Source organism: Geobacter sp. AOG2 (assembly GCF_019972295.1).
GTDB lineage: Bacteria > Desulfobacterota > Desulfuromonadia > Geobacterales > Pseudopelobacteraceae > Oryzomonas.
Genome location: NZ_BLJA01000001.1, coordinates 271392 through 386734, shown reverse-complemented (window position 1 = coordinate 386734; position 115343 = coordinate 271392). Strand labels below are relative to the sequence as shown.

Sequence of the window (115343 nt, the reverse complement as noted above, 5' to 3'; positions counted from 1 at the left end):
ATAGACCTCTGCCTCTTCTTCCGAGAGGGTAGCCTCGCCAAGCACGTCCACCACGGCGGCAAAGCCGTCCTTGCGCAGCTTTTCCATGTTCTTGATCGCTTCTTTGGTGTTCTCCCCCACGATAAACTGGCGGGCCATCTCCTGGATATTGGCCGAGATGACCTTGTTGAGCACCGCTCCCCCCAGGGAACCGAGCATACCAGCCATCTTGGCGCCGGTGGAGAGTACCGGCGGCATGTCCTTTTCCTCGCCGAAATACTCGCGGATGTGGTCGGTCAACAGCTTGGAGGTCGTCAAGGACGGAAAGGCATCCACAAAACGGAACATCTGGATCTTGAATTGTTCGTTCTGCATGCTCCAATCCATCACCTTGCCCATCCAGGCTCCCTTGTTGAAGAGGGACGGCTTTTCCCCGGAGATGGTAGAGAAAAAACCTTTGCCGCGCGCTACGATCTTTGCGTTGAGTTCCGGATTCTGCATAAGACACTCCTTGTGTTTCGATCAGTATGTTGATGCAAATAAATGCTAATGGTTAAACCATTAGTAATCAATTTTCCGACGCGTGTCAAGCAAACAAAAACGGCGCGGTCTCAGCGGCCGCTTGTCTCCTGTCGCCAAAAATGGTAGTGTGGTTCAACCATTAGTGATTTGGGAAACCGATAGTGAACTCCCTGAGAAAGGATAGCAACATGTTCAATCATGTCAAACAGAGCCGGGCCTACCAGGATGTGGTCGAACAAATCCAGGAGGCCATCATAGCAGGGACACTCAAACCGGGCAGCCAGCTTCCCGCCGAACGGGAGCTGAAAGAGCAGTTCGGCGTAAGCCGGGGAACGCTTCGCGAAGCGTTGCGGGTACTGGAACAAAAAGGGCTGATCGAGATCCGGACCGGCGTGGCGGGCGGGTCCATCATCAGGGAGGTCAACAGCGAACAGCTCAGTGAGAACCTTGGACTGCTGATCCGCAACCGGACGGTTTCCCCACGCGACCTGGCCGAATTCCGGGAAGGGATGGAAGGCGGCGTGGCGGCCCTGGCGGCCCAACGGGGTCAGGATGAGGATATGGCGCTTCTTAACAGGCTGTTGCAAGAGGCCGAAGAGCACCTGAAGGAGGGGCGCAAAGGGTGGGATGCCTTTATCCGCACCGACGAGAAGCTCCACATGGCACTGGCCCGCATGAGCGGCAATCTGCTCTTTATCTCCGTCCTGGAGAGTGTGTATTACAACATCCACACCTATTATGAGAACTATCTGCCGCGGGGCAAGAAGATACTCCAGGAGAATTTTTGCGATCTGCGGGCTATTGTTGCCGCCGTGACCGGGCGCGACGCAGAAACGGCACGGGGATTGGCCCAGGAGCATGTACGGCGCTTCAATGCCTACATGGAGGAAAAGGACATCTGAAATCCTCCTCCCGGACATGATAAAAAATAAACGCCGTGCAGCCTTTATGGCCGCACGGCGTTTTTGCATTCGTGGAGGGAGCCACGAATCCGTTACAACACAATCTAGTCCATCTTGACCGGAACCTTGGCCTTCAGCACATACTTGCCGCCTTTGACTTCCAGGAGGCAAAGCGGCGATTTGATCGGCTCGCGGTTGGCACGGATAGTGATAGTGCCGGAAACGCCTTCGAAGTTCTTGGTCTTGGCGATGGCATCCTTGAACACCTTAGGATCCGTGCTCTTGGAGGTGGTCATGGCCGCAGCGATCAGCTTGACCGCGTCATACCCCTGGGCGTCGAACAGACCCGGCAGAGCGCCGTTATTCTTGGCCTTGAAGGCCTCGATGAACTTGGCGGTAACCGGTGATGCCTGCTCGGGAGAGAAACCGACGTAGGACATGGAGCCCTCGACTGCATCGCCGCCCAGCTTGATGAATTCAGGCGAGAACAGGCCGTCTCCGCCGAACATGTTGACCTTGATACCCTGCTTGCGGGCTTCCTTCATCAGCAGCGCGCCTTCGGTATAGTAGCCGGAGTAAAAGATGATGTCCGGTTTTTTTGCCTTGATATTGGTCATCTGGCCGGAAAAGTCCTTGTCGCCGTCTTTGATCTTCTCGTCAGCCACGATCTCGATGCCGGCACCCTTGGCGGAATCACGGAAGAGTTGTGACATGCCGACGCTGTAATCGTTGTTGTCGGAGGTGATCATGGCCACTCTCTTGAACTTGAGGTTTTTGGCGTAGTAATCCAAGAGGGCCGGGATCGCCACACTATCCAGCAGCGTGTCGCGGTAGATGTAGTCGCCGATCTCGACCACGCCCGTGCCGGTGGCACCGGCGGAGAGCAACACAACCTGGGCCTTCTGGGCGATGGGAGCGGCCACCTTGGTGATGCCGGTAGTCGGGTCGCCGACGATGGCCACAACATTGTCGCGGCTGATCAACTTCTGGGTGACCGAGGCGCCTTCCTGCTTATCGCCGCGGTCATCGGCCTCAACGATCTCGATCTTCTTGCCGTTGACGCCACCGGCCGCATTGATCTCTTCGGCCGCCATCTTCATGCCGACCAGGGTCGGAGCGCCGAACATGGCAACGTCACCGGTCAGGGCGCCGAGGAAACCGATTTTTACCGTGTCGCCGGCGGCCTTGGGAGCTTCTTCCGTCTTGGCCTCTTCCTTCTTTTTACAACCGGCGGCAAGCGACAGGGCCAGCGAACCGGCCAGCAGCAGTGCTGCAATCTTCTTGAAGTTCATTGTTTCCTCCTTTGGAGAAATGGTGACTGTTTAGTGACCCGGTTTTTCCAGGTCTTTGAGGATATCGTCGGCTTCTTGCAGCTTCTGCTTGAGTTTTTTCAACTCATCGGCGGAATACACCTTTTTGCCCTTTTTGATCTCGGTATTAAGTTTCTTGATCCTCTGCTGGATGCTGTCAACCTGGTCCTTGCACCCTTTGGAAGCCAGCAGGCACTCATTTTTTTCATTGCTCTTGACATCTGCGGCAAATGCCATGCTGGTGGCGGAGAGCGCAAAGGCGGCCAGTACGGTGATCAGAATTTTTCTCATGTGCTTGCTCCTTGATGTTTGGAATGGCGCGGGGGCGTAGAAGCGCCCCCGCTGGTTTCGGCAATTAGAACGCGTATTTGATGATCAGTGATGCGTCGTAGGGATTGACGGGTGTGCCATTGGTAGCCTGATCCTTGTAGTAGTCGCCCAGAATGACGTAGGCAACGCGAACACCGGCCGTCAGGTTTTCGAACAGTTTGTAGTTGGCCTCGGCATTGAGTTCGGTACCCAGGTAATTACTCTTGTGGGTCCCGGCGGTATCCTTGGCAACAGCGGCGAAACCGGCATTGCAGGCTGTGGTCAGCCTGTCGGAGACCGGCAGCTCATACCCGATGTAGCCGCCGATCTGTCCCTGGCCGGAATTACCGGAGTTGTAGATGATGGAGTTGTCAATGGTGAAGAAGGCATTCTTGTCGCGACCAAGGATGACCATCTCGTTGTCGTAGTAGCCGTGCTCGCCATCCACAGCGTAGAAAGCATTTTTGCCGTCCGCGCTGGAACCGCTTACATAGAGGAATTCAGCATGGGCGGTGCCGGGGCCGGCCTTGAGCTTGGCGCCCACGTTGCCGGCAAAGGCGTTGACATAGGTCTTTTTGCCGGAAACGACATTATTCCAGCCGGTCTCATAGATGGCAAAGCCGTTCAGGGTCAGGGGGCCCATGCCGTACTCGGCATTCAGACCAAGGGCATGAATCTTGACGTCGTTGGAATTCACAGTAGTAGTTGTCGTCGGCTGGGTGCTATGGACTGCGGTACCATCGGGCAAATAGCCGAGGATGGTATCGCCGGCGCCAAAGGTCGTATCCGTCGTGCTGCCGGTCACCTGGTTGTCCCTGAAGAAATAATAAGCAGCACCGACTTTCAGATCCTTGGTTACCTCAAACTTGCCGTCCAGCATGAACATGTCGTTGGTTTTGTGACCGAGGACCTGGTCAACGCTGCCGCCCTTGTCGTTAAAGCGGAAGTAGCCGATGGAGGGGGAAAACTTGCCATAGCTGCTGGAAAGCAGCAGGCCGGCCATGTCGGCGTCAAACAGTACGCCTTTGAAGGCATCGTTGTTGGGCATCATGCCCAGCTTCATATTGACGTTCTTGAAGATGTTGGCATCCAGATAGATATTCTTGGTTTCGATGTTGACCGTATCGGCACCCAAGGCGCCGCCCTGGTTGCGGCCGACGGTATAGGAGCTGTTGCCCCAGTAGGTGTAGTCCAACTCGAAATGAGTAACCAGCTTCAGATCGGCGTTGGCTTTGGCGATGTACTGGAGACGGGCACGCTGTTCGACGTAGTTGGCAGAATACACATTTTTGGTTGTTCCGGTCGGGTCGTACTGGGCGCCTCCGGCTGCATTGAAATCGGTTGTTTTGGTACCGTTGAAGTTGGAGTTGTCATAACGGGCACCAAACATACCGTGGAACTCGTTCTCCAGCGCCATTGCCGGGACGGCCGCAGCGGCGGTCAGGCCGAGGACGGCCAGCACTGCCAGGATTCTGCTTCTTTTCATTGTACTTCCTCCTTTGGTGTGATGTGCTGCTTTATTACATCCCCCCCTCAACGGGAGCGCGCATCGCTGCGCATTACAATATCTGGCTCAAAAACAGCTTGGCCCGCTCGTGGTCGGGGCTGGTGAAGAAATGCTCCGGGGTCCCCTCCTCCACAATCCGGCCGTGATCCATAAAGATGACCCGGTCGGCCACCTCCCGGGCAAAGCCCATCTCGTGGGTAACCACTACCATGGTCATCCCTTCCCGGGCCAGGTTCTTCATGACATCCAGTACCTCGCCGATCATCTCCGGGTCGAGGGCCGAGGTCGGTTCATCGAACAGGATCGCCTTGGGGTTCATGGCCAGGGAACGGGCAATGGCCACCCGCTGCTGCTGGCCACCGGAGAGCTTGACGGGATAGGCGGCAGCCTTCTCGGCGATACCGACCTTATGCAGCAGCTCCAGGGCAATCTGTTCCGCTTCCTTTTTGTTGCGTTTGCGAACGACGACCTGGGCCAGGGTCAGGTTCTCCAGCACGGTCTTGTGGGGGAAAAGGTTGAAGGATTGGAAGACCATCCCGACCTCTTCCCGCACCTTGCTGATATCGACCTTCGGATCGCTCACATCCATGCCGTCCACTATTATGCGGCCCCGGTCAATGGTCTCCAGGCGGTTTATGGAGCGCAGGATGGTACTCTTGCCGGACCCGCTGGGGCCGATGATGACCACCTTTTCGCCGTCCCGGACGCTGAAGGAGACATCCTTTAGCGCCTGGAACGAGCCGTAAAACTTGGAGACCCCGCTGACCTCGATCATAAGCCGGCTATTTTCCTGCATTGAGCCGTTCCTCCATGATGCCGATCAGTTTGGAAAAAAACAGGGTCATGATCAGATAGATCAGGGCGATAACCGTATAGGTTTCAAAATAGCTGAAGGTCTCCGAGGCGTACTCCCGGCCGCGGCGCAGCAGGTCGGAGACGGCCAGGATGGAGACCAGGGAGGAGTCCTTGAGCAGGGCTATGAACTCGTTGCCGATGGGGGGCAGCACCACCCTGAAGGCCTGGGGCAGAATGACCTGACGCATGGCCTGGCTGCGGGACATGCCCAGGGAAAGGGCTGCTTCCATCTGGCCTTTGGGTATGGACTGAATGCCCGCCCGGAAAACCTCGCCCATGTAGGCGCCGTAGCAGACCGCCATGGCGATGATGGCACTCAGCATATCGGGGATCTTCACGAAGCGGCCAAGCGCGTAATAAATGTAGAATATCTGGACCAGAAGCGGGATGCCCCGGATCACCTCCACATACAGGGAGGCGGTGCCATTGACTAACCGGTTGGAGGAGATCCTTCCCAGACCGGTGATCAGACCGATGAGCGTAGCCAGCAGGATGGCCCCGACGGTGACCTTGAAGGTGACCAGGATGCCGTCAGGGACGAATTTGAAGATTTCGAAGTAGGGGTCCGGCTTGCCGAAGGCAAGATACAGGGAGACGAAGATCGCTCCGAAGAAAGCGATACGCCAGGCAGTAAACAAACCGGCATCGCCCTTGTGCGGGATGGCGGCGCCGTCGCCTACCTCTATGGGAGTATGGGGTGCAGGATTCTTTGGCATGGTGGGCGGGAAGGGGCGATGGGGGAATCATCGCCCCTACTCAGCAATTTACTTCACCCACTTGGTGTGAATCTTGACGTCCAGCTTTTTAGCCTTGACCGCCTTGATCCCTTTGTTGAGGAGGGCAACCAGTTCCTTATTTCCCTTTTTCACAACCATACCGTAGGCTTCCTTGGTGAAGGATTTGCCGACGATCTTGAATTTGTCCCGATATTCCTTTTTCTGCAGGGCAAAGTGGGCGGCAACCGGTTCATCGCACACCACACCCGAGATGCGGCCGGCAGCCATATCCTCGAAGGCCAGACCGATCTCGTCATAGGTTTTAAGTTCGACACCGGTGACCTTCTTGATCTCCATCGCGCCGGTGGTACCAATCTGCGCGCCAACCTTCTTGCCTTTCAGGTCGGCAATGACCTTGGCGGTTTTGTTGGTTTTGGGCACGACCAGGATCTGGCCGATACTGGTATACGGTTCGGTAAAATCATATTTCGCCTGGCGCTCTTTCGTGATGGTGACGGAAGAGATGATCGCGTCGTACCGGTCGGAATCAAGGCCCGCGAAGATGCCGTCCCATGCGGTATTCTTGATCTCAACGGCTACGCCGGCCTCCTTGGCGACAGCCTTCAAAAAGTCGATATCGTAGCCAACGATCTGTTTATTTGCGTCAACCATCTCCATCGGCGGCCATGTGGCGTCGGTCGCGACCTTGATGCTCTTGGGAGCGGCAAATGCGGTGAGAGACAGAGTAGAAAGCAGTGCCGCCGTTGCGGCGAGTGTACGCAATAATTTCATTGGATCCTCTCCTTTTTGATTAAATGGTAAACGATAATGGTAAGACCACGCTGTACTTTTATGGGATGTACCGCCGTATTGTCAACAAAAAAACACCGGTTCGTAACGTTTCGGAAACAGTTCGGCGGAGTTTTTTTTGCTTTTTGCTTGCTCTCGACGATGGCTTCGTTTATGAAACATGTCGATATCATTATTTTTGATACCACCAAACTATCTTGCGGGATTTCGGAGAACTGTTTAATGAATCGATTCAAAGCAGCAGTGTTGCTGCTGACCACCACCTTTTTCTGGGGGGTGACCTTCACGGTCGTCAAAGAGGCCGTGGCAAGCGTTGATGTTTTTGTATTTCTGGCCCAGCGTTTTATTCTGGCCTTTGCCCTTATCCTCCCGGTCAGCATGATCAAGGGCAAGCGCCTGGACCTGAGGACCCTGCGCCAGGGGTGCCTGATGGGGCTTTTCCTCTTCGGCTCCTATGCCTTCCAGACCGTCGCGCTGCTCTACACCAGTGCCTCCAATACCGCCTTCCTGACCGGGTTGAATGTGGTCATGGTACCGGTCATCTCGGCTCTCATGCTGCGCCAACGCATTCCTAAGACCGTCAAGGTAGCCGTGGCACTCTCCGTTATCGGCCTATTCCTTCTGTGCGGTAACGGGAGTTGGAGCCTCACCACCGGCGATATCCTGGCAGCCATCTGCGCACTCTGCGTCTCATTACACCTTATCTATACCGGTGAATTTGCCCGCCAAAGCGACTATTACTGGCTGACTGCCATACAATTGGGCGTCGTGGCCCTCCTGAGCACTGCCGGCGCCCTTATTCGCGGCAAGCAGCTCTTTATCTGGTATCCTCAACTCCTGGGGACCTTGATCGTCTGCTCGCTGATTGCCACCGTTTTCGCCTTTCTGGTGCAAACGTCCATGCAGCGCTTCATCAGCCACACCAACACGGCTCTGATCTTCTGCACCGAACCGGTTTTTGCGGCGCTGTACGCCTGGTATGCCATCAACGAACGGCTGGGTATCTACGGCCTGGTGGGGGCACTCTTGATCCTGGGAGGCATGATCATCTCCATACTGCCGGAAAATGTGGGAATGTGGGGGAAGCGGACAAAAGAAGGGGCCACTGAGTCGGAGATCAGCGTACTGGATGAATACCGGGCCGGCGAATAGGGACAGCTACAAACTAAGGCGCCACTCCTCAAGCATCTCCAGGGCGCGCTCCGCCAGTTTCTGGCGTTTTTCCTTCTTCTTCACCCTGCCCGGCAGTTCGGGGAACAGGCCGTAATTGACATTCATGGGTTGGAAGTGGCGCACGTCGGCGTTGGTGAGATGATGCATCAGCGCTCCCAAAGCCGTTTCGGCCGGGGGCACGGGCAGGGAACCACCCTGCTGGAGGCGTGCAGCGTTTATACCGGCCAGGAAACCGCTGGCCGCCGACTCCACATACCCCTCCACGCCGGTAATCTGGCCGGCAAAGATGATGCGAGGATCGCTTTTCAATTGCTGAGTCGCCAGCAGCAGGGCCGGGGCGTTGATGAAGGTATTGCGGTGCAGGGAGCCGAGCCGGACGAACTCGGCCTGCTCCAACCCCGGGATCATGCGGAAGATGCGGCGCTGCTCCGGCCAGGTCAACTTGGTCTGGAAGCCCACCAGGTTGAACATGGTCCGCTCCCGGTTCTCGGCCCGCAGTTGGATCACGGCGTGGGGTTCCACGCCCGTGCGGGGATCGGCCAAACCCACCGGCTTCATGGGTCCGAAACGGAGCGTTTCCACGCCCCGCTCCGCCATCTCCTCGACCGGCATACACCCCTCGAAGTGGACGATCTTCTCGAAATCCCGCGCCGGGACCTTTTCACCCCTGACCAGTTCATCCACAAACCTCAGGTACTCCTCCTCGTTCAAGGGGCAGTTGAGGTAGTCGTCCCCATCCCCTTTGCCGTAGCGCGAGGCGGCGAAGATCGTGGTCATGTCGAGGGAGGAGGCCGTGACGATGGGCGCGATGGCGTCGTAGAAATAGAGCCGGTCGCCGGTCAGACGGGCCAGCGGTTCCGCCAGGGCATCGCTGGTCAGGGGACCTGAGGCGATGACGACGGTGCCGTCGTTCGGTATAGCGGTGACCTCGCCCCGCTCCAGGCGGATGAGGGGATGAGCAGTGATTTTTCGGGTGATATAGTCGGAAAAGAGCTGCCGGTCCACGGCCAGCGCGCCACCGGCCGGGACGCGGGTGGCTTCGGCCGCCTCCATGGTCAGGGAGCCGCAACGGCGCAACTCCTCCTTGAGGAGCCCCACGGCGTTTTCAAGGGAGTCGCCCCGCAGGGAATTGGAGCAGACCAGTTCCGCCAGGCCCGGCAGATGGTGGGCCGGGGAGAAGCGCTCGGGCTTCATTTCGTGGAGGGTTACGGAGACGCCGCGCTGCGCCGCCTGCCACGCTGCTTCGCAACCTGCCAGGCCTGCTCCGATGATGGTAAGGGAGTCCACTTATTTCTGTTCCTTGCCGCCCTCTTTGAAATCGCACCCTTCCTTGGGGCACTTGAGGTACTCTCCCTCGCGCTTGCTGATCTTCTTCACCAGGAGCGGGAAGCCGCACTTGGGGCACTTCCGCTCCACCGGCAGGTCCCACAGGGCAAACTTGCATTGGGGATAGCGGTTGCATGAGTAGAACATCTTGCCATAGCGGGACTTCTTCTCGGTCAGTTCCCCTTCCTTGCATTCCGGGCAGACTACGCCCGTGCCACGGGGCTTGACCAGCGGCTGGATATTCTTGCAGGCCGGATACCCCGAACAGGCCAGGTACTTGCCGTAGCGGCCATCCTTGATCAGCATCGGCTGGCCGCATTTCTCACATTTTTCTTCGGACAGGACCGGCTCCGCAACCTCGCCCCCCTTTTCCGACTCGATGTTGCGGGTGTATTTGCACCCATCCTGAAAACCGGAACAGGCGATGAACTTGCCCCGCTTACCCAGTTTCACCACCAACGGCTTGCCGCACTCGGGGCAGGCCTCATCCATGGCCTCGGTGGTCAGGTCGGACTTGCTGACCTCGCCCTCCTTCTGCTTGAGCAGGGTGAAAAACGGCTCCCAAAACTCCTTCAGGAGCGGTTTCCACTGTTTCTCGCCCCGGGAGACCTGATCCAGTTCCTCCTCCAGGCCGGCGGTAAAGTTGTAGTCAACATAGCGCGCGAAATGGGCCGTCAGCAGGTCGTTCACCACCATGCCTACGTCCTCGGGGAAGAAGCGTTTTTTGTCCAGGCGGGTATATTTGCGCTCCACCAGGGTATTCATGATCGAGGCGTAGGTGGAAGGGCGGCCGATGCCATACTCCTCCAGGGTTTTGACCAGGGTGGCCTCAGTGTAGCGGGGCGGCGGCTGGGTGAAATGTTGCTCGGGGAGGATCTCGTGCAGCTTGAGGGGAGAGCCTTCAGCCATGGCGGGCAACAGCCCTTCCTTTTCCTCGTCCTGGTCATCCACGCCTTCTATGTAGAGTTTCATGAAGCCGGGGAAACGGATGACGGTGCCGCTGGCCCGCAGACCGGCCTGCCGGGCCCCACTGAAAGGACCACCGACGGGGGGGGTGGCCAGGTCCGCCGCAATGTCAACCGAGGTCTGGTCCAGGAGCGCCTCGGCCATCTGGCAGGCCACGGTCCGTTTCCAGATCAGTTCGTACAATTTGTACAGGTCCGGAGTCAGGAACTTCTTTAACTCGGTCGGGGTTTTGGATATATAGGTTGGCCGGATGGCCTCGTGGGCCTCCTGGGCGTTTTTGGTCTTGGTTCGATAGAGACGTGGCTTGGCCAGGGCGTATTCCGGACCGTAGGCGGCAGAGATGACGTCATGGGCCTCCTGGAGGGCCTGACTGGAGAGGTTGACGCTATCGGTACGCATGTAGGTGATCAAGCCGACCGTACCACCCTCGCCGATGTCGATCCCCTCATAGAGCTTCTGGGCGGTGGACATGGTTTTCTTGGCCGAAAAACCCAGCTTGCGGGAGGCCTCCTGCTGGAGAGTCGAGGTTGTGAACGGCGGCGAAGGAGTGCGTTTTTTCTCGGTCTTGGTTACCTTGTCGACTCGGTAGCTGCCCGACAGGAGGGCCGCCTTCAGGGCGGTCGCCACCTCTTCGCCGGGGATATCGAACTTGCCCAGCTTCTTGCCGCCCACCGCCACCAGACCTGCCTTGAACTCCTGCCCCGGTGCGACCCCCAGACGTGCGGCAATGGTCCAGTATTCCTGTTCGATAAAGGCCTGGATCTCCTTTTCCCGTTCGCAGACCAGGCGCAGGGCCACGGATTGCACCCGGCCGGCCGAGAGACCGTAACGGATCTTTTTCCACAGGAAGGGGGAAAGGTTGAAACCGACCAGATAATCCAGCACCGAACGGGCCTGCTGGGCGTCCACCAGTTCGGAGGCTATGGCGCGGGGATGCTCCACGGCGTGGATGATGGCGTCCTTGGTGATCTCGTGGAACACGACACGCTGGATCTCGATGCCCGGATTCTTCTTTTTATCCAGCCCCAGGGCCGCCAGCAGATGCCAGGAGATGGCCTCTCCCTCGCGGTCGGGGTCAGTCGCCAGGAGTAGTCGGTCGGATTCCTTCAGGGCCTTCTTGATGGCGTCGATGTGCTTCTTGCTCTCGGGCAGCACATGATACTTGGGCTCGAAATCATTCCCGATATCCACCGATCCCTGTTTGCTGGGCAGGGCACGCACATGGCCAAAGGAGGCCAGCACCTTGTAATCCTTGCCCAGGAACTTCTCTATGGTCTTCGCCTTGGCGGGCGATTCTACAATAACAAGATTCTGCGGCATGTTTTAACACATCCTCTGATATGATTGACTTATTTTAGCACCTATCGGGAGAGACCGGTCAGGCCATTTCGCCCTTTAGGGCGGCTGTTGAGAAACTCAGGTTGTTCAAAAATAGTCAGATCGTCGCACCCGCAGAAGGCCATGAGGAGGCGTAGCAGCGCTACGCCGCACGAAAGGGTCTTCGAGGACGGCGGCGATATGGCTGTTTTTCAACAACCTCCTACGCGGCCACGGCGAAATGTTTGCCCGGCAGCGGCGTTATCGCTCCCTTGAGTTCAAGGTGCAGTAACATAGAGGAAACCTCTCCGGCTGTCAATTCCGTTTGGGCGATGATGTCGTCGATGTGCAGCGACGAACGGGCCAGCAGTTCATACACGGCGGCTTCTTTGGGTGTCAGACTAAAGGTGCTCGCCGCGGTCTGCTCCGGAGCCCCATTCCGATTCCTGGCGATGAAACCGGGTAACTCCTCCAGGATGTCTTCCACACAGTCCACGAGTTTTGCACCCTGTTTGATCAGGCGATTACTGCCGCGGCAGGCGCTGAAGGAAATATTGCCGGGGACGGCGAAGACGTCTCGACCGTGTTCCAGGGCATACTGGGCAGTGATCAGCGAACCGCTGTTTTCGGCAGCCTCCACCACCAGAACGCCGCGGGATAACCCGCTGATGATCCGGTTGCGGCGGGGAAAGTTCTCCGCCAGAGGTAGCGTCCCCAAGGAAAATTCGGATACCAGGCACCCTGTCTCGGGCACCGCCTCGAAGAGTTTGCGGTTTTCAGGGGGATACACCTTATCGATGCCGCATCCAAGGACGCCGATGGTCCTCCCGCCGGCCTGGAGCGCTCCCTTGTGGGCTGCGGTATCGACCCCGCGGGCCATACCTGATATTACCGCAACACCATGCCCGGCAAGCGCCTCGGCAAGACGCCCCGTGGCCAGCAGACCATAGGAGGTGGCACGCCGTGAACCGACAATCGCGACAGCCAGTTCGCTACTGCGCAGTTCACCCCGTACGTACAGGAAGGGTGGCGGGTCGGGGATCTCGAACAGGGACTTGGGGTAGTCTGCCGAGGTGAAGGTGACCAGCCGGGCGCCGCTACCGGCAAGCCGACGGCATTCCTCATCGGCAAAGCGCTTCCAGGAGCCCTCCCTGATCGCCTCGACCATGGCCGCAGTTACTCCCCTGACACTCCCCAGCTCTTTGGGCGAGGCGGCCAGTGCCGACTTGGGTGCGTCGAAACGCTCCAGCAGGCGTCTGAAGGTGACATTACCGACGCCGGGCACCGCCTTGAGTCCGACCCAGTAGAATTCTTCCATATCCCATGCCTTCCGACCGTCCTGTTCGCACGGACGACGAGAGAGAAAAAAAGACCGGCTCCCGGCCGGTCTCATGTGGAGCGCTTAGGGACTCGGAATTTGCTGATGTATCGATTTTTACGCTCAGGTTCAGGCCAGATTTGTCGTTCCAGATTGAGTAAAACCGCAGGCGTAGCCAGAGCTACGCTGAGGATTTTGCGATTGAAGGAACGGCAGCAGATGGCCTGAAGATGAGATGCAAAAACGGTATATTGGCAAGTTCCGAGTCCCTTACCCCTATTTCGTCAAACTAACGATTTTGTCGCCTTTATAGATCGCGTCGATACTCTTGACGACCAGCGCGGTCGCCGTCTTTTTACCGGTTTCCAGGATGACCAGAGCCCCCAGTAATTCCTGGGGCAAGCGGTCGACGCGGCCCTCGGCGTATTGCTGATTAAGGGTCACGTCACGGACGATGTAGAGCATGTTGCCGGCTTCTGCCCCCTGGGCACTTCCCAAATCGATGTAGACGACGTCACCGGCTGCGATGGTCTCCGTCCCGCTGTAACTTTCGATGATGTACCCTTTTAACTCCCTGGCGGGCATCTTGAGGACGACCTCGTGACGTTTGTCTCCCCGGTACGGCATGAGATAGGAGCCGGAGGATATTTCCTGATAGGCCTTGGTAATGATGGCCCGCGAGGCTTTTTGCTCCAGGTCGGTCAATTGCAGCGTCCCCAGAGGGACCACCTTTACGCCCATGACCTCGTTCGTGAGGGGATGGCTGACTATCCCTTCCTTCCGGTAGATCGAAAACTTCTCCCCCCCCTTTGCGCCATCCCTTCTACCGATGTCGGTGTAGACGATATCGTCGTCCCCAGCCACGATACGGTCATGGTGGACGGCGACGATAAAACCTGCCGGCTTGTAGTCGGCCTCCATCAGGAAGCCTTCATTGCCCCGCACACTATAGGTGCGCTCGACAGCTACCTCGGCCATGGTTTCCGCCTGGGCGGCCGCCGCTTTCTTGGCCGCCGGCGCGCTGCCCTCCGGCTCCGGAGGTTCGAATTCAAGCCGGTCGGGGAATACCCGTACCTTTTGCCCCGGATAGATCAGGTGCGGATTGGTGATCTGGCCGTTTTTGGACCACATGTTCGGCCAGTAGTGGGGGTCCCTGATAAAACGTTCGGACAGTCCCCAGAGGGTATCACCCTGCTTTATGACGTAGATGGCCGGTTCCTCATCCGCTGCCAGGGCCAAACCGGGTATGAAAAGCACTAAGGTAAAAAGCAGCATGGCAAATCTGATCTTCATACGCACCTCGGTCGTTCCTGGAAAAATGAACAGCGGAAAACGCAGCTACAAGCTCTTAATTGGCGGTCAAACGTTCCCGGGCCTTTGCCGCGGCCGGGCTACCGGGATAGATTTTGATCAGGCGTTCGTAGACAGCAGCAGCCTTATCCTTCTCGTTCATGGCCGCCAGGGTATACCCCAGCTTCAAAAGCGCGTCCGGGGCTTTGGCGCTCCTGGAATAATCGTCCACTACCTTCTGGAAGGCGTCACGCGCCTTGGCAAGCTCGGACAAACTATAGTGGCATTCTCCGATCCAATAAATGGCATTGGCGGCATAACTGCTTTTGGGATCACTCTTGAGGAATGCTTCGAATGCCTCAATGGCGGCGGGGAAACTGTTGGCGCTGTAAAGGCCGAATGCCTTGACGTAGTCGGAAGGAGGGCCGTAATCCTTGCCCTTGGGAGCAGGCTCCTGGTTGATGACTTCGATCTTGGGTGCAGCCTGCAGTGAGATTCGTGCCTTGAGTTCATCCTGGGCGGACCGCAATTCCCTGATAGTGTCTTGAAGCTGTTTGAGTTGGGCGCTAACGACCTTGGCCTGGTCTTCCTGCGACTGGATCTGGCCGGACAACTCGTTCATGCGCTGTTCGGCCTTCTTGCCGGACTGGAGAAGATGTTCGACCTTCGCTTCTGTCTCGGTCTGGCGCTTGACCATGAGGTCGTTCGACGCACAACCGGCCAGCGCGAGAGAAGCTACAACGCATGCGGCCCACCGGATGCCGGATGGCATAATTCCTCCAAATGTCAGGATTTTTTCATAAATTAAAGCCATAAACTCTCGTTTGTCAAGCGAAAGCTGGCTTTCCTGGCTCATGGAGAAACGACGAGAACCGGCCATCACAGGAATAAAACCCAAGGCGACTCACTTCTTTTCGTTCCTCGCGGGGAAGATCACAGCAAAATTTGCACAGACAATTCTTTTGTTAAACTTTGCTTTGAACGAGCTCCATTGCATACGACATGCAACGGCTCATTGTTTTTCTGGGTTTAATTAACCGACATAATATGTTAGCATTTTTCTCCAAACTCAATACCACATCACGACGGGGACCATCCGTGAACACCCCCGAACTTCTGGCTCCGGCCGGCAACATGGAAAAGCTCAAGATCGCCGTTCACTACGGCGCCGATGCCGTCTACCTGGGCGGACAAGCATTCGGCCTGCGTAATCTGGCGGATAACTTCAGCATCGAGGAGATGCCGGCAGCCCTTGACTACTGCCACAGCCGTGGCGTGAAGGCCTATCTGACGGTCAACAGCTACCCTCATAACGATGCCCTCGTGCGGCTCGAAGCATTTCTTCGCCAGACGGCGCCGTTTCCCTTCGACGCCTACATTGTGGCTGATCCTGGTGTCATTGCCATGGTTCGCGACATCTCCCCCCACCGGGAGTTGCACCTCTCCACCCAGGCCAATACCATCAACTGGCAGAGTGCCCGGTTCTGGGGTAGTCAGGGAATCCGACGCATCAATCTGGCGCGGGAGATGACTTTGGACGCAATCCGCGAAACTGTTGCCCGCACACCGGAGGTCGAATTCGAGGCGTTTGTCCATGGCGCCCTGTGCATCTCCTATTCGGGCCGTTGCCTGATCTCCAGCGCCTTGGCCGGTCGCGACGCCAACCAGGGGGAATGCGCACATCCCTGCCGCTGGAACTACCACCTGATGGAAGAAACCCGCCCCGGCGAATATTTTCCGGTTGCGGAGGACGAAAACGGCACATTCATCTTCAACTCCCGTGATCTCTGCCTGCTGGAGCACCTGCCGGCATTGGTGCAGGGCGGGGTAGCCGCGCTCAAGATCGAGGGGCGCATGAAAGGGATTAATTACGTGGCCTCGGTGCTGAGGGTTTACCGTCAGGCGCTGGACGAGTACCGTTCAGACCCGTCCGGCTGGCATTGTCGGCCTGAATGGCTGGAAGAATTGACCAAACTGAGCCACCGGGGGTATACCACCGGCTTCCTCTTCGGCGCCCCACGCAATGTGGGACAGGAGTATCACTCGGCCTACATCCGCAGCCACGAGTTCGTAGGCCAGGTAGAGGCATCTCGCGCCGATGGCGAGGTTGTGCTCGGGGTGCGCAATCGCATCAATTCGGGCGATAACCTGGAATTTATCGGCCCCGGCATGCGGTCGCAGCGGATGACGATTGGGCGCCTGAAAATCCTGACCCCGGAAGGTGATTCGGTCGAGGCCGATGCCGCCAACCCTAACCAGCGCATTCTCCTTGCCCCTTCCTTTGCGACCGAACCCTTTGACCTCGTACGCCGAGAAAAAGGGGGACCGTCGTGAGAGACCTGAAGGGGTATGTCCACGACGGGGGGAGCGGCTGGCTGCGGGACATGGTGATCCTGGCCATTGTCCTGGGCATCCCCTTTTTCCAGTTTCTGGGCGGGTTGCCGCTGATCGATCCCGATGAAGGGCGCTACGCCGAAATCCCCCGCGAGATGCTGGAGCAAGGGGATTTCGTAACCCCGACTCTCAATTACGTCAAATACTTTGAAAAACCGCCGCTTCTCTATTGGCTGAACGCCGCTTCGTTCAAGCTCTCCGGACTCACCGAGCACGCCGCCCGGTTTCCTTCCGCACTGTGCGGCCTGCTGACCATCCTTGCAACCTATATCATAGCCCGGCGTCTTTACGGTCGGCGCACGGCCTTGATCGCTGCCCTGATCCTGGGGACATCGGCTGGCTTTGTGCTCCAGTCGCGCATCATTCTGACCGATATGCTGCTGACCTTCTGCCTCACGGCAGCCTTGGGCGCCTTCATCATAGCCAGCCAGCGCGAGGGGCGCCGCAGTACCCCGCTACCCTGGTACGTCTTCTACCTTTTTTGTGCCTTGGCGGTGCTGGCCAAGGGATTGATCGGTATTGTTTTCCCGGCCGGCATCATCTTCTTTTACCTGTTGTTGGGCGGACGCTGGAAACTGCTCGGGGAGATGCGCATCGTCACCGGTCTGGCGCTGTTGCTGGCAATTGCCGCTCCCTGGTTCGTGGCCGTTTCCCTGAAAAACCCCGAGTTTGCCCGTTTTTTCTTCATCCACGAACACTTTGAACGCTTCACCAGCACGGTACATGGCCGTTATCAGCCATTCTGGTTCTTCCTGCCGGTCTTGGCGGCAACCATGCTGCCCTGGTCGTTCTTCATCCCCGGCGCCCTGAGGCGGGCCTGGCGCGACCGCCATCATGACGACTACCAAGCCGGCCTCTATCTGCTGATTTGGGCAGTCCTGATCTTTCTGTTCTTCTCCAAGTCCGACTCCAAATTGGTTCCCTACATCCTGCCGATCTTTCCGCCCCTGGCCATCCTCATCGCCAACCGCATAGACGGGGCGCTGGATGGCCATGGCCGCGAACTCAAACTGGCCTCCCTCCTGTTGGGAATGACGCTGATCATTCTGGGCGTCATGGGCCTGGCCTATGCCCGCTTGCCCGAACTGGCCGACCTGCTTGCCGAAGCGATGCCGCGCTTGAGCGATCCGCTGCACCAGTTCATAAACAACGCCCCGCCAATCTCCGCTGCCGCGGCCACCGCCGTTGCCGCCTTGTTCCTGATACAGGGGATAACGACAATGGTATCCGCAGGACGTAACCCGCTCCGCATGGTGGTTGCGCTCTGCTTTTGCTCCTTTCTGCTTGAAATTTTCATCCCGCGGCTGATAATGGTGCCCATCGCTCAAGCCGAATCGCCCCGCAGCCTGGCATTGCAGGCCCGCTCCCTGGCCGGACCGCACACGCGCATTGTTACCTTCGGTCCCCAGCAGGCAGTTTCCTGGTACACCCAACGGCGGATCATAGTCACGGGCAAACTGGACGAACTGGAGTTCGGCAGCAAACTGGGCGACCAGTCCGCCTGGTTTCCCGACCAGCAGGCGCTCCTGCGGATGTGGGCGGGTGACACCCCGATGCTGATCATTCTCAAAAAGGGTGAGTTGGACCACCTGCTCCCACTACTCCACCCCGCCCCACGGATGGTGGGAGAATCGAGCAGGCGGCGGCTGATATCGAACCGATGAGGTTGTTGAAGAACAGTTATCTCGCCGTCATCCTCGAACGTCCTTTCGTGCGACGTAGCGCTGCTACGCTTCCGCAGGGCATTTAGCAGAACCATTCCGGCTCTGTCCCTGCGGGATGAACGCAGCTCGCGCTTCGTCACCGATAATCGCCGGAGGCGATTATCCTGCGGGTGCGACGATCTGACTATTTTTGAACAACCTGGCTTTCATGCCTGTTAAAGGAGTACCATACCAACATGCGCGAAACATTCCTCCCCTTCTCCACCCCTACCATCGACGATGACGAGATCAACGAGGTCGTTGACTCTCTCAAATCCGGCTGGATCACCACCGGCCCCAAAGTCAAACGCTTCGAGGACGCCTTCAAGGCCTACGTGGGGGCCCCCTACGCCATTCCCTTGAGTTCGGCCACTGCCGGCCTTCATCTGACCCTGCTGGCCCTCGGTATCAAGGAGGGCGACGAGATCATCACCACCCCCATGACCTTTGCCTCCACGGTCAGCATGATCATCCTCTGTGGCGCCACGCCGGTCTTGGCAGACATCGAGCCCGGCACCCTCAATATCGATGTGAACGAGGTCCGAAAAAAGATTACTCCCCGTACCAGGGCCGTCATCCCGGTGCACTTTGCGGGCCAGTCCTGCGACATGGACCCGATCTTCGCCCTGGCCCGTGAGCACAGCCTGACCGTCATAGAGGACGCGGCCCACGCCGCGGGCACCGAATACAAAGGCAAACGCATCGGCTCCCTGGAATCTATCTCCATCTTTTCCTTCCACCCCAACAAGAACATCACCACCGGCGAGGGGGGCATGGTCTGCACGGCCGACGAAGCGCTGGCCGAGGAGATATCCCTGCTCAAGTTCCACGGCATGAGCCGCGAGGCCTGGAAACGCTTTGCCGCCAGCGGGACCCCCAACTACGACATCCTCCTGCCCGGCTTCAAATACAATATGATGGATATCCAGGCCGCCATCGGCATCCATCAACTCCCCAAGCTGGACCGGTTCATCGATAAGCGGACCGAGATCGCCGAGTTCTACAACCGCGAGTTTGCCGACATTGCCGAACTGGCGTTGCCGGCCTACGCCCCCTATGAGCAGCGCCATGCTTGGCATCTCTACACGCCGCTGGTCAGAATCGAAAAGTTGGATATCGACCGCGACCAGTTTATGAATGAATTGAAAAAATTCAATATCGGCAGCGGATTGCACTACAAGGCCATCCACCACCACCCCTACTACCGCGATCACCTGGGGATCGCCGACAGTGACCTGCCGGTGGCCACCTATGCCTCGGAGCGGATACTCTCCCTGCCGCTCTTCCCCAGAATGACGGATGACGATGCCGTCGATGTGGTCGCGGCGGTCAAAGCGGTCATAGCGGCCCACCGACACGGCCGGTGACTCGGAAGAGGTTAACGGAATGCGCCGTGGCCGGAAGAGCCGGAGCCCGCACGCCGCCCATGCCGTGGCACGCCATTCACTCCGCCGGCCCTCCGTCGTGTTGCCGGTACCCTTTTAACGGCAAAGGCTGAGGTCTTCCGGACTAACAGAGGCATGAAGGCGTCACGGATTCAGGATAATAAAAAACGGGGCGGCATTTTTGTGCCGCCCCGCTTCTGTTGCACCTTCGCATGGGCTGTTATCGTCATTTAATGGCGATATTCTTCACCATCCGTTTGTCTTCCACCTTCGGGATGCTGATCTCGAGAACGCCATCGTTGAACTTGGCCGTCACATGTTCGGCGTCCAACCCTTCCGGCAACCGCAGAGTCCTGCTGAATTTACCGTAGCCGCGTTCGAGTTTCAGATAATCCCTCGTGTCGATCTTTTCCTCCGTCTTTTTCTCGCCGCTGATCTCAAGCGTGTTGTCGACCAGTTTCACGGTGATATCGTCCTTGGTCAGGCCGGGCAAATCAGCCTTGACGACGATGTTGCCGCCGACCTCGAAGACGTCCACCGATGGCGACATGCCCCCTCGCCCCATGTCGTGCAGGAAACCTCTGAACGGTGTCATGCCCGTTTCAAAGAACGGGCGACGGAACATTTCGTTCATCATACGTTCCATGTCATCGATCAGATTGGGAAGTCGTGTGGTTTCGAACCAACTCCCCCTGGTTTCGGGCACATGCTCCGCCGTTACCGGCACCGTGCCCTTTTCGCCGGTGTCTCGTACAGACCTGAGATGTGTCGTGCCTCTCATGACCATGCACCTCCTTCTCCACCGATATGTTTCTTACGTAAATAAGTATACCACTTTGAAATTGCCAGTCAATATCATTACATCTGTCCTCACGCAACCCATCGGGACAGGGTGAACCCTTTTATTGTCTTGAAGGATGAGGACTTTTTGCGTAAACTTACAAGATGCTGAAAGTGCTGGGCCAGCGATCATGGCCGCAGGAGAGACCTTTATGAGTATTGCTGAAAAGATCAGACAGATCGCCGGGGAGGCCCGACAGGCTTCTCTGGCTATGGCGCGTCTTTCCACCGCCGCCAAGAACGATATGCTGCTGAAGATGGCCGACGCCCTGGAAGCGGAAGCACCGGGGATTATCGCCGAAAATGCCAAGGACCTGGAGACGGGGCGCCGGAACGGACTCTCCAGCGCAATGCTCGATCGGCTGATGCTGGACGGGAAGCGTATCGCCGCCATGAGTGCTGCCCTGCGCGAGGTGGCGGCCCTACCCGACCCGGTGGGAGAGATCACCGGGATGCGCAAGCGTCCCAACGACCTGATGGTAGGCAAGATGCGCATTCCGCTTGGGGTGATCGGTATCATCTACGAGGCACGCCCCAACGTGACCGCCGATGCGGCGGCCCTGTGTCTCAAGGCCGGCAACGCCGTAATCCTCCGGGGAGGGTCGGAGGCGATTCATTCCAACGTGGCCATCGCCTCAATCCTTAACCGGGTCATGGCCGAGATGGGTATCCCCCCGGCGGCCCTGGCGGTACTCCCCTTCACCGAACGGGAAGGAGTGCTGGAGATGCTCAAGCAGGAAGAATCCATCGACCTGATCATCCCCCGGGGTGGCGAGAGTCTGATCCGCTTTGTCTCCGAAAACTCACGTATCCCGGTTATCAAACATTACAAGGGGGTCTGCCACGTCTTTGTCGATGTCACGGCCGACTTCGACAAGGCCGAGAAGATCGTTGTCAACGCGAAGGTCCAGCGACCCGGCGTCTGCAATGCCCTGGAGACGCTTCTGATCCACAGGGATGTGGCGGCCGCCTTCATCCCGCGTATCGCCGCCACGCTGGAAGGGCTCGGAGTGGAGTTGCGCGGCGACGAGGAATTCCTGCGGTATGCGCCGTCCGCCACGCTGGCCACCGAGGAGGATTGGCACGCCGAATACCTGGAACTGATCCTGGCCTGCCGGGTAGTGACCGACATGGATGCGGCCATCGACCACATCAACCGTTACGGATCACTGCACACCGAAGCCATCGTCACCAGCGACTACAGCCGAGCCCAGCGCTTCATCCGCGAGGTCAACTCCTCCTGCGTGCTGGTCAACGCCTCCACCCGCTTCGCCGATGGCGGACAGCTCGGATTGGGAGCCGAGATCGGCATCTCCACCACCAAACTCCATTCCTTCGGCCCCATGGGATTGGAGGACTTGACCACCACCAAGTTTATCGTCTACGGCGATGGACAGGTCCGGGGCTAGGAGGTTGTTGAAAAACAGCCATCTCGCCGCCCTTCTCGAAAGCCCTTTCGTGCGGCGTAGCGCTGCAAACCCTCACCCAATCCCTCTGGGGGAGAGATAGAGAGAGGACCTGCCTCCTCAGGGCCTTCAGCGGGTGCGACGATCTGACTATTTTTGAACAACCTCCGTTCAACACCCTCCTAGATACCGAACCACCTCCTGACCACGAAGACTCCCTGCCGCTTCCCCTTGGCGGGCCAGGCATCCAGTGGCCGGCGGGTTCGCATGATTTCTCTCAACCTCTGCAGCAGAGGTGTGGTCACCACCCCGCCATGGGTGAGGCTGCCACACTCCAGCCGGCTTTCGATGACCGTATTCCGGTCCAAAACGATGATCACGTGGCCGTTCCAGACAAGCAGGTCAAGCGGTTGCAGCCTTGCCGCGATTTCCTGTGCGTTTTTCCCCTCCACAGCTACCCCGGTGCCATAGGAAACCAAGTGTGAGGTGTTGCGGGGCGTCCACCCTCCGGTAGCTTGATAGAGTAGCCCTGAACAGTCCAGCCCTGCCAGGGTGATGCGCCGCTTGGCCCGCTCGTCGAGCGCGGCCCCGGCAGGATAGAATGTTCCGATCAAGGCGCTTGCCCCATTCCGGACGTTGCCCCCCCATACGTAAGGGCTTCCGACGCTCTCCTGCAATGCCGCAATGATCCGTTCACGGGCGGGCAGGGTCCGGATACGCGCCGGAGGCTGCTCGTCGCGAAGCTCGATAAAACGGCCGTCCACGTAAAGCGGGATGTTGTCAGGGCTGGGATAGTCATCGGTCTCTACCCGGTAGACGGTTGTGCCGGAGAGAGGAATCTTTTCCCGCAACCTGAAGACGGTCCCCGGCAGGGCGATAAACTCCAGTTGCCGCACCTGGCCGCATTGGTCCGTCTTCAGGGATCTGCCGTCCGCCCTTCCAAAGATGTCGCCGAATGCCGGGGTGTTCAGCACCGGCGCGGCATTACGGACAACACCGTAGAAGGCGGCTCCGCAGAGCTGGGTCCAACCGAGAAGGAACACCAAAAGAAAGGGAAGTGAACGGGTCATACCCTGCCTCCCCTGCTGTTCAGGGCCTGCCTGACCAGATCCTTCTGGGCTCCGGTCAGACGCGGTACGGAAAGCAGTTCCCGCAGGGTAGCGGGCGGGAGCCCCGGCAGGAGCAGCGTAAACCAGACAGCCGGCGTCCGAGGGTTCTTGAGGATCGCCAGGCGGATGTTGGGCTTGCTTTTCCAGCGGCCGTTGCGGGCGATCATGGATATGGTCTCGGCGTTTGACGCTGCGGAACTGATAAACTGGTGAACCGCCCCTTCCCTCAGATGGGGGTTGTCCAGGCAGGCCTCCACCACCGGCGGCAGTCCTTCGCGCAGGAGTGCCTCCGCAATCGCCGCGGTACCCCGCCGGGCCAGGGTGAGCTTGTTGCCCAAGGGTTGGCCGGGAAGGCGTTGGACCACAACACGCTCGGCACAAAGCCGCTGGTCGGGCGGCACGCCGGGGATGGAACAGAGCTTGATGAGGTCGAAGATGTAGAGTTGCGGCAACAGACTGCTGGCGATGTGCGAGGGGGTGTCGGGGTGGCCGGCCAGGGCGAATTTGAGCGGATAGCTTTCGCTGAAACGTCTGCCGTTTTGCAGGGTGGTGAAGACCTCCTCGGGCAGACCGCGGCGTTTGAGCAGGGCCAGCAGATGGTTCTCATCGAGTGCACGGTTGCGTAGGGCGGCCAACAAGATCTCGCCGTCGGCTTCCTGCATGACCTGAAATAGCTCATCCTTGTCGGCAGTGAGAACCCGCTGGAGGCCATGTGACAGTTTTTGATCGATCTCCGCAATTTTTGCAGTCTGGTTCATGGGGGTGGCAATCTCCTGCGAGACGTTCGAGAGCGGCTTTTCCGGCCGGTTCCGACCTGTTCCGGCAACTTTTACAGGATAATGATACTGCAAACAGTCTGCCAGAGGAATATTTCATCCGCAAACTCACACAGGCGGTTCATACATGCGGTTGCGCCCGAAGCGGCTTCGTGATACAGATGGGACCAGAGGGGAATGTTCCGGCGTCGAAGCGATCAAGGCATCCGGCTTGCACGTGGCACATACGCCGGGGTGATCGGCCCGGCAAGGAAGGCGGGAGTGAGGGTGCCCTTTGGTGTCGGTATGCTTCCTGTGTTGCCAGAGGTAAGCAACGAGGAACTCGAGGAGATCGGTGCGATCCTGAAAAGATGGCGCGGATTCAGCTTGGCCGTCTATAAGGATTCCTGCATGAAGCGACGGGTAGCCATCAGGATCCGTTCGACCTGCTGCAGCAATGCCGCAGCCTATTGCGACCTGCTGAACCGTAACGGCCAGGAACTGGATCTGCTCCAGAAATCGCTTACCATCCATGTCAGCCAGTTTTTTCGCAACCACTCCGTGTTTGAAAAACTGCGCCGGGAGGTCCTACCGGAGCTTTTCTCCTCCCGAACGGATGGCCGGGACTACCCGCTGCAATTCTGGTGTCTCGGCTGCGCCGGTGGAGAAGAGCCGTATAGCCTGGCAATCATGTTGCGGGAGTTTTTTGGCAGGGAGACCCGCCAGGCACGTTTCGCCTTGCTGGCTACGGACATTGACGAAAAGACCCTCAGGGTAGCCCGGACCGCCGAATATGACGAAGGCCGGCTCAAGGAGATGCCGATTGACCTGCAGGAACGTTATTTTCGCCGGAGCGGCCGATTGTTCCGCCTGATCCCCGAGATCCGGGACATGGTGGCCTTTCGGAGGGGAGACATGTGCAATCCGGAAGAGTACGCACCCAGCGACATGGTGTTGTGTCGTAACGCCTTGATCTATTTTACACGGACGGAACAGGAGAAGGTTCTTAACAGGATAGCGGACATTCTTGCGCCGGATGGTATACTGGTGCTGGGCAAGTCCGAGGTGCTGGTCGGCAGCTCGCGCGGCCGCTTCACGCCGGTATGCCGCACCGAACGTATCTATCGGCGGACCGAACGTATCTATCGGCGGATATAATTGAATCGATCGTGGACGGAGGGGCGTAATGAGGATTCCCATAGGTTATAAATTTATCCTCGGATTTATTGTAGTCGTGGCGGCGGTGGCTTTCAGTCCCCGGCTGGTCGCCCTTATCGGGTATTCACCAGAGATATCCGGCATTCTGGGCTATGCCATGGCCCTGACCCTGGGGCTTATCCTGGGATGGCTCTTTTCCAAAGGGTTTACTGCCAATATCAGCCGGTTGACCGACTCGGCCGAATCCATCAGCAGGGGCGACCTGACCCGGACGGTGGACATGCCTCCCTCCCGGATACCTGACGAGACCCATGAACTGGCCGACCTGATCAACCTGATGCTCCAGAGCCTGCGTGACTTGGTGGGGCACATCAAAAAGACCTCGGGCAAGCTCACCAATTCCGCCCGAGAGATCAACTCCAACGCCCTTGAGATAAGCGCCTCCACCGAAGAGGTTGCCCAGGCCATCGAGCAGATCTCCCGCGGCGCCGAAACCCAGGCCGAAATGGTGGAAAAGACTTCCAAAACCATTCGCGAAATGGCCATCTCCGTCGAACTGGTCGCTGCGCGCGCCAAGGAAACCGCCAAGGCGGCCCGGGAGACAAGCCTCACCGCCCAGCACGGCGGCACCCTGGCTACCGACTCCCTGGAGCGGATGAAGGATTTTTTCGACTGCCAGGAGCAGATCGGCCGGCAGTTCGATGTTTTCAGCTCCAAGTTGCAAAAGGTCGGCAGGATCGCCGATTTCATCGCCGACGTAGCCCGCCAGACCAATCTTTTGGCCCTGAACGCCTCCATTGAAGCGGCCCGGGCGGGAGAATACGGCAAAGGCTTTGCCGTAGTGGCTGAGGAGGTACGAAAACTTGCCGATGGGTCGGCCCAGTCGGCGGCGGATATCAACGAGATGATCGAAACCCTGAGAGAGGAGAGCCGCCGGGTACATGAGATCATTCAGGAAAGTTCCCGTACCATCAAGGAAGGCAAAAAGAATATCGACGTAACCGCCACGGCCTTTCAGGAAATCCTCAAGACCGTCCTGGAGACCGAACGCAGGGCCAACAGCATCGCCGATCTTTCCCAGATGCAAATGGAGGGTTCGGGCAAGATGGTCAAAGCGGTGGACGAGATCGCCAAGGTGGCCGACGACAATGCCGCTTCCACCGAGCAGGTCTCGGCCGCCACTGAAGAGCAGTTGGCCGCCATGCAGGACATGGCGCTGGCCACCAACGATCTGGCCAAACTCGCGGAAGAACTTCTGGTGGTTGTGGAGCGCTTCAAGGTTGAACGCGGCGAACCGGATCAGGCATGACCCGGCACCAGCACGGATACCTCCTTTTCACGTTGCAGGGACGGCCTTACGCCGTCAATCTGCTGCAGGTAGCCGAGGTTGACGAACCGCCGTTCACCTGGCCCATCCCCGGCCGGGCCCCCTGTTATGTCGGCGCAATGAACTTCCATGACACCATTGTTGCGGTCATGGATCTGGCCGCTTTCCTGGGGCTGCCCAGTTACCATGACCTGGAAAAGGTACTTGTGGCCGACCCCCGCATAGCCTCCCTGGCCTTTCTGGTGGAACGGGTCATCAGGATTGCGCCGCCGGAACAAGCCGTCTTGGGCGCGGCGCCGGATGTCCCTTGTGCCGCCGCCCTGCTCCACCTTCCCGAGGGCGATTGCGTTCTGCTTGACGTGGCCGCCATTGCCCAGCGGGCGGCGGAAACCATAAATATATAATTTTAATCTGCTTGATGACAAAGGTATGAGTATGACAGACGATTCACGCAAAATCCCCCCCCAGAGCCTGGAAGCGGAGATGTCCATCCTGGGCGGGATTCTGATCGACAACGATGCCATCAACCGCGCGTTGGAGGTCCTAGGTCCCGATGACTTTTACCGTGAAAGCCATCGTAAGATATTCCGGGCCATGATACGCCTCTCCGACCTGCGCGAACCGTGCGATCTGATCACCATGACCGACGTCCTTAAAAAAGAGGGCGAATTGGAGGAGGTCGGAGGAGCGGCCTACTTGGCAACGTTGGTGGACTATGTCCCCACGGCGGCCAATGTGGGCTATTACTGCAAGATGGTGAAGGAAAAGTCCATTAATCGCAAGTTGATCTCAGTAGCGACCGAGATTGCCACCCGCGGCTACGATGAACAGGCGAATGTTAATGAACTGTTGGATATGGCGCAGAAGGATATCTACGAGATCTCCGAGAACAAGCTGCGGCCCCAGTACGTGCCGGTGCAGGAGATCATCAAGGATACCTTCAAGATCCTCCAAACGCTGCACGACCGCAAGGAGCACATCACCGGCGTCCCCACCGGCTACACGGACCTGGACCACATGACCGCCGGTTTCCAGCCTGGCGACCTGATCATCGTCGCCGCCCGCCCCTCCATGGGCAAGACCACCCTGGCGCTCAACATCGCCCAATACGCCAGCGCCGAGGGCAAGAAAAAGGTCCCCTCGGTGATCTTCTCCCTGGAGATGGGCAAGGAACAGCTCGTGATGCGCTTTTTTGCCTCCATCGCCCGGGTAGATTTCGGCAAGATGCGCACCGGCCATTTCCAGGATTCGGATTGGCCCCGGCTGCAACGGGCCGCAAGCACGCTGTACGATTCCAAAATTTTCATCGACGACACCCCGGCCATCAGCGTCCTGGAACTGCGTTCCAAGGCGCGGCGGCTGAAGAGCGAACACGACATCGGCCTGATCATCGTTGACTACCTACAACTCATGCGGGGTAGCGCCAATGTCGAGTCCCGTCAGCAGGAGATTTCGGACATCTCCCGCTCGCTCAAGGCACTGGCCAAGGAATTGAACGTGCCGGTGGTGGCCCTCTCCCAGCTCAACCGAAGCCTGGAGAGCCGCGGCGACAAGCGCCCCATGATGAGCGACCTGCGCGAATCGGGCGCCATCGAGCAGGACGCCGACGTCATCATGTTCGTCTACCGTGAGTCGGTCTACTGCGAGCACTGCCGCAAGCGGGACGGTTCCTGCACCCAGAACCACGAAAAGAACGCCGAGGTCATCATCGGAAAACAGCGTAACGGCGCCATCGGTACGGTCGAACTGGTATTCATCGGCGAGCATACCCGTTTTGAGAACAAAAGCGACCGGATCGATGCTTGACGCCGCTTCCCGGTATCCGCGTCGAGACTGCGTGTGAGTTGCACCCCTTGGAGGACAGTATGTCAGAGTTGGTGAAAAAGGGCTCCCTGGGCTATATCCTCTCGTCTTCGCAGATCATTACCGAGTCGGATATCATCAGCGCCCTTGAGGAGCAGAAACGTTCGCACTGCCGTTTCGGCGAGGCATTGGTCAATCTGGGGATAGTCACCCAGGAGGATATTGACTGGGCGATCTCCAACCAGTTGGACCTCCCCTACATCCGCCTGAAAAAAGAGATGATCGACCCGGCAGCCGTTGCCCTCGTGCCAGCCGATCTGGCCCGGGCCTACAACCTCATCCCACTGATCTGTGCCGGTGGCGAGTTGAACGTGGCCATAGCCGATCCGCTCAACCGGGCGGCAGTTGAAGCGGTCGAGGCTCGTACCGGCCTTCGGGTCAACCTGTCCGTGGCGCTGATCCGGGAGATCCGCCGGATGGTTGACGAATGGTACGGTCCGGCCGGTCACGAGAGCCTGGGCTTCCGGTCAACCACCTTTTCCGACAAGGCTCTCGAGGCCATCAACAATGACATCGGCGGCGGCACGCTCCTTAACTACCTGATGGCCTTCATCATCCAGAACCGCCTCTCGTCCCTCTCCCTGCAGCCCCTCGGGGACGAGGTGGCCGTCACCGGCAAGCGGGGGGGAACCACCCGTCCCATCGGCACCCTGGCGCCCAACTACTATCCGGACGTTGCCCTCCGGCTGCGCAAGACCGCCAACATCGGCTCCCTGGCCGAACCAAGCGCCACCGGCCTGATTTCATTCACCTACCAATCCCGCCCGGTCGTCTTTCAGGCTGCCGTCATGCAGGGAAGGGGGGGAGATTACATCACCCTGCGGACCCATGTCAGCGCCAACGTTCCTCCGCGGGTAGCCGAACTGCACCTGCCGGTAGCGCAGGAGGCCGCCTTCAACCGCTTGGCCAGATCGCAGCAGGGCATAACCTTTTTCGCCTCGCGAAACAATCAGGAACGGTGCCGTTTCATCGACCTCATGCTTGAGGAGACCGATACCACCGGGAAGAACGTCATCATCCTGGGCGATGGGCCGGGCAGGATGAACAAACGGTTTCCGCGCATCCCCCTGCCCCATTCCGAGGCGGAACGCGCCCGGCTGATCATGGACGCCCTGGACCATGACCCGGATGTCCTGATAATCGAGGACGCCACCGAGGGGATGCCTTTCACCACCGCCTGTCGCGCCGCCATGCGCGGCAAACTGGTCCTGGCCGGCCTGGAGATTCGCGGAACCCGAAATGTCCTGCGGCACCTCCTGCTCTACCAGCAGAAAAACTACTTCCTGCCGGGGTTCGTCAACGGTCTGGTCTCCTTCAAGGGGATCCATCTCCTCTGTCCCTCGTGCCGAACCACCTACCTCCCGCCGCGAGAGGAGTTGACCGCCATGCGCCTGGGCCAGCCCCCGGCCACTTTCCACCGGGCCGCCGGCTGCGATGAGTGCGGCCAAAGCGGTTTCAGCATGCGGCGTTTCTTGCTGGACGCGCTGGTCTTCGACGACGAATTCCTGCGGGTCTTTGAACAGTCGTCTGATGTGGCTGCCCTGGACAACTACCTGCGCATGCTGGATTACCACGGCAGCGAGCAGGAGGGGCTGCGGCTTTTGATGGAGGGGCAGGTATCGCCGGAGGAGTATATCGCCTCGGTGGTGCTGTAAGAGGTTGCTGAAAAACTGCCATCTTAGCGCCTATCGGCGTCCCGCTAAACGGGATGACTACGCTATCGCTCCGTCACCGATAATTATGCTCACGCATAATTATACGCCGCCATTCTCGAAAACCCTTTGTGCGGCGTAGCGCTGCTACGCCTCCTCAAGGTTTTCTGCGGGTGCGACGATCTGACTATTTTTGAACAACCTTGGTTTTCAACAGCTTGGTAATACCGATTCCAAATCAAGGCGCTGTCTCCGTGGGAACAGTGGAGGGATCCTAATATGGCAAAAATCGATGCGCTTTTCAGGATGATGAGGGAACAGGGGGCGTCGGACCTGCACCTTTCCACCGGAAATCCGCCTATTTTCCGTCTGCACGGCGAGATGGTGCGGCTTAATTTCAAAAGCCTGACGGATGAAGAGCTCAGGGATGTCTTGTTCGAGATTCTGGACGAAAAACAGCGCGCCCATTTCGAGGCCACCAAGGATCTGGATTTTGCCTACGCCGTGCCCGACCTGGCCCGGTTCCGCGGCAACATCTTCATGCAACACCGCGGCATCGCCGGTGTATTCCGCATCATCCCCAGTAAGATCCTCTCGGCTGACGACCTTCATCTGCCGGACGGCGTCCGGCGCATGACCAACTTCAAAAAGGGACTGGTGCTGGTGACCGGCCCGACCGGCTCGGGAAAATCCACCACCCTGGCGGCCATGATCGACCTGATCAACTCCACCCGTAAAGAACATATCCTGACGCTTGAGGATCCCTTGGAGTTCATCCACGAGAACAAACTTTCGCTGTTGAACCAGCGCCAGATCGGAGAGCATACCGAAAGCTTTGCCTCGGCCCTGCGCGCGGCCCTGCGCGAAGACCCGGACATCATCCTGGTGGGCGAGATGCGTGATCTGACGACCATCTCTCTGGCCATGAGCGCCGCCGAGACCGGGCACTTGGTGTTCGGCACCCTCCACACCAACACCGCGGCCAAGACCATTGACCGCATCATCGACGTCTTTCCGACGGACCAGCAGGAGCAGGTGCGCGCCATGCTGTCCGAATCCCTCAAGGGGGTGGTCTGCCAACAGTTGCTCAAGACCGCTGACGGCAAAGGGCGCACTGCGGCCCTGGAGATCATGATCGGCACACCCGCCATCGCCAATCTGATCCGCGAGGGCAAGACCTTTCAGATACCTTCCATCATCCAAACCGCCAAGAAAGACGGCATGCAGCTCATGGACCAGCACCTGCTGGACCTGCTAAAAACCAAACAAATCAACCCGGAAGAAGCCTACCGCTGTTCCATCGACAAGAAACAGTTCGAACAGTACCTGCCCGCCCAACAAGGGGGGACGCCGGGCCATTGAGGAACATCGGCATCGAAGGCCCCGAATCGGGGTCTTTTATTTTGAAGACATCCGACCGTGGCATTATTCCGGTCTCACGATGTATGGGGAGCATGCGGAAACATGAATCACGCTAACGCTTTACAGAAGCTTTTGACAACATCCCCCGTTATTCTTGGCGAGGGGGCGGTCATCGAGCGTCTGCGGCGTGTGCCCGACATCCGCCTGGATGAGCAGGTTGTCAACTCGGCCCTGATTTACGACGATCACGGACAGGCCGTTCTGGCGGATATCTGTCGTCAGTATCTGGAAATCGGCCGCAGTTCCCATTTGCCACTTCTGCTCTCCACCCCAACCTGGCGGGCCGGGCGCGAACGCATCGCCGCTGCCGGGCTGGCCGGTCGCGACCTGAACGGCGACAACTTCCGTTTCCTGGATGCCCTGCGCCGGGAGCAGGGAGATTACAGTAAAAATGTGGTCATCAGCGGCCTGATGAGTTGCCGGGGTGATGCCTATAGGCCTGAAGAGGCACTGAGCGCCCTCGAGGCGCGCGCCTTCCACGCTTGGCAGGCCGAGGCGCTGGCCGCTGCGGGGGTTGATCTGCTGCTGGCCGCCACCCTACCGGCGCTGAGCGAGGCCATCGGCCTGGCCCAGGCCCTTGCAGCCACCGGCCTCCCCTATCTGGTCAGCTTCGTTGCCCGCCCGGAAGGGACCCTGTTGGACGGCACACCGCTCAAGGACGCTATCGCCACCATCGACAGCCAGGCCTCGCCTCAGCCTCTGGCCTACCTGGTCAACTGCACCCATGCCTCGGTCTTCCGCCAAGCCCTCTGCCACGAGTTCAACTCATCGGCCCATGTCAGGAAGCGGGTAATCGGCCTGTTGGCCAACACGGCAGCCTTGAGCCCGGAAGAGTTGGACAACAGCGCCGAGTTGGTGGAGGAGGCGCCAGAGGTCTTCGGCGCGGCTGTGGCGGCCCTGCACGAGGATTTGGGCATGAAGGTGCTGGGAGGCTGCTGCGGAACCGACGAGCGCCACATCAGCTCCCTGGCGCGCCACTTGGTTGCCGGCACGACGTTATTGCGGGGCGCCTATGAGTGAAACGACGACTCCGCTGCGTCCCGGCCGCTACCGGCACTACAAGGGAAACGAGTATGAGGTGATCGCCATCGCCCGCCACAGCGAGACCGAAGAGGAAATGGTGGTCTACCGCCAGTTGTACGGCAACCGCTCCCTGTGGGTCCGGCCGCTCGGCATGTTTCTGGAAGAGGTGCTGGTGGATGACCGGAAGGTGCCGAGGTTCGAGTGGGTAGAAGATCGTTAACATATTTAAATTTCTGAGACACAAGGAAACCAAACCATGAGGTACCCGTGGCACTGATCACCCTTCGCGACATTACCCTGGCCTTCGGCGGACCGCCGCTTTTCGACGGCATCAACCTTCAGATCGAACCGGGGGACCGGCTCTGCCTGCTGGGGCGCAACGGCACCGGCAAATCGACGCTTCTCAAGCTGATCGGCGGCGAACTTCCCCTGGAAGGCGGTGAGATTCAGCGCCAACAGGGGTTACGGGTGGCCCTGGTCTCCCAGGATGTGCCCCAGGAGACCAACGGCACCGTCTTTGACGTCGTGGCTTCGGGCATGGGCAATACGGCCGAGCTGTTGGCCCAATATCACCGGGTTGCTCACCGCCTCTCACTGGAGGGGAGCGAGGAACTCCTGGCCGAACTGGAGGCGTTGCAGCACAAGCTGGAGGAGAGCGGCGGCTGGAGCATGCACCAGGAGGTGGAGCGGGTGCTGAAGCGGCTGCAACTGGACGCCGAGGTTGCTTTCTCCTCCCTCTCCGGCGGTACCAAGCGCCGGGTATTGCTGGCAAAAGCACTGATCGCCGCACCGGACATCCTGCTTCTGGACGAGCCGACCAACCACCTGGACATCGACACCATCCTCTGGCTGGAAGACTTTCTGGTGCGCCAAGTCAAGACCCTGGTCTTTGTGACGCATGACCGGGCCTTTGCCCGGCGGTTGGCCAACCGGGTGGCGGAACTGGATCGGGGACGGCTCTATGCCTTCAACTGCGGCTACGACGAGTTCGTGGAGCGCCGCGAGGCCCTCTTGGAGGCCGAGGTCACCCGCCAGGCGCTGTTCGACAAGAAACTGGCCCAGGAGGAAGCCTGGATCAGGCAGGGGATCAAGGCACGCCGGACCAGGAACGAAGGACGGGTGCGGGCTCTGAAGAACCTGCGCGAGGAGTACCGCCAACGCCGGGAACGTCAGGGCACGGCAAAGATCCAGTTGCAGGAAGCGGAGCGCTCCGGACGGCTGGTGGCGGAGGTGGAGCATGCCACCTTTGCCTACGATGGGCGCCGGATCATCTCCGACCTGACCGCCACCATCATGCGCGGGGATCGGGTAGGGATCATCGGCCCCAACGGCTCTGGCAAGACCACCCTGCTGCGCCTGCTCCTGGGGGAGTTGACGCCGGACCAGGGAACGGTCAAGCTGGGTAGCCGTCTGGAGGTCGTTTATTTCGACCAGATGCGGGAGCAACTCGACCCTGACCGGAGCGTGCAGGATAACGTGGGCGAGGGGAACGACACCCTGGTGATCAACGGCAAAAGCCGCCACATCATCGGCTACCTCCAGGATTTCCTGTTCTCCCCCGAGCGGGCCCGCAGCCCGGTCTCGATCCTCTCCGGCGGTGAGCGCAACCGGTTGCTGTTGGCCAAGCTGTTCACCAAGCCTTCCAATGTGCTGGTGATGGACGAACCGACCAACGATCTGGACGCCGAGACCCTGGACCTGCTGGAGGACCTGCTGCTGGAGTATTCCGGGACCCTGCTTTTGGTGAGCCATGACCGGGAGTTTCTCAACAATGTGGTGGGCAGTACGCTGGTGCTCACAGGCGGTGGTACGGTCCGCGAATACGTGGGAGGCTACGACGACTGGCTGCGGCAGGCCGCCGCGGAGGCACCTGTTCCCGTGGCTGCATCCAAACCAACCCCGGAGAAGAGCAGACCGCAGAAGGAACGCCCCCGCAAACTATCCTTCAAGGAAGAACGGGAATTGGCGGCCTTGCCGGACCGCATCGCCTCCCTTGAAGAAGAACAGGGCAAATTACACACCACCCTGGCCGACCCCGACTTCTACAAGTCAGCCGGCACCGAGGTGGCCGCGATCAACGCCCGGCTGGAAGAACTGGAGTTGGAGCTGACGGCCGCCTATGCCCGCTGGGAGGAGTTGGAGACGCTCGGCTGAGGAATTCAAGAGGTCGTTGAAAAACAGCCATCTCGCCGCCGTCCTCGAACGCCCTTTCGTGCGACGTAGCGCTGCTACGCCTCCTCAGGGCATTCTGCGGGTGCGACGACCTGACTATTTTTGAACAACCTCAGTTTTTCGACAGTCTGTTAAACCTTAAAACGGCCGTTAGGCCACAAAGCCACGAAATCAATACGAGGAAACGATGAAAGTCACCGAAAAACAACTCAAGGCCCGCTGTACCGAATTGAATCTGGGGCCACTCAAAGATACCGCCTTTGGTTTAAAGATCGAACGCACCTCCAGGGGTTACACCTGTAGCCTGGTCTACCGGGACAGCACACCGCCAGAGATTTTGATCGCCGATGCCAGCGCAGCGGAGGCCGATGCCTGCATCTCCGGCGTAGCAACTACCTCCACGGTCTACAAGGCCATCCAGGGGACCATCAAACCGGAGTTCGTGCCCCAGGAGGTGTTCGTCAAGCAGCATGGGGAGCGCTGTCCCAAGTGCGGATCCCGTGACATCAACCCCGGCCACATCACCTTGGCGAAGGGAGAATTGGAACAGTGGCATACTTGCGGCCGGTGCGCTACTGCCTGGCATAACCTCTACCGGTTGGCGGGATATGAGCTGCCGGTGAGGATGGAGGAAGTGGCGGTATCCTGATGCCCCACGGTCGGTGAAGCTGGCATGTGGATGCTGGCATCACCGCCTCTGGTATCCCATTATGGTGAGCTGAAACATGAGTGACGCAGGACACTACACAAGCCGCTATTTTACCGGCATGAAGGTTGAGGTCGGCATCCCCCTGCCGAACACCAAGGTCTTCCGCGACTGGGCCAGAATTAATGAAATAGATGAAGACCTAGTCTCGCTGCAACTCTCCCGCGACATGCTGCCGGCCGGTGTCAACCTGCGCGTTGGGCAACTTCTCACCATACGAAGCGAGAGCGATGGGCAAGCACACTCCTGCAGCGCCTTTATCGTCAGCAAGGGATATGAACAGGACCTGTTGCTGCGTCTTACCGGTGAGATCGTCTACGACGAATTGCGGGAATTTTATCGGATAGATGCCTTTCTTCCCATAAAATTTTATGCGTTGCACGATCAGAATCCCGCCAATGTTAAGCAGCAATGGGAGGAGCGACGAAAGCAACGCCGGGAAGAGGAGCGCATCAGGGAGCTGAGACGGTTGGAAGCCAGGCGCGAAAGGCTCCGGGCCGAGGAACGTGCCAGGGAGCAAATGCTCATGGAAGGGGCCTCCTCCGTTGGGCAGAACGGGTCCTTCTCCAATGACGGCGGCCGGGAGGAACCGGAAGACAATCCCTATTATGAATCGTGGAGTTCCGTCACCTCGGTCGCCATTAACATCAGCGGCGGCGGCCTGAAGATCCTCACCAATCAGGGGTTCGAGACGGATGAACTTCTCCTGCTGGAGATTTTTGTGCCTTCCTTGTCGTATATCGTGGATATCGTTGCACGCGTCGTATTTTCCGATCACAACGATACCGCCGGTGATGACGGGAATTGCTTCAATACCGGCATGCAGTTCGTATTTATCGATGAGCGCGCCCGTTTCGCCATCAACAGCCACGTCAGCAACGTACAGATACGCCGGATACGGCAATTTAAAGGATTTGCCGATGTCGAACCCCTGAATATCGATCCTCTGGCCATACCTGACAAACATTATGCCTATGCCGGCAGCGTCGATGCCGACAACGAAACAGACAATTCTGCCCGGATCAGCAGGAAAAAAATTATTCAACAGGTCGCTCTCGGACTGTTTTTTATTGGCATTATCAGCATACTTTATTTCTATTTTTCTGCATATGCGGTCAAGCATCCCAAGAACCAGATCCAAGATATGTTCGAAACAGGCATCAGAAAAAATTCCGAGATACCTGAATACAACAGGAATGAAAATCCGGTTGTAGTGCCCCACTAAGTCAAAACCGTGGTACTCTTGCCCCCCCGCTTATTTTTGTTTATCATCAAGATTTTCCCAAAACATCCCGCTGGACATAGTTTCCCCCCCTCTGATAAAGTAACCACCCCATGAAAATCAAACGTCTCGAAATATCAGGCTTTAAATCCTTTGCCGACAAGGTGGTGCTGGATTTCCAGCAGGCGGTAACCGGCGTGGTCGGCCCCAACGGCTGCGGCAAGTCCAACATAGTGGACGCAATCCGCTGGTGCATGGGAGAGCAGTCGGCCAAGAACTTGCGCGGCAAAGCCATGGAAGACGTGATCTTTGCCGGCAGCGAAACCCGCAAGCAGTTGGGGGTAGCCGAGGTTTCGCTGGTCTTCTCCACCGAGGACGGCCGGGCGCCGGCCAAGTATCTGGAATATGCCGAAATTCAGCTTACCCGCCGACTCTACCGAGACGGCGAGAGCGAATACCTGATCAACAAGACCCCCTGCCGCCTGATGGACATCACCGAGCTGTTCATGGATACCGGCGTCGGCACCCGCGCCTATTCGATCATCGAACAGGGCAAGATTGGCATGATTCTGCACTCCCGGCCGGAGGAGCGACGCTTCCTGATCGAGGAGGCAGCCGGGGTCACCAAGTTCAAGTCACGCAAGCAGATGGCTTTGAAGAAAATCGAGGGGACCCGTCAGAACCTCTCCCGCCTGAACGACGTGTTGGGGGAAATTCGGCGACAGTTGGCCTCGTTGCAGCGCCAGGCGAAAAAGGCCGAGAATTTTCGCGAATACCGGGACGAACTCCGGGAGATCGAACTATTGTTCGTAGCCCGCGACTACCGCGATGCCCAGACCCAACGGGGAGATGCGGAACGGGAACTGGCGGCGCTCAACGAGCGCATCCGTGTGGTGTTCGCCGGGGCGGCCCTGGGAGAGTCCCAGGCGGAGGAGGCCCGGCTCCGTTTGCTGGAGGCTGAAAAGCGATTGGCTGTAACCCAGGAAGACATCTTCCGGGTCAGGAGCGAGTTCAACGCGGCCGAGAACGGCCTGAGCTTTCAGCGTAAGGAATTTACCGCGCTGGAGGGGCGGCTTGAGCGCCTGGGAGGCGAAGCCGGAGAGCGGGAAAAGCGTCTGGCCGAGTGTTCGGAGCGCCGAGGGTTGCTGCAACTGCGCCGGGACAGTTCCACCACCGATACCGCTGCCATGCAGGCGGAGCTGCAGCGGGCCGAGGAAGAACTGGCCGGGCACCAGCAGGCCGAAGAAGAACTCGGCCGCAGGCAGGAGGCGCGGCGCAAGGAGCTTTTTGCGGCCCTGGCCGAGTCATCCCAGTACAAGTTTCGGCACGAAACGGCCCAAAAGCGCCTATCCGGCCTGGCTGAACGGTTCGAGCGCCACCGCCGCGAAGAGCTACAACTCAGGGAACGATTGGAGCTGACCGGACAGCGCGCCGGAGCGTTGACAACCCAGATAGCCGAGGCGCACCAGGAGCAGGAGCAGTTCCAGGTGGAGTTGAACAACCTGCGCGGACGCGAGGCGGAACTAAGGCAGCGCCTGCCCGAGGTGGAAAAGAGCTGGCAGACCCGGAGGGACGACCTGAGCCGTACCTCGTCCCGGCTCCACTCCCTGCGGGAGTTGGAGGCCCAGTTTGCCGGTTACGGGCAGGGAGTACGCAAGCTTATGAAGGAAGAAGGGTTGCGCTCCCGCTTCAGCGGGGTCGTGGCCGATGCCGTCGATGCTCCTCCCGAGCTTGAGGCCGCCGTGGAGGCGGTGCTGGCGGACCGGCTCCAGTGTATACTCTGTATGGATGATGACAGTGCTCTGACGGCCCTTGGGTTTCTCAAGGGAAATAATGGAGGCCGGGCCAGCATCGCCCTCCCCCTGGAACAGGCTGCCAAACCCGCCCCCACAGTAACAGGAGCCACGGCACTGTCCGGTCTGGTCGCGGTCAATGGGCCGTTCGGTGGCCTGATCCGATTCATGCTGGCCAATGCCCTGCTGGTGGATGGGATCGCCGACGCTATTCGCCTTGCCCGGCAGCACCCAGAGCTTATTTTTGTCACTCGGGATGGTGATATGGCGGCATTGGGCGGGATTGTCACCGGCGGCTCCGCCGAGCAGGTCCAACAAGGCATCATCCATAAAAAGCGTGAAATCAAAGGGTTGGAAGAAATTGTGACGACGTTGGAGCGGGAAACCGCTTCCCTGGCCAACGAGCGGGACGAACTCCGCCGCCACGCCCAGGAGGTGGCCGAGGGCTTGAAGATTGCCGGGAGCCAGGCGCACCAAGCCGAGTTGAAGCGGACCGGCCTGACCAAGGACCACCAACTGGCGGCCGCCGAGATCGCACGGATCGAGGAGCGCTTGGCCCTGCAAGCCATGGAAACCGCCACCCTGGACGAGGAGCGGCAAGGGTTGGAGGCCGAGCTGCAACAATCCCACGAACGCTTGGGTGAGACCGATAGTGTTTCCCGCGAGCTTGAGCAGGAGGTCGGCCGACTGAAGGAGGAGTTGGAGGCGCAGCGGGAAAAGACGGCGGGAGCCCGTGAGCGGGTCACCGCCATCCGGGTACAGACTGCAACCCTCAAGGAACAGCATGAGGCTTACCTCCGCGACATCGCCGACCTGGAGCGACAAGTGGACGAGCTTACGCGGCGCCTGGCCGCCGACCGGCAGGAGTTGGAAACGGGCGGCGGCGAACGGCAGCGCTTGCTGGCCGCCATAGCTGCGGAATCGGAACGCCTGGAGGCGCTTGTCCGCCGCCAGGCCGAAGCCGAGAGCCTGCTGGCCAGCGCGCGGTCGGCCTGCGAGGAGGCGGGCGGCGCCCTGGCAGAGGCCGAGGCCCGAACCAAGAAGGCCCGGGAGGAGAGCGACTCGGTTCGTCAGCTCCAGGCGGACCTTAATCTGCGTTTTTCCACATTGAGCCTGAAAACCGAACATTTGGAACGTTCTGTGCAGGATAATAATCGCATCACCATGGCCGAGGCCCTCGCGCGACTGGAAACTGCGACGTTCGACGAGGTAGCCCGCCGGGCACGGCAGGTGGAACTGCAACGTCTCCTGGACGACATGGGCGAGGTAAACCTTCTGGCCATTGAGGAGTGCGCTGGCATGGAAGAGCGCTTCAACTTCCTTTCCTCCCAGAAAAACGATTTGGAAGAATCGTTACGCAGCCTCCAGCAGGCCATTCAGCGGATCAACCGCACCACCCGGCAGCGCTTCCTGGAGACCTACAACCAGGTTAATGCCACATTTCAGGAGGTCTTTCCGCGCCTGTTCTGCGGCGGTCGAGCCGAACTGCGCCTGACCAACGAGGAAGACCTGTTGGAGACCGGCATCGATATCATCGTACAGCCGCCGGGTAAGAAGCTCCAGAATGTGACCCTGCTCTCGGGCGGCGAAAAGGCATTGACGGCAGTGGCGCTGATATTCTCCATTTTCCTGATCAAACCGACGCCGTTCTGCTTGCTGGATGAGGTGGATGCCCCCTTGGACGATGCCAATATAGGCCGCTTCAACGACATGGTACGGGAGATGAGTGCCGTTTCCCAGTTCATTATTATCACCCACAACAAGGCCACCATGCAGGTGGCCGACACCCTCTACGGCATAACCATGGAAGAGCCGGGAGCTTCTCGGATCGTGTCGGTGAGACTGCACTGAAATCGTTTCGACGGAGAAGCGCGACGTTGGGGCCAAAGGCTGTGCCAGAGTATTGCAAGACGGTGTGATATCTGTTTTTATGCCCGCTTCGGGTGATTGCATATTGTCGTGAGGTTATGACCATGCCGTTTCAGAGTATTTTGAAAACGCTGGTGGAGGTGATCCCCCAGACAGTGGGGGCAATCCTGGTGGACTGGGAGGGGGAGGCGGTACAGGAGTGGTGCCATTGCGACCCCTATGAGATGCGCTTTATCGCTGCCCACAAAGGGATCATCCTGGCCCGGCTGAAAGAGATGCAGGGGAGCGAACAGGTGGGGGCAATCGAGGATGTGGTAGTGACCGCCAGTGAACGACACCTGATCATCGGCTGCATCGACGACGACTATTCTCTGGTGGTTGCTGTCGGCCGCGCCTGCCCGGCGGCCCTGGCATTGCATCATTTTCGCGCCGCCGTTGCGCGGCTCAAAAAGGAGATCTGATGGGGCAGCAGGAACAAAAAGGGTTTTTCCGGGGGTTGGTGGACAAGATAACCGGGAGCGGGCCATCGCAAACGAATGAAGTCGAGACGGCAGTTCCCCCCATCGAGGCTGAAGAGCTTCAGGATAGCGGTTCCGGGTTTTTCTCGCGCCTCAAGAGCAGCTTGAAAAAGACCAAGGATGGACTGGTGGGGCGTATCGACGCCCTGGTGATGGGGAAGAAGGAGATCGATGCCGACACCCTGGAGGAGTTGGAAGAAATCCTGATCACGTCTGACATCGGCGTCAAGACCACGGTGGAGTTGGTCCGGGCACTGGAACAGCGCTTGGGGCGCAACGAGCTGAAAGACGGCGAGGCGCTACGGGCGGCTCTCAAGGCAGATATCCTGGCGCGCCTGAACGCCCACCACAGCGTGCTCGACATCGATGGCCGACACCCATTTGTATTACTGGTGATCGGCGTGAACGGGGTCGGCAAGACCACCACTATCGGCAAACTAGCCTCACGCTTCACAGGCTCCGGGAAGCGTGTGCTCCTGGCGGCCGCAGACACCTTCCGTGCCGCGGCTGCCGAGCAGCTAGAAGCCTGGGGTGAACGGTCCGGCGTTGATGTTATCCGCCATCAGGAGGGAGCCGATCCTTCTGCGGTGGTCTTTGACGCCTGCAAGGCCGCCCTGGCGCGGAAGGTCGATATCCTGATCATCGACACGGCCGGCCGGCTGCATACCAAGGTCAACCTGATGGAGGAGATGAAGAAGATTCACCGCGTCATCAGCCGCGAAATCCCCGGCGCCCCCCATGAGACGCTGTTGGTGCTGGATGCGGCCACCGGCCAGAATGCCATTTCCCAGGCGCGGCTTTTCAAGGAAGCTGCCGGCGTTACCGGCATCGCTCTGACCAAGCTGGACGGTACCGCCAAAGGCGGCATTGTGGTGGCGGTCAGCCACGAATTCGGCCTGCCGGTCCGCTACATCGGGGTTGGGGAGGCGATTGACGACCTGCGCGACTTTAATCCGCAGGAGTTCACGGATGCCCTCTTCCAAGCCTGACAAAGTTACTGCCAAACCACGCCGAAGGGGCAGAGAAGCCCGAGATTTCACGCAATTAGGGCTTGACTTCGGTGCGGCCGTTGCGTATAGTAACCCCTCACGAAAGGAAACTTGCACCATGGATCAGGAACTGTTTGCGGCACTGGAAAAGAAGGTCGATGATCTGCTCGATAAATACTCGAACCTGAAAGCCGACAATACACAACTGGCTGAAGAGAATCAGCGACTCCGGTCGGAGCGCGAAGGCCTCAAGTCACGCGTCGATACCATTCTCGGCAAGCTGGAAGGAATTTGAATTGCCGGGAAGGCTGATGGGCCGATACTCGGCAACCTTTGACGATAAAGCCGGCTGGTGCGCCGGGAGACCGGCAAGCGCAGCGGGCACCCGTGAACCCATATGAAGACGACTCATCTGGTGACGGTGCTTGGCCGGGAGTTCCCGGTCAGGAGTTCGGCCTCCACCGAACAGGTTCAGGCGGTGGAATCGTTTGTCAATGCAAGACTGCAGGAGATCGGCGGCGCCCTTAAAAGCGGCGACGCGCAGTTAGTGCTCATGCTGGCGCTTCTTAACACCAGCGAGGAGTTGCTGGAACTGCGACGCTCCTCGGAGCGGGCAACATCCATCGACGTTTCGTTGCAACGGCTGATCGAAAAATTGGAAAAAGCCTGAACCTCTTGCAAAACTAAGGTTGTTCAAAAATAGTCAGATCGTCGCACCCGCAGAATACCCTTCGTGCGGTGTATAATTATGCGTGAGCATAATTATCGGTGACGGAGCGATAGCGTAGTCATCCCGTTTATCGGGACGCCGATAGGCGCTAAGATGGCTGTTTTTCAACAACCTTCCAGAAGTACAAGGTCTCGTAAGGGAGACTTGATCATATATTCGCATCAGCACCAATATCAGTCCCGGCAGGCGTGGCGACATCGCTCCCCGTCTGCTGATAACCTGACACCCGCAGAATATAAGTCAACGACGAAAGGAAGGAATCGCTCCCGAGGAAAAACCGGCGCCCAATCCAATCCTGCGGCACTCACGAGCCATTCCCCCCTTTCACCCTCCCTGATCGACCTTCCCGGGACGCTATCCCTCCGGGCACTCTTTATCTGTCTGCATACGAATCAGTTTTGCGTGGAATCAACGATATGCCCAAGCGATCCCTACGGCAACAGATGTTGGCCCGGCGTCTGGCGCTCAGCCAGGACGACTGGCGCTACGCCAGTATGCTGGCCCAGAAGAACCTTCTCAGCCTTGAAGAGTACGAACAGGCCGAGTGTATCGCCCTCTATGCCCCGGCGCGCAACGAGACCGATACCGCCGAGGTCGTGGCGGCCGCCTTCAGGGCCGGCAAGCGGGTGCTTTACCCGGCTGTCTGCGGAGAGCACATGGTGTTCCGCCAGGTGGAGGGGCTGGCAAGCCTCGAACAGGGGTGCTTCGGCATTCTTGAACCTTGTCCCACCGGCGTCGACCACCATGCAGACGAGGCCGACCTGATCGTGGTACCAGGGGTGGCCTTCGATCCGAGCGGCCACCGTATCGGCTACGGAAAGGGGTTTTACGACCGTTTCCTGCGGCATCCCGGCCGCAAGGCTCACCTGGTGGGGTTGTGCCACGATTTTCAACTGATCGACGGGCATATCCCGGCCGAAGGGCACGATATACGAATGGAGATCATCGTCAGCGATCGGAGAATTGTCCGTTGCGGAAGTAACCGGAGCCACCTCGATGGCCCGGATCAACAAACAGGCGGTTGAAAAAAACGGGGACACGGAATACGACGTGACCTCGCGGCAGTGCTTCAACGGTCTGATAGAGGAGGTTATTGATATGGAAGTGAGTATCTGGATGGTCGTGATTACCCTGGCGGTGGCCGCCGGGGCCTATTTTGCCGGTAGCAGGTTCAGTAAGAAGGATGCCGACGCCATCGTCAGGCAGGCAGAGGAACTGGCGACCAAGGTCATCGATGATGCCCGGCGCGAGGCCGAAACCATCACCAAGGAGGCCGAGCTCAAATCCAAGAACGCGGCCATTGAGGCCAAGGAAGAGTATGAACGCGAGATGCGGGAGAAGAAGCGGGATCTCCAGAGTCTCGAAAAACGCCTGGTTCAGAAGGAAGAAAACCTGGACAAGAAAGTCGCCCTTTTTGACCAGAAGGAGCTTGATATCCTGAAAAAGGAGCAGGTCCATTCCGCCAAGGAGCAGGCCCTTGCAGGACGTGAAGAGGAGTTGAAACAAGCCGTTGGCGCCCAGATGGCCAAACTTGAACAGATCTCGGGCATGTCGGCCGGCGAGGCCAAAAAGGAACTGATGAACACCATGGAGAGCGAGGCTAAGCATGATGCGGCCAAGCTCATCAAAATTATCGAAGAGGAAGCCCGCGAGACCGCCGACAAGAAGGCCAAGGAGATCATGGCCCTCGCCATCCAGCGTTATGCCGGCGAATACGTGACCGAACGAACGGTATCGGTCGTACCACTCCCTTCGGACGAGATGAAGGGCCGCATCATCGGGCGCGAGGGACGCAACATCCGCGCCCTGGAGGCGGCTACCGGCATTGATCTGATCATTGACGACACCCCCGAAGCGGTCATCCTGTCCGGCTTCAACCCGGTTCGTCGCGAGGTAGCCCGTCTTTCCCTGGAGAAGTTGATCGGCGATGGGCGCATCCATCCCGGCCGCATCGAAGAGGTAGTGGCCAAGTCCACTGAAGAGGTCGAGCTTTCCATCAAGGAGGCTGGCGAACAGGCGGCTTTTGACCTGGGGGTCCACGGCATCCATCCCGAGGTGCTCAAACTGATCGGGCGCCTCAAATACCGCACCTCCTACACCCAGAATGTGTACCAGCATTCGCTGGAAGTGGCGTTCCTGTGCGGCATCATGGCGGCGGAACTGGGGATCAACGTCAAGCAGGCCAAACGTGCCGGCCTGTTGCACGACCTGGGCAAGGCGGTGGACCACGAGGTGGAGGGGTCCCATGCAGTAATCGGGGCGGAACTGGCCAGAAAATATGGGGAATCCCCGAAAATCGTACACGCCATTATGGCCCATCACGAGGATGAAAAACCGGCCACCGTGCTGGCGGTACTGGTCCAGGCGGCCGATGCCCTCTCCGGCGCCCGGCCCGGAGCCCGGCGTGAGATGATGGAGACTTACGTCAAGCGCCTTGAGGATCTGGAGCGCATCGCAACCTCCTTCAGCGGCGTAAGCTCCTCCTTCGCTATCCAGGCCGGCCGGGAGATCCGCGTGATGGTATCCAGCGAGCAGGTCAGCGACGAGCAATCGCTGATCATGGCCCGCGACATTGCCAAGAAGATCGAGGCCGAGATGACCTATCCCGGCCAGATCAAGGTGAATGTAATCCGCGAAACGCGGGCCGTCGAGTTCGCCCGCTGATCCTCCACCGCGTACCCCTTGTCATCTCCCCCATGCCCCCTCCGAATAAGGAGGGGGCATAGAGAAAGCATCCATGATGAGCATCAACATCCTCTTTATCGGCGACATCATCGGCAAGCCGGGGCGCCAGGCCCTCTCCCGTGAACTGCACCGCCTGGTTGACCGATACACGGTGGACCTGATCATAGCCAACGGCGAAAATGCGGCCGGCGGTTTCGGCCTGACCACCGACACGGCAAAAGAACTGTTCGACACAGGTGTACATTGCCTTACCAGCGGTAACCACATCTGGGACAAGAAGGAGCAGGTCCCCCTTGTGCTGGCCGACCAGCGTATCCTCCGTCCCGCCAACTATGCCGAGGGCGTCCCCGGTGCCGGCAGCGTCGTTGTCACCACGCCGGGCGGTGTCAAGGTCGGAATACTCAATCTGGAGGGGCGAGTCTACATGAAAAACCTGGAGTGCCCCTTCCGCACCGCTGACCGTGAGATCGAACGGCTCCGTAAAGAAACACCACTTATCTTCGTGGATTTTCATGCCGAAGCCACCTCGGAGAAATCAGCCCTTGGGTGGTATCTCGATGGCCGGGTCAGTGCCGTTGTCGGCACCCATACACATGTGCAGACTGCTGACGAACGTATCCTGCCCCAGGGGACAGCCTACCTGACCGATGCCGGCATGACCGGGAGCTTTGATTCCGTGATCGGCATCGGCAAGGAAGAGGCTATCCGCAAGTTTCTCACACAACTGCCGGCAAAGTTCGAGATCCCTAAAAAGGATATCCGACTGAACGGGGTATTGATCGGTGTTGACGCCCAGAACGGCAAGGCGCTCAGCATAGAGCGCATTACCCTGAGTTGTTGAGTGTTTTGATGATTTGGGCTTGACTTGACCCATTGAACGGGCTAGTTTTTAAACGAACATATTTACTCGGAGGTGCTCCCTGTGGGCCTTTTGATCGGTACCGGTATCGTTGTCAGGATTGTCCTGCTCATTCTCATTGGTTTTTCGGTTCTGTCGTGGACCATCATCATGTTCAAGTTTTTCCAGATCTACAAGGCCAACAGCGACTCGGAACGCTTTATGGATTTTTTCTGGAAATCCAAGCGGTTTGACGCCATTGCCTCCCAGGTGGACCGCTTCACCGGTTCGCCGTTGACGATGCTGTTCAACGAGGGCTACGGAGAGTTGACCAAGTTCGTGGAAGGTAGCGGCAAGACCGACGCCAGCATCCTCAGCACCGATCTGGGCGGGATCGAAAACGTGTCTCGCGCCCTGCGCCGCGCAACCAACTCGGAGATCACCCGCCTGGAGAAATACACCACCTTCCTGGCCACTACCGGCTCCACATCGCCGTTCATCGGGCTGTTCGGGACGGTCTGGGGCATCATGACCGCCTTTGAAGGGATTGGCAAAACCGGCTCCGCGTCGCTGGCCGTGGTGGCTCCCGGCATTGCGGAGGCGCTGATCGCCACCGCCATCGGCCTGGTGGCCGCCATCCCGGCCGTCATGGCCTACAATCACTTCCAACACAAAATCCGCGTGATTATTAATGAGATGGACAGCTTCTCCACCGAGTTCCTGAATATTGTGCAACGAAACGTTGCGGGGAAATAACCGATGGCAATGGGCGGACGTAATGACAACAGGGGCACGATGGCGGAGATAAATGTCACCCCGCTGGTTGACGTCATGCTGGTGCTCCTGGTCATCTTCATGGTGACCGCGCCGATGATGCAGCAGGGGGTCCAGGTAAACCTCCCCAAAGCCGACACCAAGGCCATGAATCCGGCAGAGGAAACGGTAGTGGTCACCGTAGACAAGAACAACAAGGTCTTCATCAACAAAGAGGAAACACCGGCCGGAGATCTGCGCTCCAAGTTGACTGAAATGTTCGCTACGCGGGCCAAGAAAGAGGTTTTCCTCAAGGCGGATGCCGGCGTCCCTTATGGCGAGGTCGTAAGGATCATGGCCGACATCAAGGGGGCCGGGATCGAGCGGCTCGGCATGGTGACGGAGCCGGCTCCGAAATAAGATGATTGCAAGGCAGGAAACACATGACACCGGTATGGGTGTCAGCTTTCTTATCTCCACCGTCATTCATCTGGCGGTTTTTTTGTTGCTGTTGTGGTGGGGGCGGATTTTTCCGCCAACCATGGCCGTTGAAGAGACCTATTACGTCGATGTGGTCAACCTGCCCGTAGCCAATCCGCGAGCCGGCAGCCCGACCCAAAAAGGGAATGATGCCGAAGCGCCACCTCCTCCGCCAGCGCCCGAAACCCCTCTAAGCATGCCGTCGCCACCGCAGCCAAACCTCAAGGGGCGCACCGCAACAAGCGGAAAAACCGAAAAAAATGATAAACATGAGACCTCCAACGATGCGGCCTTTGCCGAGAGAATGGCAAAGCTTGAGAACAAGGCCGCGTCCCAACAAGAGGAGGCGACCCTGGAGCGGTTGCGCAAGAAACTCAGGACGACCGGCAGCGGGAGGGCCGGGATGCCGGCCGGCAGCGGCAGCGAGGCAGGCAGCGACTACACTGCCTACGTCCAGTCGCGCCTGAAAGATGCCTTCTATCAGACCATTACCTATACCAGCAAAAACCCTGAGGTGGCAGTCCACCTGTATATCGATACCGATGGTAAGGTGGTCCGCCAGAAGATTGAAAAAAGCAGCGGCGACCGGACCTTCGAGCTTGCGGTGCTGAGGGCGATCGAAAAGGCCGGGGATAAGCTCGTTCCGCCGCCAAACCACAGGGTCTTCGAGGGGTCGTTCCTCTTCAAACCCCAGGGCATTTCCCGTAACAAGCCGTAGCGAGGCCTCCATGAAACTGTTTCTCACCCTGATGCTGATAGTTGTCCTTCCGACCGCCGCTCTCTGCGCCCAATCCGGTTATATCGAGGTAACCGCACCGGGCAACCGCCAGCTCAAGCTTGCGGTCGAGATCCCCCACACGCAAAACGACACAGCGGCAGCTACGGCCGCCGCCAAGGAGATGGCTGACGTTATTGCCTTCGACATGAATATGTCCGGTATTGTCAACACCGACATAAAGGAACCGGGGCCGCTTGCTGGCGGCCTCATGTTCGGCGCGACCGATTTTGCCCAGTGGCGTGCGGCAGGGTACGATCTGCTGGTGCGCGGCGAGTGCAGTCTTGCCGGGGACAACCTTACGGTGGAGTTTCGCCTCTACGATATCCTCAACAACAAGATGATGACCGCCAAGCGCTACCTGGGGAAGAACAAGGACCTTCGCCGGTTCGCCCATTCATTCGGCGATGAAATCCTGTTGCAGATGACCGGCGAACGAGGACCCTTTACAACCCATATCGCTTTCATCTCGACCCAGTACGGCAACAAGGAGGTCGCCATCATGGATTGGGACGGCCACAACCTGCTGCCGCTGACCAGAAACGGTTCCATCAACCTCAATCCCGACTTTTCGCCCGATGGCCGGGAGATCATCTTCACCTCGTACAAGCGCGGCAACCCCGACCTATACAAGCGTGCACTTTCCAACACGATCGAGATCCCCCTGTCCCGGCACAGAGGGCTCAACATCACCGGCACCTGGTCGCCGGACGGCACAAAGATAGCCTTATCCCTCAGCAAGGACGGTAATGCGGAGATCTATACCATCTCCAAGGATGGGAGCAATCCCCAACGTCTGACCGTCAGCCCATCCATAGAGGTTTCCCCGGTCTGGTCGCCGGACGGCAGCCATATCGCCTTTGTTTCCGACCGGTTGGGTAAACCGCAGATATTCGTGATGGACGCCAAGGGCGGTAATGTTCGGCGCCTGACCACGACTGGAGCGTACAACGTCAACCCCCGCTGGTCTCCCAAGGGGGACAAAATCGCCTATGCCCGCATGCAGGGAGGGGGATTCCAGATCTACGTCATCAATGCCGACGGCAGCGGCGACACACAACTGACGACCGCGGGAAGCAACGAAAATCCCGCTTGGTCGCCTGACGGACGGTTCATAGCCTTCAGCTCGAAAAGGGGTGGCCCGAACATGATCTATGTCATGCGAGCCGATGGTGGCTCCCAGGTCAGGGTCAGCCAGGGAAAGGGAAACGCGACCCAGCCGGCGTGGTCATCCCGTTAAACATAACAGAGAGCACGCCCTCCGATCAGCCTGAAATTATTCCCGGTTTGCAATTGCAAATCTTTTCCTCTGTTGTATAATTTATTCGTGTTGAAACAATTGCACAATAAATTCAAAGACCAAGGAGAATTGTTATGAGACAAGGGACGATGGCAGTGCTGGCAGCACTCGGCCTGGCGGCTTTTCTGGCTGGTGGTTGCGCAAACAAAGAAGTGGTGAAGAGTGAGGAACCGGTGGTAAAAGCCGAGCCGGCAAAAGCGCCGGAGGCGGCCAAGGCGGAAGCTCCCCAGCCGGCCAAACAGATGCCGGTTGAGCAGGCAACCCCAGCTGCCGAGCCGATCAAACAGGCGGAACCCCAGGCTGTCGCAGCGCCGGCAGAGGAGACCGCTTTTGAAAACATCTATTTTGATTTCGACAAATCCGATTTGGGCAAGGATGCCCGTGATGTGCTCACCAAAAATGCCGAAATCCTGCTGAAAAACAAACCTTCCATCAAAATCCAGATTGCCGGGAATTGCGACGAACGCGGTTCGGCCGAATACAACCTGGCACTGGGTGAGCGGCGTGCAAAATCGGCCCAGCAATATCTGATCACCCTTGGGGTGCCCGCCGATCGTCTCTCCACCATCAGCTACGGCAAGGAGAAACCGGCTGTTGAAGGCCACGACGAGGCCGCCTGGGCAAAAAACAGGCGAGACGAATTCGTTATCATGCACTAACACCAGCACATTCGTTCCATAGTCATGCCTTATGAAAAATACGCCGGAATGCTGATCGCATCCCGGCGTATTTAATTTTGCAGGATCCTCACACATTGGGGAAACATTAGCTTCTTCAATAGCTTTACCTTGACTTTTTAAAAGATAATATATATAGCTTTTCATATATTATTTTATTTCAGGGAGTATCCGGTGAAACAGGCATTCGCGATTATTACGCTGGCTGTGATGACGGCAGGACAGGCCACCACCGCATTTGCGGCTCAGCACCTGACCCTGAAGGAAGCCATCGGCATCGCCTTGGAAAAGAACCATCTCGTCAAGGCCGCCGGTCATCACGCCGAGGCTGCGCGCCAGGGTGTAGCCATGGCCGAATCCTACTATTACCCTTCCATCTCCTTCGAGGAGACCCTTGCCGCTTCCAATGCGCCCACCCAGGCCTTTATGATGAAACTTGACGAAGCTCGCTTTACCCAGAACGATTTTTTGCCCAACAACCTCAATCACCCTTCCGCCTATCACGATTTCAGGACCGCCCTTACCGTCAACCAGCCTCTGTACCGCCCCTCGACGGCTCCGGTCAGGGAACTGGCCGCCAAGGAGTCCGAAAAGCAGGATTTGGCGCTGGAGGCTGCCAGACAGGACACCGCCTTCCAGGTCTTCAGGCGCTACCTGGAGGTACAGAAGGCCGCGGCCCAACTACAGGCAGCCGACCAGGCGATCAAAGACGCCCGTGAAAACATGCGGCTGGCAACGGTGCGTCGTGACGCGGGGGTCGGGCTGCTCTCGGACGAGCTCCGCGCCCGAACACACCTTTCTTCCGTCGAGCAGCGACTTATCAGCGCTCGTAACGATCTGGAGCTGGCAAAAATGCGCCTTGCCAACGTCATTGGCCTCAATAACGGCCAGGAGTTTGATATCGCAGAACCGGCGGCAGCCCTTAGTCCGGCCATCTCCTCCGAAGACCTTGTCGCAACGGCCCTGGAAAACAGGAAAGAGTTGCAGCAAAACCGTGCCGACCTGGCAAAATCCGAGGCGGCTCTCAAGCTGGCCCGTAGCGCCTACCTGCCTGAGGTAGGCGCCTTTGCCTCCTACCAGATGAACGCCAAGGACGCCCCCTTGGGGGCCGACAACGATGCCTGGATGGCGGGAGTAAGCCTCAAATGGCAGATATTTGACGGGTTTCGCCGCTCCCATGATCGGGATCGTGCAACCGCCGAGCGGGCGGCCGCCGCCGAGTCTCTGGAACAGTCGAGCAGGGACATCGCCCTCCAGGTACAGGAGAGCCGACTGCGAAGGGAAGAGATGGGCAAGCGGCTTGAGGTCGCCCGCAACGCCCTGCGGGATGCCGAGGAGACGGTGCGCCTCCTGACACGGCGTTTCGAAAACTCCCTGGCCACCATGGTTGAACTGCTGGATGCCCAGAACGCGCTCAACCAGGTACGCTCGGATTTGGCGGAAAGCGAGGCCAACTACGTTCTGGCCGGTGGGCGGGTCTATTATGCCGCCGGAACATTCCTGAAGGAGATTATGAAATGACGCGTTTCTTTTGTCTGTTCGCCTTAGCCTTGTCGGCGGCTAGCCTGAACGGTTGCGACGGAAGAGGACATGATGCCCGGCAAGAGGGAAACTCTCCGGCAATCATAGTGAAGGGCATCCAGGTGGAAACGGTGAAAGCCTCTGCGATCCCGGACATACTGGAGGTGGTCGGCACCGTAAAAGCACGTACCAGCGCCGTCGTTTCGGCCCGTATCCCCGGCGCCGTCAGCATGCTGAAAGTACGCGAAGGAGAGCGGGTAAGGAAGGGACAGATCCTGGCCCGTTTGGATGCCCGGGAGAGCGGGGCTACCGCCGCCGCTGCCGTGGCAGGAGCCGACGAGGCGCAGCGTGCCCTGGATGAGGCGTTGGCCCGCAAGCGACTGGCCGACGTGACGTTCGGGCGCTATCAGCGCCTGTATGATGAACAGGCCGTTACCCGTCAGGAGTTCGACATCAAGCGGACTGAAAAGGAGGTGGCGGCCCAAGGGGTTGCCCGGGCCGAGGCCCGCTACAAGCAAGCCGGGGAAGGAGCACGGGCGGCTTCCCGCATGGCTGATTACATGACGATAGTTGCGCCGATCTCCGGGGTCGTAACTACTAGACAGGTTGACTTGGGTTCTACGGTTTTCCCGGCCCAGCCGTTGATGACCATTGATGACGAGGGGAGTTACCTGCTTGAGCTGGCTCTGCCGGAATCCTTGGTAACCAAGGTTAAGGCCCAGACGCCGGTGCAGGTCACCCTGGATGCCTTGAACGTGACCTTCAATGCCAGGATTGCCGAGATCGTCCCGTCGGCCGATCCCCGGAGCCGCACGTTCATCGCCAAAGTGCCGCTTACCCGGAAAGGGGTGACATCGGGCATGTTTGGGCGCGGTACCGTTAGCCTGGGTAGTAATTCCAGCGGCATTCTGGTCCCGGGCCGGGCTATTGTGGAACGCGGAGCTCTGACGTCGGTCTGGGTGGTGGATCAAGGTAATGTGGCCCGCATGCGGCTGGTTAAGACCGGAAAGACCTTTGGCGATAAGGTTGAGATCCTCTCCGGCCTTTCGGACGGTGAGCGGGTGGCGGTATCTGGAGCAGAAAAAGTCAGCGAAGGCGCAAAGGTGGAATAGACCATGAAACGTCTTGGCTTTGCCGGAAAGATAGCCCACGCCTTTATCGACTCCAAGCTGACGCCGCTGATTGTTGTCGCCTCGCTGCTCCTGGGTGTATTTGCGGTCAAGATGACCCCACGGGAGGAAGAGCCCCAGATCGTTGTGCCGATGGTGGACATCTACCTCCCCCTCCCCGGCTCCTCCCCTCAGGAGGTACAGGAGCGGGTGGTGAAGCCCTTTGAAGGCAAGCTCTGGGAGATCAAAGGCGTCGAATACCTTTACTCCATGAGCCGGCCCGGCATGGGGATCATCACGGTGCGCTTCCTGGTGGGGCAGCCCATGGAAGATTCACTGGTCAAGCTCTACAACAAGGTCATGAGCAACCACGGCATCCTTCCGCCCGGAGCGGGTGAGCCGCTGGTGGTACCGAAATCCATCGACGATGTCCCCATCATGGCTCTGACCCTCTGGTCCCAGCGCTATGACCACGCCACCCTTCGTACACTGGCCCGCGAGATCTGTGACGACCTGAGAAAAAGTGAAAATGCCGCCGAAACGGAGATCAAGGGGGGGTTGACACGTCAGATGCGGGTGTCCCTGGACGCCCCGCGATTGGCCGGTTATGGCCTTTCTCCCCTCCAGGTGGCGGCAGCCCTCCAAAAAGGCAATGCCGAACTTTCCTCGGGCTCCTTCACCAGCGGCAATCGGGAGATGCTGGTGGAAACCGGCAACTTCCTGGGGGACGAAGAAGCGGTCAAACGCCTGGTGGTAGGGGTATACAACAGCAAGCCGGTCTATCTGGCCGATGTGGCCCAGGTCACCGACGGGACCAAGGTGCCGGACACCTATGTATTCATGGGGCTTGGGCCTGGAGCCCACGCCAAAGGCCTGACCGGCGACCCGAAGCAGGATTATGCCGCCGTCACCATCTCAATTGCCAAGCGCAAAGGCGCCAACGCAACCTGGGTGGCCGAGGACCTGCTGAAAAAGGTCGAAGCCCTCAAAGGCACGTTGATCCCCTCCGATGTGCAGGTTACCGTAACCCGTAACTATGGCGAAACCGCCAAGGAAAAGAATAACGAACTCCTGTTCCACATGTTCCTGGCGGCGCTTTCGGTCACGATCCTGATCGCGCTGTTTATGGGGTGGCGGGCCGGAGCGGTGGCCGCCATCGCCATACCGGTCACCCTGGCCCTGACCATGTTGATCTTCTACCTGATCGGTTATACCTTGAACCGCATCACCTTATTCGCCCTGATCTTTTCCATCGGCATCCTGGTGGACGATGCCATCGTGGTCGTGGAGAATATCCACCGCTACTTCACCACCACCATACTCAAACCCCTGGAGGCCGCCGTCCGGGCGGTGGATGAGATCGGAAATCCCACCGTACTGGCCACCTTTGCGGTAATTGCCTCGATCCTGCCCATGGGCTTCGTCGGCGGGCTGATGGGGCCGTACATGCGCCCCATCCCGGTGGGCGCCAGCATGGCCATGCTCTTCTCCATGCTGATCGCCTTTATCGTAACGCCCTATTTTGCCTATCGCTTTATGAAAGGGGAATCCCATTACGGCTCCAGCGAGGCGCCTGAAGACTCAAAACTGACCGTCTTTTACCGCAAGGTCATGGGAGCCTTGATCCATAATGTCGCGTTGCGTTACAGCTTTCTCGCTGGCGTGGTGATCCTTCTGCTCCTTTCCTGTTCGTTGATCTGGTTCAAGGCCGTTACGGTCAAGATGCTCCCCTTCGACAACAAGAACGAGTTGCAGGTTATCATCGACGCACCGGATGGAACGCCTCTGGAGCAGACCGCCCGCATTACCCGTGAGATGGGGGACGCCCTGCGGAGCGTGCCCGAGGTCAGCGATTTCCAACTCTACATCGGCACCAGTGCACCCTTCAACTTCAACGGTCTGGTGCGTCATTACTACCTGCGTAAAGGACCGAATCAGGCCGACATCCAGGTCAACCTGTTGCGCAAGGACGAGCGCAAAGACCAGTCCCATACCATTGCCAAACGTATTCGCCCCCTGTTGAAGGCGGTTGCCGACAAGTACGGGGCACGGGTCAAGGTAGCCGAGATACCCCCTGGGCCGCCGGTCCTCTCGACCCTGGTGGCCGAGGTCTATGGCCCTGATGACGCCAGCCGCGCGGGGGTCGCCGCCAAGATCAAGGCGATCCTGGCCCGGACCGCCGGGGTGGTTGATGTGGACTGGTACCGGGAGGACGACCAGAAAAAGGTGACCTTTACCGTTGACCGGGAAAAGGCGGCCCTGGCCGGCATCGCGGTGGCGGATGTGGCGCGGACCCTGAAAATCGCTCTGGGCGGCCAGGACGTTGGGCTTCTGCATCTGCCTCGGGAAAAGGAGGCGGTTACCATCAACCTGCGGATGCCCGTTGCCCAGAGAAGTTCCGTAACCGATCTTTCGTCGATCTACGTCTCCGGCCCCGGGGGTAACGTACCGCTCTCCCAATTGGTGCGAGCCACCACAGGGGATGAGGAAAAGACCCTGTATCGAAAAAACCTGAAAAATGTCATCTACGTCATCGGTGACGTGGCCGGCCAGATCGAGGCCCCGGTCTATGCCATACTCAAGGTAGGAAAAGAGATTGCCGCCCTGCCGACGCCCGATGGTGTGAAGTTGGAGGTGCTGGCGTCCCGTCAACCGTGGAGCGAAGCGCACATGGGCATGAAATGGGACGGGGAGTGGCACATCACCTACGAGGTATTCCGTGACCTGGGCTTGGCATTCGGCGCGGTTATGGTGCTGATCTACATCCTGGTGGTTGCCTGGTTCAAGGACTTTACCACCCCTCTGGTAATCATGGCCCCCATCCCACTAACCCTGATCGGCATCCTCCCGGGGCATGCCTTGTTCGGCGCCTTCTTTACCGCCACCTCCATGATCGGCTTCATCGCCCTGGCCGGCATTATCGTACGTAACTCCATCATCCTGATCGATTTTGCCGAGATGAAGCGCCGTGAGGGGATGGCGTTGGACGAGGCCATCATCGAGGCTGGCGCGGTGCGTTTCCGCCCCATGTTGCTGACCGCCGCGGCCGTGGTGGTGGGAAGTTTCGTGATCGTCTTCGATCCGATCTTCCAGGGACTGGCCATCGCCATGATGTGCGGCGAGATCGCCTCAACAACCCTGTCCCGGGTGACCATACCGATCCTGTATTATCTGGTGCAAAGCTGGAAAGAACGGCATAATAATAAGCAGGAAGCATGATGAAGCCGGGATGGCCGAGCCAAGGTTGCACACCGGTTCGTCCCGCATATCAACACACGAAAGAGGATTACATGTTCTGGTCGCAAAATGTACAGCCGTCTTCGGAAGAGGTGGAGTTGGCCCAGCAGTGCCGCGCCGAGGCCGAAGCGCTTTACCGCTCGGGAAGATATCACTGCGCCGAGGCGGTGCTGGCGGTGATCAGGAACCATTTCCGCCCCGACCTTCCGGAGGAGGTGGTGCAGATGGCCAGCGGCTTCGGCGGAGGTTCCGGCTCCGGTTGTATCTGTGGAGCCGTATCAGGCGGTACTGTTGCCCTGGGTCTGACGCTGAAGGAGAACAAGAAGCAGATCACCCACCTTACGCGCGAACTACATAGCTGGTTCAAGGGAAAATACGGCGCAACCTGCTGCAAGACCATCCGTGCCACCAATGACAAGGGAATCTGCCCCGTGCTGACGGGGGAGGTGGCAGGCAAGATAGCGGAGCTGTTATCGAAACACTAAGATGTTGCCCGCTCGTCGATAACGGGAGGAAACAAAGGAGAAACTCACATGAAAGAAGAATATTACGTCGAACGGGTGGTCCGCATCGTCGCCGGGTCATTCATCATCATCTCGCTGCTTTTGGCTCATTTTCATTCCCCCTACTGGCTCTGGTTCACCGGTTTTGTCGGCCTTAACCTGTTCCAGTCCGGCTTCACCCAGTTCTGCCCGATGTTCACCATCCTGGAAAAGCTGGGGGTGCCGCGATTTCCCAAAGGGTGTTGCCCGACGCGGGACTAGGAGGTTGTTGAAAAACAGCCATCAGGCCTTCGTCCTCAAAAACCCTTTTGTGCGGCGTAGCGCTGCTACGCCTCCGCAGGTTTTTTTGCGGGTGCGACGATCTGACTATTTTTGAACAACCTGGGTTTTCCAACAGACTGCTACAGTGTGCACATCACTTGGCGGACCCGGTATTCACCACCGATGATGAGGTACTCTCCCTCTCCTTTCATGATACTGCCGGGAAGCAGGTCGTTGTAGAAGAAAACCTTGCTGAGCGGCACGTTAACCTGCCACACCGTGGAGCCAAACTCCCAGGCTCGCTCTTCGTCCGAGGTAAACGAAATCAGGTTGTTCAGACGGACGATCTGTTCGCGCTTGCCGATCTGTTCCAACACACTGTGTTCGCTGGCGTCGTAGGTGCCTCGATAGAGGGATATGGTCCGTGTTGCCGGATACTTGCGGACTAACTCGTACTGGCAGTACTCGTAGAGCAGATCGAGCTGCGATTGGATGGCGTTGGTTCGGGCGCTCCCTTTCATGACATCCACCGAGTAATCGAAATAGGCCTCGCTGTGGATGTTGGAAATCCTGGCGCGGTGAAAGGTTGGGGTGATGCCCATGCGGCTTTCGACCCAGCGCTTGAGTACCGCCCCTTCTATGGAGTTGGAATCCATCATCCAGCCGCGCAGAAAGCGCAGGTAGCTGTTCTTGATGCTTTTGCGGGCGGTGTCGGTCGCTTGGTCCTGCCAGTTATGGAGTTGGAACTTGACCGACATGAAGTCATTGAAGATCAGGGCGCGCTCTTCTTGGGAGGCGATGGTGGCCAGTTTCTCGAACAGGAAGCGGTTGGCCTCCTTGACGCCCTGAATCTCCAGCGGTTGGGGATTCTCGTTGAAATGACGCGAGGCGATAACCCAAGGGGGCAGGTTGCAATAGTTGAAGGAACCATGTTCCACAGGTTATCACCTCATTGTGAAGGGTGTGCAATCAAGCCGGAGCAATCCGGGCGATATTTTACAGAATCTTTGCCAGTTCCACCAGTGTTGCCTTAATGGGACCGGATACCGCGAAGGGGGTAATCCCAAGCTTCTCCAGCTCTCCTTGAGGGTGCTCTCCCATCTGGGCAGTCACCACCGCCCGGCACCCCTGCAAGGCATCGGCAATCTCTCTCAGGGCATGTCCGCGCAACGGATTATCCGGGTTAAAGCTGCAATAACGCTCAACTTTTTTCTCATCCACCAGCTTGGCTTCGCTTTCCTCAACATCGTAAATAAGAAACCGCTCGGCATGTCCGAAGTGCTGGTTGATCTCCTTACCGTCCTTGGATGCGACTGCTATGAGCATAACACCTCCCTTGCCATAATCCGGCAGTCTCAAAACTGCCGGATTATGGTCGGCCTTCTACAGCGAAACCGGTTCAAACGTGAAACATTTTTTCGAGCAGGTGCGGCCGCACGCCTGGCAACCGATGCAGTTGCCGTCGTTCTCGATCTTCATGAACATTTTGGCCGAATCGTCCTCGTCCAACTCCTCGAACGCCAAAACATCGTGGGCGCAGACTTTGAAACAGCGGCCGCAACCGATACAGAGCTCTTCGTCGATGGATTTGATGAATTGAGGGGTCCACTCTTGTTTGTCTTTTGTGAGCGCAGTGATGTAAGCCATGATTCTTTCCTCCATTATGGTTGTGTGGTGCCGCGCGGGGGCGCGTCAGTCCTCTAAAAACGATGTGGCCTGTTCCTTGTTCATTGCTTTTCTGAGCCATGGCGGCGGGTTGCCGCGCAGTACCTCTTGAAGGCGCTCGACAGTCTCCTTCAGGCTCACTTCTGAGCCGGTTTTCATCGGGTGGATCTTCTGGGCGACCAATTTGGCCGCCGCCGGGCCGCCGATCTGCATCGTATAAACGATGGCGCAGTCGGCAATTGCCGAGGCCCTGGCCATAATGCGGTCTTCCTCGTCATCGGCCGTGGTGATGGCGCTAATGGTGGTGAGGAATGCCGCTTCGTCCGGGCCTACCTCCCAGATGTGAAAATCCTGACACTGCCCAAAATGCTGGTCGATCATCTCGCCGGTTGAGGTGGTAAACGCTATTTTCATGGTCAACTCCTTTTTTTGCCCCACAAACCAGGGGACTCAGCGAAACCGGGTGTATCTGCATCCGCCCGACTCCAGTTGTCCCTGTCTGCCCTATGGTGAAATAACCCTTTTCAGTTATGCGCAAACTTCTGCGCTTCCTTGGCATTGGCCTGGAACAGGTTGGCCACCTCAAATACCAGGTTCATGGTCCCCCGGTAGCCGACCCAGACCTTCTGGTGGGCTCCCAGACGATCAAAGACCGGCACGCCTGCCCGCAGGTGCGCCCCAATCTTGAGCTTACCGGCAGCCTGACGGCCGTTGGAATTGGCCACCAGCAGATCGACGTCCCGCGCGGCCTCTTCCAAATCCTCCAGATCGCCGACAAAGACATTATCGCTCGGCAGGGCGTCCAACCCCCGGGTACGAGTGGCACTGAGGGCTGCCTGGATCTCGCATCCCATGCCGCTCAGGAAGGTGGTCAACGCCTTAAGGTTGTCCGACTCCAGCGCAAGGGCCACCTTCTTGGTGCCGAACTGGTAGTGGCTGTCCAGCATGGCGTCCATCAGGCGGCTCCGCCAGCGGCGGTGTTTCTCCGGTATGGGGAGTCCGGCGATGGCACTGAGCGTTTCCATGAAGCGGTCGGTCTCGGCCAAGCCGGTCAGAGAGTTAAAGCCGTAGGCCGGGATATCGAATTTTTCCTTCAGCTTCATTCCCGCCTTGGCCAGGGAATCGCCGATATACAGTGTTGCCACGCTCCGCCCTGCCTTGCGGATATCATCTACCGCAATGCCGCCGGTGGAAAGCGGTGAGACCACATCATCAACGTGTCCGTCCATGGCATTGGCGATGTCCGGGATAGTCAGCACGGTGAGGCCGAAGGATTCGACCAGTTCCTTGATCTCTTCCACATCAGCGGGCGTGAGGTGCGCGCCCGGCAGCAGGTTGACCTGCCTCTCGATAGCCGTCCCCCCCTCCGGCAGGGTGGCGACAATCGCTTCGACGGTGGCCGCATATCCCTCCTGCAGTGAACCGCAGTAATCCGGTGTGGATGCCCACACAATGGGTACACCGGCATAGTCGGGGTTTTCCTGGCGGAAGTGGACGATGGCACTCTGCACATCGTCGCCCATGGTCTCGGTCAGACCGGAGGTCATAATGCCGACCACTTCGGGGCTGAATTTGTCGATAACCCGCTTGATGCCCTTCTTGAGATTTTCCCAACCGCCGAAGATGGCGGTATCCTCGCTCATGGCGGTGCAGTTGAGGGCAATCGATTCTTTGTAATGCCGCGATAGTTGCAGACGTATAAAGGTGGAGCACCCCTGGGCGCCGTGCAGCAGCCCCAGCATGTTGTCGATCCCCAGGTAGGCCATGGTTGCACCCAGGGCCGGGGAATTCTTCTGCGGGTTGACCGTGGCGCACTTGGTGGGCACCTTGACCCGTGAGGCCGACATATCCTCGGCCAGAAACGTAGCGGCGTGGCCCGCTGCCGCAGCGACATCGAAGGCAAGCTGCTCGTCGCTCTTCTCCCACGGCGCCGGCTGGTTGATCACTGGCCAGATAGGGTTGTTGACCGTCAGGTCGAGCTGACGGGCAAAGGTCACCATACCCTCGTAACCGGCATAGGGATGGGATCGCCCATGGTTGATGTCCAAAAACGGGGTTTTGGTTTTGAGCGCCAGATACTTGGTCTTGCCCCCCGCCACGATCAGGTCCGGCATCTTCTCGGCCATAACCGCCAGGAGTCCGGCAGTGGAGGTGTCCTCAATGATTTTGGCGTCCTTGTGCATCAGCCCCTTCATGCGATAGAAGTCTTCCAGGGTCGAGTTCTGGGTGCCTGCCGCCAGAATCTCAACGCCCAACTCCCGCATGGAGTTGACCATGGACCAGGTCTTGACGCCGCCGGTGAACAACACGGCCCGCTTCCCTTCCAACCGGGCGCGAAAGGGGGCGATCCGCTTGCGGCACGCCTCCTCTTCTTCGGCCAGAAGCTGTTCCACCCGGTCCTGCATGGTCCGCTTCTCCAGTCCGTTGACGATATTGTCCAACTCGCGTGCAATGTCCCTGAGCGCCTTGGCTGTATCGGTCATACCGTAAAACGACTCTTCCAGGTAGGGCATACCGTAGTTTTTTTGCATCTTCTTGGCCAAGTTGGTCAGCGATTTGGAGCAGATAATGATATTGAGCTTAGCCCGGTGGGCGTATCGCAACTCCTCGAATTTGGCATCTCCGCTGATGCAGGAGAGGATCTGGATGCCCAGGCGGTTGAAGAGTGGCAGCATGCCCCACAGGTCGCCGGCAATGTTGTACTCGCCGATCAGGTTGATTGGGTAGTCTCCCAGAACCGGCGGTTCGGCCGTGCCGATCACGTGCTTGAACAGGATCTCGCCGGCCAAGCGGTTGCCGATATTCTTGTCGCCGATAAAGCCTGGGGTATTGACTGGGATGATCGGAAGTGAAATCTTTTCTGAGGCGGCCTTGCAGACCGCCTCCACGTCGTCGCCGGTCATGGCTGTCACGCAGGTCGCGTAGACGAACATGGCGTTGGCCTGTCCTTTGTAACGTTCAGCCAAGTCCAGAATGGCCTTGTAAAGCTTCTTTTCGCCGCCGAAGATAACGTCATTCTCCAGCATCTCGGTCGTAAAGCCGCGCCGATAGAGTTGCGCTCCGGAGGAGCGGGCGCCGCGGTTGTCCCAGGAGTTGCCGGCGCAGGCGATGGGGCCGTGCACAAGATGGATCACGTCAGTGATCGGCATCAATACGACGCGAGCGCCGTCATAGGCGCAGGATCGTTCGGTGCCTTCGCCGGGTTCGGATTTCTTGCAGAACTTCGGCGCACCCTTGTCGTTAGTTTCACAGTCGGTTGTATCGTACCAATCGGGCTTTGCCATAATGTTCCTCGCCTTCCTATGGATGAGCCTGCGGAGGTCCCCCAATACAAAAGGCGCTCCACCCCGAAGAATGGTGGCGCCTTTGCCAAGTATCTTTCCTGTTTCGGTCGCACTTGCTGGTCTCGTCAGTGTATGCATCCACTTTGCATGCTATATGCCAAAGTAATTAACATAGTAATTTAATATATTTACACTCGACAATAGACATGTTGCCAGCCTTAGCGAGGCTGGATTGCTGCTTTTTTATGCATTCATGTGCTATGTAAGGGGCATGCGGGGATTTTGTTTGTGATCAAATTATAGGCATCAGCATCCAGGCCGACATGCGTTTTTATATCGGCGCCCAATATGGAAAAAGGGATGGAATCAAACACGATTCCATCCCTTTTCTTTTGCATATCCGAATGAGAATGACTGTTAGTTTTTTGAGGCCCGCTTGCGCTTGGTGGGGTCTAGCTCTTTTTTGCGCAGGCGAATCGAGAGGGGGGTGATCTCCACCAACTCATCATCGTCGATGAATTCCAGTGCCTGCTCCAGGGTCAGGAGGCGCGGCGGCGTCAGTTTTATGGCGTCGTCCGAACCGGAGGCGCGCACGTTGGTCAGCTTTTTGCCCTTGCAGGGATTGACGTCCAGGTCGTTGTCCTTGGCGTGCTGGCCGATAATCATACCACCGTAAACCTCGACCCCGGCTCCGATGAAGAGGGTCCCACGAGGTTGGAGGGCGTCCAGCGAATAGGCGGTAGTCTCGCCGTGTTCCATGGCAATCAGCACGCCGTTCTTACGGCCGGGGATGTCCCCCTTGTAGGGTGCGTATTCGTGGAAGGTGTGGGTCATGACCGCCGTACCGCGGGTGTCGGTCAGCACCTCACCCCGCAGGCCGATCAGGCCGCGGGCCGGAATGATGAACTCCAGGCGTACCATCTCGCCCATGGGGCTCATGGCTGCCATCTCTCCCTTGCGCGGGCCCATCTTCTCGATGATGGCGCCTTGGAACTCGGAGGCAACATCCACCACCAGGTATTCCATCGGCTCCATCTTTTGGCCGTCCTTCTCGCGGATGATTACCTCCGGTTTCGATACGGCCAGTTCAAAGCCTTCGCGGCGCATGTTTTCGATCAGGATCGACAGATGCAGTTCGCCGCGACCTGAAACCTTCAGGGTGTCTGGAGAGTCGGTATCATCGACCCGCAGTGATACGTTGGTGCGTAACTCCTTGGTGAGGCGCTCCCGGATGTTGCGCGAGGTAACCCATTTCCCTTCTCTGCCGGCAAAAGGCGAGGCGTTAACCATGAAGTTCATGGCCAGGGTCGGTTCGTCAATGGAAACGTAGGGCACGGCGACGGGGGTCTCGGCCGAGGCCAGGGTTTCACCGATGCTGATCTCGTCAAAACCGGCCACGGTCACGATATCGCCGGTGCCCGCCTCGCTGATCTCCACCTGTTTCAGGCCTTCGTAGCCAAACAACTTGGTGATGCGACCCCGCTGGATCGTGCCGTTCTGCTTGATCATGGCCACTGTTTCACCGGAGGCGACGCTGCCGTTGAAGATGCGGCCCGTGGCGATGCGGCCGATGTAGTCATTGTAGTCAATGTTGGCCACCAGCATCTGAAAGGGGGCCTTGGCGTCTCCCTGAGGGGGGCGGACATTGCTCTCGATCACGGCGAAGAGCGGCTCCATGCTGCTGGATTCGACACTGACGTCCAGCTTGGCGAAGCCGAGCTTGGCACTGGTGTAGACCACCGGGAAATCCAGTTGATCGTCGCTGGCGTTCAGTTCGCAGAACAGGTCGAAGACCATGTTCAGCACCTCATCCGGCCGGCTGCCCGGACGGTCGATCTTGTTGATGACTACGATCGGCTTCAGGCCCAGGTCAAGGGATTTCTTGAGCACGAAACGGGTCTGGGGCATGGGGCCGTCCAAGGCGTCAACCAAAAGGAGCACCGAGTCGACCATCTTGAGAACCCGCTCCACCTCGCCGCCAAAGTCGGCGTGTCCCGGGGTGTCCACAATATTGATCTTATAGCGGCCATGATGGATGGAGAGGTTTTTGGCCAGGATAGTTATGCCACGCTCCTTCTCCAGGTCATTTGAGTCCATGACGCGCTCGGTGATGGCCTCGTTTTCCCGGAAAACGCCGGAGTGGCGCAGCATGGCATCAACCAGCGTGGTCTTGCCATGGTCGACGTGTGCGATGATAGCGATGTTTCTGATACGTTCCTGCATGGTAAAGCTCCTAACGTAAACAACTCAAAATAAAAGGACGGGCAGGCGCCCGTCCAGATTACTTATTACTATGTCAGCTTTTCAGGCGGCTGGCAAGTAAATATCGTGTAACAACCGTTAACAGGCTGTTAAAAAAACTCAGGTTGTTTAAAAATAGCCAGATCGTCGCACCCGCCAGACAGGCCCTGCGGAGGCGTAGCAGCTCTACGCCGCACAAGGCGGCTTTCGAGGACGAAGGCCTGATGGCTGTTTTTCAACAACCTGCTAGTGGTCGTGATACCCCACCACGACCAGCAGGCAACTCCCGTCGGCAATGACATTGATATTGCGCTGTCGGCAGAGAGCCACCGCCTCGGGGTGTTCCGCTCCCGGCTGCATCCAAATGTTCTCGATGCCCTTTTCGAGCGCCAGCGGCACGAGTTGCGCGGTCACCGCAGGGGGAGTGATCATGGAGATACTCTTGACCTCCGGGGGAAGGTCGTTGATGGCGGAAACGCTGGCAACCCCCTCAATCTCCGTTTCATTGGGATTGACCGGTATGGCTTTGTAACCGTGCTGCTGGTAGCAACGCAATATCTTATTGCCGTATTTGGAACGGTTTTTCGATGCCCCGATGACTCCGAAGGCCGGAGAGGAAAGAAATTGGTCTATCTGCTGCTGAACCGTCATGTCAGACTCCTTCCAAGGATTCCTTTTAGCCGCGCCCAAAACCCGACCGGGCTACTTCTTCCGCGTTTTTTCCGGCACCGGCAGTTTCAGGAACCGCAGGATCTGGGTCATGTCCTCCCATACCTCCCAAAAGGGCCCCGAATCCGCTCGGTTGCGCAGCAAGTAGGAGGGGTGATAGGTGGGCATGACCGGCACGCCGTGGTAATCGTGGAACTTGCCGCGCAGCCGGGAAATCGGCTCCTTGGTGCCCAGCAGGGTCTGGGCGGCAAACCTGCCCAGCGCCACGATGGCCTCAGGATGGATGGACTGCAATTGCCGCAGAAGAAACGGAGTGCAGGCGGCAATCTCATCCGCTTCCGGATCCCGGTTGCCCGGCGGACGGCATTTGACCACGTTGCAGATGTACACCTCTTCACGTTTGAGTCCCATTGCGGTGATGATGCGGTTAAGCACCTGCCCGGCCTCTCCCACGAACGGTTCACCCTGCCGGTCCTCGTCGGCCCCCGGACCCTCGCCCACGAACACCAGCCGAGCCTGGGGGTTGCCCGCGCCAAACACCAGGTTCTGTCTCCCTTTCGACAATTTGCAGCGTTGACAGTCACCCAGGCTTTTCCTGATCTTCTCCAGTGATTCATGTTTATGGTCGTGGTGCGCCTCTCCGGCAACCGCCCCGTCCAACGGGATCGCCACTGCCTGTGGCGCGGCAAAAGCCACCCTTGGTAAAGCCACGGCCTCCGGCAGGCCGTCCAGGCCGCTTTCCTGGAGGGCTCGCAGGTATTCCTCCACGGACGATACCGCCACAGCCTTAAACGATTGAGTCATCCCCATACCTCTTATTGTATCATTTCTCATTCTGGGGTAACATTCGTACCTTCTGAACTGTACCAGTTCCCTTAAAGCCATGTCAAAGCGAAAGACACCATGCTCCTCTTAGTGTTGTTCATACTCATATGCGGTGTGTTCGTCCCCGATGCGGCCCATGCCTGGGGCGGCGGCATCCACCTCCAGGCGGGGCTGAGCGTGCTGTCAGCACTGGACACCCTGCCAGCCAACATTGCGGCGATCCTGGCGGCATATCCCCGTGATTATCTCTACGGCTGCATCGCGGCCGACATCATCGTGGGGAAAAAATACACCCACTACCTCCTCAACTGCCACCGCTGGCGCATCGGCCAAAAGGTTCTGCAAGCGGCCCGTAGCGACGGTGAGAAGGCCTGCGCCTATGGCTACCTCTCCCATCTGGCCGCGGACGGCATTGCCCACAATTATTTCGTCCCCTACAAGATCATGCGTTCGTTCGCCTCGGTGACCATGAAGCATACCTACTGGGAGATGCGTTTTGAGACCTTTGCGGACAAGGTGGTCTGGGAACAGGCGCGGGAGATCTGCCGTTCCGACCAGCGCGCCAATGACGCCATGCTGCGCAGCGTTCTGACCAACACTATCTTCTCCTTCGGCACCAACAAGCGCATCTTCAACTCCATCATGCTCCTCTCACGGCTGGAAAAATGGCAAAAGGTCATGCAGACGCTGTCGGACAATTCGCGATACACCCTGGCACAGAGCGACCGTGACGAATACATGACACTGACCGAGGAGGCGGTTTTTGATTTTCTGCGCCACTCCGAAGACTCGGAATGCCTGCTGACGGACCCAACCGGAGAAAAGGCCTTGGCTGCCGCGGATGCTCTGCGGAAGAACCTGCGACTGCTATACAAAAATGGGCGGATATCCAGGGCCGAGGGAATGGAACAGGTGGAGTTGCTGAAGAGCAAGCTGCGGCAGGCGCTGCGCAAGCCGGAGTTGCTGAAGGGATTGCACAGCAAGTAAAAATGGCTTCTAAAGGTCGTTGAAAACCGCTTAATGATTCCGTCGTGCGGGAAGGCGTGAAACGACCTCGTCAAGGATGCGATTGGCCAATTCATCCTTGGACATCAAGGGGCAGTCCTGCCGGGAACCATCCTTGAAGAGCAGCAGCGCCCGATTGGTGTCCACGTTGAAGCCCGCATCGCACGAACTCACATCGTTGGCCACGATCATATCCAGTTTTTTTTCGGCAAGCTTCCGGGCGGCATACTCCTCCAGGCAGGAGGTTTCCGCAGCAAAACCCACCAGGAACGGATGTTTTTTCAGATGTCCCAGTTCCGCCAGGATGTCCGGGTTTTTGACCAGCGTCAGCGTCATCTCGGCAGCCTGCTTCTTGATCTTGTCCCCCTTGCGCTCGGCCGGCCGGTAGTCGGCCACCGCCGCAGCCTTGATGACTACTGAGCATTCCTTGACATGCCTCATCACTGCTGCCTGCATGTCGCGGGCACTTTCCACGCACACCCGTTCGACCCCTGCCGGAACGGCAAGACCGGTTGGCCCGCTGACCAGGATCACCCTCGCGCCCCGCTGCCGAGCGGCCCCGGCAATGGCATAGCCCATCCTCCCCGACGAGTGATTACTGATGAAGCGAACCGGATCGATCTCCTCGCGGGTTGGGCCGGCAGTAACCATAACGGTCTGTCCGGCCAGATCCCTGGGCCTGAGAGCCGCCGCAATCGCTTCAAAGATCGTCTCAGGCGCGGCAAGTTTCCCCTCCCCTTCCCAACCGCACGCCAAGGCACCCTTTTCGGGCGGAACGAAGAGATACCCGAGTCGCCGCAGCTTTTCCTCGTTTTCGCGGTAGATCGGATTGGTGTACATGTTGACGTTCATGGCCGGGGCGATCAAAACAGGGGCCTTGGTGGCCATAGCGGTTGTGGTAAGCAGGTCGTCGGCGATACCGTTGGCTATCTTGCCGATCACATTGGCCGTGGCCGGGGCAATGACAAACAGGTTGGCCCTGTCGGCCAGGGAGATGTGCCCGATCTCCTGCTCGGCGATCAGGTTGAACAGTTCGCTGTGTACTGGATGGGACGAAAGGGTTTGGAAGGTCAGGGGGGTAACGAACTCCTGGGCCGCACGCGTCATGATAACATGCACACACGCGCCGGCTTTGGTTAAAAGGCGCAGCAACTCCACCGCTTTATATACGGCTATGCCGCCGGTGACGCCCAGTACGATCCGTGTATCCTTCAGCATGGTATCATCGCCCTCAGAAGTAGGGATTATGGCGTTTTTCATGGCCAATGGATGTTTCGATCCCATGTCCGGGGTAGGCAATCACATCGTCCGGCAGGACAAAGAGCTTGCTGCGGATGGATTCCAGAAGTTGATCGTGGGAGCCGCCAGGGAGATCGGTACGGCCGATGGAGTCGGCAAACAAGGTATCTCCGGTAATGATCCTGCCCTCTTCAGCCAGATAGAGACAACAACCTCCCGGGGTATGTCCCGGCGTATGAAGCACCTTCATGTGGCACGCCCCGAACTCAATCTCCATTCCGTCAACAAGGAAGCCGTCAGCTGCAGGGGAATTCTCGCCCTGGATGCCGTACATGCGACCCACGTCGGCAACACGGTCCAGCATGGGGACGTCCGCCTGGTGGATCAACAGTGGGGCTCCGAACGCCGCTACCACTTGGCGATTACCGCCGATATGATCAAAATGTCCGTGGGTGTTGATGATATAATGTATGGTCAGCCCATGGCGTCGAACCACCTGAATAATCTGTTCCGCGTCGCCGCCCGGATCGATCACCACACCGGCGCGGGTTCCTTCGCATCCCAGGATAAAGCAATTGACCGACAGAGGCCCGACCACGACCGTTTCGAATACCATTCATTCTCTCCCATTTGATTGACATCCAACATGAAGCTGCTACAATACCTCCTCAGTTATTTCAGGAGGAAGATGCCATGGAACGGCCGATTGTGGACCAGGAAAGCTGCATCAGTTGCGGTCTCTGCATTTCGACCTGTCCCGGGGTCTTTCGTTTCAACAGTGCCGGAAAGGCCGAGTGCTTCGACCCGGCCGGCGCGCCTGAAAAGGATATTCAACAGGCTGTTGACGGTTGTCCCGTCCAGTGCATCAGCTGGGAATAAACTCACTCACAAAGGAGCATTGCTATGGAACGCTGGATTTGCACCATCTGCCAGTATGTCTACGACCCCGCTACCGGAGATCCTGACCGTGGAATCCCCGCCGGAACAGCCTTCGAATCATTGCCCGACGACTGGACATGCCCCCTGTGCGGCGCGGGCAAGGACGCATTCGAAAAAGAATAGTACGGGATCGGCATCAAGCAGCCCATCCGGGCTGCCGGAGTATTCAGCCGCACGGGGATAATCCCTGAAAGAAACGTTTCAACACAAGACCCTCTCCTGAGAGGGTCTTACTATTTTTTCTTGTCGGCAGGCTTGATGATGTCGATCTTCGTTTCGCCCCCCTCAGTCTTGACCCGCCAGACAAGCCCGCACGCGCCGCACTCTTTGAGCGGTGATTCGTCTGAAGAAAACCCACCTGAATGCATGTCAAGATTCAACGATGTCCTGTTACCGCAATTGGGGCACTTCATGGTCTGTTCCTCCTGGTATTTCTGTGCGCGCCGCCGGGCCGTTTCAATTGGCGGACTTCAGGCCAGGTCAGGCATAACACTTATAATGGCGGCAAAAAGTTCTTCCAGATCATTAAGGGTCATGTCACCCATATGAGCGATGCGAAAAGTCTTCCCTTTAATTTTGCCATAGCCGTCGTCAAAGGCAAAGCCCTTTTCAGCCAGCTCTTTTTTCAGACCGGCCAAGTCGATCCCGCGGTCGTTGCGAGCGCAGGTCAGGGTAAACGAACAATAGTCCCGCTCGGGGAAAAGCCCGAAACCACGGTCGGTCACCCATTGGCGGACATACTCGGCCATATTGCGGTGACGTGCCCAGCGCGCCTCCAACCCTTCGGCAAAGATTCGCTCCAATTGGCGATCCATGGCGAAAATCTGGGAGATGCAAGGGGTGGAAGGGGTGTTGTGCTTGGCGTCGTTGGCGGCGAACTCCAGGAAATCGAAGTAGTAGCCGCGCCCTTCCATGGCCGCCGCCCGCTGGAGCGCCTTGTCGCTGGCGGTGAATACCGCGAGGCCCGGCGGCAGAGCGAAGGCCTTCTGCACCCCGAAGATACAGCTATCGATGCCCAGTTCATCCACCGGGATCTTCACGGCGCTCATGGAGGAGACCGTATCGACGATGAACATGACATCCGGGAATTTGCGCATCACCTCGGCAATCTCGGGCAGGGGCGACATCACCCCGGTGGAGCTTTCATTATGGATCATGGTCATGCTGTCATACCGGCCGGTGGATAAGGTCTGTTCAACCACTTCGGGCGTGACCGGCTTGCCCCAGTCGAACCTGATGGCATCGGCCTGCTTTCCGCAACGGCGCGTGACATCATGCCATTTGTCCGAGAAAGCCCCATTGCAGAAGTTGGCGCACCGCCCTCCCACCAGATTGCGGATTGCTCCTTCCATGACGCCGAACGCGCTGGAGGTGGCAAGAAAGACCTTGCCCTCCGTGAGCAGAATCTTCTGCAGGCCGGAGGTCACACGCTCATGCAGCTCGGCATATTCCTTCATGCGGTGGCCGATCAGAGGGGTTGCCATGGCGGCGAGGATTTCAGGGTGGACCGGTACGGGGCCGGGGATAAACAGTCTTTTGTACATAATTTTATGTGCTCCCGAATCTACCGTGAGGCATGCTCAGCGGCAACGTTTTGACAACTAGCGCCTTCGTGCGGTTAATTTTAGGATATTAATACTTTGCCGACACTCTGGCAAGCTAACAAAAGCCCATGGCAAAGTCAAGGATACAGCACTTCCAAGAGCCGTGAATTCGGGAGGTTATGGTGTCTGGTATGGAAAAGGTGAACCTGGTACGTCACGAATTCGTGCGGATACAGCCTGTAGGGGGCCTGGCAACGGCATCTCCGAGCCAAAGAAGCTACTTATCCCGCCCAAGTAGCAAATTCCCAAACAATCTATTAAAGATCCTTTTTGTCCTATTTATTGTTTCAACTCCTTCCGATACCGACTTCATCCAGAAAGTATGTATGCAGTATGCAATTTTCGTTGATTTAGAATCATCTGTTGTGTAGTGTATATCAAATTTATACACCCCGTCTTCATTACAACTCTATGGTATGGAGGAGCACTGTCATGCAGTTTGTTTTCTGTCGTTTGCTGCCGTTTCTGATGCTGCTAATAGCCTGGGCCAGTCCGTCGCTGGCCGAGCAGGGAATGGCGATCGACCCGGCCACCTGTCTGGGCTGCCACGGTGACAAGATTCCCGTGCGGGCGTTTGCCGAGTCGGTCCATGGCAAAAATGCCTGTACCAGTTGCCATGTGGACATCACCGATCTCGCCAAGCACATGAGGAAAGAGATCAAGGTCCAGAAGGTTCAGTGCGAGCGCTGCCATAAAAAGCAGAACGCCGAGCATTATGCCAGCGTCCACATTACCAAGGGTGTTATGTGCGCCGACTGCCACACCGATATTCATGTGCACAAATACTGGAAAGGCGACAAGCGCATCGTCGTCGCCAAGTGCATCCAGTGCCACGACAAGGAGTCGGTCTACCAGAAGTCGGTCCACGGCAAGGCTGTAGCTGCCGGCAACATGGACTCGGCCGCTTGTAACGACTGTCACGGCCTGCACGAGATAAAACCCTTGGGCGACCCCAAAAGTCGTGCCAACCGGGAGTTCCACACCAAAGTCTGCCTGAAATGCCACAGCGATGAAGCGATGATGAAGCGCAACAACGTCTTTAACGTCGCCGTCAAGACCTACATGGAGAGCTACCACGGTAAAAACTACCGCCTCGGTTTCCCGGAAAAGGTCGCAGGCTGTGCCGACTGCCATACGGCTCACTCGGTGCTCCCCAAGGACGATCCAAATTCAAGCGTCAATCCGGCCAACCTTGTGAACACCTGCGCCAAGTGCCACAGCAAGGCGACCGTGCTCTTTACCAAGTTCTACGCCCACGGCGAGCACAGCGACCGGGAGAAATATCCGATCCTGTACTACACCTTCCTTGCCATGACCGGGCTGTTGCTCAGTACCTTTACCATCTTCTGGATTCACACCCTGCTCTGGATGTTCCGCGGTTTTGTGGAAAACCGGGAAAAAGCAGCCAAACTTGCCAACGGTGAACATCACCATGTCATGCCGGATGCCCACAAACAGTACCGTCGTTTCAACCGCGTCCACATCTTCATGCACATCCTGGTTATCACCAGCTTCCTGGGGCTCTCTCTGACCGGCCTGCCGCTCAAATTCAGCACCCAGCACTGGGCGATCTCCCTGATGAACCTCTACGGCGGTTCGGCCAACGCTGGTTTCATCCACCGGATCTGCGCGGGCATCACTTTCGTCTATTTCGGCATGGCGCTGTTCATGAGCATCAACTTCCTCTTCATCAGGAAGGACCTTCCGGGAAATCCGATCCAGCGTCTGTTCGGCCCTGATTCACTCTGCTTCAATCTGCGGGACATCATGGACGTTACCCGCATGGTCAGGTGGTTCTTCTTCCGGGGGCCGAAGCCGACCTTCGAGCGCTGGACTTACTGGGAAAAATTCGACTTTGTTGCCGTCTTCTGGGGTATGTTCGCCATCGGCGGCTCAGGATTGATGCTCTGGTTCCCGGAGTTCTTCGGTATGTTCCTGCCCGGTTGGGCATTCAACGTTGCGACCATCGTTCACTCGGATGAGGCCCTTTTGGCAACCGGCTTCATCTTCTCGGTCCACTTCTTCAATACCCACGGACGACCGGAGAAGTTCCCCATGGACTTCGTCATCTTCAATGGCCAGATCGGCAAGGAAGAGATGCTTGAAGAACGTGGCGATCAGTGGAAGCGCTACGAGGAGTTGGGTGTAACCGAGCAATACGCCTGCAAAAGGACCAGCGGCGTAGCCTATGATTTCCTGGTCAAGGGGTTTGGTTTCACCGCCCTTTTCACCGGCATTTCACTGCTGCTGCTCATGATCCTGGCTTTTATAAGCGGCGCGGAGTAATCGCCCCTTTCACCGCAAGATCGCAAGGGGGGCTCTTGTGCCCCCCTTGGAACAACTAAACCCCGCTTGAAAAGGCGGGGTTTAGTTGTTCTGCATGACGTTAGCGTTACAATACTACGATCTACCCATCTCGATGTTTTCGTATTTCACCAGGTCAACCTGCTCGACGACTGCCGCCAACCTGAACGCGAGCATGCTTTCATTGCCTGCGATCAGTGCGTATCCCTTACCCCGAAAACCGGCAGGACCCTCGTCACCAGATAGAAAAGTATGAAAGGGGTGACAATGACCGCCAAGGCGCCGAATAAGCCCTCTTTGAAGGTTTCCAGACTATCGGGCAATATGGGGAGGCGGTACTCCATGAAACCGGCAAACGAGGCCGAAAAGGCCTGGCCTCCGATGACAACGTTCCAGCGCATCATGAAAACCCCCAGCAGCACCAGAAGGGAGCCGATTGCTGCCCTGCGGACCGTCAAGCGCGGCATGAGGAGCAGGATAAAGGGGACCAGGTTGCCCAACCCGTACTGGAGGATGAAGATCTTGGTGAAGTCTTTTTCGTAGATGACGCTGCGCAGAATGTCCCACGACCTGACCGCCGTATAACCGCGGAAGATCAGGTCCAGTAGTTCCAGGGTAATCGCCAGGACCATGAACATGATCAGGTACTTGGCCGTCATGGTGACGACCTGAATCTCAGCGCTTTTGAGGTCCTCCGTGGAGGGTAGCCACGGATTGTTCTTCGACTTCTTTGTCAGAACCAGCTTCCGGACCTCTACGGTAACGATATAGGTGATCATGCACAGGGCAATACCCGACACGATGGCGGAACAGATGAAGATAACCGGCATGAGCGGGGTCATCCAGAGGGCATTGGCCTTGACGGAGCCAAAAATGAAGCCCGCGTATCCATGAAGAAAACATGCCACCGGGATACCGATCGCCGCAAGGCGTCCCACGGCCCGCTCGTCTCTGTGCAAGGCCTCGACACTGAGATCCATGGCACCCATGGCGAGCACCGTATAGATGGCCAACCGGAGTGCCTCCACCATGCTTCGTTCCTGTTTCCCGCGTAAAGCCAGAACGTTTTCGACGATGAATTGGCGGTAGACGAACCATATTTCAGAAGCCACAATCATGCCATACGTGGTAAAGACGATGCCGAAGGCTGCAATTGCTGAAGTGAAGTGAGGCGTCATCAAGACGTTGATCCCCCTGAACGGTTGCTGCAGATGGAGTAACAGAGGCATCATGGCCACAGGAAGCAGGGCCAGTGAAAATACCAGGGAAAAACGTGCGATCTCCTTCAACTGTTTGACCCCGAAAACATGGTACAGGGATGAAAGAACAAAGGCGCCCGCCACAAGACCGGTCATGTAGGGATACATGACGATCTGGATGGACCAGTAAATATATTCGTTGGGATAGACGAAGAACTCTTTTATAGTCCAGGCTTCACCGTGTACCATGGCTATTTTACCTCCTTCGAAAACCCGAGGTAGAACACCTGCGGCTTGGTGCCGTACTCTTCCTTCAAAACGTTCACCCGTTCCGTCATGATAATCTTTGTTACCGGGTCATCCGGGTCGCGCAGGTTGCCGATCCTGCGCGCACCGAACGGACAGGCTTCCACGCAGGCAGTTTTCATCCCTTGGGAAATGCGGTGATAACAGAAGTTGCACTTTTCTGCTACATGGTACACAGGATGAAAGAATCGGACACTGTACGGGCACCCCATGATGCAATAGCCGCAGCCGATGCACCAACTGCGGTCAACCAGCACCACCCCGTCCTCGGTTTGGTAAGTTGCGCCGACCGGACAAACCTGGACGCACGGTGGGTTATCACACTGGTTGCAGAGCTTGGGGACGAAAAAAGCCTTCACTATATCCGCTGACGGTATGTCCAGCATACCTTCCTTATTCTGGTCAATCTTTGTGGTCGTGAAACCGTCCCGAGCCCCCTTGGGTGAATCGATGTGCGCTTTACCGTCTCTGGTTATCACATAACGCTCGACCCAGGTTCGTGTTACGTTCGCATCATAGGGGATTTCGTTCTCGATCTTGCAGGCCTTGACACAGAATCCGCACCCCACGCATTTGTGGGTATCAACGAGGAACACCCAGCGCACCTTGCCTGCACCCTCTTTCTCAGCCCGCAGTCTCTTGGGGTTGAAGACCTCCAGGGCGGCAAGCGGCAAGGCAATGCCGCCAACAACGATCATGGCCTTTTTGCAAAATTCGCGGCGGTTCATCATGACCTTGCCTCCTGCTTCTGGTTCATCGGCTTCGGGTTGTGGGGGATATGGCAGAGCACACATTCGGCCTGGGGATAATGGGTTTCAGGATTGATACCGCGTATGCCGCCGCGGTCGCTTGTTTTATAAGGGAGAAACGAGTGACAGCGGATGCACAGGGACCGGGTACGGTCGATGGTCAGGCCGAGGGGGTCCCTGGGGTGGTCGTAATTGGGGCCGTGGCAGTTTTCGCAGCTGATAGAGCTGTGCGGTGAATTTCTGATAACGCCGTACTTGTCCTTGTGACACGCCCAACATGCCTTGGCGGTCTTGTATTTCACGCGGACAGCCTTCCATTCCGCTTCGTTGGATTTGCGGTGCCAACCATACATATAGCCGCGTTCATAGACACCAAAATCATTTGGAACTAACAATGTTCTAACAATAAGAATTAACCCTACAACAACTAGGGCAACAAACAAAGGCCGCCAAACGTGATTTTTCAATTCTTCACCTCCGCAGCTTCGCCTTTTCAGAAAGTTATGTCTTATGGGCCACGGGAATCCGTCATAATTGAGTTATATAACATTGTTTAATTTATTCATAGACAGATTGCTTGTCAACATAAGTTTCACAAAACGCCGCCCGCAGGGCAATCCACCCGCTATCGCAACAGCATTTTAAAAAAGTTTTGACAAAGTATACACAAACATTGTAATTTGTTGAACTTAACGCATTTTTGTCAACAATCGCCAAGAAACAAGGAGCACACGCCCATGGCCATTCGCAAAACCGCCGGGTACGCCTGGAATATTATCAGCATGATCGGGATCATCCTGGCAATGACAGCCACAGGTCTCATTATCGCCTTCAGCGCCTTTGAGATGATTACCGGCATCGAGCACCCATATATTGGCTTGATGACCTATTTCCTCTTCCCGGGCATGCTGATCTTCGGTCTGATTCTCGTACCGTTCGGCGCATGGCGCGTCAGGGAACAGCGCCGCAAGGGGGCGCTCGAAGGGATGGCCTCCCTTGAAGAGGAAATTCCCAAATTCCCCTGCCTCGACCTGAACGATGTCCACAAACGCCGACTTGTCATCTTTTTCATCGTTGCCACGGCGGTCTTTGTTGTGATTGTTTCCCTTGCCTCTATCAAAGGCTATGAATTCACGGAATCGACCACCTTCTGCGGCGAGCTCTGCCATCCGGTCATGACCCCCGAGTACACCGCATGGAAAAACTCACCTCACGCCAAGGTCAGATGCGTTGAATGTCACGTGGGCCCAGGAGCCGCATGGTATGTGAAAGCCAAAATATCCGGCATGAAGCAGCTCTATGCAGTTCTGTTCCATACCTATCCGGAAACTATCGAGACCCCCATTGAAAATCTGCGCCCAGCCAGAGAAACCTGCGAACATTGCCATTGGCCCGCAAAATTCTACGTTGGCCGCCAGAAAATCTTCTATCACTATGCCCCGAACGAGGATAATACCCCCCGCAAGATCGACATGCTGATCCATATCGGCGGCAATCCCAAGGTGCCCAACGCCAACGGCATCCACTGGCACATCGGCCAGGAGGTTTATTTCGTCGCCCGCGACCAGAAGAGGTTCGATATTCCGTACATAGCCGTCAAGGGCAAGGACGGCAAGATGACCGAATATATGAACATGGAAAAACCACTCACAAAGGATGAACTCGCCAAGGCAAAGAGGCGCCTGATGGACTGCACCGACTGCCACAACAGGCCGACCCACATCTACCATTCGCCCAATGAGGAGATGGACCTTAACTTCGTATCCGGCCGCATCGACCGCGGGCTGCCCTACATCAAAAAGGTCGCCGTGGAGATCCTGAACAGGCCGTACAAGACCAAGGAAGAGGGCTTCGCCGCCATTACCCAGGATATTCCGGCCTATTATGCCAAAAACTATCCGGCCATTGCCCAACAGAAGGCGGCTGCCGTCAACCAGGCAGTGGAACAGGTAAAAGACATCTATGAACGCAACTTCTTCCCGGCCATGAAGGTGAAGTGGAACACCTACCCGAACAATATCGGACACTTTTATACAGCGGGATGCTTCAGATGCCATGACGGCAAACACAAATCAACCGAGGGCAAGATCATTTCCAAGGACTGCGCGCTTTGTCATGACGTTCTCAGTCAGGTCCAGGAAAATATCCCGGCCGGCAAGCAGGTAACCCAGTTCGTCCATCCCGTGGACATCGGTGACGAGCTTTACAAAACTAACTGCAGCGAATGCCATTCCGCGGGAGGCCACGATATCCCCGGCGAGGGCCAGGAGGAACTCAAAGGACTTCACTGACCCGGCGACCCGCCGGCATGAAAACGCCCCCCGGAGAACAATGTTCCGGGGGGCGTTTTTCATGTGCGTGTATGTCTCCACCGAGATGACGAGAGCCTATAGTTCCTCGAAGCTGTCCTCGTCGCCACCTTCGACATCATCGGGCAACTCCTCGGTATCGTCCGACTCCAGGGCATCATCCCCAAGATTCTTGAGAAACTGTTCGTTATCGCGTATGGCTTTCTGCACATCCATGAGGAGTTTTTCCAAGTCGTCCGGTCCCTCCGGCATATCCAGCCCCCTGATGATTTAGGTTTCGAAAACTATTTGAGCATTTCGAGATAGCGTTCCGCATCTAGGGCAGCCATGCATCCGCTTCCGGCCGACGTGATCGCCTGGCGGTAATAATAATCCTGAACGTCACCGGCAGCAAAGACGCCCTGGATGTTAGTGGCCGTGAGGTTTCCCTCAAGGCTGCACTTGGTACGAATATAACCATTGTCCATATCCAACTGTCCCTCGAACAGGGTGGTATTCGGCGTGTGACCGATGGCAATGAATACCCCGTGGACCGGCACCTCCTTGGTTGAGCCGCTCCGATGACGGATGCGGATGCCGGTCACGCCGCTGGCATCGCCCAGCACCTCGTCCAGGACATGATGCCACTCGATCGTTACATTGCCGCTCTTGGTTTTTTCAATCAGCCGGTCTGCCAAGATCTTTTCGGCACGGAACTGTTCGCGCCGATGAACCACCGTAACGTGCCGAGCGATATTGGAGAGATAGAGCGCCTCCTCCACCGCCGTGCTGCCACCGCCGATTACCGCCACATCCTGTCCACGATAGAAAAAACCGTCACAGGTAGCGCAGGCGGAAACGCCTTTCCCTTTAAATGCCTTCTCGGACGGGAGCCCCAGGTACTTGGCCGAGGCGCCGGTGGCAATGATCAGGGCATCACAGGTGTAGAAGCCGCTGTCACCTTCGAGCACGAATGGCCTCTGGAGAAGGTCGGCCCGCTTGATGTGATCCACCACTATCTGCGTGTTGAACCGTTCGGCGTGCTGCCTCATGCGCTCCATCAGGTCGGGCCCCAGGATGCCCCCGTGTTCTCCCGGCCAGTTGTCCACCTCTGTTGTCGTCGTCAACTGTCCGCCCGGCTGTATGCCGGTTATGAGAACCGGGTTCAGGTTAGCCCGCGCAGCATAAATGGCCGCAGTGTAACCGGCAGGTCCTGCGCCGAGAATGATCAATTGATGGTGCACTGCCTCCATGACGCCTCCTGTAACATATTGTTCGTCTAATGTACCAGCAAACCGAAAACTTGCCAAGGGCTCAAAGCAGCGGTTCTTCATATTTACCCATCGCTGGAACGCAGGCCAGCTACCGGGCCCACGGAACGTGGGCTTTTCATTGCCTGTTTGACCGTACCCGGCCACTCTGGTACTATACACCAAAATAACCCTTGGAGTACCGACGTTCCATGCCCCTCTACGAGCTCATACAGGAAGCCTATGACCGACTCAGGAAGCGCGTCCGCCGCACTGAGCTGATCTATTCACATCACTATGCGGAGCGTTTAGGGGTTCCACTGTTCTTCAAGTGCGAAAACCTCCAACGGACCGGCTCCTTCAAGATCAGGGGAGCCCTCAACTTCATGACCGCCCAGACGCGGGAAGCTCTGAAAAATGGTGTCATTACCGCATCCGCAGGAAACCACGCCCAAGGGGTGGCCTTCTCGGCGGACCTACTGGGCGTCAAGGCGACCATCTACATGCCGGAGATCACCCCGCCTCAAAAAGTTCAGGCTACCCGCGATTACGGCGCCGATATCGTGCTGGTCGGCAAGAACTTTGATGAGGCCTGCGAGGCGGCGCAAGAGGCACAGCGCTCCACCGGAGCGCTCTTCGTGCATCCTTTTGATGATGAATTGGTCATGGCCGGCCAGGGCACCATCGCATTGGAGATCCTGGAAGAGTTGCCGGACGTGCAAAATCTGCTGATCCCGGTGGGAGGCGGTGGCTTGATAGCCGGCATGGCGGCAGCAGTACGGGAGTGCGCGCCCCATGTCCGTATCATCGGCGTTGAATCGACGGCCGCTCAGTCCATGTCAGCCTCGTTCGCGGCGGGTACCCCTTGTGAGGTGCCGGTCAAGGTAACGCTCGCCGACGGCATTGCCGTAAAGCGGCCGGGGCAGTTGACCGTACCCATCATCAGGACCTGTGTCGATGAGATCGTTCTGGTGGAAGAAGAGGAGATCGCCCAGTCCATCGTATCACTCCTGGAACGAACGAAACTGTTGGTAGAAGGGGCCGGGGCCGTCCCCCTGGCGGCGGTGCTGCACGGCAAGGTACGGGACTTGAGGGGCAAAACCCTCTGCCTGCTGTCAGGAGGGAATATCGATGTCAAGACCATCGCGCTGGTTGTGGAACGGGGGCTTTTAGCTGCGGGGCGCTACCTGAAACTCCGGATCGAGTTGGATGACCTTCCGGGCGCATTGGCCACACTTACGGCAGACATCGCCGCAACACGGGCCAATATCTCTCTCATCAATCACGAACGACGCTCGGAGACGATCGCCTTGGGCAAAACTTCCGTGGCGCTTGAGCTGGAAACCCGCGGCCGCGAGCATCGTGCCGAGGTAATCGCCCACCTCCGCGAGCGCGGCTATGCTTTGATGGCGGAGTAGGGCGCGCGTCCCCGGGCAGCGCACCACCGTGTCAGTTCGCTGGCAACCTTTTCCACAAGGGAAACCCATCCGTTTATTTCCTTCTGCCTGAACAGCCGCATATTCGGATACCACGGTGTGGTATCCCCCTGCCTCCCCCAGCGCCAATCCGGCGAATACGGCAGCATGACCCACGTCTCGCTGCCGAGTGCCCCCGCAAGGTGAGCCACGGCCGTGTCGATACTTATCACCAGATCAAGCCGGCCAATCAGCGCCGCCGTATCGCAGAAATCAAGGAGTAAGGGGGCAAAACCGTTACACGGGAAGGGGAGCCGGGCATGTTCTTCGTCCATCTGGAGGGAAAAAAACTCCGTGCCAGGGATTCCGTCACCCAAGGCGGCAAGATCGCCTGTCGGACAACTCCGGCCGGGGTCAGGGTACTGTTTCCCCTTCCAGCAAAGCCCAACCTTAAATCCCGGGGTGGCGGGAAGGATGCTGCCCCAGAACTGGCGACTGCCAACCGGCTCGGACAGGTAGGGGATCTGTGAAGGTATAGTTGCAAGGGTCGTCCCGAAGATGCCGGGCAGGGACAAGAGCGGGCACTGCAGATCGAACCGGGGAAGCGCGCGGCCGAAGGGGACGACGTGAATGCCCCCGGACAGCGATCTCATCAGGTTCACAAGCTGGGGGTGACATTCGAAGATCACCTCTGCTCCCCGCGCCGAGACCTGCGGGAGGTACCGGGAGAATTGGATCGTGTCGCCAAATCCCTGCTCAGCGTGAATCAGAATCCGTCTGCCTGCAATGGGTTCCCCCCCCCATTGCGGCACGTCGAACTGCCGCCGGGGCGACGTGAAACGGCGCTTCTTCCAGCGCCATTCATACTCTCTCCACCCCTGTTCGTAGTTACCGGAGAGAAGCTGGAGCAGACCACGGTTCCAATGGGCTTCGGCATGCTCGGGATGGACGGACAGTACGGTGTCGCACTCTACAAGAGCCTCGTCGATCCTCCCCAGCCCCTGAAGGCAGGTGGCCAAAGCAACCCGGGTATCCGTCAGGGAGGGACACAAGGCAAGGGCCGCGCGATAGCTTTCGGCGGCCTCCCCAAGCCGGTTGAGTTCAAGAAGGGTATTGGCCCGATTATTCCAATAGGCAGGAGAGTCGGCGCAGAGCGCCCGAGCTTGGTCATACAGGGAGAGCGCTTCAGGGAAACGACCGGCATCATGCAGGCTCATGGCGGCAGCAAGGCACTCGTCACAACATCTCAAGTTCCTGCTCCTTCGGGGACGCATTCTCGCCCCACCCTGTAGCCATCACGAAGAACTTGGTCTGCTGCCGGTGAGTAACCCCATGGGAAAGGCATGCGTGGCTGAGTAAAAAGAAAAACTATGCCGGTAGTTCCGGTTTGGTCCGCAACCCCGCGGCAATATTAAAATTGATGTCGATGACGATAGTGAGTTTCTCCGGGTCCGGGAATGCCAGGACCTCGAAGAGACGCTTGTCTATGAAAAGGCTCAGATTGAGGATATCTTCGCGGAGTTTTTTGGGGAGCGGGTTGGAGGGTTCGGCAAGCTCTGCCTGAAAAAAGCTCCACACCTTCTGATTGAATTTCACCGCCTCCAAGAGTTTTTCGCTTCTATTGGGCGTATTCCAGTTCTCCTGCACCTGCTTCAGCATCAGGCCCGCTCGCGAGATGACGGAAGCCTCCAGTTCCCTGCCACTCAGCCCTTCCTTCTGTATTTCGGTATATGCATTAAGACTATATTGCATGGATGAATGGCTCTCCTTTTACCGTTGTTTCTTCAAAACATCTTTACCTGACGGCACTCGCGTTAAGTTAATTATTATACTCCCAAATGGCACAAATGCAAGGTTTCCGCCCGGATCTAAAATGCTTTTCCCGAGAAGCCGTCGATTTGATCGGCGGTGGAATCCATCTTTTTACCGTTGACATCTTGTCCGTTGAAAGAAAAGACGATCCGGGAGGTATCGATAGTCCCGGACACCGAATCATTCTGCCGCAATGAAAAATAGATCGTTGCCTCTTGAGTCGTAGCGTCATACACCACTCGTGAAGGCATAGGCGGCACAACCGTATCGGATGACCGGTAGGCTCCGTTGTCGTACAGGCCTGTATGCCCGTTGATGACGGCCCCCTGAGCCTTGCGAATAGTCCAGTTACTGATATTATTGACCGACGAGGGGTCCATGCTCGAATCAAACAGGAAGCTGACCGAAACCTCCTTCGAAGCGTCCGGTTGAATGAACTGGCTGTCGAGCGCAAGCAGCGGCACGGCACCGAGGGTCGTGTTGAAGGTGCTTTTGGTCGTGTCGATCACAACCATCTTGGGCTGCTTGATCGTGGCCTTGAGGGTCGTCGCATCGGAAAGGCTCTCACTCGTGTTGATCTTCGTAAGAGCGGCTATCTGGGCTTGGGCTTTGTCAGTCTGGCCTTTTTTTGCATAGGCATTGCCAAGCTCATAGATGGCCGCCGTAAAATCCGTCTTGAGGGTGGTCGCCTTTTGCAATGCCTGGATGGCATCGTCGGTTTTACCCTGCTGCTCAAGGGACAGACCAAGTCCATAGTATGCGTTCCCGTCCTTCGGTGCGAGCTTCACCGCCTTTCTGAAAAAGGACTCCGCTTCCTGGGGCCTCTTCTGTTGGACAAGAAGCTGCCCAAGGGTATAAGGGGCAACGACATTTTGCGGGTTGAGCCTCGTGGCGGTCCGCAGTGCCTTCTCGGCGTCTGCCGGACGTTTATCCTGAATATAGATGTTTGCCAGACTTACATAGACATCATCCTGGGTGGGATCGAACCGGAGAGCCTGCTTATAGGTGGCAATGGCGTCCTTGTCCTTGCCCAGTTTCAAGTAAGACTGCGCCAGATAACTGTAGGCCGACTTGATATTATCGTACGTGGACGCATCAAGGTTACCGGTGGTACCCGGATTATATGCGAGAGCCTGCCTGAAGGCGGCTGCAGCCTGCTGATACTTTTTATTTTGAAAAAGGGTCAAGCCGCTGTTCAACGCATTTACGGCAGCATTGTCGCGGGCTGTCGTATCGGACATGGCCGAAAACAATGAGCTGAGACTGCTTGAATCTATTACGGATGCCATTGCAACCTCCTTCCGGATCGGTTTAAAACGTCTACCCTTCTTTATACTATATCGTCAATCTTAAATTGAATTTTACCTAAAAGTGAAGTACATCTGCAAGAAGATAAGAAAACGTGACGATAATTCCTCTGAATCAAGGCATTACAAGCCAGCCATGACATCTGCCGAACAACAACTCGACCTGCTCCGTCAGTATGAATCCCGCCAAGAGTGGGACGCAGCGGAATCCCTATGCATTCATCTACTCAAACGATACCCCCGGCAGGTCGATCTGCTCGTGGAAGCCGCCGGGATGGCCTCGCGCCGACAGGCCCCCTCCGTTGCCGAGTCACTGCTCTATCGGGCTCTGGCTATCGATCCGCTCAATACGTCTGCGTATCTGTCTTTGGGCATGGCCCGTTACGAGCAGGGTGACCCCGAAGATGCCGAGCGCTACTTTCGTAAGGCGCTTCTTGTGGACCCCACAGATAGAGAAGCATACCGACACTTGGGTACCCTGCTCAACGAGCAGGGGCGATTTCTTGAGACGGTGGCACTGTTTGGGGAAGTACATCGCCGTAATCCTGAATCGAGTGACCTTTCTCTCTGCCTTGCCGATGCATCATACGGTGCGGGACAGCTTGAGGAGGCATACACACTCTACCGGGCCGTCCTCGACCTTCAGGCTGACAATGTCAACGCCCTCATCAGCCTTGGGGTCCTGTGCGAGCATCTCGACCGTCTGGATGAGGCTTGGCGGCACCTTGTGCATGCACGTGAACTGGCCCCGGACAACCCGAAGGTCTATCTGAACCTTGGCGGGGTCTGCCGACGCCTGCTCAAACTCGATGATGCGCTCGCGCATTATGAAAAAGCCCTTTCATTACGCCCAGGCTACCCAACAGCTCTGTGGAACATCTGCCAGATACACCTGCTGCGGGGGCAATACCGGGAGGGATTCCGCGATTTTGACAGCCGCCTTGAAACCTCTCAGCCGGTCCGATTGCGCAGGACCGGTTTACCGTTCTGGAACGGGGAATCCGCCAGCGGCAAGCGGATTCTGGTCCAGACCGAACAAGCCTACGGCGATACGCTCCAGTTTGCCCGCTATATTCCCCTTCTGTCTTCGATGGGGGCGGCGGTTGTACTGGAGAACCATCTCACCCCCCTCAACACACTGCTCCTTTCCCTGAAAGGTCCGGAAAGGATAGTTAACGACGGGGCAGGCGATACCACCTGCGATAGCGTTGTCCCCCTCTTATCCCTTCCCCGGTTGCTGTCCACAACCCTGGACAGTATCCCCAACCATGTCCCCTATCTTGAACCCTCGGCCGAAAAGAGGGGCATGTGGCGTGCCCGGCTGGCTAAAGACGCAAACCTGAAGGTCGGAATATGCTGGGCCGGACGAAAATTCCCCGACCAGCGACGTTCCATCCCGCCCTCCCTGCTTGCACCACTGAGCGATCTGCGCCATATCAGTTGGTATTCGCTCCAGGTGGATGAAGCGGACAAAAAGGACGGCACGGGGATAGCGGCGTTACCGCTCATCGACCTGACCGGCCATATCCACGATTTTGATGATACCGCGGCGCTTATCACCTGCCTCGACCTGGTTATCACCATAGATTCGGCCGTCGCCCACCTCGCCGGCGCTCTGGCGGCCCCCACATGGATACTGCTGCCCTTTGCGCCTGACTGGCGCTGGATGCTCGGGCGAGACGACACCCCCTGGTATCCGACTGCTCGCCTTTTCAGGCAAGCGCAACCCGGTGCCTGGAGTAGAGTTATAGCCGACGTCACCGCCCTGCTCCACAAAAAACAGGTGTGATCGCCCAACTTCATAAATTTTTGCTAAAGTTATCGAAAGGCACCACCGATAAGTAATCTAAACGAACATTGCGCGGCAAGAAATGCCGCCGATAACCCAGAAAGGAGTAGCACCCATGGCAATCAACGACATCTCCCTTACCAGCGGCATGAGGAACAACCTGTTGTCCCTCCAGAACACCACCACCCTCATCAACCGGACCCAGACCCGTCTGTCCACCGGCAAGTCGGTCAACACCGCTCTCGACAACCCGACCAACTTTTTTGCCGCCCAGACCGCAACAGCTCGCGCCACCGACCTGTCCAACCGCAAGGATGGCATGAGTGAGGCCGTGCAGATGGTTTCCGCAGCTAACGCAGGCATCACCGGCATCACCTCCCTGATCCAGTCCGCCCAAGGTGTCGCCCAGGCAGCATTGGCCACCACCAGCGTCACCGACCGTGCCAGCTACGCCACCACCTTCAACACCCTGATGACTCAGATCACCGAACTGGCCAGCGATTCCGGCTATCGCGGCACCAACTTCCTCAACAGCCAGAACCAGACTGTTGAATTCGCTCCCGCAACCGGCGGCGCTACGCTGCAGATCCAGGGTTTCGACGCAACCTCCACAGGTCTTGGCCTGTCGACCGCAACGAACGTCGGTAACACCGGTAGCACTGGCTGGGCAGACGCCACCGCCGGTACCGCCAACATCCAGTCTTCGGCCACCCAGCTTGAAGGCGCGCTCAACACGCTGCGCAGCCAGTCTTCAACGCTGTCCGCCAACCTGAGCGTCGTCACCGCCCGTCAGACTTTTACCGACAACATGGTCAGCACACTCCAGACCGGTGCCGACAACCTGACCCTGGCCGATACCAACCAGGAAGGCGCCAACCTGCTGATGCTGCAGACCCGCCAGAGCCTGGGTATCACCTCCTTGAGCCTGGCTTCGCAGGCAGCTCAGGCCGTCCTGAAACTGTTCTAATCACAGCGCAGTCAGCCTGAACGGTAACAAAAATAAGGGGGGAAAAGAGCGATCGATCTTTTCCCCCCTTTTTATCATTTTTTACAGCGTGTTAAACATAAGAGCATTCAGCAGGGTATAAGCTCAATCCGCACGACGATCAAGGCAAGTACTGTCGGAAAGCTGGGGACGATGCCATGTCACTGAAACTTCACCTCAAACCCCACGAAAAGATCATCATCGGCGGCGCCGTCATGCAGTGTGGGAACCGCCCCATCGAATTCACAGTCGAAAACAATGTGCCCATACTCCGTCAAAAGGACATCATGACCGAGGCCGGGGCGACTTCGCCGGCCCGACGGGTCTATTTTGTGCTTCAGCTCATGTATATTGACAGTGGCGCGAATGACTCAAACTATCATGAGGTTTTCCGCGAATTGGAACGGGAGATTACGGCCGCCGTACCGAGCAGCCAACGGTTTTTCGACGAGATCAGCGGGGAAGTAGCAGCAGGAAGATTCTATCAGGCCCTTAAAACGGCACAGGCGCTCATGGCATACGAAAACCAACTTCTGGCACATGTCGGCGACACCTCACCACCGTTGCTACCTGCGGGCAATTAACCGGTTACATTTCACCTTGCAGACGACAGCCCGCCTTACGGGCTATTTTGACAACGGCATCGGCATCGGACCACCTGCCTGATCGCCGCAGATGCCGGGCAGCCGTCTCGACGAATTTGTCGAACTCCACCTGCCGGCTCACCACGCTTCGGAAACAATCCTCGGCTCGCTCGAATTCATGGTTGCAGCAACAGGCCACCGCACGGATCAGGTCGAACATGACATAGTCGCCACGGCTCACGACCTGCTTGTCAAGCTGCTTCAGAGCGGCCAGGTGCCGCCCCCTGAAGATATCGATCAAGGCCAGGTTGGCCCAGGCCTCACGATAATCTTTTTGCAATTCCAGGGCGCGTTTCGTTGCGTCGTAAGCATCATCATAACGTCCGATGCAGAGATTTGCAAAACCAAGATTAAAATAGGCCAGCGGGGATTCGGGGTTATACTCAAGCGCCCGCTTCCAGAGTTCAATGGCCTCTTCATACCTTTCGATACCGGCGGCCTGAATGGCGAGTTCAACAATCGCTTTCGGTGAGCCGCCGCTCTCGGCAAGTTTCTTTACCCCTATCTCATAATACAGGCTCTTTTTATCTTCCTGGCGCTTGTCGTCCAGGTAGCCGTAGTGATGGACGACCACCTGAGGGGCGGCAGGATAGGGAATCTTCAGGCGGTCCAAGGCCGGTTCGACCATCTCGTGGATCGCATTCTCAAACCGGATCTCCGGGCGATTCGGGAACAGGCGCACCTTGTCGCTCGGCATCCATCCGCGGCCCGCCTCTTCCACCGGATAACGACCATCGTGCTCCTGCCATTTTTCCACCAATTTGTTGGTATAGTTTCTGGTGGTGATGGTATAGGCCGTCATGGCGTTCGGTTGCCTGCCGACAAGTTCCCGAAACGCGTCATAATCGTATGGCGAGATCGTCTCGTCGGCATCCATGACCAGTGTCCAGGCGCCGGTTGCAGCCGCCAGCGAACAATTGCGGGCCGCACTGAAGTCTCCCGTCCAGACATGATCAATAACCCGGGCTCCGAACGCCTCAGCAATCTCCCGCGTCCCGTCGCTCGATCCGGTATCGCAGACCACAATCTCATCCACTATCGGTTTCAGGCTGGCCAGGCAACGAGGCAAGTCCTTGGCCTCATTCTTGGTAATCATGCAAAGCGAGACCGATGTACCCGCTGCGCGGGTTGCCGGGGGAATAACCAGGGGACCGACCGAACGCCGTAGCGCGAGGCTCGCATCTACCAACCCCTTGTCGGCTCCGAACAACACCATGGCACGCTCGGCATGGGCAAGCGCCGCCGACTGTTCGCCGGCTCGAATAAGCAGATCGATCAACAGATAGCGAATATCGCGGTCATCGTCCCTGAAGTACAGCGCTTCCTCGAAGTGCCTGCGGGCAAGGGCCTGTTCGTCCGGGCTGGCGGCAAGCCGGTGGAGCCCGCGGGCCGCCTCAAGACATGTCGGGGCAACAATGCTGGCGCGGCGATACCACTCGAACGCTGCCTCGCGATTGCTCGCCGCTTCCGCAACCTGAGCAAGGCCGCACCAGACATCGGGGTTAGAGGCATCCATGGCAGCGGCGGCGTGGAATTCCTCTGTCGCGCAGGCAATATCTCCATTGCACAGAGCCAACACCCCCCTCATGAGCCGGGCGTTGGGATAGGCGGGATGACACCGGTCGGCCCGCGTGGCCGCATCGCGCCCCACTCCCTCCTGGGCAAGGAGGCATGCCGCCTGGACAAGGAGGTAGAGTGCTCGGGAGGTCTCGTAGAGCCGGGGGGCTTCCCGGAGTGTCTGAAGGGCCTCGGCGGGCATGCCGCCTTCGAGGAGGATGTCCGCGATCATGCAGTAGAAACGCATCTCGCCGGGGATCTGCGCGATGCCTTCCTTCAGCAATACTTCGACCGCCGCATTCGACTTGCCCTGGCGTCTAAGCCGGTCCGCCTCCTCCATAGTCTTGAGGGTAACCACCTTGCGCGCCAGAAGCGGTTCGGTGATGGTCCGGCTCCACTTGCGGTTGAAGACGCCCCGATTGCCTGCCATGGCTTGGGCGTAATCCATATTATTGCCACGAAAGCTGACACTGCCGTAGTGGTGGATGAACACATCTCCGGCGATAAGGTTGCGGAACCCTTCCAACTCTCCCCTGAGACAATAATCGTCGTCCTCGAAATTGCCGTTGCCGAAGGATTCGTCCAGGTAGCCGACACGGTTGAACAGATCTCTGCTGAACAGCATGCAAAAACCGACGATTCTACGATTGTAGATACGCCTGCCGCCAAACCGGGTGCGGATTCCAGCGGCGAACTCTTCGAGGCCGGCCTGCGGCGACGGTGGCGAACCGGAGAGCCGCTGTATACCACTGATGTTGTTGGTAAGCGGCCCGACGATGCCGGTTTCGGGACGGTGGCGAAAACAGGCCAACAGACCGGAAAGCCATCCACCGGTTACCACCACATCGTTGTTGAGCAGGAGCAGGTAATCCCCTTTGGCGGCTTCAAGCCCCTGGTTGCACCCTCTGGCAAACCCGAGGTTCTTATTGTTTTCGATCAGCCGGCAGGTGGCAGGTTCCCGGCCGACCAGCTCCCGAAGCCAGGAGACCGTGCCGTCCGTGGAGCCGTTGTCGATAAAAATCAGCTCATAACGTTCCGTGGTATGGCGCCGGAGGCTTTCAACACATTCGATGGTATAGGGAAGCTGGTTAAAGGTGAGGAGGATGATCGATACCAGCGGTTGGGGCATCTGCTGGCCGCCGAAAAAGCGCTCTTCCAGGCCGTCCGCCTGAATATAGCGGTAATCGTCGCGGAATACCCGCCGGCCCCATTTGCCGAAAAAACGGGAACGGTTGCGCTCAAAACGCGATCGGATCCCCAAAAGCCGCTGCTCAACCTTTTGGTATAGCCCGGGCAACCGCGGGTCGGGCGGAGCACCGGTAGCCACTTGGCCGGAGAGCTCTTTCAACAGGCGTTCATCCTGGGAAAGCCCGTCATTCAGGGATATGCTCTGAAAATGGACCACCGTGGCGGCGGAGCAATAATGGATACGCATCCCCTGCTCACGGTAGGCATAACAGAGGTCGTCGTCCTCCCAGCCGTTTTCATACTGTTCATCAAAGGGGCCGTAACGGAAGAACTCAGCCCTGCGGAGCAGCATGCAGGCCCCGGTGATGATCTGATAATCTCTGCTCCGGTTGACATGTGCCGCGTCGCCCGGCTCCCGATAGTAGAGATGATCCGGGTGCGAGCGGGGTGTGTGATGGTCGCCCCAGACCTTGCCGCAGTGCTGCACCGTACCGTCGGGAAAGACCAGTTTGGGCCCCACCACCCCGATATCTGGTTGCGATTCGAGGACCTCCACGAGCGGGGGAAGCCAGCCGGGCGTGACCATGGTGTCATTGTTGAGAAAAAGAAGATAGTTGCCTTGGGCGAGAACGGCCCCCTGGTTGCATGATGCGGCAAAACCACGGTTGGCGGGATTGCGGAAATAGCGCAGCCAAGGCCTGGTCCCTGCAAGTGCGCGCAAGGCCTCTTCCGTCCCGTCATGGGAAGCATCGTCGATGATAATGACCTCGAACTGCCCGAGGTCCATGTTGTTTTCAAGGGATGTCAGACACTGCCGGGTAAAATGCAGTTGATTATAGACCGGTATGACAATACTGACGGCAGGCGCGGCGGCATGGGAAAGAGGTGTAGTCATGAATGGGTATCGGGTGTCGCTGCACAACTGATCAGGTTATGAGTTCGAGAAACTCGCGCGCTTCCTGGTTCCAGGGTTCCAGCTCAAGGGCTTTGCTCACGAAGACCCTGGCCTGTTCGCCCAGGTTGTTGACGGCACTGATCTGGCCCAATGCCAGAAGGGTTTCCACATCCTGGGGATACTCGCGGAGGACTTCGGTGAAATGGCAAATGGCTTCATCGGTCCTGCCCAGGGCTGAGTAGCAAAGATTGGCCAGATTCTTTCTGAAGGTCGGGTTATGCGGCTCCAGACGTACCGCCTGTTCATGGGCGGACAGGGACCGTCCGGGATCACCGAGACGGTAATACAGAACACCGAGATCATTAAACGCAAGGGCATGATCCGGCGCGGCCTTCACAAGCTCCTCCAACTCCTTCACCGCTTCCGCGACCATTCCCCGCTCGGCGTGAAGAACCGCCTCGCGATAACGCTCCTCCGGCGTTTCAGACGACCCCGCCAAGTCTGAAATGGACTGGCGAAGACCCTGCAATACAGCGTCGATTTGCGGCGGTGCAGACGGTGCCTCCTGGACGAAAGCTCCGGAAGGCCCGTTTTCGGCCTTGCCCTGGCGGAGATCATCGAGAAGGCTTTTTGCTTCCTGATTCCATGGCTCAAGCGCCAGAATCCTGTCGAGGAAGATCTCCGCCTCGTTGGTCCTTCCGGTTTTCACGCCGATGGCCGCCAGGGAACCGAGAATTTCCGTATCCTCCGGCCTGTTTTTGAGTACGCCGGTCAGCAGGGCAATGGCATCGTCGAACCAACCGAGTTCAACGGTGTAGAACTCGGCAAGATTTTTGACAAATGTGGGGTTGCCGGCATCCAGCCGGTTGGCCTTTTCGTAGTTCGCCAGGCTGCGAAGCAGATCACCGGCGCGGTAATAAAGCACCCCCAGGTCATTATGGGCTTGGGCGAAGTCAGGGTGGCTCTTGAGAAAAAACTCGACCCGTTCAACGGCGAGGGGCACGTCACCCGCCAGATACGACTGCAACTGGCTGTAAGCGGCCTGGGCCACCTGATCTTTCATTGATAATCCGTTCATATCCTTAAACCCTCTTCCCCCAAGTGGCAGGCAAGCCCACCATTGGAGTCATTTTCATATCACTTCACAGGGACCTTTGCAACGACAAAACATCGACATCTCCCGGATATCGTTGCAGATACACGGCGCACACATCCCTCCCGTCACGTACCAACCCCGCATCGCCCAGGCGTTGCGCAAGTGCGAGTACCGTCGGGCGGTGGAAGGGGTTGGCCTGGAATGCGGCAACGAGAGAGGCCAGCGCGCCGGGTTCTGCCTGGCGAATGGACGGCGTGGGTTCGAGCGTTTTCAGATAGTCATGCACCTCGGTGGCATCGGGATTACGCTCCAGGTATTTCCGGCAGTGGTCCAAGGCCGCCGGGCGATAGGGTTCCCCGCCAGGGGCAGAGGCAAATCGGACCAGTTCGTCCAACGCCGCCAGGTTGTCCGGCGCCTCGCGAAGGGACTGCTGCAGGAGGTCAATCCCCTCTTCATACCGGCCTAGCTGGAGTTGCGCCATCCCCAGGCCGCATAACGCCTTGGGCTCACGGGGGTCGACATGCAGAACGTTGCCAAAAGCAAGCGCCGCAGCTTCGGGGGCCCCGGACAGGAGGGAAACGATCCCCAAACCGGCGTTGGCCTGAATGTTGCGAATGTCAGCCTCCAGGATCTCTTCGAACAAAACCTGGGCCTCTTCCAGCTTGCCGAGCCGGGTAAAGCATTCCCCCATGTCGGCAAGCAGCGCCAAGCGCGCCTGGGCGAAGGCCTCAATGGCCTTTTCGAAGCTGCCTTTCCCCCGGTAATAATCCGCGGCCTTGATCCAATCGCTCAGAGAGTGGGTTTTCATAGTATTCCTTTCTCTATCAGTGCTCTCAAAGAGTTGGTATATCTTTGGTGCCGGAACCACCGGAATAGGCCTTCAATACCGCTTTCATGCGCGGGGAAGCGGAAAGCCGGGCCAACGGGGTCTCCGCGTATGAGCCCACCAGGGGGACGAGGGGATACCTTCCGGCAGCGCGCGGCGCTTCGGCTGGCCTTTGCCGTATGGTGCAGGAGCCATCGGCATGCCACTGGACGCTGAAGCCTTCAGCGCGATAAAACTCTTCGTCGTCGTAACGCACCTTTCCCTGCCACCGCTCCAGATAGCGCTGCATGTTCTGGGCGTCGAACCGTTTGCGTCCTTCGCTCTGTTCCTCATGATGTACGACAACCGCGTGGGGAGTGTAGAGCACTCTCCTGCCCGACTGCCCCGCGCGCAGGCAGAAGTCCACATCCTCGAAACCGTTGTGAAAATGCTCGTCAAATCCCCCAAGCTCAACAAAAAGCCGCTTTGAAACAAGCAGGCAAGCCGCGGTGACGCACTGCATGAGCCGTTTTTTGTTGACGGCCGGGGCATCGGCGGGAAAATTCTTGAAGATATGGTAGCCGATGCCGTTTTTGTTGAACGCCACGCCGGCATGCTGAACCCTGCCGTTGGGGTAGAGCAGTTTCCCGCCGACGATGTCCGCCCCATCCGCATCCACCCCCGCCAGCAGGGCCTCCAGCCAGCCGGAGCGAGGGATGGTATCGTTGTTGAGAAACAGCAAGTACTCGCCCCTGGCGACCTGGGCTCCCTGGTTACAGGCCCTGGCAAACCCGAGATTGTCGCTGTTTGTGATGGCAGTGACCGAATCACCAAGGCTTTTCACATATTCCCTCGTCCAGTCCCAGGAACCATTATCCACCAGGATCAGCTCATAGCATTCCGGATCGCCGGCTGTTGCAAGCACCGCCTCCACACAGGCCTTTGTCAGTTGCGCCTGATTGTACAGGGGGATAACGATGGACACGCGCGGTGCCGGCCGCGCCACTTCCGCTCCATAGGGTCCGATGGCCGATCCTGTCTGCTCGACCCTCCCGTCGGCCCGGATCACCATATCCGGCGTTATCCTTCCCAGCCATGTGCGATGCAGAAGTTCGATGTTCCCGGCTACCCGGGAGAAACGCTCCGGACCGCTCTTGGACTCGTGGTGGATCACGACACTCTGCGGCTGATAGACCAGTTGCCATCCATGACGTCCCAGCTTGAAGCAAAGATCCACGTCCTCATAGCCGTTCCAATAGTTCTCGTCGAAGCCCTGCACCGCCTCAAAGGCAGCCCGCCTCACCAGCAGACAGGCGGCCGTCAGGGCCTGATAGCGATACGGCTGGTTTGCCTCCGGGAGGTCGCCCGGCCGGCCCCGCCAGATATGCTCGCCGCACAAGGGGTCATTACCGGCGCGGTTATCGACCATCACCACTCCGGCATGCTGGATGGTGCCATCGGGGTACAGAAGCTTGCTCCCGGCGGCGGCCACGGACGGGTCGTCTTCCAGCGCGCGGATCAAGGGTTCAAGCCAGCCCGGTTGAGGCACCGTATCGTTATTGAGGAAGAGCAGGTATTTCCCCCGGGCGGCCCTGGCCCCCTGGTTGCAGGCCCTGGCAAACCCAAGGTTTGAACTGTTCCTGATAATGGTTGCGCTGTTTCCTGATGAACGCAGATATTCGCCGGTGGCATCGGTCGAAGCGTTATCGACGAGAATGATTTCGTGCGAGATCGAAGCTCCGATCGTTTGCGAAAGGGCTTCCAGGCACCGCCTCGTAAGGGCAACCTGATTGAACAGCGGGATGATTATTGAAACCAAGACGGCCGGTTCCGGCTTGGCGACAAAGGAACCGGAGTTCATAACTTCACCGGCTGATGCACTATGGTGTGGCTGTCCCCCCTTGGCCGCGATGACCTGCCGATAGACATCGAGCCAGCGATGCGCCCCCTTTATCATGGTATATTCGGACAATACCTTCCGGCGAGCGTTTGCCGCAATGGAACGCCGCAGTTCACGGTTTCGGATCAGCAGATCGATGGCACCGAACCATTGTTGCGGATCGTTCCCGGCCAGGACCCCGGTGACGCCGTGTTCTACCGTGGTGTTATAGGGCGGGAGATCGGCATAGACACCGGCAATGCCGCATGCGGAGTACTCCAACCACTTCACGTTGCTTTTGCAGCGGTTGAAGACGTTATTTTCTAACGGCACGAGGGCGATATCCATCGGAACCTGCTGAAGGGTGCGCGCGTAGGCCTGGTAGGTGGTCTCGAATGGAATGAACCTGAAACCGGGGAGTCGCGAGAGCCGCTCCGTAGCACACCCCATGAAGGTGAAGGTGACCTTGCCGGGGTGTGCAACAGCGATCCGATCCAGAGTTTCTTCCAGAAAGGCGATGTCGGGGATATGGGTATTGGTGCCGGTAAAACCGATGACAATCTTTCCTTCGCCGGACGGAGGAGCAGGCTGCTCCCACAGGGTGTCGTCGATGAGGTTCGGCAGCACGAATATGGAGGGGTTCAGACGGCTGAAGACTTCTTTGAGCGCACCGGTGGAAACGGTGACGGCATCGCAGTCCCGTATGCACTCTTCCATGTGGCCGATACATTGCTGGGCCCATTCGTAACTCGGGTTCGACCGTGGAATGGCCGTGATGTAATCGTCCACCTCGAAGACAACCGGCTTGCCCGTGGCCATCAGTTGCCTGATGACCGGCATGGACATCTCGTGGGGGAAAAACCGCTGAATGATGAACAGATCGCTCTTGTCCAACCCCTCCAGGTCGATCTTGAACGAGCCCCCCTCGGTTTTCACCGGCCAGCGGAATTCCGCCTCGGCCAGCAGGGCCCGGGCAGGGGAGTACAGACGGTAATAGCCGCAGGCATGGCTGCTGTCGTCGTGAGAAAATACGGCGACCCTCAGGGGAGTAGCGCCATGTGACGTTGCGGGAGGTTCTGGAACGCATAGCCCCGGCCTTCCCTGTCCGGTCCACCATTCAGCGGCCTCTGATTTGGCATACAGCGGCTTCGTGCCGTTTTTGTAGGCCAGGAGGTTGCTGTCGCGCAGGCCGCTCCGGATGGTCTGGCGGCGGATCTCGTCCTTCCACAGGCGGTACGCCTGCTGCTGCTCCTCCTCGACGCCGTCGGCCGCTTCCAGGCTCATTTCATCGATCTTTGCCGCCCGCCCCGCCGGCAGATGAAACCCGATGTGTTCGTCTTCCATGTAGGCGAACTGGATGGCGGCAAGGTACATGCGGTAGCAGTAGTCGAAATCCTCTTCGCTATACAGGCCGTAATCCTCGCACCAGTAGCCGAGCCGCTCCCGCGTCCGGGCCGGGATCAGGAAACACGCCCCGCCCAGGTTGCCGTTCTTGAGGCGGACGGTGTGCCCGTTCAGGCTGTGGAGCGGATAGGAGGTGGGCTCGAAACTGTAGGCCAGGGCACCCAACTGGGGGATGTCCTCCAGAATGCGCACCATGGCGGAAAGCCAGCCGTGCTTCTGGATGACGATATCGTTGTCCAGCTTGAGGTAGTACCCGGCATCGGGCACGAGACTCCAGGCCATGTTGGAAGCTTTCGCCACCCCGATATTCTCGTCGAGCAGCACCAGGTTGGAAATCACCCCCTGTGCCTTCATCTCCCGCAGATACTCCCGGGTTCCGTCCCCGCTGTTATTATCCACAACGGTCAGGACATAGGGATAATCGGTGAATCTCACCAGGGCGTCGATGGCTTGCCGGGTAAACTCAAGCCGGTTGTAGGTAACCATGCCGATATTGACGATTGCTGCCGACGACGCATGCTTCTGGGCTTTCTGTGCAACCAGTTGTTCCCAGTACGGCCACGGCTGCGACTCCGCAAGAGAGGCGGTTTTTCGGTACACCAAGGTGAACCCGTTACCGATCTTGTCGTCAACCTCCTGATAATCCACCAGTTCCAGGCGCCTGCCGAAGACCTCATCAATAAAGCCCCGCATCCCGGCGATGTCGAAGACATGGTAGTGGCAATGGCCGAGCTGCCCCGCCTCCGGCTCCGAACGGCCGTCGGCCTGGTTTGTAAAATCCGCCAGGATGTGCTGCCATTCGGTGAGGGGACGGCCGGTATCGGAGGGGGAGGCTGTGCGGTGCGGCACGATCATATAGATAAGGCCGTCTTTCCTTACGATCCTGAACCATTCGAGCAGGGTTTTGATGAGATTCGGGCAATGCTCTATGACATGGGAGGAAAAGATGAAATCCTCGGATTCATCTGCAACAGGAATATCGTCGGCCAGCGACTCGATGTGAACCGGCGCAACCGTGCCGGCGAGCCGCATCTGTTCCGCTTCGTATATGGCGTCGCGCATCCCGACGTTGCGAGTATCCAATCCGAAGGCATTAAGCGCGGACGCGCCTATTTCAAGCCCCCGCAAACCATCGAGCCAGCGGTGCGCCAGCCTGCTGCCCCTCATGGTGGCGTGGGCCGGCGAATCGATCCTCGCCTTCGCTGCCTCGGAGATCCACCTCAACTCCCGGTCCAACCGCTCGGCCCCCTCCCCCTTTTGGAGCTTCATGTAGCGTTCGAGCACCCCGGCCTCGTCCCGTTTGCCGGTCGTCAGAAGTTCCTGATAATGCCCGGCAAACTCACGGTAATAGTCATAAGGCCGGTAATCGGCGCCATCGCCATTTTTCCGCGTCATGATGGCATCAAGTGCCGACAACAGCCGCTCGGGCAGCGAAGCCCTGAGCGATTCCGCCACGGGGACCAGCGCTTTGATAATGACCTCCCGGACGGTATCATCGCAGTCGCGCCACAGCCACTCGCCGAAGCGCTCCAGCAAGGCCGGCACATAGCCGATGCCCCGGTACATATCCGCCTGTAGCGCCATCATTGTCTGCATTGTGGCGTTAACGGCCTTGACCAGATGTTCCGGTTGCTGAAAATCCAGGAACGGGAACAGGGCGGCGAACCGGTTCCTGTTGAGGAAATCCAGGCAGGAGCGGGCGACATCCATGGGCCCCGCCTCGGCAAAACCGACCGTCCCCATGCCGCCATGCACCCTGGTTATGCAGGTGCGGCGGTTGATGTGATACAACCGGTAGCGGGCGCTGATGCGCAACCACATATCCACATCCTGGGCGTTGCGCAAATCGGGATTGAAAGCACCGACCTCCTCAAAAACCGACCGATGAACGGCAATACTGATACCGTGCACATAGTTGGCGCGGAAGAACGCGATTACCTGGGTCGCCTCATCGGGTAGGTGCAGACGGCGGTCGGGAGCGGACGGCGTGCGGATACCGGACAGGTCGTCCATCTCGGAAAACTCGCTGTGGAAAAACCGGGCATCGGGATGGAGCCGTATCGCTTCGAAAAAGGCGGCCAAAGCATCCGGCTCGAACAGATCGTCCGAAGAGAGCCAGCAGATCCATTCGCCACGAGCGTGGCGAAGCCCCTCGTTCAGGGCTGTCGCAACACCTCCGTTTGCCTTGTGAACGGGCCTGAAACGTGCATCCCGACCGGCATAGGTTTCCATGACCCGAGGCGTGCCGTCGCTTGAACCGTCATTGACAATGACCGCCTCCCAAGAAGGATAGGTCTGGGCATGGAGGCTGTCGAGGGCTGCCGGAAGATACTGTGCTTGATTATAGGTTGGGACGAGGATCGAAAAAAATGGGGTCATATAACATACCATTCTGTCAACTGCCTGTTTTGACGAAACTTCTGGTTATACTCTCGTCTTGAAACAATCCAACCCGATTGGTGGCTATACCATGATGAACTACGAATTACTTTTAACGCCCGCCGGAGTAGGTATCGGATTTTATTTTCTGGAGTGCGTCATACCTTTTTATAACATCCACTATTTTGAGGGCTTCCGAACTCTTCGCCGCTATCCCCGGATCAAGGTTTATGGCCTCGTAAAAGCACGCTACGGCTTTTGCCAAGTGGTCCAGGCCGGATGAAAACAGTTCATTACTCTGTTGGTTGGGCTGGCCATCTGGAACATCGTAATCCATTTCGCCTTCTTTTAAGTGGTACACAATGGAATCAAGGGCGGTCACGTGTTGCACGCCGATCTGTGCAAGCCTCTTGAAGAACACGTCATCCCCATAACCGGTTACATCATTGAAAGAACTGCCGGCCAGGTTCCCTTCCGGGTAAAGCCCGACCTGCAACGCCTGATCCTTGAAAAACATGCAGGGCATATAGGCACCGGCCTGCCTGAGGCCGGTAATTTTATGCCGGAGCACGAAATTCAGAAACCCCGGCTTGTCGAAATTGTCGGGATGAGAGCCGAATTCGGCGTGATAGGCTCCGGGGAAAACATCGTATTTCGGGTGCTTGCGCTCCACCAACTGCGAACAGACGACTTTATCGCGCCCCATGTATTTCAGCAGGTTTTCGAGCCAATCGGGAGACACGTAATTATCGCTGTTCAGAAGGACGACGAGTTCGCCCTTGGCATGGAGAACGGCCTGGTTCCACCCCCGGTACACCCGGTGAATATATTCAGGAGCCCCGTAGCCGAGCCGGAACAGCTCCTCTTCCGTTTTGGGCGGATTATAGTTTACGTAATGGGGGTACCCTTTTTGCTGAAGGAAGGTAACCAGCTTGTCCGTGGGGTCGTTTGCGACAAAGAAAAACTCGGCCTCGCCGGTCTGGAGTTGCGGGGTGAATTCCTGGATGGAATCATAGAGCCACTCTGCAAAACGGGTTGATTTATAGATCAGGGCAGCAATCGATATTCTCACCATGTAATACCCCTTTGCTCCAAGTATGAAGCCCATGTTTTTTTGACCGACGAGCGGTCCCATCCCAGGCGGAAGATATCGTCGCGGGGGTTCTGCGAAGGGGAGAAATCCTTCTGGGTGCCGTCCAGAATGATTACGGGGAGATTACACGCCATGGCTTCCCATTCGACCATATAGAACGGCTTGAGCATCCCGCAGCAGAGCATGAAGTCGGCGCAGTTCATAAGCTCCGCCAGCATATCCTGGCCGACGAGCGTAAAGTTGCTCGCACCCGGCATATTAGAGGCTTCCTGTTCGTGTTTCCACACAATGACCCAGTGGATATCCGGATGCTCGCTTGCCCATTCCCGGAGGCGTCCAAATCCCTTCATGGGGTGGGTTGTCCCGCCCCAGAAGCCGACCTTCGCGTTGCGTGGAATGCCATACTTGTCGCGCAGTTCGTTCTTGGCGTTCATGGGCCTGAACAGGTCGGTGTTTACCCCGATAGGGATGATGTCAACCGTGCCGAACTGGCTGTAATACGGCTTGGCCAGCGGTGAGGCAACCACCCGGTACGTGCAGTATTTCGCGCAGTGGTATATTTGATTGAGCTTTCCGTCCCATTCGTTTGAATTGAACACGATCTTCATTTCAGGGAGCAATTCCCAAAGGAGCGCAACGCTTTTGACCGGTACCTTGTTCAAAAAGCCTAACGTGGAATAACGCATAACCACGTCATTGTTCTGAAATCTCTCCGGGTTCTCGAACAAACTGCTGGGAAATTCTCTTTTGAACCAAGTCCAGAAGGTATCCTCGCCCAACCCGCTGACGACCTCTGCGTTAAGATAAATCATAATGTCTCCACAGTTATTTTATTGCGTTATTTTTATCAAATAATTGCCGCATTTGGGCTTGATATCCGTGAAGTAGTTCCCCATAAAAAAATCTAAGGTATATCCATGATCAAGCTCTTTTTTAATAGTATCCAAACTTATGTATTTACAGTAGGAAACTATATCGGCCTTAAATCTGTCGAAAAAATTTGAACTATATGAGTCTGTAAATGGAGTGATATGAAAATGTTCGTCATTGACCTCGTTGTCGTGGACGATTGGAGTTGATATAAATACTTTTTCCACACCTGCTTCAAGAAGAGATAATACTATTTCATATGGAAATTTAAGGTGTTCTATCCCTTCTATGAAAAAAGCCTGTTTGACCTTTCCGTTGCGAATTACGTCTTTAAGCTTGCAGATATCCTGATACTCATTCAGGTCAAGCCTATAATAGTCTGTATTGACTGATGAATTATTGGCAGTAGCCAATTGTATCGCATCTGCAGAATAATCAACTCCAATAGTTGGTTTTTCTGTATATTCCGAAATCAGTTTGGTGCCAGCCCCAGTCCCTGAGCATATATCTATTGTTATTGATTTATCAGCCAGTTGAATAAATTTTTGATAAATCAGATAATGCGCGACCCATATGGATTCCAGCATACGGTCTTTATCGTAGACTACCGTGTATCCTTCCGTGCTGCCATTATCAGATGTGTTACCTGCATCAATCAACGCAGGTAAATTGCTCTGAACTTTTGGGAATTCAGAGTCCATGAGATCACATTTAGCGGAAGAAACCGCTCCAGCGACATCCATAAAAGCGATAAAAACGGGCGGAAGATAATAAACTTTAAATCCAAGCTTTTTAAAATATTCCGGATCGAGACCTATTTCATGTTTTTCATACTGATTTCCCGTGAATTCAACGTGATACGAATTATCAACATAGCCAATAGGCCCCCCAATAATTATCTGTTTTTTCGCCAAGCTCAAAATAGATTTCATCACCTTGTCGAAAGAATCTTTTGATAAATGCTCCAACACATGATGGCAAATTACCAAATCCCTTGGAGCCAACACGTCGATATCTTCAGCCATCATCTCCAGATAAACACCCTTTGGACCAAATTGCTCTCTTTTCTGAATATTAGGCCCAAAGGCATCTATTCCGACAATGTCCTTTCCAGCAAAACACGTCCAGAGGAGATCATGTTCATAAAGATCATAATGAGAATCCAAAAATCCGCAGCCTACATCTAACACGGTAGCTACTTCCGGGCTAATAAACTGCTTGATCAAAGGTATTATATCTAAATTTGTTGTCATAGGTGCCCTTTCAAGTAACAGACCGCCGTGGCACGACAAATTTGCCTATTTTTACATTGGCTTTTTTGTCCGGCAATTTCAGCGTTTCCCCTAGTTCTTACGGTAACTAAGCAGTATTTTCGTCACCACTTCACTCACCTGCCCGGCAAGATACTCCTTCGGGGCCTCCCAGCCGCACGCGCCGGAAAGCACGGTCTTGACGCAGGTCATCACCGATTCCACCCCCGCCCCGCTCAGCATATTGCTGCCGCACTCCAGGGTTTCGGGGCGCTCGGTGACATCGCGAATGGTCACGTTGGGTACGCCGAAGATGGCGCATTCCTCCTGGACCGTGCCGCTGTCGCTCAAGACGCAGAAGGCGTTTTTCTCCAGTGTGATGAACTCGAAGAAACCAAAGGGGGGCATGAAGCGGAGCAGGGGGTTGGCGGTATCCATGCCGAACTGCTCCATGCGCGCCTTGGTCCGGGGGTGGGTGCTGATGATAAAGGGCAGCCCGTATTCCTTCTGCAACCGGGCAAAGGCCGTTGTCAGGCTTTCGATGCGTTCCCTGATATCCACATTCTCGGCCCGGTGCATGGTGACAAGGAAGTATTTGCCCGCTTCCACGCCCAGATCTTCCAGTATGCGGGATTGGGCTATCTGGGGCTGATAGTGGTTGATGACCTCGTTGATCGGGTTGCCGGTGACATAGATGCGCTCGCCGGGAATCCCCTCCCGCAACAGGTTCTGGCGGCTGCGCTCGGTGTAGGGCAACAGGATGTCGCTGGAATGGTCGATGATGCGGCGGTTGACCTCTTCCGGCACTCGGTCATCGTAGCAGCGGTTGCCCGCCTCCATGTGGTAGACCGGTATCCCCATGCGCTTGGCGGCGATAGCCCCCAGGCTGCTGTTGGTATCCCCCAGCACCAGGAACCGGTCCGGCTTTTCCCGGTCGAAGACGCGCTCCATGCCGGCGACGATCGTCCCCAACTGTTCGCCGAAGCTTCCCTTGGCGCCCAGATAGTGGTCGGGTGCGCGCACCCCCAACTGCTGGAAGAAGATATCGTTCAGGTTGACGTCGTAGTTCTGGCCGGTATGGACGACCACATGGTCGCAGAGCTGGTCGAGCTTGGCCACGATGCGGCTCAGGCGGATGATCTCGGGCCGGGTGCCCAGGATGGTCAGGATTTTCATGCAGCCCTCACGGTGAGTTAGTCGAGTTTGGCAAGGCGGAAGTCGAAACGTCCCATCTCGGCGATCATTTCGGGGACCGTGGGCGGCGTATCATAACCGGCCGCCTGCCAGACCTGCCGGTTCAACTCGGGGTTGGCGGTCTGGAGGGTCCGGTCGATGACGGTGCCGGCTTCCACGTGGTTGACGGTGATGTCGGTGCGGCCGTACGCCTTTGCAAAGCATCCCAGCATATCGGCCTTGGTGATGGTCGCCGTGGGCACGAGGTGGAGCTTTTGCGGCAGATCCAGCCCGGCCTTGATGATGCCGGCACAGGCCTTGCCATAGTGCAGGGTCGTAACGCCGTTCCAGAGATGGTTGGTAAAGCCGTTGACACTGGCCCCCTGCGCCTGTCCCAGGAACCAATCCAGCAAGGAAACATGGGCCTTGGGCTCGGGGCCGATGATGGAACAGCGGATATGGGCCACATTGCCGGCCGCCACCTCTCCAAGGCTCTTGCTCTTGCCGTACACATCCAGGGCATCGTGGGGGGCCGCCTCGCCATAGTTGCCGTCGCGCCCCGAATAGACGCAGTCCGTGGCGATCTGGAGCACGCGGACGCCATGGTCGGCGGCGGCCCGGGCCAGGATGTGGGGGAACAGGGCGTTGATCCTGACGGCCCGCTCGGTCTGGGCCGGGTTGTCGTCCTTGATGTAGGGCTTGATGATGCCGATGGCGTTGATAACGGCGTCGAACGAGTTGCCGGCAAGCAGGGGCCGGATATCGTCGGTTTCGGCGTCGAAACGCAGCCATGTGCACGAGGGGATCAGCCCGGCGCAGGTTTGCGCGAGCTGGTCGTTGCGTACCGTTGCGGTAACCTGGAGATCGGGGTCTCGGGAGAGAATATCGGTAATCATGCCGCCGAGCATGCCGGAAGCGCCAAGGATGAGAACCTGTTTCATGATTAAGTGCCTTCCTATCGTTCGATGATCTGCCACGGGTCCCAGAAGCGGGCGTCGAAACGGATGTCGTCCCCCCGGCTTTCCTCGACCGTGGAGGTGGAGAAGAACAGCAACTGGGCATCGGCGCTGAGCGACATGAAACCATTGGCATAGCCTGCCGGAATGAACAGCACGGACGGCTTGGCCGCGCTGAGGACAAAGCGTTCTATGGGAAGGCCGGGCGAGGGGTTCTCCCAGTCATCCACCTTCACCGCGCAGACGAGCGCGCTTCCCTGGCTGACGTAGACGTATTTTGCCTCCCGACGGTGGCCATGCCAGGCGCGGATGAATCCCTGCCGGTGGTTGGCGACCGCGTAAAAGCGCTTTACCCCTTCGAAGCCAAAGCCATTCACAAAGGAGACCGACCCGCGGTCATCCACCGCCAGTCCCCCGTCCAAAAGCCTTACAGAATCCATATGAACCGCTCCTTTTATCGGTGAACCGTAAAATTACAGCAGATGCGTTTTGTATGTCTCGAGGAACATCTGGTTGGTGAAGCGCGGGTTGTTGACATCCTTGATGCGGTTGTGCACAACCAGCTCCTTGACCTCCTCGATGCCGTCGTCGATGGAATAATGGGGTTTGAAGCCGAAGGTGGCAATGGCCTTGTCGCTCTTGACGCGATAGTTGCGGGCATCCTGGAAGCTCATCTCGGTCTGCTCGATGACGAGGTCCGGGAAATGGTTGCGCACCTGGTACGCCAGATCGATGATGCGCACATTCTGACGGTGCAGGTTGTAGATCCCGGTGTGGGAGGTGGCAATATTGTCCACCACCGCCCGGGCGGCGTCCTTGACATGCAGCAGGGGACGGAACTGATCACCGCCGAAGACTCGGATGACGCCGGTAGAATGAGCCTTGACCACCAGGATGTTCACCACAAGGTCAAGCCTGATGCGGGAGAAGATATCGCCGACTCCGTAGATCGTGCCAAGGCGGAAGATGATGGCGTTCTTACCCTCAAGGACTTTTTCCGCAGCCAGTTTTGTGGAGGCATATACCGAGAGCGGATTGGTTGAAGAGCTTTCGTCCAACTCCTTGTCCTGGGCTCCATACACCGAACAGGTGGACATGAAGATGATACGACCGTCAAAGTGGTCGGCCATCCATTTAACGGAGTGGTAATTGATCTCTTCAGCCACATCGGGGTTCAGGGCGCAGGCCCCGTCACCCACCAGCGCCGCCAGCCAGACCACCGTATCGGCCCATTCCAACAACGGCAGGAGCGCTTCCCTGCTGCGCAGGTCGCCATACACAAAGGGGACCGGCTTGCGGTAGCTCTCTTCATACAGCAGGGTATCGTAGACCTTAATGTCGTACCCGCTGTCCATGAGCTGGTCCGTTATGGCACCGCCGATGTAGCCCGCCCCACCCACAATAAGAACTTTCATTGGCACTTGTCTCCTTCTAAGTCTTTCGGTTTTTCAAAAAATTGACTCCCAAGAATACCTATCGGCCTGATGTCAGGTTGACTTAAGCCTTTTCTCGGGCCGCTCAATTCCGAATTTGTCCAGGCGATACTGCAGGGTCTTGTAGCTCATCCCCAAAAGCGGCGCGGCTTTGCCGATTACCCAATCGGCACGCTCCATGGCCTTGATGATGATCCCTTTCTCCAATTCCTCGAAGGCGATCCCCTCCGGCGGCAGTTCAAAGGGGATACCGCCGGACAGGGCCGAAGTGATGGTCACCTCGGCCGCGAGGTCTTCCGGCTCGATGTAATTGCTCTCCGCCATCAACACGGAACGTTCGATGACCGACTCCAACTGCCGCACGTTACCGGGCCAGGCATAATTCATGAGCAATTTTAATGCCGCTCGGGAGATACCCTCCACGGCTATGCCGGAGGCTTGGCTGTATTTCTTGACAAAAAATTCTGCCAGATTTTTGACATCGCTGCCTCGCTCGCGCAAGGGAGGCAGATTGATGCGGATCACATTGAGGCGGTAGAACAGGTCTTCGCGAAAGTTGCCCCGCTTGATCTCCTGTTCCAGTTCCTTGTTGGTGGCGGAGAGGATGCGCACATCCAGCGGGATATTCACCTTGCCCCCCACCCGGCGGATCTCCTTTTCCTGAATGGCCCGCAGCAATTTGGCCTGCATGGCCACATTCATCTCCCCGATCTCGTCGAGGAATACGGTACCGCCGTTGGCGGCCTCGAAGATACCTATCTCGCGAGCATTGGCGCCGGTAAAACTCCCTTTTTCATGGCCGAAAAGCTCGCTTTCCATCAGAGAGTCGGGGATGGCCGCGCAGTTGATGGCCATAAACGGCTTGTCGCGGCGCTGACTGCCGTCATGGATGGCGCGGGCCACCAACTCCTTGCCGGTGCCTGATTCACCAACGATCAGCACCGTGGAATTGGTCGCGGCGATCTTGCTCACAATGCGGAACACCTCCCGCATCTTGGGATGCTCGCCCAGAATATTGGGGATGGTCTGAATCTGCTCGACCCGCTTCAAGAGTACCCGGTTTTCCCGAACCAGCCCGATACGCTCGAAGGCCCGGCGCAAGGTAAGAATCAAATTATCCCGCTCCAGCGGTTTTTCCAGGTAATCGAAGGCCCCCTTCTTCATGGCCTCGACCGCTGAATCCACCGTGCCGTGGGCGGTCATGATAATGACACATTGCTGCGGGTCTGCGGCCTGAACCGCCTCCAACAGGTCAAGGCCGCTCTGCCCCTGCATCTTCAGATCGGTCATGATCAGGTCGAATTCCCGCTGCCCCAGCTGTTCCAAAGCCTCGCGCACCCCAGGCACATCGGCGACGTCATAGCCTTCCTTCTTCAGGATAACGGTAAGGATCTCCCGCTGTCCTTTTTCATCATCGACAATCAGTATACTCCCTTGCGAGGCAGCCACTATACGGTCCCCTGTTCTCTGGAATAATCCGGTTCCTCCGGTTGAAGCGGCAGCGACACGGTAAATGTCGTCCCTTCACCAATCCGGCTTTCCACCAGTATTTCGCCGCCATGTTCCTTGATGATCCGCTCGGTTATCGCCAGGCCGAGCCCTATGCCCACTTCTTTGGTGGTGAAATAGGGCTGGAATATCTTGGCAAGATCCTCCTGGCTGATACCCCTCCCCTGGTCGGTAAAGGTCAACCGCACCAGGCCGGCCTCCATATCCCCGGTAGCCCCAAGCGTGATGACACCGCCGTCGTTCATGGCCTGGGCGGCATTGGTGACAAAGTTGATGATGCAGTTGCGCAGCAGTTCCTGATCGACCCACAAAAGCGGCAGATCGGGTGCGAGGTGCTGTTCCAGAACGATGCGTTGCTCCGACAGCCGCTCGCTCAAAAAGGGCAAGGTCTTTGCGAGGATATCCTCGTAGGGGACCAATACCCGCCGCAGCTTGAGGGGCCGGCCGTAATTCATAAAATTGAGCACCATATAGTTGGCCCGACGCACCTCTTCCTTGATCTTGTCGGCCAGGTTTTCCAACTCATCGCGTCGCTCGCTGCACATGGGGAGCATGTCGGCCCTCAAGTGGTCGATGGCCAGACTTATGTAGTTCAGCGGATTGCGGATCTCATGGGCGATGCCCGACGCCAGTTGACCCACGCGGGAGAGATGTTCGGCTTCATAGAGCCGCTTCTCCAAGGCTTCACGTTCGCGCAGTTTCTCCACCATGTTGTTGAAGCCGGTGGCAAGGTCGCCGATCTCGTCCTTGCTGTCAGCGGGGATGGTCACCGACAGGTCGCCCGACGAAACCCGCTTGAAGACATCGACTAACCGGTGGATCGGATCCGTGTAACGGCGTGCCAGGAAGATAGTCAGGGCGATACCGACGACGAAAACCATGCAGGTGGCAAACAGGCGGCGGATAAAGTTGGCATGTTGGATGTCGTGAATCTTGTCCAGCAACATGTTGATCTGCACGTAGCCAAGCTGTTCGTCGCCGACGATGACCGGCACCACCACCTCATAGGGCTTCTGGGAGAGCAGGGATCCTCCGATGGGCCGCTGTACCGCCCGGATTCCTTTTTCCAGCTTCTTTACCTCGCGCTTTTTGCCGATTTTCTCAGGGTCGGAAGAGTCGATGATCTCCCCTTCGTTATTGATGATGTTGATCTCGTTGATACCCTTGTCGCGGGCATCGTGGAGATAATCCGTCAGGCGGGAGGTTTCCGTTTCCGAAGTGAGATCCGCGATGCTCATCTGGACCGCTTTGGAGATTTCCTGGGAACTCTCCTGGATCTCGCGCACCAGATCGTCCTGAGCGTACTGATTGAGGATAAAGAGGGTCAGTATGGCAAGCACCAGCAGTGTGAGCATGATAATGACAAGCTTGGCGTTGAGCTTCATGGAGACCCTTGCATAGCCGAAATTGGAAAAAATTATAGCCCAGAGGGACGCCGGAAACAAGCGCTATAACGTAGTTGTCCAACTGTGACGTTGACACCCGGCGCAGCACAATGATACATATTCAAGTTATGTCAAATGCCTACCATATAACGGGCAGAAGCCTGATCCTGTTTACCTTTTGCCTATTCCTTGCCTCGCTGCTCAGTGGTTGTACCGGCCACATTCCGAAGGAAAAGATCCCTGGCATCTTTGCTCCCTATACCAGCGCAACCCCGGTCAAGGTGGTCACCATACCACTGCCGGTCATCGCCTCCAGTCCCAACGAGGGGATAACAGCCGGTGCATTGACGGCCTTTCTGTTTCACAACAAAGATGATGAGATCAACACCCTGTTGGCGCCCCAAGTGAACCACAACACAAACTTCGGCATCACCACGAGCCTGTATGGCGCGTTTTATCCTACGCCCGACCGGAATGTCGAGATCAACCTCTCCCAATCCACCAGGATCAATAATGATTATGAGATCAAACTGCGCGACAAGACCTTTTTCGACAAAAAGCTGGAGGTAAACCTTTCAACCTTTGTGTTTAGTGACGGTTCATCCCGTTTTTTCGGTTTTGAGGCCAAAAGCCCCCAACAACAGGAGACCAATTACACCGATACTGAGGTCGGCTTCAATTTTTCCGCAGGTTACGACATTAGCCGCCACTTCCAGTTGGTTCTGGGTGAACGCTACCGTGACGTTGCCATCGAACCGGGGGCCGTCAAGGGCATCCCCTACATCAAAGACCAGTTCGGCACATCATCCGTCCCGGGGATCAACGGCTTTGCCACTCACGCCCAGCGGATCTCCCTTGTCTACAGCACCCTGGACTCCGCCACCACCCCCACCTTTGGCGGTTTTGCCAAGCTAACCTTCGAACCGACATTCAAAGCGCTCGGCGGTGCGGCCGACTTCCGCCACTACGAGGCCGAGGCCAAGGGGTTCATCCCCCTGGATAATGCCCGCTACATCAGCGTCTTCCGCCTCATGTACAACCAAACCCTGGGGAAAAACGTCCCCTTCCTGGAGCAAAGTATCCTTGGTGGGGAGACCACCCTGCGGGGCTACGGCCGAAACCGCTTCGTTGACAACAGCTTCCTTCTCTGCAACCTGGAGGAGCGGATCCGGCTTTTCCGTTGGGAGGTATTCAATGTGACCGCGGACTGGGAGGTCGCCCCCTTTGTCGATCTGGGAGCGGTGATGGAGGCTCTGGACAAGGCCCGTACCAGCAACTTCGAGTTCAACCCCGGCATCGGTTTCAGGGCCATCGTCCGCCCCAACATCATCGGCCGGGTCGATATGGGGGTTGGCCGGGACGGACCGGCCATATTTGTAGGACTGGGATACCCGTTCTAGCGGATTACCGGGAATCGGCAATCGAGCCCCCCTACAACAACTCCTCCCGCAAGCGCTGCATGCGGTGCATCTGTGCATACACGCCCCCTTGTGCCAACAGATCGGCAGGCTTTCCCTGTTCGACGATCCCGCCGTTTTTCAGCACAACGACCCGGTCGCAATCACGAAAGGCTGAAAGGCGATGGGAGACAATCAGCACAGTTCTGTCTTGGTAGAACAGGCCCAGTTCTGCCAGGATATCTTCACCGCGGCCGGCGTCAACAGCCGAAAGGGGATCGTCCAGCAGCAGCACGCGAGGGTCGGTCGCCAGGGCCCGGGCAATGGCCAACCGCTGTTTCTGGCCGCCTGACAACATAACCCCTTTTTCTCCCACCAGGGTTTCCAAACCGTCGTGAAAATGTGCCACATCCTCCAGAAGCCCGGCCTGCCGCGCCACCTCCTCGACAATGATCCGCTCAGCCCCCGCCGCCAAACCGTAGGCGATATTCTCCCGGATGTTGCGCGAGAAAAGAAAAGCTTCTTGGGGTACATACCCGATTAGTCGGCGCAGGCTGCCCAGGGCAATGCGGTTGATATCCCTGCCGTCGATGAACAGCATCCCGTCGCCCACCGGCAAGAGCCGCAACAGCAGTCTGAGCAACGTGGACTTGCCGCTGCCCACCTCGCCGGTGATCCCCACCTTTTCACCCGGGGAGATGAAGAGTGAAATCCGTTCCAGCACGATCTCGCTCCCGTAACTGAAACTGAGCCCGCGTAATTCGATCCCCTGCCGCACCTCCTCAAGAGGTTCCGCGTCGGCGGCATCCGCCACCAACGGTTCGGCCATCAAAATGACGGCCAGACGCGCCATCGATGCTGCTCCGCGCTGGGCCAGGGTCAGTATCCACCCCAGTATCACCGTCGGCCAGACCAGCATGGCCAAGTAACCGCTGAAGGCCACAAAGTCCCCCAAGGTCATGGTCCCGGCAATGACCAAGCGCCCTCCCAGGAATAGCACAACGAGGGTGCCGGTTCCGGTGGCGATCGCCATAACCGGTAGCACAAGGCCGCGCAGTCGAGCCAAGCGCAGGTTGTGACGCAAATACGTACCGGACGTTGTGTTGAAAAGACCCTGAAAATGATCTTCACGGCAGTAGGACTTGATCAGACGCACTGCCGAAACCGACTCTTCGGCCATGCTCGACAGGCGGGCCAACTCCTCCTGTGCCTCAAGAGAGCGCAAAAACATGCGCTGGCTTATTCGTTTGACCACCATTACCATCAGGGGAAAGGGAAGCACGGCCCACAGGGTCAGCCAAGGATGGATGCGCACCATCAACGTAACCGCCGCCAGATACAGGATCAGAGTGTTCACGGCGCTCATGGCCCCAAATCCGGCCAGCATGCGTACATTGGTCAGGTCGTTGGAAAAGCGGGAGAGAATATCGCCGGTCCGGCTGCGGGAAAAATACTGAGCATCGAGGAGCATCAGACGACGAAAGAGATCATCACGGATACGGAACTCTATGATGCGGGCGGCGTTCAGAATCAGGGTACGGGAAAAGATTCGGGTAATGCAATGCCCCGAGGCCAAAGCGGCAATTATCAGGGCGCAGGAGGAAGCTGAGAAGCGTGAAGCCGCAGGACGTTGCAATCCCTCAACCGCCAGCTTCATGAACCAAGGGATCAGCAGGGCAAAGCCGTTGGTCAGCAGGAGAAAGAGCGCCCCACCGGCGTAACGGCGGCGGAGCGCCCCAAGGTACGGTACTAGAAGGGCGAGATCTTTAATGCGTGCCTCATCGGGTTGAGTACAGACTGACGAGCCATGTCTGCCATCCAACTCCATGCAGTTTAGTCAATACGTGCTGCCGGTCATCCATTTTTCCGATTATACCCCATTTTACGCTGTTTGGGGATCAAGAAAATGAACTCCATCTGTATCGTTTATCCCTGCAATTACTACGTATAAAACTTCGAGGCGTCATCGTCCCTATCTTTCCGGGGGTGGCGAGGGGACAACCTTCATCCATCCACCCGGACATTGTTTGACATAGGGATAGTATCCTTGCGAGTCCCGGCAGTAATACCAGTATCCCGATTCCGCAGACTGCTGCTGGGCCGGCTGCACATACACCTCTGTGGCCGGCTGCTGGATAACGACAGGCGCCGGATAGGCATAGGGGTAATACGGATAGACATAATGCGGAGAGGACACCTCCCATAATCCCAGGCCCAGCAACCCTATACCTACAGCCGGGCCCCATCCCCAACCCCAACCGCCCCGGCCGCCACCATGAAAGCGTTCTGCTTGCCCGGGCGCGGCACACGCCATGAGTAACGCTGTAACGACAACTGAAATTTGCATGAACCTTTTCATCTGGGCTCTCCTTCTTTAAACCCTTTTCCGTTTCTTTGTTACTTCTGTTCCGGGGGATAGCCGGGCTCCGTTCTCTCCGGTCTCTATAAACGTGGCACACCCGGATTGCCATCCATACAAATAATAGACGGCAATTTGGATCAAAAGATTACAACTCCCATGAAAGATGTCGCGATGTAATGGGTCCCTTAAACGAAAAAACCGTAAACCCAAAGGTTCACGGTTAATAAATTATGTATGACCGGCTGTAGAACAACGTCATGAATCTGTAAATCTCCGCCAGCGTGACGGGTGTTCAACGCTCTCCAGGGACAGCAGGGCGGCCTTGCGCTTCAGGCCGCCGGCATAACCGGTCAGGGAGCCATCCGCCCCCACGACGCGATGGCAGGGGATGACGATGCTGATCGGGTTGTGCCCCACGGCGCTGCCCACCGCCCGGGCCGAGGTGACACGCCCTTCGCCCCCTGCGGCCAACTGCCGGGCCAGGGCGCCGTACGTGGTAACCGTCCCCGGAGGGATGGCACGCAACAGCGCCCATACCGCCTTTTGAAACCCCGTCCCCTGGGGGGCGAGCGGCAGATCGAACCGGCTGAATCGGCCGGTAAAATAGGCATCCAACTGTCCCCGCAGCGCCGCAAAAATAGGGTCGTCCGGGTCCGGCGGCCACTCACGGAAGAATTCCGGAGCATATTTTTGGTCGGTAAACCAGAGCCCGCAGAGATGCTCCTGCTCAACCATCGCGATCATGTCTCCCAAGGGCGTCCTGATGGTGCAATGTCGTTTCATGGCTTTTCCTCCATTATCGTCTCACGCCAGATGATTCCACAAGCTCAGGGTGGCATAGGAGCGCCAGGGCGACCACCCTTGGGCCAACGCCAGCATCTCCTTTGAAGACAGACCCATGAGGGCCCTCTTTACACCGTAATCCGTATGGGGGAACGCATCCGGCCAACCCAAGGCCCGCATCGCCAGGTACTGCACGGTCCATGGTCCGAATCCGGGCAAGGCGGCCATACGCACCATTTCACGCTCCGGGTCCGCACCCGGTTCCAACCGGATTATCCCCTGCCGCATAGCCTCGGCCAACGCCCGGATGGAGCGCGCGCGGGCGCCGACAACCCCCAGCGGGCCCAACAGATCCTCGATCGGGCGTTCAAGAGAGCATATGCGCTCGACAGTCGGGAACGTTACGGACAATCCCCTAAACGGAGTTTCCAGCGGTTCGCCCAAGTGTGTCGCAATACGCATGGCAAGGGTTCGGGCGGCCCGCACCGTAATCTGCTGGCCTAGGACGACCCTCGTCGCCATTTCGAACGGATCGAAACAACCGGGTAATCGAAGGCCGGGCTCGAAGACCCTCTCCCCCCCGATCTGCATGGTTCCCAATTTCTCCGCGATATCATCCGGCATGCAGTTTAGATCGAAGAGAAACCGTACCCGCGCCAACACCCGATTGATGACCTTGTAGAGAGACGGTGAGAGGGTTACCTCCATCACATTTCGCGCCGGGCGATGAGAAACCGATATCCATCCACGGTGGGTTGCGCCTTTGTGGGTAATCGACACGGTGCGCAGGTACCGGGAAGCATCCACATATTCGACACCCGGAATGGCCCGCTCGTTCAAAAACTTCAGAAGGGTTTCCCAGGCAAGGGGAGGGCGATACCCGAGCAACAGTGTCATGGGTTCTGCCGGGTCGTGGCGGGCCTCGACATTTTTCCTAAAATCCGTCGGGTTGCAGCCATACCGCGTGCGGAAAAGAGAATTCAGTCGCCTGACGCTGCCGAACCCCGTATTCATGGCCACCTGCATGATGGGCAACGTGGTTTCAGTCAACAGTTGCTTGGCGGCCAAAAGACGTTGGGTCTGCAACCAGGCGACGGGCGGCACCCCGTATTCGCCGGTAAAGACGCGCCGCAAATGACGGCCGGTTATCCCGAGTGAATCAGCCATATCAGAGATCGTCCCGTCGGACAATCCATCCGACTCCATTCTCAGTGCGGCCAGCCGGGCCAACCGCCTTTCGGCATCCACCCGTGCCAGCCCCGGAGCCAACTCGGGCCGGCATCGCAGGCAAGGGCGGAAGCCGGCCGCCTCCGCCGCCGCCGCGCTTACATAAAAGGAGCAGTTTTCCGCTTTCGGCGTCCTGGCCCGGCAGACCGGGCGGCAATAAATACCGGTGGAGGCGACCCCCACGAAAAAACATCCGTCAAAACGGGAATCCCGCGCGCGTAAAGCCGTATAACAGGCTGTTGCATCCAATAGCATGCGGCACCTCTTCCATCGGGTTTTCCTCTCGATGAAATACCTATACCATGATGTGGCTGACCTTTGCTCGCCATTTTCGGACATGGACATAATCCCGCTAGGTACGGGAGATTCCTGTTAATCAGGTCGTTTCCGACGTATCGCAAACAAACTAACGCCTACCAGACAGAATCTGATAGGCGTTAGCTTTCCTCCTATATAAGCGGAATTTTTCTATCTTTTAACGAAAGCCATTAGCGACTAACCATTACAAATACTCCGTGGGGCGGCGCGTCAAGCTCATAATTTCGCCTGATGGCCGCAAGTTTTGTCACGTCGAGCGCGACCCCTCTGCCGAGAAGAAGAATTCCCGAAGCGCTGCTGACGTCCCTGGAAAGAAACATTCCTTCCTTCAATTCCTTGGGGTCAAGTTCCACTTCCACGAGTTCCTTTTCCTCGGCGCCCATGGAAAAATACGTGTACGGGGCCACTTTCCTGAAAACTTTTTGCAATGAGGGGTCCAGTTGCGTCCCCACTACAAACCCCGACTTGATCAGCGCTTGATCAGCGATGTCTCCCCTGCATGTTTCCGAGGCCTTATCGATATGATCGGCAAAAGCAATGATCCTGGCGCCCAGCGGGATCTCGTCACCGGCCAGCCGGTCCGGAAATCCGCTGCCATCGAGATTTTCATGATGGTGCCGGATGAACAGTCCGGCCGCTCGGAGCCCTTCTATGGTGTCAATGGCCACCTGACCGCGGATCGGGTGCTGCTGATACTGTTTCAGTTCGTCAGCATTCATGGCATCGCGGTCCAGGGCCAGGATACGCTCCGGTATCCCAATCTCGCCAATGTCATGCAACAGCGCAGCGATGCGGATGGTTTCCAGATCATTACCCGATATCCCCAGTTCCCTGGCAGCATTAACGGAAAGTTCGGCCACGTTGCGGGAATGCTGCCTGAGCTTGCCGCCATGCATCTCCACAAGCCCGGAAAAAACAGCAATAATCTCATCGTAATCTTCCTTCACCCTCTTGAGAAGAACGTGCAGTTCCTCGTTCTTCTGGCGGATGGCGGTGGTCTGCTCCAGCACTCGCCCCTTCAGATTCCGGTTCCACTCCTGCAATTCCTCGTTCTGTTGGCGGACGATCTCGTTCAAACGGCGGTTTTCCATGAGCAAGGCGTATTGGCGGACGGCATCGCGGATGGTCTGAATCAGTTCGGCATCGTTCCAGGGCTTGGAAATATACCGGTAGGCCCCTCCTTTGTTAATAGCATCAATGGTGGCTGAAATATCCGAATAGCCGGTCAGGAGAATCCGCGGGGCATCCGGAACGGCCTCGCGACAGTACTGTAGGAACTCCGAACCGTTCATGCCCGGCATGCGTTGGTCCGATATGATCAATCCCACATTGTCGAGTTCCTTTAAGGTGGCAATGCCCTGTTCAGCCGAGGAGGCCGTGTGCAGCTCGAACTCCTCTTCCATGAGAAGACGTTGCAATGATTTGAGGATGTTTTCTTCGTCGTCAACTAGGAGCACCTGAATGCTTCTTTCGGTATCACTCATAGCGCACACACCTTCTCTGCTATCGGCATGAAAACCTCCATAAGGCGGGGGTCGAAGAACGAACCGGTAAATTCCCGCATGATGCTTAGAATGTATGTCCCTTCGTATGCCTTGCGGTAGGGACGGTCGGTGCTGAGGGCATCGAAGACATCGGCAATGGTCACAATGCGTGCCTCAAGCGGGATATGGTCCTCCCGCAGGCCTGAGGGATATCCCGATCCATCATAACGCTCGTGGTGATGGAGGATTATATTGATGATCGTCTCGGACATGCGCGCTTGGCGAGCCACCTCACTCCCCCAAAGAGGATGTTGCTTGACAAGCTCGAATTGATCGACCGGCAGTCGCTCCCCGTAATTGAGGATTGCCTCGGGGACACCTATTTTGCCGCAATCATGCAGCCAACCGCCGAATCTGATTTCACGAATAATCGTTTCGGGAAGGCCCAACGCCTCTGCCAGACTGACGGCATAATTCGCAACCCGGTCGCAATGCCCACGCGTGTAAGGATCCTTGAGTTCAATAGCCTGGGCAATCGGGAGATAGCGGGATTCGTCCCCTTCCCGCAACTCTCTGACGACATTGTAGCGTGCCAGCCCTTCATTAATCACCGCGATCAGATCGTCGTTGTCCCAAGGTTTGGTTACGAAACGAAAAACCTCGCTGGAGTTGATCGCAGAAATGGCCGTTTGCAGGTCGGCGAAGGCTGTAATCATGATACGCACCGTGTCAGGGGAGATGGTTCGGACCCTGGTAAGGAGATCGATGCCGCTCATTCCTGGCATCCTGTTGTCGGAAACCACCACCGCTACTTTCTCATGCCTCAGAATCTCCAGTGCATGCTCTCCCGAATCGGCGGTCAGGATGCGCAAGTCTGTATCATGGAATGTTCTCTCTACCGACCGC

The 115343-nt window shown here is 57.6% G+C and carries 99 protein-coding genes (2 of these 99 cut by a window edge); 45 read left to right on the top strand and 54 right to left on the bottom strand.

Annotation, left to right across the window (positions count from 1 at the left end):
- Positions 1 to 480, bottom strand: the 5' portion of a protein-coding gene (pruA, locus tag LDN12_RS01685) for an L-glutamate gamma-semialdehyde dehydrogenase (RefSeq protein ID WP_223920963.1). The gene continues 2535 nt to the left of window position 1, outside the view; the window shows 480 of its 3015 coding nt (coding positions 1–480); it begins with the start codon at positions 478 to 480; its stop codon lies off the left edge, out of view.
- A 209-nt stretch (positions 481 to 689) separates the two neighbouring features.
- Here pruA and LDN12_RS01680 point away from each other — a divergent pair, with 209 nt between their 5' ends.
- Positions 690 to 1403 (top strand): FadR/GntR family transcriptional regulator, encoded by a 714-nt coding sequence (locus LDN12_RS01680; RefSeq protein ID WP_223920962.1) that lies wholly within the window; start codon positions 690 to 692, stop codon positions 1401 to 1403.
- A gap of 104 nt (positions 1404 to 1507) precedes the next feature.
- Here the strand turns inward: LDN12_RS01680 and LDN12_RS01675 are convergent, their stop codons facing one another.
- From LDN12_RS01675 to LDN12_RS01650, 6 genes are all read right to left on the bottom strand, one after another.
- On the bottom strand, positions 1508 to 2695 hold the full coding sequence (locus tag LDN12_RS01675; protein ID WP_223920961.1) for an ABC transporter substrate-binding protein: 1188 nt from the start codon (positions 2693 to 2695) through the stop codon (positions 1508 to 1510).
- Positions 2696 to 2725: 30 nt separating this feature from the next.
- Positions 2726 to 3004, bottom strand: a complete 279-nt coding sequence (locus LDN12_RS01670; RefSeq protein ID WP_223920960.1) for a hypothetical protein — start codon at positions 3002 to 3004, stop codon at positions 2726 to 2728.
- Between the two features lie 64 nt (positions 3005 to 3068).
- Positions 3069 to 4508: a hypothetical protein gene (locus tag LDN12_RS01665; RefSeq protein WP_223920959.1), complete on the bottom strand. Its 1440-nt coding sequence runs from the start codon at positions 4506 to 4508 to the stop codon at positions 3069 to 3071.
- Between the two features lie 73 nt (positions 4509 to 4581).
- Entirely contained in the window at positions 4582 to 5325 is a 744-nt protein-coding gene (locus tag LDN12_RS01660; RefSeq protein WP_308464300.1) for an amino acid ABC transporter ATP-binding protein, read from the bottom strand.
- A complete protein-coding gene (locus LDN12_RS01655) occupies positions 5312 to 6100 on the bottom strand; it encodes an amino acid ABC transporter permease (protein ID WP_223920958.1) in 789 nt (262 codons plus the stop codon). The genes LDN12_RS01660 and LDN12_RS01655 overlap by 14 nt, the downstream gene beginning before the upstream one ends.
- A 48-nt stretch (positions 6101 to 6148) precedes the next feature.
- Positions 6149 to 6892, bottom strand: a complete 744-nt coding sequence (locus tag LDN12_RS01650) for a basic amino acid ABC transporter substrate-binding protein (RefSeq protein ID WP_223920957.1) — start codon at positions 6890 to 6892, stop codon at positions 6149 to 6151.
- Positions 6893 to 7132: 240 nt separating this feature from the next.
- Between LDN12_RS01650 and LDN12_RS01645 the strand changes: the two genes are divergently transcribed.
- Positions 7133 to 8062 (top strand): DMT family transporter, encoded by a 930-nt coding sequence (locus LDN12_RS01645; RefSeq protein ID WP_223920956.1) that lies wholly within the window; start codon positions 7133 to 7135, stop codon positions 8060 to 8062.
- Positions 8063 to 8068: 6 nt separating this feature from the next.
- Here LDN12_RS01645 and trmFO read toward each other — a convergent pair whose 3' ends face one another.
- From trmFO to ybgF, 5 genes are all read right to left on the bottom strand, one after another.
- Positions 8069 to 9370 (bottom strand): methylenetetrahydrofolate--tRNA-(uracil(54)-C(5))-methyltransferase (FADH(2)-oxidizing) TrmFO, encoded by a 1302-nt coding sequence (gene trmFO / locus LDN12_RS01640; protein WP_223920955.1) that lies wholly within the window; start codon positions 9368 to 9370, stop codon positions 8069 to 8071.
- The gene (gene topA / locus LDN12_RS01635) at positions 9371 to 11695 is read right to left on the bottom strand and encodes a type I DNA topoisomerase (RefSeq protein WP_223920954.1); all 2325 of its coding nucleotides are present in this window, start codon (positions 11693 to 11695) and stop codon (positions 9371 to 9373) included.
- Positions 11696 to 11915: 220 nt separating this feature from the next.
- Positions 11916 to 13010 carry a DNA-processing protein DprA gene (gene dprA, locus LDN12_RS01630; RefSeq protein WP_223920953.1) on the bottom strand — a complete coding sequence of 365 codons (1095 nt, stop codon included), beginning with the start codon at positions 13008 to 13010 and terminating at the stop codon, positions 11916 to 11918.
- 276 nt (positions 13011 to 13286) lie between these two features.
- Positions 13287 to 14303 carry a LysM peptidoglycan-binding domain-containing protein gene (locus tag LDN12_RS01625; RefSeq protein WP_223920952.1) on the bottom strand — a complete coding sequence of 339 codons (1017 nt, stop codon included), beginning with the start codon at positions 14301 to 14303 and terminating at the stop codon, positions 13287 to 13289.
- A gap of 55 nt (positions 14304 to 14358) precedes the next feature.
- A complete protein-coding gene (gene ybgF, locus LDN12_RS01620; RefSeq protein WP_223920951.1) occupies positions 14359 to 15072 on the bottom strand; it encodes a tol-pal system protein YbgF in 714 nt (237 codons plus the stop codon).
- A 326-nt stretch (positions 15073 to 15398) separates the two neighbouring features.
- Between ybgF and LDN12_RS01615 the strand changes: the two genes are divergently transcribed.
- From LDN12_RS01615 to LDN12_RS01605, 3 genes are all read left to right on the top strand, one after another.
- A complete protein-coding gene (locus tag LDN12_RS01615) occupies positions 15399 to 16634 on the top strand; it encodes a U32 family peptidase (RefSeq protein ID WP_223920950.1) in 1236 nt (411 codons plus the stop codon).
- Positions 16631 to 18358, top strand: a complete 1728-nt coding sequence (locus LDN12_RS01610; protein WP_223920949.1) for a phospholipid carrier-dependent glycosyltransferase — start codon at positions 16631 to 16633, stop codon at positions 18356 to 18358. Before LDN12_RS01615 ends, LDN12_RS01610 begins: the two co-directional genes overlap by 4 nt.
- A 236-nt stretch (positions 18359 to 18594) precedes the next feature.
- Positions 18595 to 19764, top strand: a complete 1170-nt coding sequence (locus tag LDN12_RS01605; RefSeq protein ID WP_223920948.1) for a DegT/DnrJ/EryC1/StrS aminotransferase family protein — start codon at positions 18595 to 18597, stop codon at positions 19762 to 19764.
- A gap of 244 nt (positions 19765 to 20008) precedes the next feature.
- Here the strand turns inward: LDN12_RS01605 and LDN12_RS01600 are convergent, their stop codons facing one another.
- The gene (locus LDN12_RS01600; RefSeq protein ID WP_223920947.1) at positions 20009 to 20563 is read right to left on the bottom strand and encodes an Hsp20/alpha crystallin family protein; all 555 of its coding nucleotides are present in this window, start codon (positions 20561 to 20563) and stop codon (positions 20009 to 20011) included.
- A 211-nt stretch (positions 20564 to 20774) separates the two neighbouring features.
- Here LDN12_RS01600 and LDN12_RS01595 point away from each other — a divergent pair, with 211 nt between their 5' ends.
- Positions 20775 to 22031 carry a glutamate-5-semialdehyde dehydrogenase gene (locus LDN12_RS01595; protein ID WP_223920946.1) on the top strand — a complete coding sequence of 419 codons (1257 nt, stop codon included), beginning with the start codon at positions 20775 to 20777 and terminating at the stop codon, positions 22029 to 22031.
- A gap of 179 nt (positions 22032 to 22210) precedes the next feature.
- On the opposite strand, the gene LDN12_RS01590 is transcribed toward LDN12_RS01595, so the two are convergent.
- Positions 22211 to 23098 carry an NlpC/P60 family protein gene (locus tag LDN12_RS01590; protein WP_223920945.1) on the bottom strand — a complete coding sequence of 296 codons (888 nt, stop codon included), beginning with the start codon at positions 23096 to 23098 and terminating at the stop codon, positions 22211 to 22213.
- Positions 23095 to 23895: a hypothetical protein gene (locus LDN12_RS01585; protein WP_223920944.1), complete on the bottom strand. Its 801-nt coding sequence runs from the start codon at positions 23893 to 23895 to the stop codon at positions 23095 to 23097. The genes LDN12_RS01590 and LDN12_RS01585 overlap by 4 nt, the downstream gene beginning before the upstream one ends.
- 303 nt (positions 23896 to 24198) lie before the next feature.
- Here LDN12_RS01585 and LDN12_RS01580 point away from each other — a divergent pair, with 303 nt between their 5' ends.
- The 29 genes from LDN12_RS01580 (at position 24199) to LDN12_RS01440 (ending at position 56475) form a co-directional block, all read left to right on the top strand.
- On the top strand, positions 24199 to 25050 hold the full coding sequence (locus LDN12_RS01580; RefSeq protein ID WP_223920943.1) for a protein-glutamate O-methyltransferase CheR: 852 nt from the start codon (positions 24199 to 24201) through the stop codon (positions 25048 to 25050).
- Positions 25051 to 25078: 28 nt separating this feature from the next.
- Positions 25079 to 26359: a methyl-accepting chemotaxis protein gene (locus LDN12_RS01575; RefSeq protein WP_223920942.1), complete on the top strand. Its 1281-nt coding sequence runs from the start codon at positions 25079 to 25081 to the stop codon at positions 26357 to 26359.
- Positions 26356 to 26781 carry a chemotaxis protein CheW gene (locus tag LDN12_RS01570; protein WP_223920941.1) on the top strand — a complete coding sequence of 142 codons (426 nt, stop codon included), beginning with the start codon at positions 26356 to 26358 and terminating at the stop codon, positions 26779 to 26781. Before LDN12_RS01575 ends, LDN12_RS01570 begins: the two co-directional genes overlap by 4 nt.
- Before the next feature lie 31 nt (positions 26782 to 26812).
- A complete protein-coding gene (gene dnaB / locus LDN12_RS01565) occupies positions 26813 to 28183 on the top strand; it encodes a replicative DNA helicase (RefSeq protein ID WP_223920940.1) in 1371 nt (456 codons plus the stop codon).
- A 59-nt stretch (positions 28184 to 28242) separates the two neighbouring features.
- Positions 28243 to 29895 carry a pilus assembly protein PilB gene (locus LDN12_RS01560; protein ID WP_223920939.1) on the top strand — a complete coding sequence of 551 codons (1653 nt, stop codon included), beginning with the start codon at positions 28243 to 28245 and terminating at the stop codon, positions 29893 to 29895.
- A 276-nt stretch (positions 29896 to 30171) separates the two neighbouring features.
- Entirely contained in the window at positions 30172 to 31254 is a 1083-nt protein-coding gene (locus tag LDN12_RS01555) for a type IV pilus twitching motility protein PilT (RefSeq protein ID WP_223920938.1), read from the top strand.
- 102 nt (positions 31255 to 31356) lie between these two features.
- Positions 31357 to 32334: a homocysteine S-methyltransferase family protein gene (locus tag LDN12_RS01550; RefSeq protein WP_223920937.1), complete on the top strand. Its 978-nt coding sequence runs from the start codon at positions 31357 to 31359 to the stop codon at positions 32332 to 32334.
- On the top strand, positions 32327 to 32557 hold the full coding sequence (locus tag LDN12_RS01545; RefSeq protein WP_223920936.1) for a DUF1653 domain-containing protein: 231 nt from the start codon (positions 32327 to 32329) through the stop codon (positions 32555 to 32557). The genes LDN12_RS01550 and LDN12_RS01545 overlap by 8 nt, the downstream gene beginning before the upstream one ends.
- 47 nt (positions 32558 to 32604) lie before the next feature.
- Positions 32605 to 34491, top strand: a complete 1887-nt coding sequence (locus LDN12_RS01540) for an ATP-binding cassette domain-containing protein (RefSeq protein ID WP_223920935.1) — start codon at positions 32605 to 32607, stop codon at positions 34489 to 34491.
- Between the two features lie 205 nt (positions 34492 to 34696).
- The gene (locus LDN12_RS01535; RefSeq protein WP_223920934.1) at positions 34697 to 35158 is read left to right on the top strand and encodes a hypothetical protein; all 462 of its coding nucleotides are present in this window, start codon (positions 34697 to 34699) and stop codon (positions 35156 to 35158) included.
- Positions 35159 to 35234: 76 nt separating this feature from the next.
- Positions 35235 to 36440, top strand: a complete 1206-nt coding sequence (locus tag LDN12_RS01530) for a PilZ-like domain-containing protein (RefSeq protein WP_223920933.1) — start codon at positions 35235 to 35237, stop codon at positions 36438 to 36440.
- A 110-nt stretch (positions 36441 to 36550) separates the two neighbouring features.
- Positions 36551 to 40081 (top strand): chromosome segregation protein SMC, encoded by a 3531-nt coding sequence (gene smc, locus LDN12_RS01525; RefSeq protein ID WP_223920932.1) that lies wholly within the window; start codon positions 36551 to 36553, stop codon positions 40079 to 40081.
- 122 nt (positions 40082 to 40203) lie between these two features.
- Complete coding sequence (locus LDN12_RS01520) at positions 40204 to 40560, top strand: hypothetical protein (protein WP_223920931.1); 357 nt, start codon at positions 40204 to 40206, stop codon at positions 40558 to 40560.
- The gene (gene ftsY, locus LDN12_RS01515; protein WP_223920930.1) at positions 40560 to 41606 is read left to right on the top strand and encodes a signal recognition particle-docking protein FtsY; all 1047 of its coding nucleotides are present in this window, start codon (positions 40560 to 40562) and stop codon (positions 41604 to 41606) included. The genes LDN12_RS01520 and ftsY overlap by 1 nt, the downstream gene beginning before the upstream one ends.
- Positions 41607 to 41724: 118 nt before the next feature.
- Positions 41725 to 41901, top strand: a complete 177-nt coding sequence (locus LDN12_RS01510) for a cell division protein ZapB (RefSeq protein WP_223920929.1) — start codon at positions 41725 to 41727, stop codon at positions 41899 to 41901.
- Positions 41902 to 42003: 102 nt separating this feature from the next.
- Entirely contained in the window at positions 42004 to 42276 is a 273-nt protein-coding gene (locus LDN12_RS01505) for a cell division protein ZapA (RefSeq protein ID WP_223920928.1), read from the top strand.
- A 476-nt stretch (positions 42277 to 42752) separates the two neighbouring features.
- Positions 42753 to 43361, top strand: a complete 609-nt coding sequence (locus LDN12_RS01500; RefSeq protein ID WP_223920927.1) for a 5-formyltetrahydrofolate cyclo-ligase — start codon at positions 42753 to 42755, stop codon at positions 43359 to 43361.
- Positions 43362 to 43452: 91 nt separating this feature from the next.
- Positions 43453 to 45000 carry a ribonuclease Y gene (gene rny, locus LDN12_RS01495; protein ID WP_374045070.1) on the top strand — a complete coding sequence of 516 codons (1548 nt, stop codon included), beginning with the start codon at positions 43453 to 43455 and terminating at the stop codon, positions 44998 to 45000.
- A gap of 76 nt (positions 45001 to 45076) precedes the next feature.
- Positions 45077 to 45862 carry a TIGR00282 family metallophosphoesterase gene (locus LDN12_RS01490; RefSeq protein WP_223924002.1) on the top strand — a complete coding sequence of 262 codons (786 nt, stop codon included), beginning with the start codon at positions 45077 to 45079 and terminating at the stop codon, positions 45860 to 45862.
- A gap of 81 nt (positions 45863 to 45943) precedes the next feature.
- A complete protein-coding gene (gene tolQ / locus LDN12_RS01485; protein WP_223920926.1) occupies positions 45944 to 46615 on the top strand; it encodes a protein TolQ in 672 nt (223 codons plus the stop codon).
- Between the two features lie 3 nt (positions 46616 to 46618).
- Positions 46619 to 47032 carry a protein TolR gene (gene tolR, locus LDN12_RS01480; RefSeq protein ID WP_223920925.1) on the top strand — a complete coding sequence of 138 codons (414 nt, stop codon included), beginning with the start codon at positions 46619 to 46621 and terminating at the stop codon, positions 47030 to 47032.
- A 34-nt stretch (positions 47033 to 47066) separates the two neighbouring features.
- Positions 47067 to 47810, top strand: a complete 744-nt coding sequence (locus LDN12_RS01475; RefSeq protein ID WP_223920924.1) for an energy transducer TonB — start codon at positions 47067 to 47069, stop codon at positions 47808 to 47810.
- A 10-nt stretch (positions 47811 to 47820) separates the two neighbouring features.
- Positions 47821 to 49107 (top strand): Tol-Pal system beta propeller repeat protein TolB, encoded by a 1287-nt coding sequence (tolB, locus tag LDN12_RS01470; protein WP_223920923.1) that lies wholly within the window; start codon positions 47821 to 47823, stop codon positions 49105 to 49107.
- A gap of 134 nt (positions 49108 to 49241) precedes the next feature.
- Positions 49242 to 49826 (top strand): peptidoglycan-associated lipoprotein Pal, encoded by a 585-nt coding sequence (gene pal, locus LDN12_RS01465; RefSeq protein WP_223920922.1) that lies wholly within the window; start codon positions 49242 to 49244, stop codon positions 49824 to 49826.
- Between the two features lie 192 nt (positions 49827 to 50018).
- Complete coding sequence (locus LDN12_RS01460) at positions 50019 to 51365, top strand: TolC family protein (protein ID WP_223920920.1); 1347 nt, start codon at positions 50019 to 50021, stop codon at positions 51363 to 51365.
- Entirely contained in the window at positions 51362 to 52477 is a 1116-nt protein-coding gene (locus LDN12_RS01455; protein WP_223920918.1) for an efflux RND transporter periplasmic adaptor subunit, read from the top strand. Before LDN12_RS01460 ends, LDN12_RS01455 begins: the two co-directional genes overlap by 4 nt.
- 3 nt (positions 52478 to 52480) lie before the next feature.
- Complete coding sequence (locus tag LDN12_RS01450) at positions 52481 to 55693, top strand: efflux RND transporter permease subunit (RefSeq protein WP_223920916.1); 3213 nt, start codon at positions 52481 to 52483, stop codon at positions 55691 to 55693.
- Positions 55694 to 55764: 71 nt separating this feature from the next.
- The gene (locus tag LDN12_RS01445; RefSeq protein WP_223920914.1) at positions 55765 to 56196 is read left to right on the top strand and encodes a C-GCAxxG-C-C family protein; all 432 of its coding nucleotides are present in this window, start codon (positions 55765 to 55767) and stop codon (positions 56194 to 56196) included.
- Between the two features lie 48 nt (positions 56197 to 56244).
- The gene (locus LDN12_RS01440; RefSeq protein ID WP_223920912.1) at positions 56245 to 56475 is read left to right on the top strand and encodes a DUF2892 domain-containing protein; all 231 of its coding nucleotides are present in this window, start codon (positions 56245 to 56247) and stop codon (positions 56473 to 56475) included.
- A 140-nt stretch (positions 56476 to 56615) separates the two neighbouring features.
- On the opposite strand, the gene LDN12_RS01435 is transcribed toward LDN12_RS01440, so the two are convergent.
- From LDN12_RS01435 to LDN12_RS01400, 8 genes are all read right to left on the bottom strand, one after another.
- Positions 56616 to 57413, bottom strand: coding sequence for an NAD(+)--dinitrogen-reductase ADP-D-ribosyltransferase (locus tag LDN12_RS01435; protein ID WP_223920910.1), 798 nt, complete (start codon positions 57411 to 57413; stop codon positions 56616 to 56618).
- Positions 57414 to 57471: 58 nt separating this feature from the next.
- The gene (locus LDN12_RS01430; RefSeq protein ID WP_223920908.1) at positions 57472 to 57801 is read right to left on the bottom strand and encodes a NifB/NifX family molybdenum-iron cluster-binding protein; all 330 of its coding nucleotides are present in this window, start codon (positions 57799 to 57801) and stop codon (positions 57472 to 57474) included.
- 57 nt (positions 57802 to 57858) lie between these two features.
- Complete coding sequence (fdxB, locus tag LDN12_RS01425) at positions 57859 to 58122, bottom strand: ferredoxin III, nif-specific (protein WP_223920906.1); 264 nt, start codon at positions 58120 to 58122, stop codon at positions 57859 to 57861.
- A gap of 45 nt (positions 58123 to 58167) precedes the next feature.
- On the bottom strand, positions 58168 to 58554 hold the full coding sequence (gene nifX / locus LDN12_RS01420; protein WP_223920904.1) for a nitrogen fixation protein NifX: 387 nt from the start codon (positions 58552 to 58554) through the stop codon (positions 58168 to 58170).
- Positions 58555 to 58664: 110 nt separating this feature from the next.
- On the bottom strand, positions 58665 to 61424 hold the full coding sequence (locus LDN12_RS01415) for a bifunctional nitrogenase iron-molybdenum cofactor biosynthesis protein NifEN (protein WP_223920902.1): 2760 nt from the start codon (positions 61422 to 61424) through the stop codon (positions 58665 to 58667).
- Positions 61425 to 61841: 417 nt separating this feature from the next.
- Entirely contained in the window at positions 61842 to 63647 is a 1806-nt protein-coding gene (typA, locus tag LDN12_RS01410) for a translational GTPase TypA (protein ID WP_223920900.1), read from the bottom strand.
- Between the two features lie 264 nt (positions 63648 to 63911).
- Positions 63912 to 64316, bottom strand: a complete 405-nt coding sequence (locus LDN12_RS01405; RefSeq protein ID WP_223920898.1) for a CoA-binding protein — start codon at positions 64314 to 64316, stop codon at positions 63912 to 63914.
- Between the two features lie 51 nt (positions 64317 to 64367).
- Positions 64368 to 65138: a uracil-DNA glycosylase gene (locus LDN12_RS01400; protein ID WP_223920896.1), complete on the bottom strand. Its 771-nt coding sequence runs from the start codon at positions 65136 to 65138 to the stop codon at positions 64368 to 64370.
- A gap of 99 nt (positions 65139 to 65237) precedes the next feature.
- Between LDN12_RS01400 and LDN12_RS01395 the strand changes: the two genes are divergently transcribed.
- Positions 65238 to 66146 (top strand): zinc dependent phospholipase C family protein, encoded by a 909-nt coding sequence (locus LDN12_RS01395; protein ID WP_223920894.1) that lies wholly within the window; start codon positions 65238 to 65240, stop codon positions 66144 to 66146.
- Positions 66147 to 66176: 30 nt separating this feature from the next.
- On the opposite strand, the gene coaBC is transcribed toward LDN12_RS01395, so the two are convergent.
- Entirely contained in the window at positions 66177 to 67382 is a 1206-nt protein-coding gene (coaBC, locus tag LDN12_RS01390; RefSeq protein WP_223920892.1) for a bifunctional phosphopantothenoylcysteine decarboxylase/phosphopantothenate--cysteine ligase CoaBC, read from the bottom strand.
- Between the two features lie 13 nt (positions 67383 to 67395).
- Positions 67396 to 68019 carry an MBL fold metallo-hydrolase gene (locus LDN12_RS01385; RefSeq protein WP_223920890.1) on the bottom strand — a complete coding sequence of 208 codons (624 nt, stop codon included), beginning with the start codon at positions 68017 to 68019 and terminating at the stop codon, positions 67396 to 67398.
- Between the two features lie 77 nt (positions 68020 to 68096).
- On the opposite strand from LDN12_RS01385, the gene LDN12_RS01380 reads away from it, so the two are divergent.
- Both LDN12_RS01380 and rd read left to right on the top strand, forming a co-directional pair.
- Positions 68097 to 68282: a ferredoxin gene (locus LDN12_RS01380; protein ID WP_223920888.1), complete on the top strand. Its 186-nt coding sequence runs from the start codon at positions 68097 to 68099 to the stop codon at positions 68280 to 68282.
- 24 nt (positions 68283 to 68306) lie between these two features.
- Entirely contained in the window at positions 68307 to 68465 is a 159-nt protein-coding gene (rd, locus tag LDN12_RS01375; RefSeq protein WP_223920886.1) for a rubredoxin, read from the top strand.
- Positions 68466 to 68575: 110 nt separating this feature from the next.
- Here the strand turns inward: rd and LDN12_RS01370 are convergent, their stop codons facing one another.
- The gene (locus LDN12_RS01370) at positions 68576 to 68755 is read right to left on the bottom strand and encodes a hypothetical protein (RefSeq protein ID WP_223920884.1); all 180 of its coding nucleotides are present in this window, start codon (positions 68753 to 68755) and stop codon (positions 68576 to 68578) included.
- A gap of 57 nt (positions 68756 to 68812) precedes the next feature.
- Complete coding sequence (locus LDN12_RS01365) at positions 68813 to 69886, bottom strand: alanine--glyoxylate aminotransferase family protein (RefSeq protein ID WP_223920882.1); 1074 nt, start codon at positions 69884 to 69886, stop codon at positions 68813 to 68815.
- A 492-nt stretch (positions 69887 to 70378) separates the two neighbouring features.
- On the opposite strand from LDN12_RS01365, the gene LDN12_RS01360 reads away from it, so the two are divergent.
- Positions 70379 to 72232 (top strand): cytochrome c3 family protein, encoded by a 1854-nt coding sequence (locus tag LDN12_RS01360; RefSeq protein WP_223920881.1) that lies wholly within the window; start codon positions 70379 to 70381, stop codon positions 72230 to 72232.
- Between the two features lie 212 nt (positions 72233 to 72444).
- Here LDN12_RS01360 and nrfD read toward each other — a convergent pair whose 3' ends face one another.
- Genes nrfD through LDN12_RS01345 form a run of 3 tightly spaced genes read right to left on the bottom strand, consistent with a single transcriptional unit; the run spans position 72445 to position 74806 of the window.
- Positions 72445 to 73698 (bottom strand): NrfD/PsrC family molybdoenzyme membrane anchor subunit, encoded by a 1254-nt coding sequence (nrfD, locus tag LDN12_RS01355; protein ID WP_223920880.1) that lies wholly within the window; start codon positions 73696 to 73698, stop codon positions 72445 to 72447.
- A gap of 2 nt (positions 73699 to 73700) precedes the next feature.
- The gene (locus LDN12_RS01350; protein WP_223920879.1) at positions 73701 to 74486 is read right to left on the bottom strand and encodes a 4Fe-4S dicluster domain-containing protein; all 786 of its coding nucleotides are present in this window, start codon (positions 74484 to 74486) and stop codon (positions 73701 to 73703) included.
- Positions 74483 to 74806 carry a cytochrome c3 family protein gene (locus tag LDN12_RS01345; protein WP_308464299.1) on the bottom strand — a complete coding sequence of 108 codons (324 nt, stop codon included), beginning with the start codon at positions 74804 to 74806 and terminating at the stop codon, positions 74483 to 74485. The genes LDN12_RS01350 and LDN12_RS01345 overlap by 4 nt, the downstream gene beginning before the upstream one ends.
- Positions 74807 to 75241: 435 nt before the next feature.
- Between LDN12_RS01345 and LDN12_RS01340 the strand changes: the two genes are divergently transcribed.
- Positions 75242 to 76795, top strand: coding sequence for a NapC/NirT family cytochrome c (locus LDN12_RS01340; protein WP_223920877.1), 1554 nt, complete (start codon positions 75242 to 75244; stop codon positions 76793 to 76795).
- Positions 76796 to 76891: 96 nt separating this feature from the next.
- On the opposite strand, the gene LDN12_RS01335 is transcribed toward LDN12_RS01340, so the two are convergent.
- A complete protein-coding gene (locus LDN12_RS01335; RefSeq protein WP_223920875.1) occupies positions 76892 to 77065 on the bottom strand; it encodes a hypothetical protein in 174 nt (57 codons plus the stop codon).
- 32 nt (positions 77066 to 77097) lie between these two features.
- On the bottom strand, positions 77098 to 78045 hold the full coding sequence (gene trxB, locus LDN12_RS01330; protein ID WP_223920873.1) for a thioredoxin-disulfide reductase: 948 nt from the start codon (positions 78043 to 78045) through the stop codon (positions 77098 to 77100).
- A 209-nt stretch (positions 78046 to 78254) separates the two neighbouring features.
- Here trxB and ilvA point away from each other — a divergent pair, with 209 nt between their 5' ends.
- Entirely contained in the window at positions 78255 to 79460 is a 1206-nt protein-coding gene (gene ilvA / locus LDN12_RS01325) for a threonine ammonia-lyase (protein WP_223920871.1), read from the top strand.
- Here the strand turns inward: ilvA and LDN12_RS01320 are convergent.
- The 3 genes from LDN12_RS01320 to LDN12_RS01310 all read right to left on the bottom strand — a co-directional run bounded on the left by LDN12_RS01320 (position 79439) and on the right by LDN12_RS01310 (position 82558).
- Entirely contained in the window at positions 79439 to 80707 is a 1269-nt protein-coding gene (locus LDN12_RS01320) for a tetratricopeptide repeat protein (RefSeq protein ID WP_223920869.1), read from the bottom strand. The two genes, ilvA and LDN12_RS01320, sit on opposite strands and share 22 nt — an antisense overlap.
- Before the next feature lie 118 nt (positions 80708 to 80825).
- A complete protein-coding gene (flaF, locus tag LDN12_RS01315; RefSeq protein ID WP_223920867.1) occupies positions 80826 to 81209 on the bottom strand; it encodes a flagellar biosynthesis regulator FlaF in 384 nt (127 codons plus the stop codon).
- Positions 81210 to 81325: 116 nt separating this feature from the next.
- Complete coding sequence (locus LDN12_RS01310; protein WP_223920865.1) at positions 81326 to 82558, bottom strand: tetratricopeptide repeat protein; 1233 nt, start codon at positions 82556 to 82558, stop codon at positions 81326 to 81328.
- A 154-nt stretch (positions 82559 to 82712) separates the two neighbouring features.
- On the opposite strand from LDN12_RS01310, the gene LDN12_RS01305 reads away from it, so the two are divergent.
- The 3 genes from LDN12_RS01305 (at position 82713) to LDN12_RS01295 (ending at position 85934) form a co-directional block, all read left to right on the top strand.
- Entirely contained in the window at positions 82713 to 84365 is a 1653-nt protein-coding gene (locus tag LDN12_RS01305; protein WP_223920863.1) for a tetratricopeptide repeat protein, read from the top strand.
- A 115-nt stretch (positions 84366 to 84480) separates the two neighbouring features.
- Positions 84481 to 85332, top strand: a complete 852-nt coding sequence (locus LDN12_RS01300) for a flagellin (protein WP_223920861.1) — start codon at positions 84481 to 84483, stop codon at positions 85330 to 85332.
- Between the two features lie 176 nt (positions 85333 to 85508).
- Positions 85509 to 85934: a flagellar biosynthesis repressor FlbT gene (locus LDN12_RS01295; protein ID WP_223920859.1), complete on the top strand. Its 426-nt coding sequence runs from the start codon at positions 85509 to 85511 to the stop codon at positions 85932 to 85934.
- A gap of 4 nt (positions 85935 to 85938) precedes the next feature.
- Here LDN12_RS01295 and LDN12_RS01290 read toward each other — a convergent pair whose 3' ends face one another.
- From LDN12_RS01290 to LDN12_RS01230, 13 genes are all read right to left on the bottom strand, one after another.
- The gene (locus LDN12_RS01290) at positions 85939 to 89634 is read right to left on the bottom strand and encodes a glycosyltransferase (RefSeq protein ID WP_223920857.1); all 3696 of its coding nucleotides are present in this window, start codon (positions 89632 to 89634) and stop codon (positions 85939 to 85941) included.
- A 31-nt stretch (positions 89635 to 89665) separates the two neighbouring features.
- The gene (locus tag LDN12_RS01285; RefSeq protein WP_223920855.1) at positions 89666 to 90712 is read right to left on the bottom strand and encodes a tetratricopeptide repeat protein; all 1047 of its coding nucleotides are present in this window, start codon (positions 90710 to 90712) and stop codon (positions 89666 to 89668) included.
- Between the two features lie 64 nt (positions 90713 to 90776).
- Positions 90777 to 91538: a lipopolysaccharide assembly protein LapB gene (locus LDN12_RS01280; RefSeq protein ID WP_223920854.1), complete on the bottom strand. Its 762-nt coding sequence runs from the start codon at positions 91536 to 91538 to the stop codon at positions 90777 to 90779.
- Between the two features lie 25 nt (positions 91539 to 91563).
- Complete coding sequence (locus LDN12_RS01275) at positions 91564 to 97197, bottom strand: glycosyltransferase (protein ID WP_223920853.1); 5634 nt, start codon at positions 97195 to 97197, stop codon at positions 91564 to 91566.
- A 112-nt stretch (positions 97198 to 97309) separates the two neighbouring features.
- The gene (locus LDN12_RS01270; protein ID WP_223920851.1) at positions 97310 to 98272 is read right to left on the bottom strand and encodes a glycosyltransferase family 2 protein; all 963 of its coding nucleotides are present in this window, start codon (positions 98270 to 98272) and stop codon (positions 97310 to 97312) included.
- A complete protein-coding gene (locus LDN12_RS01265) occupies positions 98266 to 99102 on the bottom strand; it encodes a hypothetical protein (RefSeq protein ID WP_223920849.1) in 837 nt (278 codons plus the stop codon). Before LDN12_RS01265 ends, LDN12_RS01270 begins: the two co-directional genes overlap by 7 nt.
- Before the next feature lie 18 nt (positions 99103 to 99120).
- Positions 99121 to 100413: a class I SAM-dependent methyltransferase gene (locus tag LDN12_RS01260; protein WP_223920847.1), complete on the bottom strand. Its 1293-nt coding sequence runs from the start codon at positions 100411 to 100413 to the stop codon at positions 99121 to 99123.
- A 90-nt stretch (positions 100414 to 100503) separates the two neighbouring features.
- A complete protein-coding gene (gene wecB, locus LDN12_RS01255) occupies positions 100504 to 101586 on the bottom strand; it encodes a non-hydrolyzing UDP-N-acetylglucosamine 2-epimerase (protein WP_223920845.1) in 1083 nt (360 codons plus the stop codon).
- Positions 101587 to 101603: 17 nt separating this feature from the next.
- Positions 101604 to 102524, bottom strand: a complete 921-nt coding sequence (locus LDN12_RS01250; RefSeq protein ID WP_223920843.1) for an SDR family oxidoreductase — start codon at positions 102522 to 102524, stop codon at positions 101604 to 101606.
- A 14-nt stretch (positions 102525 to 102538) separates the two neighbouring features.
- Entirely contained in the window at positions 102539 to 102979 is a 441-nt protein-coding gene (locus LDN12_RS01245; protein ID WP_223920841.1) for a dTDP-4-dehydrorhamnose 3,5-epimerase family protein, read from the bottom strand.
- A 33-nt stretch (positions 102980 to 103012) separates the two neighbouring features.
- Positions 103013 to 103954 (bottom strand): NAD(P)-dependent oxidoreductase, encoded by a 942-nt coding sequence (locus LDN12_RS01240; RefSeq protein ID WP_223920839.1) that lies wholly within the window; start codon positions 103952 to 103954, stop codon positions 103013 to 103015.
- A 72-nt stretch (positions 103955 to 104026) separates the two neighbouring features.
- Positions 104027 to 105421: a sigma-54 dependent transcriptional regulator gene (locus LDN12_RS01235; protein WP_223920837.1), complete on the bottom strand. Its 1395-nt coding sequence runs from the start codon at positions 105419 to 105421 to the stop codon at positions 104027 to 104029.
- Entirely contained in the window at positions 105421 to 106866 is a 1446-nt protein-coding gene (locus LDN12_RS01230; protein ID WP_223920836.1) for an ATP-binding protein, read from the bottom strand. Before LDN12_RS01230 ends, LDN12_RS01235 begins: the two co-directional genes overlap by 1 nt.
- Positions 106867 to 106994: 128 nt before the next feature.
- On the opposite strand from LDN12_RS01230, the gene LDN12_RS01225 reads away from it, so the two are divergent.
- Positions 106995 to 108266 carry a BamA/TamA family outer membrane protein gene (locus LDN12_RS01225; RefSeq protein ID WP_223920834.1) on the top strand — a complete coding sequence of 424 codons (1272 nt, stop codon included), beginning with the start codon at positions 106995 to 106997 and terminating at the stop codon, positions 108264 to 108266.
- A gap of 31 nt (positions 108267 to 108297) precedes the next feature.
- Here the strand turns inward: LDN12_RS01225 and LDN12_RS01220 are convergent, their stop codons facing one another.
- From LDN12_RS01220 to LDN12_RS01195, 6 genes are all read right to left on the bottom strand, one after another.
- Complete coding sequence (locus LDN12_RS01220) at positions 108298 to 110091, bottom strand: ABC transporter ATP-binding protein (protein ID WP_223920833.1); 1794 nt, start codon at positions 110089 to 110091, stop codon at positions 108298 to 108300.
- 144 nt (positions 110092 to 110235) lie between these two features.
- Complete coding sequence (locus LDN12_RS01215) at positions 110236 to 110622, bottom strand: hypothetical protein (protein WP_223920832.1); 387 nt, start codon at positions 110620 to 110622, stop codon at positions 110236 to 110238.
- Positions 110623 to 110880: 258 nt separating this feature from the next.
- Positions 110881 to 111408, bottom strand: coding sequence for a methylated-DNA--[protein]-cysteine S-methyltransferase (locus LDN12_RS01210; protein ID WP_223920831.1), 528 nt, complete (start codon positions 111406 to 111408; stop codon positions 110881 to 110883).
- A 21-nt stretch (positions 111409 to 111429) separates the two neighbouring features.
- Entirely contained in the window at positions 111430 to 112890 is a 1461-nt protein-coding gene (locus LDN12_RS01205; protein WP_223920830.1) for a DNA-3-methyladenine glycosylase 2 family protein, read from the bottom strand.
- Positions 112891 to 113123: 233 nt separating this feature from the next.
- Positions 113124 to 114437 carry an HD domain-containing phosphohydrolase gene (locus LDN12_RS01200; protein ID WP_223920829.1) on the bottom strand — a complete coding sequence of 438 codons (1314 nt, stop codon included), beginning with the start codon at positions 114435 to 114437 and terminating at the stop codon, positions 113124 to 113126.
- Positions 114434 to 115343: the 3' portion of an HD-GYP domain-containing protein gene (locus tag LDN12_RS01195; RefSeq protein ID WP_223920828.1), read on the bottom strand. The gene runs 41 nt beyond the window's last position; only the last 910 of its 951 coding nucleotides appear in the window; the start codon falls outside the window, past its right edge — the gene reads right to left on this strand; the stop codon is at positions 114434 to 114436. Before LDN12_RS01195 ends, LDN12_RS01200 begins: the two co-directional genes overlap by 4 nt.

What these genes read in the sequence shown, in the direction of transcription:
- LDN12_RS01575 (WP_223920942.1), top strand. Translation starts at nt 25,079, where the DNA reads ATGAGGATTCCCATAGGTTATAAATTTATCCTCGGATTTATTGTAGTC.
- LDN12_RS01680 (WP_223920962.1), top strand. Translation starts at nt 690, where the DNA reads ATGTTCAATCATGTCAAACAGAGCCGGGCCTACCAGGATGTGGTCGAA.
- LDN12_RS01260 (WP_223920847.1), bottom strand. Translation starts at nt 100,413, where the DNA reads ATGACAACAAATTTAGATATAATACCTTTGATCAAGCAGTTTATTAGC.
- LDN12_RS01295 (WP_223920859.1), top strand. Translation starts at nt 85,509, where the DNA reads ATGTCACTGAAACTTCACCTCAAACCCCACGAAAAGATCATCATCGGC.
- nifX (WP_223920904.1), bottom strand. Translation starts at nt 58,554, where the DNA reads ATGAAAATAGCGTTTACCACCTCAACCGGCGAGATGATCGACCAGCAT.
- LDN12_RS01300 (WP_223920861.1), top strand. Translation starts at nt 84,481, where the DNA reads ATGGCAATCAACGACATCTCCCTTACCAGCGGCATGAGGAACAACCTG.
- LDN12_RS01200 (WP_223920829.1), bottom strand. Translation starts at nt 114,437, where the DNA reads ATGAGTGATACCGAAAGAAGCATTCAGGTGCTCCTAGTTGACGACGAA.
- LDN12_RS01595 (WP_223920946.1), top strand. Translation starts at nt 20,775, where the DNA reads ATGAGTATTGCTGAAAAGATCAGACAGATCGCCGGGGAGGCCCGACAG.
- pal (WP_223920922.1), top strand. Translation starts at nt 49,242, where the DNA reads ATGAGACAAGGGACGATGGCAGTGCTGGCAGCACTCGGCCTGGCGGCT.
- LDN12_RS01510 (WP_223920929.1), top strand. Translation starts at nt 41,725, where the DNA reads ATGGATCAGGAACTGTTTGCGGCACTGGAAAAGAAGGTCGATGATCTG.
- wecB (WP_223920845.1), bottom strand. Translation starts at nt 101,586, where the DNA reads ATGAAAATCCTGACCATCCTGGGCACCCGGCCCGAGATCATCCGCCTG.
- rd (WP_223920886.1), top strand. Translation starts at nt 68,307, where the DNA reads ATGGAACGCTGGATTTGCACCATCTGCCAGTATGTCTACGACCCCGCT.
- LDN12_RS01570 (WP_223920941.1), top strand. Translation starts at nt 26,356, where the DNA reads ATGACCCGGCACCAGCACGGATACCTCCTTTTCACGTTGCAGGGACGG.
- LDN12_RS01580 (WP_223920943.1), top strand. Translation starts at nt 24,199, where the DNA reads ATGCTTCCTGTGTTGCCAGAGGTAAGCAACGAGGAACTCGAGGAGATC.
- LDN12_RS01440 (WP_223920912.1), top strand. Translation starts at nt 56,245, where the DNA reads ATGAAAGAAGAATATTACGTCGAACGGGTGGTCCGCATCGTCGCCGGG.
- LDN12_RS01350 (WP_223920879.1), bottom strand. Translation starts at nt 74,486, where the DNA reads ATGATGAACCGCCGCGAATTTTGCAAAAAGGCCATGATCGTTGTTGGC.
- LDN12_RS01360 (WP_223920881.1), top strand. Translation starts at nt 70,379, where the DNA reads ATGCAGTTTGTTTTCTGTCGTTTGCTGCCGTTTCTGATGCTGCTAATA.
- LDN12_RS01385 (WP_223920890.1), bottom strand. Translation starts at nt 68,019, where the DNA reads ATGGTATTCGAAACGGTCGTGGTCGGGCCTCTGTCGGTCAATTGCTTT.
- LDN12_RS01675 (WP_223920961.1), bottom strand. Translation starts at nt 2,695, where the DNA reads ATGAACTTCAAGAAGATTGCAGCACTGCTGCTGGCCGGTTCGCTGGCC.
- ybgF (WP_223920951.1), bottom strand. Translation starts at nt 15,072, where the DNA reads ATGCCATCCGGCATCCGGTGGGCCGCATGCGTTGTAGCTTCTCTCGCG.
- LDN12_RS01245 (WP_223920841.1), bottom strand. Translation starts at nt 102,979, where the DNA reads ATGGATTCTGTAAGGCTTTTGGACGGGGGACTGGCGGTGGATGACCGC.
- LDN12_RS01650 (WP_223920957.1), bottom strand. Translation starts at nt 6,892, where the DNA reads ATGAAATTATTGCGTACACTCGCCGCAACGGCGGCACTGCTTTCTACT.
- dnaB (WP_223920940.1), top strand. Translation starts at nt 26,813, where the DNA reads ATGACAGACGATTCACGCAAAATCCCCCCCCAGAGCCTGGAAGCGGAG.
- LDN12_RS01550 (WP_223920937.1), top strand. Translation starts at nt 31,357, where the DNA reads ATGAATCACGCTAACGCTTTACAGAAGCTTTTGACAACATCCCCCGTT.
- dprA (WP_223920953.1), bottom strand. Translation starts at nt 13,010, where the DNA reads ATGGAAGAATTCTACTGGGTCGGACTCAAGGCGGTGCCCGGCGTCGGT.
- LDN12_RS01645 (WP_223920956.1), top strand. Translation starts at nt 7,133, where the DNA reads ATGAATCGATTCAAAGCAGCAGTGTTGCTGCTGACCACCACCTTTTTC.
- LDN12_RS01225 (WP_223920834.1), top strand. Translation starts at nt 106,995, where the DNA reads ATGTCAAATGCCTACCATATAACGGGCAGAAGCCTGATCCTGTTTACC.
- flaF (WP_223920867.1), bottom strand. Translation starts at nt 81,209, where the DNA reads ATGCAATATAGTCTTAATGCATATACCGAAATACAGAAGGAAGGGCTG.
- LDN12_RS01560 (WP_223920939.1), top strand. Translation starts at nt 28,243, where the DNA reads ATGTCAGAGTTGGTGAAAAAGGGCTCCCTGGGCTATATCCTCTCGTCT.
- LDN12_RS01585 (WP_223920944.1), bottom strand. Translation starts at nt 23,895, where the DNA reads ATGAACCAGACTGCAAAAATTGCGGAGATCGATCAAAAACTGTCACAT.
- LDN12_RS01380 (WP_223920888.1), top strand. Translation starts at nt 68,097, where the DNA reads ATGGAACGGCCGATTGTGGACCAGGAAAGCTGCATCAGTTGCGGTCTC.
- LDN12_RS01215 (WP_223920832.1), bottom strand. Translation starts at nt 110,622, where the DNA reads ATGAAAAGGTTCATGCAAATTTCAGTTGTCGTTACAGCGTTACTCATG.
- LDN12_RS01545 (WP_223920936.1), top strand. Translation starts at nt 32,327, where the DNA reads ATGAGTGAAACGACGACTCCGCTGCGTCCCGGCCGCTACCGGCACTAC.
- nrfD (WP_223920880.1), bottom strand. Translation starts at nt 73,698, where the DNA reads ATGGTACACGGTGAAGCCTGGACTATAAAAGAGTTCTTCGTCTATCCC.
- LDN12_RS01405 (WP_223920898.1), bottom strand. Translation starts at nt 64,316, where the DNA reads ATGACGGTTCAGCAGCAGATAGACCAATTTCTTTCCTCTCCGGCCTTC.
- LDN12_RS01500 (WP_223920927.1), top strand. Translation starts at nt 42,753, where the DNA reads ATGCCCAAGCGATCCCTACGGCAACAGATGTTGGCCCGGCGTCTGGCG.
- LDN12_RS01265 (WP_223920849.1), bottom strand. Translation starts at nt 99,102, where the DNA reads ATGATTTATCTTAACGCAGAGGTCGTCAGCGGGTTGGGCGAGGATACC.
- typA (WP_223920900.1), bottom strand. Translation starts at nt 63,647, where the DNA reads ATGCAGGAACGTATCAGAAACATCGCTATCATCGCACACGTCGACCAT.
- trxB (WP_223920873.1), bottom strand. Translation starts at nt 78,045, where the DNA reads ATGGAGGCAGTGCACCATCAATTGATCATTCTCGGCGCAGGACCTGCC.
- topA (WP_223920954.1), bottom strand. Translation starts at nt 11,695, where the DNA reads ATGCCGCAGAATCTTGTTATTGTAGAATCGCCCGCCAAGGCGAAGACC.
- LDN12_RS01305 (WP_223920863.1), top strand. Translation starts at nt 82,713, where the DNA reads ATGACATCTGCCGAACAACAACTCGACCTGCTCCGTCAGTATGAATCC.
- LDN12_RS01445 (WP_223920914.1), top strand. Translation starts at nt 55,765, where the DNA reads ATGTTCTGGTCGCAAAATGTACAGCCGTCTTCGGAAGAGGTGGAGTTG.
- smc (WP_223920932.1), top strand. Translation starts at nt 36,551, where the DNA reads ATGAAAATCAAACGTCTCGAAATATCAGGCTTTAAATCCTTTGCCGAC.
- LDN12_RS01430 (WP_223920908.1), bottom strand. Translation starts at nt 57,801, where the DNA reads ATGCTCATAGCAGTCGCATCCAAGGACGGTAAGGAGATCAACCAGCAC.
- LDN12_RS01600 (WP_223920947.1), bottom strand. Translation starts at nt 20,563, where the DNA reads ATGAGAGGCACGACACATCTCAGGTCTGTACGAGACACCGGCGAAAAG.
- LDN12_RS01475 (WP_223920924.1), top strand. Translation starts at nt 47,067, where the DNA reads ATGGGTGTCAGCTTTCTTATCTCCACCGTCATTCATCTGGCGGTTTTT.
- LDN12_RS01210 (WP_223920831.1), bottom strand. Translation starts at nt 111,408, where the DNA reads ATGAAACGACATTGCACCATCAGGACGCCCTTGGGAGACATGATCGCG.
- LDN12_RS01290 (WP_223920857.1), bottom strand. Translation starts at nt 89,634, where the DNA reads ATGACTACACCTCTTTCCCATGCCGCCGCGCCTGCCGTCAGTATTGTC.
- LDN12_RS01280 (WP_223920854.1), bottom strand. Translation starts at nt 91,538, where the DNA reads ATGAAAACCCACTCTCTGAGCGATTGGATCAAGGCCGCGGATTATTAC.
- LDN12_RS01335 (WP_223920875.1), bottom strand. Translation starts at nt 77,065, where the DNA reads ATGCCGGAGGGACCGGACGACTTGGAAAAACTCCTCATGGATGTGCAG.
- LDN12_RS01250 (WP_223920843.1), bottom strand. Translation starts at nt 102,524, where the DNA reads ATGAAACAGGTTCTCATCCTTGGCGCTTCCGGCATGCTCGGCGGCATG.
- LDN12_RS01590 (WP_223920945.1), bottom strand. Translation starts at nt 23,098, where the DNA reads ATGACCCGTTCACTTCCCTTTCTTTTGGTGTTCCTTCTCGGTTGGACC.
- LDN12_RS01625 (WP_223920952.1), bottom strand. Translation starts at nt 14,303, where the DNA reads ATGAAGATCAGATTTGCCATGCTGCTTTTTACCTTAGTGCTTTTCATA.
- rny (WP_374045070.1), top strand. Translation starts at nt 43,453, where the DNA reads ATGGTCGTGATTACCCTGGCGGTGGCCGCCGGGGCCTATTTTGCCGGT.
- LDN12_RS01530 (WP_223920933.1), top strand. Translation starts at nt 35,235, where the DNA reads ATGAGTGACGCAGGACACTACACAAGCCGCTATTTTACCGGCATGAAG.
- coaBC (WP_223920892.1), bottom strand. Translation starts at nt 67,382, where the DNA reads ATGCTGAAGGATACACGGATCGTACTGGGCGTCACCGGCGGCATAGCC.
- LDN12_RS01450 (WP_223920916.1), top strand. Translation starts at nt 52,481, where the DNA reads ATGAAACGTCTTGGCTTTGCCGGAAAGATAGCCCACGCCTTTATCGAC.
- LDN12_RS01665 (WP_223920959.1), bottom strand. Translation starts at nt 4,508, where the DNA reads ATGAAAAGAAGCAGAATCCTGGCAGTGCTGGCCGTCCTCGGCCTGACC.
- LDN12_RS01520 (WP_223920931.1), top strand. Translation starts at nt 40,204, where the DNA reads ATGCCGTTTCAGAGTATTTTGAAAACGCTGGTGGAGGTGATCCCCCAG.
- LDN12_RS01490 (WP_223924002.1), top strand. Translation starts at nt 45,077, where the DNA reads ATGAGCATCAACATCCTCTTTATCGGCGACATCATCGGCAAGCCGGGG.
- LDN12_RS01365 (WP_223920882.1), bottom strand. Translation starts at nt 69,886, where the DNA reads ATGTACAAAAGACTGTTTATCCCCGGCCCCGTACCGGTCCACCCTGAA.
- LDN12_RS01230 (WP_223920836.1), bottom strand. Translation starts at nt 106,866, where the DNA reads ATGAAGCTCAACGCCAAGCTTGTCATTATCATGCTCACACTGCTGGTG.
- LDN12_RS01605 (WP_223920948.1), top strand. Translation starts at nt 18,595, where the DNA reads ATGCGCGAAACATTCCTCCCCTTCTCCACCCCTACCATCGACGATGAC.
- LDN12_RS01285 (WP_223920855.1), bottom strand. Translation starts at nt 90,712, where the DNA reads ATGAACGGATTATCAATGAAAGATCAGGTGGCCCAGGCCGCTTACAGC.
- LDN12_RS01340 (WP_223920877.1), top strand. Translation starts at nt 75,242, where the DNA reads ATGGCCATTCGCAAAACCGCCGGGTACGCCTGGAATATTATCAGCATG.
- LDN12_RS01555 (WP_223920938.1), top strand. Translation starts at nt 30,172, where the DNA reads ATGGCAAAAATCGATGCGCTTTTCAGGATGATGAGGGAACAGGGGGCG.
- LDN12_RS01395 (WP_223920894.1), top strand. Translation starts at nt 65,238, where the DNA reads ATGCTCCTCTTAGTGTTGTTCATACTCATATGCGGTGTGTTCGTCCCC.
- fdxB (WP_223920906.1), bottom strand. Translation starts at nt 58,122, where the DNA reads ATGGCTTACATCACTGCGCTCACAAAAGACAAACAAGAGTGGACCCCT.
- LDN12_RS01270 (WP_223920851.1), bottom strand. Translation starts at nt 98,272, where the DNA reads ATGGTGAGAATATCGATTGCTGCCCTGATCTATAAATCAACCCGTTTT.
- LDN12_RS01275 (WP_223920853.1), bottom strand. Translation starts at nt 97,197, where the DNA reads ATGACCCCATTTTTTTCGATCCTCGTCCCAACCTATAATCAAGCACAG.
- LDN12_RS01310 (WP_223920865.1), bottom strand. Translation starts at nt 82,558, where the DNA reads ATGGCATCCGTAATAGATTCAAGCAGTCTCAGCTCATTGTTTTCGGCC.
- tolR (WP_223920925.1), top strand. Translation starts at nt 46,619, where the DNA reads ATGGCAATGGGCGGACGTAATGACAACAGGGGCACGATGGCGGAGATA.
- ilvA (WP_223920871.1), top strand. Translation starts at nt 78,255, where the DNA reads ATGCCCCTCTACGAGCTCATACAGGAAGCCTATGACCGACTCAGGAAG.
- LDN12_RS01400 (WP_223920896.1), bottom strand. Translation starts at nt 65,138, where the DNA reads ATGACTCAATCGTTTAAGGCTGTGGCGGTATCGTCCGTGGAGGAATAC.
- LDN12_RS01455 (WP_223920918.1), top strand. Translation starts at nt 51,362, where the DNA reads ATGACGCGTTTCTTTTGTCTGTTCGCCTTAGCCTTGTCGGCGGCTAGC.
- LDN12_RS01370 (WP_223920884.1), bottom strand. Translation starts at nt 68,755, where the DNA reads ATGAAGTGCCCCAATTGCGGTAACAGGACATCGTTGAATCTTGACATG.
- LDN12_RS01205 (WP_223920830.1), bottom strand. Translation starts at nt 112,890, where the DNA reads ATGCTATTGGATGCAACAGCCTGTTATACGGCTTTACGCGCGCGGGAT.
- LDN12_RS01660 (WP_308464300.1), bottom strand. Translation starts at nt 5,325, where the DNA reads ATGCAGGAAAATAGCCGGCTTATGATCGAGGTCAGCGGGGTCTCCAAG.
- tolB (WP_223920923.1), top strand. Translation starts at nt 47,821, where the DNA reads ATGAAACTGTTTCTCACCCTGATGCTGATAGTTGTCCTTCCGACCGCC.
- LDN12_RS01505 (WP_223920928.1), top strand. Translation starts at nt 42,004, where the DNA reads ATGAAGACGACTCATCTGGTGACGGTGCTTGGCCGGGAGTTCCCGGTC.
- LDN12_RS01220 (WP_223920833.1), bottom strand. Translation starts at nt 110,091, where the DNA reads ATGGAGTTGGATGGCAGACATGGCTCGTCAGTCTGTACTCAACCCGAT.
- LDN12_RS01535 (WP_223920934.1), top strand. Translation starts at nt 34,697, where the DNA reads ATGAAAGTCACCGAAAAACAACTCAAGGCCCGCTGTACCGAATTGAAT.
- ftsY (WP_223920930.1), top strand. Translation starts at nt 40,560, where the DNA reads ATGGGGCAGCAGGAACAAAAAGGGTTTTTCCGGGGGTTGGTGGACAAG.
- LDN12_RS01670 (WP_223920960.1), bottom strand. Translation starts at nt 3,004, where the DNA reads ATGAGAAAAATTCTGATCACCGTACTGGCCGCCTTTGCGCTCTCCGCC.
- LDN12_RS01655 (WP_223920958.1), bottom strand. Translation starts at nt 6,100, where the DNA reads ATGCCAAAGAATCCTGCACCCCATACTCCCATAGAGGTAGGCGACGGC.
- LDN12_RS01240 (WP_223920839.1), bottom strand. Translation starts at nt 103,954, where the DNA reads ATGAAAGTTCTTATTGTGGGTGGGGCGGGCTACATCGGCGGTGCCATA.
- LDN12_RS01415 (WP_223920902.1), bottom strand. Translation starts at nt 61,424, where the DNA reads ATGGCAAAGCCCGATTGGTACGATACAACCGACTGTGAAACTAACGAC.